Origin of the sequence: Gemmobacter lanyuensis (genome assembly GCF_014652355.1) — a bacterium.
Taxonomy (GTDB): Bacteria; Pseudomonadota; Alphaproteobacteria; order Rhodobacterales; family Rhodobacteraceae; genus Gemmobacter; species Gemmobacter lanyuensis.
In genome coordinates this window covers 60,180-172,674 of the sequence record NZ_BMYQ01000001.1, presented here as the reverse complement: position 1 = coordinate 172,674, position 112,495 = coordinate 60,180, and the positions used below count along the sequence as shown (strand labels likewise).

Below are 112,495 nucleotides of genomic sequence, written 5' to 3'. Positions count from 1 at the left end.
TCGGTCGCGGGCGGCGGCGATACGGTTGCCGCGCTGAACAAGGCCGGGGCGGCCGATGATTTCAGCTTCATCTCTACCGCCGGGGGCGCCTTCCTCGAATGGATGGAGGGCAAGGAACTGCCCGGCGTGGCCGCGCTGAACGGCTGATCCTGCAAGGCCCGCATCCCCGGATGCGGGCCTTTTTCATCGGGTCAGAGTAGCTGGTCCACCGACCGCAAACGCCCGCCAAGGGTGTCGATATCTTCCCACCCCAGAATGAAGATCGAATTGGTGCCGGTTTGCAGCATGACCCCGTTCATCATCTGCGTGGCATGATCCTCAAGCAGCTCGCCCGCAGTCAGATGTCCCGCCCAATATTCCGGCCCGAGGACAAGCAGATCGTCCAGCGTGAAGTCCCCCACGACATCGGGACCATGCGACCCGCGAAAGATGAAGACATCGGTCCCCTCGCCCCCCCGGTGGCGGTCGGCGCCCGCGCCGCCTTCCAGCAGATCATCCTGAAGCCCGCCCAGCAGGTAATCATTCCCCGCTCCCCCGGTCAGCGTATCCCGGCCATAATCGCCCTGCAGCTGGTCATTGCCATCGCCCCCCAGCACGAGGTCCGCCCCCGCCCCGCCCAGCAGATGATCGCGGCCACCCCCGCCATTCAGGCTATCGGCACCGCCGCCGCCCACCAGCGTGTCATTGCCTGCCAGACCCAGCAGATGGTCGCGCCAGCCCGACCCCACCATCGAGTCATTCCCGGCAAGCAGGGCACTGGCCAGCGTCTGCCCCGTCGCCTGCCGCAGATCGGCCACAAGATCAGCAGCATCCGCCGTGAAATTGCTGATCTGGGCGATCGGCAGGCGCGTCAACTCTCCGTCCACGCGCACCCGGCCAAGGACTGTCACCTGGGTCACGGTCCCACTGGCGCGCCCGGCCGGGTCGAGCGTGTAGCTGCCTGCCAGAACGACCTGCAGACCGCCCCAGCCATAGGTCGCCCGCCCGCCCGCATCGCGCACCATCCCGCCCAAGGCATCGTCAAGCCCGCCTTCCAGATCGAAGCCGCGGCGAATGTTTTGTGTGGTGACGAAGCGGGCCATTGTGTTCTCCTGCAGGTCCGTGCCGGACCGCCCCCCCCTTAACGGCTGACTTTTGCCAAACCTTCATGCGACTCGGGTCAAAACATAGGAAATGTTGAACCGGATTGTATTGATACCGGTCAAATGCACCAAAAGCAGTGGCCCTGATCGGACCAGCGCGCGCGGCAGACCATTTTGCGGATTCCCAAGGCAGCAGCCCTGTGGCATAGTTCCAGAACCGCGTCCGCCCAATGAGATGCGGCTGAACGAGGCAAGTGATGACCGCGCAGACCCACCGCTTTTCCGTCGGCAATCTGATGATCTTCGCGCTGGCCGTGGCGCTGGGGGGCTATTTCACCTTCGCCGCCGTGCAAGGCGATTACGGGGTTTTCCGCCGCGTGCAGATCAACGCCGAGGCCGATCAACTGGCGGCCGAGCGTGACCGCCTGAAGGCCGAATTGGCCGAATTGCAGAACCGCACCCATCGCCTGTCGGACGCCTATCTCGATCTCGATCTGCTGGATGAACAGGTCCGTGACGTGCTGGGCTATATCCGCGCCGATGAGATCGTGATCCGCTGACCGGCTGCTCCGCCACGTGTTTCCCTGACAGCCGCGCCAAAGCCCGCCGCCATGCTGCGGCGCGGCGACGGTAATGCTTGCGTGCGGCCTTATTTCTCCGATAAAGTAGAGATAGTTTAACGCTGAACTATTCCGCCACCATGGGAGGGAGCCGTATGGCCACCAAGAAGGCACCGGAGAGACCCAATGTCTCGAAAGAGGAACTTCTGAAATACTACCGCGAGATGCTGCTCATCCGCCGTTTTGAGGAAAAGGCCGGGCAGCTCTACGGGATGGGTCTGATCGGGGGCTTCTGCCACCTCTACATCGGTCAGGAAGCCGTCGTCGTTGGCCTTGAGGCCGCGACGAAAGAGGGCGACAAGCGCATCACCAGCTACCGTGACCACGGCCATATGCTGGCCTGCGGCATGGACCCCAAGGGCGTGATGGCGGAACTGACCGGGCGCATCGGCGGCTATTCCAAGGGGAAGGGCGGCTCGATGCACATGTTCTCACGCGAGAAGCACTTCTACGGCGGGCATGGCATCGTCGGCGCGCAGGTGCCGCTGGGGGCGGGTCTGGCCTTTGCCGACAAATATAACGGCAATGACAATGTGACCTTCACCTATTTCGGCGATGGCGCAGCAAACCAGGGCCAGGTCTATGAGACCTACAACATGGCCCAGCTGTGGAACCTGCCGGTGGTCTTCGTGATCGAAAACAACCAGTATGCGATGGGCACCAGCGTCAAACGCTCGACCAAGTCGCCCTCGCTTTGGGAACGCGGCGCGGCCTATGGCATCAAGGGCGAAGCGGTCGATGGCATGGATGTGCTGGCCGTGAAGGCCGCGGGCGAAAAGGCGATTGCCGCCTGCCGCGCGGGCGATGGCCCCTACATCCTCGAAATGATGACCTACCGCTACCGCGGCCACTCCATGTCGGACCCGGCTAAGTATCGCACCCGCGAGGAAGTGGAAAAGATGAAGTCTGAAAAGGACGCCATCGAACATGTCCGCGACCTGCTGCTGCAGGGCGGCCTTGCCAGCGATGACGAGCTGAAGGCCATCGACAAGGACATCAAGGCCATCGTGAACGAGGCCGCCGAATTCTCGAAAGACAGCCCCGAGCCGCCGCTGAGCGAGCTCTGGACCGACATCTACGCCTGAGGGAGACACGACGAATGGCTACGCAAGTTCTGATGCCCGCGCTCTCCCCCACGATGGAGGAAGGCACGCTGGCCAAATGGCTGGTGAAAGAGGGCGATACCGTCAAATCCGGCCAGATCATCGCCGAGATCGAGACCGACAAGGCCACGATGGAATTCGAGGCCGTCGATGAAGGCATCGTCGGCAAGCTGCTGGTCGCCGAAGGCACCCCCAGCGTGAAGGTGAACACCCCCATCGCCGTTCTGGTCGAAGAGGGCGAAAGCGCCGATGCGGCCCCTGCCCCGGCGGCGCCCGCTGCTGCGGCCCCTGTGGCGGCGGCACCTGTCGCTGCGGCCCCGGTCGCCCCGGTGGCGGTGGTGTCCAAAGCCTCGGCCGATTGGCCGGAAGGCACGCCGATGAAAACCATGACCGTGCGCGAGGCCCTGCGCGAGGCCATGGCCGAAGAGATGCGCGCCAATCCGGGCGTCTTCCTCATGGGGGAAGAGGTCGGCGAATATCAGGGCGCCTACAAGATCAGCCAGGGCCTTCTGGATGAATTCGGCGCCAAGCGCGTGATCGACACGCCGATCACCGAGCATGGTTTTGCCGGTCTGGCCGTGGGGGCTGCCTGGGGCGGTCTGCAGCCGATCGTCGAATTCATGACCTTCAACTTCGCCATGCAGGCGATCGACCATCTGATCAACTCGGCCGCCAAGACGAATTACATGTCGGGCGGTCAGCTGGGCTGCCCGATCGTGTTCCGCGGCGCCAATGGTGCCGCCGCCCGGGTCGGCGCGCAGCACAGCCAGGACTATGCCGCCTGGTATGCCGCGATCCCCGGTCTGAAGGTGGTGATGCCCTATTCGGCGGCTGACGCGAAGGGCCTGCTGAAACAGGCGATCCGCGATCCGAACCCGGTGATCTTCCTTGAAAACGAGATCCTGTATGGCCGCTCGTTCGAGGTTCCGGCACTGGACGACTTCACCATCCCCTTCGGCAAGGCCCGCATCTGGCGCGAAGGCACCGATGTGACCATCGTCTCCTTCGGGATCGGCATGACCTATGCGCTGGAAGCGGCCGACAAGCTGGCTGCCGACGGGATCAGCGCCGAAGTCATCGACCTGCGCACCCTTCGCCCGATCGACTATGACACCGTGCTGGCCAGCGTGATGAAGACCAACCGTTGCGTCACCGTGGAAGAGGGCTTCCCCGTGGGGTCCATTGGCGATCACCTCGCCTCGACCATCATGCAGCGCGCCTTCGACTATCTCGATGCGCCGGTGGTGACGTGCACGGGCAAGGACGTGCCGATGCCCTATGCCGCGAACCTTGAAAAGCTCGCCCTGGTGACGACTGCGGAAGTGGTCGAAGCCGTGAAATCCGTCTGCTATCGCTGAGGTCAGGGACATGGCTGTAGAAGTACTGATGCCTGCGCTTTCCCCCACGATGGAGGAAGGCACGCTGGCCAAATGGCTGGTGAAAGAGGGCGACACGGTGAAATCCGGTCAGGTGATCGCCGAGATCGAGACCGACAAGGCCACGATGGAGTTCGAGGCCGTCGATGAAGGCGTGATCGGCAAGCTGCTGGTAGCCGAAGGCACGGCGGCGGTGAAGGTGAACACCCCGATCGCGGTCCTGCTGGAAGAGGGCGACAGCGCCGACGCCACCGTTGCGGCCCCTGCGGCTGCGGCTGCACCTGCTGCGGCCCCTGTGGCGGCGGCACCGGCGGCTGCGCCGGTGGCTGCGGCCCCGGCGGCGCCCATGGCGGGCGGCGCGCGGGTCTTTGCCTCGCCGCTCGCACGGCGCATCGCGGCGGACAAGGGTCTGGACCTGACCTCGGTCAAGGGTTCGGGTCCGCATGGGCGGATCGTGAAGGCCGATGTCGAGGGTGCGGTTGCTGCACCCAAGGCCGCGACCCCGGCAGCCGCTGTCGCCGCGCCGGTCGCTGCTGCGGCCCCCGCCCCAGCGGCGGTTGCGCAAGGCCCGTCGTCGGATGCCGTGCTGAAGATGTATGCCGACCGCGCCTATGAGGAAGTGCCGCTCGACGGCATGCGCCGCACCATCGCGGCCCGTCTGACCGAAGCCAAGCAGACCATCCCGCATTTCTACCTGCGCCGCGAGGTACAGCTGGATACGCTGATGGCCTTCCGCGAACAGCTGAACAAATCGCTCGAAGGGCGTGGCGTGAAGCTGTCGGTCAATGACTTCATCATCAAGGCCTGCGCGCTGGCGCTGCAAGCCGTGCCCAATGCCAATGCGGTCTGGGCCGGCGACCGGATGCTGAAGCTCAAACCCTCGGACGTTGCGGTGGCCGTGGCGGTCGAGGGTGGCCTGTTCACCCCCGTGCTGCGCGATGCCGACAAGAAATCGCTCTCGGCCCTGTCGGCCGAGATGAAGGACCTGGCCACCCGCGCCAAGACCAAGAAGCTGGCCCCGCATGAATATCAGGGCGGCAGCTTTGCGATTTCGAACCTTGGGATGATGGGGGTCGAGAACTTTGACGCCGTGATCAACCCGCCGCATGGGTCGATCCTGGCCGTGGGCGCCGGGGTGAAGAAGCCCGTCGTCGGCAAGGATGGCGAGATCAAGGTCGCCACGATGATGTCGATGACGCTCTCGGTCGATCACCGGGTGATCGATGGTGCGCTGGGGGCCGAGTTCCTGAAGGCGATCATCGAGAACCTCGAAAACCCGATGCTCATGCTGGCCTGAGCCCTGCGACAAACGAAAAAGCCCCGGAGGAAACTCCGGGGCTTTTTGCTGTTCTGGATCATCAGTATTGGCAGTTCTTGAGGCGCTGATCCATCGTCAGCGCGGGCTGGGAACAGCCCGCCTCGCCCACCACCTTGGCGGGAACGCCTGCCACCGTGGTGCAGGGCGGAACATCCGCCAGCACGACCGACCCCGCCGCGATGCGCGAGCAGTGGCCGATGCGGATATTGCCCAGCACCTTGGCCCCGGCGCCGATCAGCACGCCATCCTCGATCTTCGGATGACGGTCGCCATCTTCCTTGCCAGTGCCGCCCAGCGTGACGGAATGCAGCATCGAGACATTATCGCCCACGACCGCGGTTTCCCCGATCACGATGGAATGGGCGTGGTCGATCATGATGCCCTTGCCCAGACGGGCAGCGGGGTGAATATCGACGCCAAACACCTCGGACACGCGCATCTGCACGAAGTAAGACAGATCGTGCCGCCCCTGCCCCCAAAGCCAGTGGCCCACACGGTAGGCCTGCACCGCCTGATAGCCCTTGAAGAACAGGATGGGCTGCAGATAGCGGTGGCAGGCGGGATCACGGTCATAGACCGCCATCAGATCGGCCCGCGCCGATTGCCCCAGCAGCGGGTCGGATTGATAGGCTTCATCCGCGATCTCGCGCAGGATCTGTTCGCTCATCTCACCCGAGGCGAGTTTCAGCGAAAAGCGATAGGCCAGCGCGCGTTCCATCGTCGGGTGGTGCAGCAGGCTGGAATGGACCAGCCCGCCCAGAAGCGGTTCGACCGCAATGGCGGCGACCGCCTCGTCACAGACGCGGGACCAGACGGGATCGAGGGGGGCTACCTTCTGTTTCGTCTCGGCCATGGCCAATCTCCGATCGTTTCTCGGCACCCAGTATAGCGCGAAACGGGAAAACAGCCAGCCCCCCGCCGGGGGTCAGAGCAGGACATCCCGCCGCGCCGCAGGCCCCGCGCCAAAGCGGGCCGAAACCTGCGCGACCTCGACCGTCACCGTCCCTGCCACGCCATCCGCCGCACGCTCGGCCGCGGTATAGGTCCAGCCGGGTTGCGGAACCTGGACCGAGCGGAGGCGCGTTCCGCCCTGCCAAAGCTCGATCTGATAAAGTTCGCGGTCCTCGCCCAGGGGAACTTCGGGCGAAAGCCAGCTATCGCCATCGATCCGCGTACGGCGCACCCAGGTGAAAGTCAGATCCCCGCCGTTCTCCGTCATCCGCAGATGCACCGGCGCATAGGGCCGCAGCCCCACACCCGCAAAGGAGCGTTCCACGTGCACGACCGTAGGGTCATCCGTTCCCCGCGCCGACAGGCCCACCCGGTAGTGTCGCGCAAGCCCCCGCGCCGAGGCCGCAAGGTCAATCTGCTGCAGCGCCCGGTCCAGAAGCACGATCTGGCTGCCCACGGGCCAAACCGCAGGCATGATGCCATCGGTCCCCGCCTGCCCCCGCAGCCGCAGCGACAGGTCATAGGTCTGAGGCCCCACCAGATCGGCGCGCGCGAATTGCAGCACCTCCCAGATGTCGGTGTCGGGGTTTCCAATCGCAAGGGCATTGGCCCCGTTCAGCACTGCCCGCTGCCCGGCCGAGGTCAGCACCCCCGACCCCAGCCGCACCCGCAGCGCAGGCCCCCGGTCCCACCGCCCCGGCGCGGCGGCGGCAAGCGGGGTCAGCGTCCGCCCCACCGTGGCCGACACCGTGACAGACAGGTTGGGCCGATAGCCCGCATCTTCATCCGAGGACCAGAGCGTGACCGGCCCGCGCCAGGGCCGCGCGGAAATCGCCAGATGCGGCGCATGGGGGGCCTCATCCCCCGTCAGAAGCGGCAGGTCCAGGAACACAGGATAGACCGGCAGCGGCGGCACGAAGGCGCGCGGGGCCACCGGCTCTTCGGGGAAATCACCGGGTCGATAGACGGAAGGGTCGGTCCGCAGGGCCTCAACCATCAGGGTTTCGGCCTGATCCACCCGGTCAATGCGGTAATGTGTGCCCGCATGTGTCACCACGTCCCCCGCACCAATATGCGACAGGCTGGGCGGCAGGGCAAAGCGCAGGCTTTCCCGCGCCAGCCGCGCCTCGGCCAGCCAGCGTTCCGCGATGGTCACGCCTTCGGACCCGGTCAGGGCGAGGGCAAGGTCGGTCTGGGCAATACCAAGGTTCTGGTTATCGGCCAGACGCGCTTCGGCCTGACGCATCTCGTAGTCACCCGCGGCCTCATAATGGCTGATCATCACCCGCCCGGCGAGTTCGACCTCGGGGCTGCGCGTGGCCTCGGTCACCGCTGAAAGATCCGGTGCCAGCGCCAGCCGCGCGGGGTCAAGTACGGCGACGGCCCGCCCTGTCCGCATGCGGAATTGCAGGATGCCGCCCCGGTCAACCGCATCGAACCCATAGGCGAGCATCAGCGATTGCAGCCGCGCCCGAGCGGGGCCGACATCCTCGGCCACATAGCCGCGCACCACGCCGCGCAGGCCCGTGACATCGATCTGCGTCAGACCGGCTTGTTCGCAAAGCTCGGCCACCACGGCGGCCAGGGGCTGGCTGCTGGCCCGCCCGGTCAGCCAGTGACCGCGGGCGTAATTGTCGCCATCCGTCCAGATGTCAGACCGGCTGGGGAAGGCCGGAAAGGGCCGCGCATCCCAGGCCCAGGCATGCGCGCGCGCCCAATCAACCATCCGCCCGGAATAAAGCGTCGAGGCCGGGTTATGGGCCGGATCGGTCCAGAACTCCGCCATGGCAATCAGATATTGCATCTGCATCAGATCATCCCGTCGCCCCGACGAATAACGCGGCAGCATGGATTCCGACGATTTCGGATCAAGGAACTTGTTGGGCTGGTTCGCCCCCTTGTCGATGGCCGCGCAGCCATATTCGGTAAAGCGAATGGGTTTGGACCCCGGCACCCAATCGGTGGGCTGGGTCAGCCTTTCGCCATTGATGCGGTTGTGATGGGGAAGCGACCACCACGATCGCAGATCCTTGTAGCGAAAGACCCAGGGTTCATCATGGGCGCCATCGGTGATGGGGGTGCGGATCTGCGCATCCGCCGCCTCGGCGCTGTCGTAATACCAGTCGAACCCCTCGCCCCCGGCGATATTGGCCTTGAGATATCCCAGATCATGCACCGATCCCCAGCCGGCATCGGCATGGCGGTCGCCGTCGCGCCAGTCGGCAAGGGGCATGTAATTGTCGATGCCGATGAAATCGATATTGGGATCGGACCACAGCGGATCGAGATGGAAATAGACATTCCCGTCAACGTGATAACCGAAATACTCTGACCAGTCGGCCGCGTAGGAGATCTTGGTGCCCGGCCCCAGAATGGCGCGCACTTCGGCCGCAAGCTGGCGCAGGGCAACGACCGCCGGAAAGCTGTCCCCCGCGCCGCGGATCTGCGTCAGTGCGACCATTTCGGAGCCGATGCAGAAAGCATCCACCCCACCCGCTGCCGCGCAGAGATGGGCATAATGCAGGATGAAACGGCGATAGCGCCATTCCGCCGGACCACCATAGGTGACGGTTTCGCCCGTGGTGGCAAAATGCCCCGGCTGGGCGCTTCCAAAGAACGCCGCAACCTCGGCCGCCGCCGCCGCGCTGCGGTCGCTGCTGCCTGCCTGCCCCGGCGCGCGGTTCAGCGTGATGCGCCCGCGCCAGGGCAAATCGGGCTGATCGGCGGCATCCGACCAGGGGTCGGCACGCCCGTTTCCGGCCAGCTGCTCCATCAGGATGAAGGGATAGAACATCACCTCGCGCCCCGAGGCGCGGATCGCGCGGATCGCCTGAATGACCGAGGCGTCCGAGGGCGTGCCGCCATAGACTGAGGCACCGCTCACCTGCGGCACGACCTGCGCGGCGGCGCGGTCGATGCCACCCGCCCGCCAGACCTGACCCCGGCCTTCCTCTTGTAGCTGTTCGACCTTGGGCTGCACCTCACACTGCCCGCAGCGCAGATCATTGCCGAACCACGACACGACCAGCGAGACCGACCCGCATTTCGGCAGATCAGTCTCCAGATTGTGCAGCGAGGCGAGCAGATCCGGCGTTTCGCGGGCCGAGTTCATATTGGCGCTGCGCGTGGCATCATCGCCCGCGCCGTAATGCACCGGGGTCGTCGCCAGTGCGAATTCCCCGGTACCGGGGATAAGGGCCACCCCCCGCACAGCCTCTTGCAAGGTCGTCACCTGATCTGCCAGCGCGCCCTGAGCGGGGCGGATCACCTCAAACGACAGTTGCGGCACGCGGTTGCCAAACCGGCCAAGGTCCAGATCCTCGATCACCACATAGGCGATGCCGCGATAGGCGGGGGCGGCATCTGCGCCCTCGACCGCCTCGATACGAGGGTCGGGCAGCTGGCTTTCGCTGCCGGTATAGACCCGCAGGTTCAGTGTTCCCGGCGCAATTTCCGCACCATCAGCCCAGATGCGGCCGATGCCGGTGATCTCACCCGCACACAGCGCGACGGCAAGGCTGATGGAATAGCTGTAGGTCGTGGTTTCAGGGCGCGGAACGCCCTTGCCGCCGCCTTGGGTGCGGCTGCTTTCCTGAAAGCGGGTGGCCCAGATCACCTGACCGGACACGCGCATCCGCCCGAAGACCTGCGCCACCGCAGCGCCGTCTGAGGCGCCCATCAGCCGGAAACGGTCGATGCGGCCGATCTCGACCGCATCGCTGCCCCCGCCCAGGATTTTCTGGTCAATCACCCGGCCCAGGGTTGCCCCCACGGCCCGCCCGATCACGGCCCCTGAAAGGCCCAGCACCGTGCCGCCAAAGCCCGCACCCAGCGCGGACCCGGCCGCCGAGAGAAGAAGGGTCGCCATTCACTGTTGTCCTTCCGGAAAAGCAAATCGTGCCACGATGCGCCGCGCCCAGGGGCCGCTCAGCGGGCTTTCGATGACGCCATGCCCGGTATAGGCATGGATGAAGCTGGGTTCCGGGCCGATGCGGCCCTGAATGCCCAGATGTTTGGCAATGCCCGCATCCCGCATCCGGAACAGCAGCACATCGCCGGGCGCGGCGTCCGGCAGCGCGCGCGGGATCAGGTGGCGCCGCGCGGCAGTCAGCAGCAACTCGGCCCGCGCAGGTTCGGCCCAGTCCTGCGTATAGGCGGGCACATCTTCAGGCTCGGCACCGTAGAGCACGCGCCAGACCCCGCGCAAAAGGCCCAGACAATCCGTGCCGGCCCCAAGGGTTGAGGCCTGGTGCAGATAGGGCGTGCCGATCCAGCGCCGCGCCTCGATCAGAGCTGCATCGCCCCTCATCGCCGCAGGCTCCCACCATCATTGACCGTGGCCGAAGTGGGATAGGCAGTCAGCCAATCTTCGCCCGGAATATGAGGAAAGCCCCGAAAGTTGAGGAAATTGTTGAATTTTTCACGGCACGTTTCGGCCCGTCTGTCGCAGCCAGCCAAAAGCTGCATCTCATCTTGCGGGGTGACAGCCGCGCCCAGATCCTGCCAAAGCTCGATCACGCGCTGGCCATCCTGATCCAGCCGATCCGATTTGATGATGCCGCGCAAGCCCGCCGCTGCGCCCGATTTGGCGATCAGCGTGCCCCGGTCGAACCAGCGCGCCGCGAATTCGGGCAGCGGGGGAAACCGGAACAGGCGCTGCCCCTCGACGGTGACGGGTGTTGCAAGGGTGGCAAAGCCCGGCTGAGTCAGATCAAAGCCGCAGCCCGCGCCCCCCAGCACCGCGCTGCAGCTGCGCTGATAGACGCGGCCCTGCGGTTGGTTCAGGCGTTCGGCCAAGCCCCGCAACTCTGCCGTGAAGCTGCCGCCGCTGCGGGTAATTTCGCCCACCGTGCCGCGAAATTGCACGCTCCGTTCCCCCACATCTGCCCAGTTGACCAGCCAGGCGATGACCTCGGCCCCGTCATAGCGGCCTGCGATGATGTCCGCCTCGGTGATCGCAGCATCGCTGAGCGCGCCCATCGCCTCGGTATTGTCCACCGAAAGCCCGGTCGTCTGCTGCAGCGCGCGGGCGGTCAGGCCGGTATCGGCGCGAAAGAAGTAGCCTTCAAAGGCCAGATCGCGGTCATGGTCGGTAAAGCCCAGCACACGACCATCGCGCCGGATCAAGGCCCAGGCGCGGCAGATGGTGGTGGTGCCAGTGGCGAGATGCGCCTGAAGCGCCCCGCCCATCATACCCGCACCTCCACCACCGGCACATTGGGCACATCCCCCGCCTGAAACGACGCGACCGAGGTCTGGATGCGGTCGGTATCAAACCGCACCGGCACGTCGAATTCAAAGCCCGCCCAGATCACCGCCCCTTTGGCGGGCGGTGTTTCGAAGGTAATCAGGCCGCTGCGCGGATCGACCGTCACCTCCTGGCCCATGACCTTTTCATCCCGGTCCAGCGCCACGAGAACCGTGCCCTGCACGGGTTTCTGAACAGGCCGGGCATAGGCCTGCCCGCCAGAGCGATAGGTCTTGATCAGCTGAAATTCGGTCCGCAGCCCATTGCCCACGGCGATTTCCTGATCAAAGGCCGTCACCGGCTGCGAGGCGCGGCCGGAACGGTAATCCGACCAGTCCTTCCAGCGAAAGCCGAACATCTGGCCGCGCCGCGCCTCGAAAAACGCGATCAGCGCGGCGATGTCATCCAGCGACCGCATCCCCACACCCGCATCATAGCGGCGGCGCGAATGTTCCCAAGGCGTGTTGCGCTCTTCAAATCCATTGGCCAGCATCACGATTTCCGTGCGCCGTTCCGGCCCGCCGACCGAGCCGAAGCTCAGGTTCGCGGGAAAGCGGATTTCGTGAAATCCCATGGTCCTCTCCTGTCCTCAGCGGTTGCGCTGCCCGCGGGCCAGCGCCCGCGAAGCCTGCGCCGCGATCTGCGCCTGACTGCGCTGGAACCCCTGCACATCGGGGGTCTGAATGTTCATCACCACGGTGAGAGGGCGCCCTGCCGCGCTGGACGTGTCCCCGGCAGCGCGGGCCACAGGGGCCAGCGCCTCGGTCAGCGCGCCGGGCGCGGGGCCGCGCAGCGCCACAGGGGCAGCCATGGCGACGGCGCCGCCCTTGGCAAAGGGCTGAACGCGCGCCTCGGTAAAACCGCCGCCCTTGGTCATGGGCAGGATGCTGCCCATCACGCCGTTCAGCCCCTGCGCCAAAGCCCCGCCTACCGCCGATTGGACCGGGCGCATCGCCACGTTGTAGACGGTATCGACCATCGACTGCGCGAGACCGCGCAGCGCATCCGAGGCCTTCATCCCGTCAAACACCATGCCGTCAAAGGCCCGCCGCACCCCGCGCCCGAGGCCCGAGGCAAGCCGGTCCACCTCGGCGCCCGTGAAGGTCAGGCTTTCGCGCAGGCGGCCCAATTCTCCATCAAAGGCCGCGATCCCGCCCGCGGTCGTGCCCAGCGTCGCCTCAAGCGCGGCGATCTGATCCTCCAGATTTTCACGTTGCACCATCGGATGCCCCTTTCGTCACATCGGGAAAGGCGCGGGCAAGCTCTTGCAGCCGTGCCCGCGTCAGGGGGGCCGCCGTCACCTCGGCCCCCAACATGATCCGCAGTTCCACCGGCGACAGTCGCCAGAAGCGGTCAGGCGTCAGGCCCAGCCCCTTCAGCCCGGCCTGCATCAACCCCGGCCAATCCAGCCTGCGCGGTGCTTCAGTCATTCGCCCCCCGGCAGCGCGAAGGCCCGTGCCAGCAGCTCGGCCGCGCATTGCATGGCCTGCAGCGGCGATCCGGCGATCTCGGCCCCGGCCAGATCGACGGCAGAGCCCTGCCACCCCCCGCCGCGCAACCCCGCAAGGATCACCGCCAACACATCACGGGCACTGAAGCGGCCTTTCTCGAACCGCTCGACCAGATCGACCAAGCCCTCGCCCTGAAGGCTGCCCTCAAGCTCTGCCAGCGTGCCCAACGTCAGCTTGGCCACATGGCGCTGCCCGTTGATCTGAAGCGCCACTTCTCCGGCCCAAGGGTTCACCATCAGAGCGCCGTGAACGTCAGGACACCGGCCGAGGCGAGCGTCAGCTCATAGGTCGCCTCGCCGTTGTGGCTGCCCGCATATTCGATGCCGGTGATCTGGAACGGGCCTTCAACCACCCCGAAACCGGGGATCACGACCTGGAAATCCGGCACCTCACCGTCGAAAAAGATCTGACGGGCGCGTTCGTCGGTATTGGCATCGCGAAAAACCCCGGCGCCCGAGATCGAGGCCGAACGCACCCCCGCGCCCGCCAGCAGCTCGCGCCAGCCGCCCTGGCTTTCGAGGCTGGTGACATCCACCGTCTCGGCGTTGAAGCTGATGCGCGTGGCGCGAAGCCCCGCGATGGTTTCGAACTGGCCGCTGCCGTTGATGTCGATCTTGACCAGCAGGTCCTTGCCGTTTTGTACCGCCATGGCGATCTCCGTTTGCAGGAATGAAGGCGGGGCCACAGGGGCCGCGCCACAAAGCCGATGAGTTTCGGGGGCTTACCCCTCGATCCGGGCGGCAAAGCGCAGATCGATCCGCCGCGCCGCGCCCTGATCCAATCGCCGCGCCTGCGCCTTGAGAAACCGCAGCCCGACCAACCGGCCACGGCCAAGCGTCAAGGGCGCCCCCACCAGCGCATCCGAAACGGCCACGGCGGTTTCCTTGGCCTGCAGGAACCCGGTGGCGTCCGACAGGATGCTGACAACAAAGCGGTGTTCTGCCCCCGGCCCGGTGATGTCTGACGCATCGACCACCTCTTCGGGGCCCAGCAGGATGAAGGTGCCAAGCCCTGCCCCCGCAGGCAGCGCGTCATGCACCGCAACCCCCGGCAGGGCCGCGACGAGGCGCTGGAACACGGCGGCCTGCAACGCCGCAGCCGAGCCATAGCTCATGTCGGGAACTCCTCTTTGGTGATGCAGAGCAGATAGCGCCCAGCCGGGTCCGCTTCGGTCACCGACAGAATGACGAAGTGGCGGGTGCCGCTCGTCAGGCGCTGGCCCGGCACGGGGCGGGCAGTGGCACCCGGCGGGGCGGCCCGCAGAATGACCCGGTGCAGGGTGGATGAAAGGCTCACCTCCTCGCCCGCGGCATTGCGGCCCGCCCCGGCCCGCATCTCGGCCCAAAGCTGACCCAGGGCCTGCCAGCTGTCTGAAAAGCCCCCGGCGCCATCGGGCAGGCGGACGCGGGTCTCAAGCGTCAGCGCGCGGTTCAGGCAGGGGGCGATCATGCGCCAAGCCCCCCCAGCACGCGCACATTGCGCCAGCGTTCGATCAGCGCCTGGACCCCGTGGGGCAGCCCGGGTTGCGGGCCTCCGTCATGGCGCGTCTCATACTGGGTCGCGGCCAAAAGCATCACCGCCTGCGCCAGATCCGCCGGCAGCGCCGCCCAGGTCGCGCCGAACCCGGCTGTAAAAACGATCTCGACCTGGCCATCGGTCGGCACCGTGGGCAGCCGCATCCCCACCGCCACCAGACGCGGCCTGTGGGCATCAACCTGCAGCTTGTAGCGCGCCGGCACCACCACCGTTGTCCCGCCCTGCGCATCGACCACCGTCACACTCTGCACCGCAGTCACCGGCGCCAGCGGCAGGGCCTGCGCCGACGCATCGCGCCAGTCCGGAAGGACCAACTTGAAGCTGCGGGTCAGCAGCGCCTTGCCGATCCGCCCCTCGATCGCGGCCATGGCCGCCCGCAGATGGCTTTCGATCAGCCCGCTTTGCAGGCCATCATCGCCAAAGCCGGTGCCAAGGCGCAGATGTTCGCGAAAGGCCTGAAGCGGCAGCGCCGATTGCGGCACCGTCGTCTGTTCGGTCAACATCATGTCTGTGTTCCTCGGGCCCCCATCAATCGCGGTCTGGACGCGCGCCCTGCGCCACTCGGACGGAGGGGGGAGCAGCTAGAAGGCGCATTGCAGGCGCGCGTCCACAGGCCGGGGTCAGGCGGACCCCGGCCATCCGGTGTCAGGTCAGGCCGTAGCGATCTTCAACAGCTTGATCGCCGCATAGTCACTGATGTCCCCGCCCACGCGCTTCGAGGCATAGAACAGCACATGCGGCTTGGCCGAGAACGGGTCGCGCAGCACGCGCAGATCGGGGCGTTCCGCGATGGTATAGCCCGAGGCGAAGTCGCCAAAGGCAATCGGATAGGCATTGGCCGCGATATCGGGCATGTCCTCGCAGATCAGCACCGGATAGCCCATCAGACGCGCAGGTTCCCCCGCCGCCAGACCATCCGACCACATGAAGCGCCCATCGGCATCCTTCATCTTGCGCACCGCGCCCGCGGTTTTCGAGTTCATGAGGAACGATGCATTGGCGCGATAATCCGCCCCCAGCGCATAAACCAGCGAGATGATGCAATCCGCCGCATTGGTGGTGGCGAAATCCGAGGCCGCGCCCGTCGGCACATAGCCGAGGTTCCCCCAGGTCCAGCTGGCATTGGCAACCTTTGGCGGCAGCAGGATGCCCTTGGGCTTGTCCACGCCGTCGCCGTTGATGAAGGCCGCCGATTCCGCGCGGATGAACCGGGTCGCGATCTTGGTGGCCAGCCAGCCTTCCACGTCAAAGGCGCTGTCATCCAGAAGCCGCTGGCTGGCCTTCGGCATGGCCGAAAGTTCGTGCAGCTTGATCGAGATGCGCTCGATCGCGGGGGTCGCCGTTTCGGCCTGCGACGTGGTCTCGGTCGCCCAGCCCGAACCCACTTCACTGCGGTCGATCAGCACATCGAAGGTCGGCCCATCCACCTGCACCACATTGGCCACTGCGCGCAGGCTGGCGGTCGAAACCAGCATCGAACGGATGGTATCCGAGGTGCGCGGATCGACCAGATAGCCGCCATCGGCCGCCACGGCGGTGGACATGGCCTTGCCCTCCAGCACCAGGCCGCGCAGACCATCGTCATCGCCCGAACGCAGATAAGCGTCAAAGGCCTTCACATGGGGCACCTCCACCTCGGTCGAGGTCGACAGCGCAGGGCGCCCAAAGGTCATGGTTTTCCGATCCAGCATGGTCAGTCGCTCTTCCTGATGTTGCAACGCAGATTTAACTTCTTCCCGGAAGGAATTGATTTCCCTTAGGAACCCCGACATGGCGGTCACTGCATCCGCCGCCGGGTCCGGCCCCTCCATCCGCATAAGTCCGGACAAGCCTTCCCCGGTCCGAGAGTCACGCTCGGTCATGGTCTTTTCCCCGCTCTTTGAAATCGTCAGGCCGACGAACGCCCGGGCCCGGTCAGGCGCGCATGGTCGATGACCTGCGCCAGCCGCCGCCAGGTGTCCTGCCCGGTTTCGGACTTGGCCGAAACCCGTGCCTCGGGCAGCATGGGAAATGTCACCAGCGACACTTCCCACAGTTCCAGTTCCGCAAGCTGCCGCCCGCCTTTGGCGTCGCGGTCCGCCCGCAGGGTGCGATAGCCGATGGACAGCCCGTCCATCGCCCCCGCCGCCACCAGAGCCGCGGCCTCGCGCCCCTTTTCCACTTCGGTCAGGATGCGGCCCTTGACCCAAAGGCCTGTCGCATCCTCGCGCACCTCTTCCCAGATGCCGATGGGCTGCATGGGATCGTGCTGCCAGAGCATCCGCACCCGACGCCCCGACGCCTTCAACCGCGCAAGCGACCCGGCATAGGCCCCGCGCATTACCACATCGCCCCCCTGATCCCGTTTGCCGAAGAGGCTTGCATAGCCCTCGATCACCTGCCCGTCCTGCAGCTGCAGCGCCGGGCCTGCGCCGCCCTCGGGCCCGGCGAACTTGCGTTCGGGGGCGCCATATCCGTGAACATATCCCATGCCTACCTCATCGCCGCTTTCAGCACCGCCTCGGCCCCCTGCGCCAGCAGAAAGGCCGCAACCCCGTACACGCCCAGCCAGATGCGCTTTTCCAACCGCTCCAGCGTGCCCTCGATCTGGCCCAACCGGTACTCCAGGCCGTTCCAGCGTTCCTCGGCGACCCGCTCATTCGCTTCGATCCGGGCATGGGCCGCCTCAAAACTGTCATAGAGAAAGCGCGACCCGCCGGAACTGCGGTCCCGCGTGCTCATTCCTCCTCCGCAAGACGCGGCAGACCCAGCAGGGCACGCTTTTCAGCCTGGGTCAGGAAATCCGCCGCCCCCACCCGCGCCCATTGCTGGTCACGCTCGGCCGCCAGCGCGGGCACCTGATCCAGATCGGGTTTCAGCTCGGCCGACATCCCCGACAGCCGTTCCAACCAATGCGAAACCGAGGCCATGACCTTCGACACCAGCGGCAGTACCGTCAGGCGATAGAAAGCCCGGTTCGCCTCCTGATAATTGGCATAGGTGGCATCGCCCGGAATCCCGATCAGCATCGGCGGCACACCAAAGGCGATGGCGATCTCGCGCGCAGCCGATAGCTTGGTTTCGTGAAACTCCATGTCCGAGGGGCTGAACCCCATCGGCTTCCAGTCAAGACCACCTTCCAGCAACATTGGCCGCCCGGCATTGCGCGCGCCCTGATGGTTGCTCTCCAACTCATCCACCAGCCGGTCATATTGATCCTGGCTCAGCGTGCCCGCACCCTCGGGGCCGCGATAGACGATCGCCCCCGAAGGCCGCGCCGCATTGTCCAACAGGGCCTTCGACCAGGCCGAAGCACTGGAATGCACATCGATCGCCACCGCAGCCGCCTGCAGCGGGGACAGGCCATAATGATCATCCTGCGGATGAAAGCTGCGGATATGGCAGATCGGCGCCGCACCGCCCGACATATCGAACCGATGTTTCCGCCCGCCGACCGTATAGTCATAGGCCACCGGCCAACCATCGGCCCCCGGCACAAGGCTCATCCGGTCGCTGCGCAACACATGCAGCTCGGCCGGCAGATCACCGAGGCCCGGCACCGCCTCCAGATAACCGTTCCCCGAAAGCAGGATCTGCGCATAAAGCGCCTCGAAAAGATCTGCCCGCCCCTGCGCCGGGTTCGGCTGCCGGATCAGATCCAGCATCGGATGCACCTCATAGCGCCGCTCGGCATCCTGCAGGATCAAGGGCAGCGCCGCCGCCGCCTCGGCAATCAGCTTGACCGCCCGAAAGCCCACCGGATTGCCCTGAAACCCGTGTTTCACCAGGCTCACCGTGTCCCGCGCGCTCCAGGCCACACGGCCCGCATTGCCAAAGGCCACCACCCGCCCCGTTACCGAGGCCTTCTGCTCCGGCGCCGCCTTTTCGGCGCGCCGCAGGAAATCGAACACCATTCCGCTCTCCTTGATCCCGGGCAAAGCGCTGCCCCGGCCACCGCATCAGGGGTAGCCTCGTCTCGGTTTGATCCTTTTCATCTTGGCCCAAATATCCCCGCCGGAGGCATCCGGCCGCAGGCCGGACCTACAAGAGCCGCACCTGCGGGCGGCGCAACGCCCGCCCCGGCTCCACCATCAGCGCCGTCAGCGCCCAGACCAGCGCATCAACCCGGTCGGGCGACCCCCGGCCCTCATAGCCACGCAGGGTCATGCGGCACATCTGGTCCTCCAGCCGGGCCAGACCACGCAGATGACTGACCCGCCCCTGCTCATAAAGCGCCGCAATCGGTTCGGCCCGCGCGACCTTGCCTTTGCTCGCCCGCACCGCCCGGAACGGGATCAGCGGGTCCACCTGGCGGATCACGCTTTGCACCAGATCGCCGCCCTGGTTCACCTCGGCCACCAGACGTTCGGCGCCGTGACGCTCCATCGCCGCCACCGCCGCCCGCGCCCAGGCATCGGGCGAGGCCCCCTGCACGCTCGCATCCTCCAGCACATAGGCCTGCCAGTCCTGCACCGGCCCCTCGGTCACCGCGCCCACGACCACGATGCCGCATTCGTCCGACCGGCCATGGCCCGTGACGGGCGGGTCCACCGCCACGATCACCCGGCTCAGGGGGGGCACCTGGTCGACCCGGCCACGCTCCAGCATGGCCGTGGTCCAAAGCGCGCCCTCCGCATCCTCCAGCAGCGTCCCCTCCAGCTCTTGCTGGCCCAGACGCGTGCCGCCATAGCGCGCCTTCACCTCCTCCAGGAACGAGGACGCCAGATAGGCGCGGTTCGCATCGGTCGGCGCATGGGTCACCACGGTGGACGGGTTCCGCAGGATCGACTTCAGGACCGCCACATTCTTTGGCGTCGTCGTCACCACCTGCTGCGGGTTCGGCCCCAGCCGCAGCGCGAACTGCAGCTGATCCCAGGTTTCCTCGGCCTTCTTCCACTTGGCCAGCTCATCGACCCAGGCCGCATCGAATTGCGGCCCGCGCAGGCTTTCGGGCTCATGTGCCGAAAAGACCTGCGCCACCGCGCCATTCGGCCAGACCAGCCGCTTACGCGTGGCCTCCCATTGCGGGCGGCGGTCGGGGGGCGAACAGGCCAGAATGCCGCTGTCGCCAAAGATCATCACCTCGCGCACCTGATCGATGGTTTCCCCGACCAGCGCCACCCGCGTGGCCCGCCCCGGATCGGTGGGGCCAGCCCCCTCGACCATGGACCGCACCCATTCGGCGCCCGCCCGCGTCTTGCCCGCCCCGCGCCCGCCCATGATGACCCAGCTTTTCCAAGCCCCCTCCGGCGGGAGCTGATGCGGCAGTGCCCAAAACTCGAACATCCAGGGCAGCGCCAGCAGCGCCGCATCGCTCAGACCGTTCAGAAACTCATCCACCGTGTCCTGCGTCACGGAGGCGAGCCAGGCGGCGCCCGATTTCAGACCTTGCCGCGGCGAAATCCAATTCTCCGGCGCCTCCTGCGACCCCGGCAACCTGCTTGCGGAGTTTGTCAACCCGTGTCCTCTCATCCATGACCAACTGAAAGGCGGCGCGCAGGTCGCGGGCGGCTTGCATCGCCGCCTTGACCTCACCGAATTCGCCGTCCCGCACCCTGCGGGATGCTTCGGCCAATTCCAGCGCCACCTCTCGATACAGATCTTCCGATGCCTTCAGCAAAGCCTCCGGCCCGTGTTCCCCGACGGAGAATTCAATTCCCATCCTGTTGCCGCCCGCCTCTCATGCCTCCGCACGAGTGAAATGCAAAAAGCGACGAGCCGGGTGCCACCCCGATCCGTCGCTCTCACTTTTCATCTAGCCCGACACCATCTCTAGCCACATCGGGACTGAATGTCAAATAATTTATTATATTCAATATCTTAACGGAAAGAGCGCTGCCTGCCGGATCTGCGCAACACCCGGTCTGAACGCAAAAAGGGGAAGCTCTCGCTTCCCCTTTCCTTACGGCTGCGGCGTGGTCTGCTGCGCCTCGATCGCCCGCCATTTGGCGACATTGGCGTTATGTTCCGCCAGGGTCTTGGCAAAGACATGCCCCCCCGTGCCATCCGCCACGAAATACAGGAAATCCGTGGTTTCGGGGTTCAGCGCCGCCTCGATCGACAGGCGGCCGGGGTTTGCGATGGGCGTCGGCGGCAATCCGTCAATCAGATAGGTATTGTAAGGGGTTGCCCGGCGCAGCTCGCTCTGCCGCAGGCCACGCCCCAGAACCCCCTCACCCTTGGTGAGGCCATAGATCACGGTCGGATCGGTCTGTAGGCGCATGCTCTGGTTCAGACGGTTGATGAAGACACTGGCCACCCGCTTGCGCTCTTCCGCGATGCCGGTTTCCTTCTCGACGATCGAGGCCATGATCAGCGCCTCTTCCGGCGTGTCATAAGGCAGCCCCTCGGCGCGCGACGCCCAAAGTTCGGCCAGCGTGGCGCTCTGCTTGGCCTGCATCTCGGCCAGCAGCTCGGCCCGCGACATGCCTTTTTCGACCACATAGCCGTCGGGGGCCAGGCTGCCCTCCGGCGGCACGGCGTCCACGGTGCCGTCAAGGAATTCGGCCCGCTTCAGGCTTTCTACCACCATCCAGCTCGTCACGCCTTCCGCCAGCGTGATCTGCCAGCGCAGATCCCCCTCCAGCGCGGCATCGACATAGGGCTGCGGCGCAGCTTCGGCGGCAGGATCGAACTTGACCACCTCGACATAGCGGTTGTTCGCCGGGTCCAGCTCACGCAGCACGATCTCGGCCTTGGCCACGCCGATGCGGTAATTCACCTCACGCCCGCAGGTCGAAGCCCCGCCCTGCGTCAGCAGATCAAGGATCTGCGCCATAGAGGCCTGTTCCGGCACTAGGTAGGACCCGAATTTGAGGCCCTGCGCTTTGCCCGAATAATTCGCCCCGATGCGGAAGATCCGCGCATCGCTGATCGCCCCCTGCTCCTGCAGGTTGCGGCTCACCGCACTCAACGAGGCGCCGCGCTCCACCCGGACGCAAACGGCCTGCGTCAGCGGACCATTGCCCAGATATTCCTGCCGCCCCCAGGCCAGCAAACCCGCCAGCCCGATCAACACAAAGATGAACAGCGTCAGCGCGTTCGAGGCGACCGACCGCCACATCAGTCGCGCACCTTGCCCAGCACGAGGCTCGCATTGGTGCCGCCAAACCCGAAGGAATTCGACAGCGCCACGTCGATCTTGCGCTTCACGGCCGCATTCGGGGCCAGATCCAGCTTCGGCTGCACGGCGGGGTTATCCAGGTTGATGGTGGGCGGGGCAATCTGGTCCCGGATCGCCAGCACGCAGAAGATCGCCTCCACCGCACCAGCCGCGCCCAGCAGGTGGCCGATGCTCGACTTGGTCGAGGACATCGTGGCCTTGGTCGCAGCATCGCCCATCAGACGCTCCACCGCGCCCAGCTCGATCGTGTCGGCCATGGTCGAGGTGCCATGCGCGTTGATGTAATCCACCTGCGCGGGGGTGATTCCAGCCCGCGCCAGCGCCGCGCTCATGCTGCGGAAGCCGCCATCGCCATCTTCCGACGGGGCGGTGATGTGATAGGCATCGCCCGACAGACCATAGCCCAGCACCTCGGCATAGATCTTGGCGCCGCGCGCCTTGGCGTGTTCGTATTCCTCAAGCACCACAACCCCGGCGCCCTCACCCATGACAAAGCCGTCACGGTCCGCGTCATAGGGACGGCTCGCCTTGGTCGGGTCATCGGCGCGCTTGGTGGACAGCGCCTTGCAGGCGTTGAACCCGGCGATCCCGATTTCGCTGATCGGGCTTTCGGCGCCGCCCGCCACCATCACATCCGCATCGCCCAGCATGATCAGCCGCGCCGCATCGCCAATGGCATGGGCGCCCGTCGAACAGGCCGTCACCACCGCATGGTTCGGCCCCTTGAAGCCGAAGCGGATGCTCACCTGGCCCGAAATCAGGTTGATCAGCGCGCCGGGGATGAAGAAGGGCGACACGCGCTTCGGCCCCTTTTCCTTGATCAGCACCGCGGTTTCCGCAATCGAGGTCAACCCCCCGATGCCCGAACCGATCATCACCCCGGTCCGCAGGCGCGATTCCTCGTCCTCGGGCTGCCAGCCCGCATCCTTCACCGCCTGAACCGCCGCCGCCATGCCGTAGAGGATGAAGTCATCCACCTTGCGACGGTCCTTGGCATCCATCCAGTCATCGGGGTTGAAGGTGCCGTCCGACCCGTCGCCGAACGGAATTTCACAGGCGTATTGCGTGACCACATTCGACGCATCGAACCGCGTGATCGGCCCCGCCCCGGATTGTCCCGCCAGCAGTCGGCTCCAGGTCTCTTCCACTCCGCAAGCCAGCGGCGTGACCATCCCCAGACCCGTGACAACAACGCGACGCATCGGTGCTTCCTTCTCGTGAACGCCCGCAAGGGGCAGAATTGCCCCGACGTGATACACGGGCCGCACCCGATAGGCAACAATCGCAGGCTCTTGTCGGATGGCCCCGGCCGAAAACCCGCCGGCCCCAAGCAAAAAGGCACCCGCAAGGGGTGCCTTTCCGCGAAGATCCATCTTCGATGGCGTTGTCTTACACAGCGCCCGAGATGAACTTGACCGCGTCGCCGAAGGTCTGGATGGTTTCGGCCGCGTCGTCCGGGATCTCGATGCCGAACTCTTCTTCGAAGGCCATCACCAGCTCGACGGTGTCGAGGCTGTCCGCGCCCAGATCGTCGATGAACGAGGCGCTCTCGGTCACCTTGTCCTCTTCGACGCCGAGATGCTCGACGACGATCTTCTTCACGCGATCCGCGATGTCGCTCATGTCACTTCCTCATTACGTTGCGGGGTTGCCCCCGGTCTGGTGTCCCTGCCACGGGGGTCCGCCCCGAGGCTGTTTCCCCCGCGTTCGGCAGGGCACCAAAGCCTTTTCGGCCTCAGTGGTTCCGTTGGCGCTATAGCAAGCAGGCACAGGCTTGGCAAACCCTTTCCATGGCCCAGCCTGCCGCCGCCCGCGTCAGATCATCGCCATGCCGCCGTTCACATGCAGCGTGGTGCCGGTCACATAGCCCGCCTCGGCACTTGCCAGATACAGCACCGCCGCCGCAATCTCGCCCGAGGTTCCCATCCGCCCCGCCGGCACCTGCGTCAGGATGCGCGCCTTCTGCTCGTCATTCAGCTTGTCGGTCATCGCGGTGGTGATGAAACCCGGCGCCACGCAATTGACGGTGATTCCCCGGCTCGCCACTTCCGCGGCCAGCGACTTGGACATGCCCACCATGCCCGCCTTCGAGGCCGCATAGTTGCCCTGCCCCGGATTGCCCGTCGCCCCCACCACGGACGAGATATTGACGATCCGCCCCCAGCGCGCCTTCATCATGCCGCGCAAAACGCCCCGGCACAGCCGGAAGGTCGACGTCAGGTTCACATCCAAAACCGACTGCCATTCCTCATCCGACATCCGCATGAACAGATTGTCGCGCGTGATCCCGGCATTGTTCACCAGCACATCGACCGATCCCATTTTTTCGGCCGCGGCCTTGGGCAGCGCCTCGACACTCGCCGCATCCGACAGATCACAGGTCACCACATGGGCGCGCTCGCCCAACTCCTCCGCCAGCGCCTCCAGCGGCGCCAGCCGCGTGCCCGACAGCGTCACCACCGCCCCCGCTTTGTGCAGCGCCCGCGCGATATCCCCGCCGATGCCGCCCGAGGCGCCCGTCACCAATGCATTCTTCCCGCTCAGATCAAACATCGCAGTCCCTTCCCCGCATGGCCCGCGGCCAGTGCATTTTCTGTCTTGAAATATCCTCGGGGGGAAAGGCCGCAGGCCTTGGGGGGCAGATAGCCCCCCGCTCCCCTCGCCTCCCGCGCGGGGCGATCAGCCCTTGGCAGCCAGCACATCCTCGGGCGTGCCCACCGCGCGGGTCTCGGCGCCCTTGGCGATGCGCTTGATCATGCCCGACAGCGCCTTGCCCGCGCCGATCTCCCAGAACTCGGTCACACCGGCCTGCTCCATCCAGAGCACGCTTTCCCGCCAGCGCACCGATCCGGTGACCTGCGCCACCAGCAGGTCGCGGATGCGGTTGGCCTCGGACACGGCCTCGGCCCGCACATTCACCACCACCGGCACCACCGGGTTTTCGATGTTCACCGCCGCCAGCGCCTCGGCCATCACATGGGCGGCAGGCTGCATCAGCGCGCAGTGGAAGGGCGCACTCACCGGCAGCATCAGCGCGCGCTTGGCGCCGCGCGCCTTGGCAATCTCGACCGCCCGCTCCACCGCGGCCTTGTGGCCCGAAACCACCACCTGCGCGGGGTCATTGTCATTGGCAGCCTGACAGACCTCGCCCTGCGCGGCCTCGGCCGCAACCTCGGTCGCGGTGTCAAAATCAAGGCCCAGCAGCGCGGCCATCGCGCCCACGCCCACCGGCACGGCCTCTTGCATCGCCTGGCCCCGCACGCGCAGCAGACGTGCCGTATCCGACAGGCGCAGCGATTTCGCCGCACAGAGCGCGGAATATTCCCCCAGCGAATGGCCCGCGACAAAGCTTGCCGCCTCGATCCCCAGCCCCTCGGCTTCCAGAGCGCGCAGCGCGGCGATCGACGTCGCCATCAGCGCGGGCTGGGCATTCTGCGTAAGCGTGAGCGCCGCAATGTCGCCCTCCCAGATCAGCGCCGACAGCTTTTCCCCCAGCGCCTCGTCGACCTCGTCGAAGACGGCCTTGGCGGCCGGATAGGCTTCGGCCAGGGCCCGGCCCATGCCGATGGTCTGTGCCCCCTGACCGGGAAATACGAATGCGCGGCTCATGCGTCCTCCAGAACTCGTTTTCCCCGGATTAGCCGGAAGCGGGCGCAGGCGCAATCTTTGCGAAAAAACCAGCCCACCACAGGCACTTGACCCTTGCTCCGCCACAGGGGCGCCATATTTTTACCACATTCGGCCGAAGCACAGGTGACAGGCCGCCAGAATTACGATATATTTCAATAGTTTACAATTCATATACAATCGAACGGAAAACTGCAGCCATGGCCCTGATTACCGCCACAAGCGTCAACGGTGAGGCTGACGGCTACCTGCTCTTCCAGAATGACGATATCTTCGTCGCGGCAGGGGTCACGGTCTTTTCCAACGTGGCCAACGGCGTCGCCTGCTGGGAGGGGCGCCACACCTTCACCGTCCATGGCACCCTGCATGGCGAAGATGACGGGCTCAAGATGCTCGGCACGGCGGAAACATGCAACGTCATCATCGGTGCAACAGCCGTGATCACGGCGGGCGGACGCGGGCTTTACAGCCATTCCAACGGTGTCGTGCTGGATGGCATCGGCACCACCATGACCAGCGCCGGGCGGATCCACGGCGCCAATGCCGGGATCTGGGCGCTGATCCGCGATGAAGGCACCACCGTCATCCAGAACAGCGGTCAGATTTCCGGCGTGAATTACGGCATCTACGCGCCCTTCGGCCTTGGCACGCTGCGCCTGGCGAACAGTGGCCGGATCAACGGGGCCATTGGCATCTATGGCTGCGACGGAATTGATCTTGTCACCAACACCGGCACCCTGACCGGGCGGCTCGAGATGCGCGGCGGCAATGACCGGATCACCAGCAGCGGCACCCTGTCAGGTCCGGTTGATCTGGGCGATGGCAATGATGCCTTTACCGATCAGTCGACCAGCCGCTTCAGCCACAGCACCGTCCTGGGCAATCTCGGGGATGACAGCCTGAATGGCGGTCAGGGGAACGACACACTCTCGGGCGGTCTGGACAATGATCACCTGTCGGGGGGCAATGGCCATGACCGCCTTCTGGGTGGCGACGGCGACGATACCCTGCTTTCGGGGTTCGGCCGCGATACCCTGCTGGGCGGCGACGGCGATGACCTGATTGATGACGATCTGACCACCCAGCTCTCGGGGCAGATGTTTGCCGAGGGCGGCGCAGGAAACGATTCCCTCTTGGCCGGGGCCGGACAGGACACACTGCATGGCGGGCTGGGCACCGATCTGCTGGCGGGCAAAGCGGGCAGTGACACGCTGGATGGCGGGGCGGGGGATGACAGCCTCTATGGCGGTGCAGGTTATGACCTGCTGCAAGACCTTTCGGCCCCGTCAGGCAACGATCTGCTGGATGGCGGCGCCGGGGCCGATACGCTGCAGGCGGGCGCGGGCGCGGACAGCCTTATCGGCGGGGTGGGGGCCGATCTCCTCAGCGGTGGCAGCGGCGCCGATGGCTTCATCTGGCTCCACCGGAGCGAAGCGGGCGACACGATCACCGACTTCACGGCGGACGAAGATCACCTGCAATTCGAAGGTTGGGATTTCGGCTATGGCCGGGCCACCGGGCGCGTATCGGCCAGCGATATCGTCACTGGCGCCCCGCAGGACGGCAGCGACCGCTGGATCTATGATCCGGCCCAGCACGTGCTGTCCTTTGATGCAGATGGCAACGGGGCGGGCGCGGCTCTCGTGATCGTGACCTTCACGCAAGACATCGGGATGCCCGTTATCGATCTGATCTGAAAGGGTTTTCTGAAATCCATCGACAGCACTGCCACGATGCACAGGGGCTGTGCGCCCCCGGCCCCTCCCACGATCTGCCGCGCTTTGCTACCTAACGCGCCAGAGTCAGGAGACGCCCATGTCCATTTCCAATTCCGCCACCCGTTACGGGTCTGTCGCGCGCAGCCTGCACTGGCTGACCGCGTTGCTTATTCTGTCGTCCATCGCACTTGGCCTTTATGCCGAATCCCTGCCCTATGACAGTTCGGCCGCGCTGGCCGCCAAGGCGCAGGTCTTTTCTCTGCACAAGACCATCGGCATTGCCGCCTTCTTCGTGGCGGCGGCGCGCATCCTCTGGGCGCTGACGCAAACCCGCCCCGCCCCGCTCCACCCCGAGCGCAAGCTGGAAACCCTGCTGGCCGAGCTGATCCATTGGTCGCTCTACCTTGCCATGCTGGTGGTACCGCTGTCGGGCTGGGTGCATCATGCCGCGGTCGAAGGCTTTGCCCCGATCCTCTGGCCCTTTGGACAGACCCTGCCCTTCGTGCCGAAATCCGAAACCGTGGCCACGGCTGCCACGGCGGTGCATTGGCTCTTTGGCAAGGTGCTGATCGCCTCGATCGTGCTGCATGTCGCCGGGGCGCTGAAACATGCGCTGATTGACCGCGACGCCACGCTGGCCCGCATGGCCCGCGGGCATGAGGCCGGACAGGCCGGCCGCCATCCGCTGACCCCGGCGCTGGCCGCCCTTGGCATCTATGTGGTGGGGGCTGCCGCGGCCGTGTCGCTGACGGCGCCGCCCCCCGCAGCGCCCGCCCCCATTGCGCCCGCCCCCGTTGCGACGGCCCCAGCGCCTGCCCCGGCCCCTGCTGCAGCCGATGCCAACTGGGTCGTGGAAAGCGGCACGCTTGGATTTACCGTCAAACAGATGGGCGCGGATGTAGGCGGCAGCTTCGGCAGCTGGCAGGCCGATATCCAGTTCAACGAAACCCCGGTTGACGGGCGAAACGGCCATGTCACCGTGACCATCGACACGGCAAGCCTGACGCTTGGGTCTGTCACCGATCAAGCCAAGGGGCCCGAGTTCTTTGACACCGCCACCCACAAGACCGCGGTGTTCGAAGCCGACATCCTGCCCGCCACCACCGGGTATGAGGCGAAAGGCACCCTGACGTTGCGCGGCAGCGCACAGCCCGTCAGCCTGCCCTTCACCCTGACCCTGTCGGGCGACCGCGCAGAAATGTCCGGCAGCACCGTTCTCGACCGCCGCGCCTTCGGCATGGGCGCAAGCTATGGCGACGAATCAACTGTCGGGTTCCAGGTCGGCGTGACGATCACGCTGACCGCGATTCGACAGCCCTGACCGGAAAACTTGTCAGTAGAACGCCGCCGCGCACCTTCGCGCGGCGGATGAACAGCCCGGAACCATGCGAAAGGCTGTATCCAACTGTCGGGCGGGCGTCTTTTCCGACCGCGCCAGCCGTCTATCCTCTGTGAAAGCCCCCGCTGCATCAGAGACGCCCGACCATGAATGCAACAGACCGCACCGAGACGTTCCAGCAGATCTCTGCCGATGCGGGCGGTCTTTGCCTTTCCCTGGCGGAAGCCAATGGCCATGTCGACGATCTGGATAGCGCGCTTGCCCGTCAAGCGCGCGTTTTTGCAGATCTCGGCGCCGAAGTCGCCCGCATGGCCGAAGCGAACTCCACTGTGAACACCTCGGCCAGCGAGGCACTAGCCGCCACCGGGCGCGCCCGCGATTGCGTGGGCGATGGCCAGCGCGAAGTGGCCACGATCACCGACGGGATCCAGACCCTTTCGGGTGAGGTGGCGGCCATCGGGCAACGCATCGACGCGCTCCAGACCGCGCTCGAGCGCGTGAACCGGGTGATCAGCGATATCCTCTCGATCGCCCGCACGACAAACATCCTGGCCATCAATGCCGCGATCGAGGCCACACGGGCGGGCCGGGCCGGTGCAGGCTTCATGGTGGTCGCGCGCGAGATCAAGGCCCTGTCGAACCAGACGCAGGATGCATCAGAAGAGATCCAGACCACTCTGGGCGGCCTTGCGGAACAGACCGGGGCACTGATCAGCGCATCGGAAGGTGCCCGCGACCGTGCAGGTGCCTTGCGGCAAAGGTCGGAAGGGGTGGATGCCGTGATGCTGCGGATCGCGGGGGCGGTGGATGATGTGGTGACGCGCCAGCACGCGATTGCCGAGGCCGCCAGCCGCAGCGGCCAGGCGTTGACGCAGTTCCGCACCGGGATTGCCGGGATCAGCGAAGGCGTGGCCGACAGCTCCACCCGGCTCAGCGACCTGCGACAGGAACTTTATGGCGTTCTGGGCAAGGGCGAAAACCTGATCGGCCTCTGTGCAAGGCTGGGCGTTACCACGGTCGATACACCCTATGTCACCGCGGTGAAATCAACCGCTGCAGCCATTTCCGCAGCCTTCGAACAGGCATTGACCGCCGGGATGATCGGCATCGACGATCTGTTCGATACCGATTACCGCCCCGTGCCGGGCAGCGACCCGGCGCAGGTCATGTCGCGCATGACCGCGATCACCGATCGCTTGCTGCCCGCCCATCAGGAACCGCTGCTGGAACTGTCGCCCCGCGTGGTCTTTGCCGCCTGCGTGGATCGCAACGGCTATCTGCCCACCCACAACCTGAAATTCAGCCAGCCCCAGCGCCCCAATGACCCCGTCTGGAATGCCGCCAACTGCCGCAATCGCCGCATCTTCAACGACCGCGTCGGCTTGGGCGCCGGGCAAAGCACCCGCCCCTTCCTGCTGCAGGCCTATCGGCGCGACATGGGCAACGGGCAATTCGTGATGATGAAGGATGTCTCGGCCCCGATCTTCGTGCAGGGGCGGCATTGGGGCGGGTTGCGGCTGGCCTACAAGGCGTAACGCGACAGGGCATAACGCCGCCCCAAACGAAAAAGGGCCGGGAAAACCCGGCCCTCTCTCTTGCCCTTGGGCAAAAATCACTCTGCTTTGGATGCCTCGATCGAGATCTGGACATTCACTTCGTCGCTGACATAGGGCGCGAACATGCCAAGGTTGAAGTCCGAACGCTTCAGCACAGTGGTCCCGGTGAAACCAGCCCACGGCTTTTTCTCCATCGGGTGTTCGCCGGTCTGGGTCAGGGTGGCATCCAGCACGACCGGCTTGGTCACGCCGTTCAGCGTCAGATCACCCGAAATCTTGGCGGTCTTTTCGCCGGTCACTTCGATCCCGGTCGATTTGAAGGTCACGTCGCTGTCTGCATTGGCGCCGAAGAAATCGGGCGACATGAAGTGATCAAAACGCGCCTGCCAGCCGGTCAGCATGGTTTTCACCGGGAAGGACACTTCCACCGACGAATTGGCCGGTTCAGCCTGGTCGAAGGCGATCTTGCCTTCGAAGCCCGAGAACATGCCATAGCCGGTCGAGAAACCAAGGTGGTTATAGCTGAACACGATCTGGCTGTGGCTGGGGTCCAGCACATAGGCCTCGGGCGCGGCGAAGGCCGGGGCGGCGGAAAGGGCAGCAATCAGGGAAAGGGTGGAAAGGCGGATCACAATGATACTCCGTCGTGAGCTGTTTCAGCGCAGCCATGCTGCATGTGCACAATTTGCACAGGGGCTGATCTGCACACAATTCACTGAATCTGAACAGACTCTGTTCGTTCACGAACAGTCACGATCCTGCCAGCAAGGCCAGCATCCGGGCCTTTTCGCCCGCATCGGCCGGGTCGGAAATGGCCGCCGCAAGCGATTCCAGCGAGGCGATGGAATGGCCCGCGCGAAAGGCATCGACATGGGGCATCATCGCCCGGATGCCGGTGGCCCGCGGGGCAAACCCTTCCCAGCGCAGCAGCGGATTCAGCCAGATCAGGCGGCGGGCCGAGAGGTGGAGCCGCTCCATCTCGCGCGCAAGCTGGCCGCTGTCATCCCGGTCAAGGCCATCGGTAATCAACAGCACCACCGCCCCCTGCCCCAGCACGCGGCGCGACCAATCCCGGTTGAAGTTGTGCAGGCAGGCGCCAATTCGGGTGCCGCCCGACCAATCCTGCGCCTCGGCCCCCGCGGCGCGCAGCGCGGCATCGACATCGCGCTGGCGCAGGTGGCGGGTGATATTGGTCAGCCGCGTGCCGAAGGTGAACCCATGCACCCGCGCCCAGCCCTGCCCCTTGCGGTTGGCTACGGCATGCAGGAAATGCAGCACCATGCGCGAATACTGCGACATCGACCCCGAAATGTCGCACAGCACCACCAGATTGGGCCAGCGCGTGGCGGGGCGACGGTGCGCCAGTGACGTGATCTCGCCGCCCTGCCGCAGGGCCGCGCGCAGCGTGGCGCGGGGGTCGATAGCCCGCCCCGTCAATGCCGGAACCTGCCGGCGCGATGGCAGCGGGCGGACAGGAAGCTGCAATTTGGCCAGCATCCGCTTTGCCGCGGCAATCTCGGCCACCGACATCTGTTCGAAATCGAGCGTTTTCAGCCGCTCTTCCCGCGCCATGGTGGCCGAGGCGTCGATCTCGACCTGATCATCGTCTGACGGGGCCTCGGGGGCCTGCGGCAGGTCGCGGTTTGCACCGTCAAGCAGCGCCTCGGCCGCGCGCTTTTCGGCGGCCTCGGCGCGACGTTCCTCTTGCACGCCGCGAATGGCGGGCAGCATGAGCGACATCATCTGCTCCATGTAACGCGGATCGCGCCAATAGAGCCGGAAGACCTGCGCAAAGACCGCGCGATGTTCGGGGCGGCTGACAAAGCAGGCATGCAGCGTCCAGTAGAAATCGCGCCGTTCGGTAAATCCTACCGCCTGCACCGCGGTGATGGCATCGATCACCCGGCCCGGCCCGATGGGCAGCCCCGCCTTCCGCAGCGCCCGGGCGAACCACAGGATATTGCGCGAAAGCTTGCCATCATCAGGAAGCGCGAGGTCGGCATAGGTGGCCATCGGTGCACGCGGGGGGCTTCACGCCCCCCGCACCCCCCGTGGGATATTTTGACCAAGATGAAAGGGGAGCAGGGTCATGCGGGGGCCAGATCCTTGCGAATGTCATCGAGCAGGCGTTTTGCGGCCGAGCCCTGCAGTTTCTGAATATCGTCCTGATATTTGAGGATGGCGCCCAGCGTATCGGCGATGACCTCGGGGGTGAGGGAGATCACATCCAGCGCAAGCAGGCATTTCGCCCAGTCGATGGTTTCGGCGACGCCGGGCTTCTTGAAAAGATCCTCGGTGCGGAGTTTCTGGACAAAGGCCACGATTTCGCGCGACAGCGCCTCTTGCGCCTCGGGGCAGCGGGCGGTGAGGATTTGCTGTTCCCGTTCCGCGGTGGGGTAATCGACCCAGTGATAGAGGCAGCGGCGCTTGAGGGCATCATGCACCTCGCGTGTGCGGTTGGAGGTCAGGATGACGATGGGCGGGCTGGGCGCGCGTACGGTGCCAAGTTCGGGGATGGTGACCTGGAAATCCGAGAGGGCCTCGAGCAGATAGGCCTCGAAGGGTTCATCGGTGCGATCGAGTTCGTCGATCAGCAGGACGGGGGGACCGCCGGGTTGCGGGCGCATGGCGGCCAGAAGCGGGCGTTCGATCAGGAAGTCTTCGGTGAACAGTTCGGTCTTCAGAAGATCGCGGTCCGCGCCTCCGGCCGCTTCGGCGGTGCGGATCGCCACCATCTGCGCGGCGAAGTTCCATTCCGCCACGGCCGAGGCCGCATCCAGCCCCTCATAGCATTGCAGCCGGATCAGGCGCCGCCCGAGCGCGCGGGCGATCACCTTGGCGATTTCGGTCTTGCCCACCCCGGCCTCACCTTCCAGAAACAGCGGCCGGCCAAGGCGTAGGGCCAGAAAGACCACGGTCGAAAGCGCGCGCGCCGCGACATAGCCTTCGGCGGCAAGCATCTGTTCCACCGCATCGATGGATTGCGGCACTCCGGGGGGCGGGATCTCGGTCACGGCTGCTCCTCAGCTTTGGGGGATGCTGACAGGGGCGGCCGGTCGCGGTCAAGGGCCAAGACCACCCCCAAGACCTTTGGAGGGGTCAGGCGAGGGTGGCCATTTCCTTGCGGATGTAGCGGTTCGCGCCGCGCGTCAGCACGAAGCGGCCGACACGTCGGGCCAGATCGGGGCGACCGCGGGCCATGGCCTTCTTGAACAGCTCTTTCTGGTAGCGGCCAAAGCTCTTGCGGGCGCGCAGGGTGCGATAGAAATCCACCTCGGTCAGGGTGCCGTTCAGGGCGCCCAGCGTGATCGGCGACAGCACCCCCATCTGCTGCAGACTGGACCCGAGGCGATGGCCCAGAAGCGGCGCGCGCAGCTTCAGCACATTGGGGTTTTCGAACCGCGCCACATGGGCGGAATCGAGCGCCTCATAGGGATCATAAAGCAGCGTGACCTTGGCCGCCGCCGCCGACACCAGCGCCGCATCGCCATAGCGCCCCGAAAAATCGCGCCCCCAGGCGATGACATAGCGCGTCTCCCAGGGGACGAGCGTCTTGTCGAGCGTGGATTGCGGGCTGATGGCCAGCACCTCGCAGCCCGGATGGGCCGCGCTGAAGGCGCAGGCGGCATAGCCACCCATGGAGGCGCCATAAAAGACCACGCGGCGGAAGCCCTTGAAGAAGCCGCTTTGCGCCAGATCGTCGAACTGATCCCAAACCCAGGGGTCACGATACCAGGTCCAGCCATTCGCCATGACGCCCAGCATGGACCAGCCCTGCTTTTCGATGAAGGAAAAGCCCCAGGGACGGCGGTCCTCGCGCTTTTCCATCGCGATATCGAGGTTGTCGAAGGTCACGACCAGCGTGTCGGCATCCCGCGGCACGAAAAGGAAGGAGTGGTCGCTATTGGCGCGATACCAGCCCTCTTCGCCCGCAAGCCCTGCTGCGATCCCGGCCCAATCGGCGGCATTGCCTGCGCCCTTTTCGCGGGCAGTGACGCGGGTCGCACGGAACATCACCCGATGCACCGACTGATCATCGAGCCTGCGGTTCGACAGGATTTCGCATTCGCCATAGCGGTTGAGGAAGGGAAAGGCACCCGAGCCCTTGCGCACATCGGCAAGCAGGATCGTCGAGGCGGTCAGGCAATTGTCCAAAACCGGCTCAAGATGCGCGATCTTGAGCGTATCGCCAAAGCCCGACAGATTGGCGATCACCTCGCAGCCTTCAAGATCGGCGACGCTGCGGGCTTCGCGGATCTTTTCCGGCGCCACGCCCTGATCCAGCAGGTATTCCCGGTACTTCCGCAGCCAGCGCGACGGCGATTTGGCAAAGCCGCCACGCTTGTCCAGATCGACCAGCAGGACATCACAGCCCCAGCGCTCATGCGCGAAAAGCCCCAGCATGGGCGAGGCGCCGGTCACATCGGCAAAGACGGACACGTCCTCAAGATCGATCCGCTCCAGCAGCGTTGCCTCGAACTGGCGGTTGCCGCGGGCAAGGATGGGGGCCGCACCGGGGCGGATGCCATGTTTGCGGCAGGCACGGTCGAACCAGCTTCCGGGTGCAGGCAGCCCGCCATGACGGGTGCCCAGCTCTTTCTTGTTCGAGGCCCAGACATGCAGCGCCGTCGTGGCTTTGGTGATCGACATATCCGCCACTTCGGCCCGGCGCAGGAATTCGCGCCGACGCGGGAATGGGACCGGGTAAAAGGCCTGCAGCGGCTGCACCTGATCGATCAGCCCGAAACGATGAATGAAATGGGTGACCATCAGCGGCCCCCAGACGCCCCAGGGCATCTGCGTCACATGCACGGGATCACCGGCCATCGCAGCGGCTTCAAGCGCCTCGCGCTCCTCGGGGCGCATGAATTCGGGGTTGGGAAACTGGTCTTCGGTAAAGTCCAGCATCGCGCGCAGCACATCGCTGTCGGCGGGCAGGCCCAGAACGGCATTGTTCACCCGCTTGGAGCCCGGAAGCTCGAACCCCAGAACATAGTCGGACTCGTAGGTCATCGGTGCCTGGCAATAGACATCGGTATCGACCCAGATCATGCCGGGGCATTTGCGGATCATGTGCAGGCGGAACAGATCGGCAAACAGCGCGAAGCTGTTCTTCTTTTCGTATTTCAGGAAATTGTCGGTATCGAGGATCTCGCGCCCGTCGCGGCGGATGACGCCTTCAGGGACATTGGGGATGTCCTCGTAGGAAAAGAGCGTGATCTTCTGCCCTGCATCGACGAAGGATTTGAGGCAGAGCTGCTCCATCCAGCTCAGCGCCCCCCCGATCCAGAGCGTTCCAACCTCGCGCACTCTTGCCATGACACCCGCCCGTCGTCCGGGCCATAGCGACCCGCTTGATCCATCTTTCGGAACACTCTGACGGATAAAGCACATTTTGCCAATCACCCGGACAGACGAATGGCCGGGTCTTTGCCCTATTGTTGCCATCGTGTTAACGATGATGGCATCTGTTTCCCGGGGTCATACCAAGGGCCAGGATTTGACGGCAAAGGATTGGGCAGGCATGCCGAAGGATCAACCGGAGCAAAAAGGCAAGCCGCCGCGCAAATCGCAGACGGGAATGGCCGTAGCGCAGGTGCTGCATCGCCGCCTTCTTGCCCGGCCGACGGACGCAGACGGCCTGCCAGTCCTTCTTGATGCGGTCGCGTCGGACAGGCGGCTGCATCTGTTCTTTGCAGCGGGGGCCGATGCAGCCGCCGTGCTTCCCGATGGCGGGCCGGGGTGTCTCTTGCCCCAAGAGGTACGACCGCTGGGCGGCTCGCTCCTCGTGGTGGCCGATCGCACGGGCGACGGGCCTGACCGGCTGGCCCTGACCGGGGGGCGCAGCCTCGAGGTTCCGGCGTGTGATGTTGAAACGCAGCTGTTCCGTGACCTCAACGTGACATTGGGCTTTCGTCTGGAAGAAACGCCCGAACAGGTGGCCGAGGGGCTACGCTATCACGCGCGCCACCACGGGCTGCAAGGAGCGCTGATCTTCAATCGCCTGCCCGGCGAGGCGCCACAGACCTTTGTCACCGATCTGGCGCAGGCGCTGGGGGATGCGGATCTGAAGGTGGTGGTGGTCGATGTCCCCGTGCCGGTGGGCAAGCCCGACCTCGGCCCGGAGAACCACGTCTTTCTGGCCCCCGACGCCCCCGGCAAAGACCGGATGGAGCCCCCCGCCCCCGACCCCTGGCGTAGCCCGCTGGGGGAAGGCAGCCTGCTGGAACTGGCGAAATGGCGCTTTCTGGCCGAGGCGCGGGCAGTCCTCACGCTCGATGTGACAGATATCCTTGCCCCCCGTGCCGAAGGGGCGCCCAGCGCCTTTGACCTTTGCGAGACGGCCCGGCATGGCGTGGTGATGCTGGTGGGCCACCGCATCTATCCGTGGCGGGTGCGTCCGGGGCGCGAAGCCGCCTTTGGCGATCACGTCTGCCGACAGTTCGATGGCCGCCGGGGCATCGCCCGCTGGGGCGTGGCGCCGGGCAAGGCGGGGCTGGAAAACAGCTGGCGCATGGCCCGTGTCGCCTATGTCAAACCGGATGAGGACGGCGTCGTCCCCTTCCTGCGCGCCATGGCGATCCGGGTGCCGGGGCGCAGCTCGGGCGAGCTGGCCCCCAAATCATCGCTGATCGAGGATGAAGCGCTGCTGGCGCTGTCCGGGGGGCTGCTGGGCCACAAACCGATCCGCCCGCCGGTCTCGAAACCCCGCGCGGCGGCGCCGCTGGCCGTCGATGGCGGGCGCACGGCCATCATTACCACCATGAAGAACGAAGGCCCCTTCATTCTGGAATGGCTGGCCTATCATCGGGCCATCGGGGTGGATGACTTTCTCATCTACACCAATGACTGCACCGACGGCACGGACACCATGCTCGAGATGCTGACCGCCAAGGGCATCGTGCAGCACCGCCCCAACCCTTGGAAGCCGGGGGGCGAGTTGAAACCCCAGCATGCCGCATTGCAGGCCGCCGAAACCGAACCGGTGATGCAGAATTGCGGCTGGGGCATCTGCATGGATGTAGATGAATTCATCAATGTGAAGGTGGGCGACGGGACGCTGAAGGCGCTCTACACCGCCATGGGCACCGCCAACATGATCTCTCTCACCTGGCGGCTGTTCGGGAATTCCGAGGTGCATGGCTATGAGGACCGCTTCCTCATCGACCAATTCACCCGCTGCGCGCCCGAGCTGGTCCGCAAACCCCACCAAGCCTGGGGTTTCAAGACCCTGTTCCGCAATATCGACATCTACAAGAAATTCGGCGTCCACCGTCCCAAGGGGCTGAAGCCCGATCTCTGGAGCGAGGTGCGCTGGCTGAATGGGTCGGGCAAGCCCATGCCGAAGGAATCCTTCCGCAATGCCTGGCGCTCGACCACTGAAACCTATGGCTATGACTGGGCGCAGCTGAACCATTATGCCGTACGCAGCGCGGAAAGCTTTCTGGTCAAGCGCGACCGAGGCCGGGTGAACCATGTCGATCGGGATCAGGGGCTGAACTACTGGTTCCGCATGAACCATAACCTCGATGAGGACCGGTCCATCCAGCGCATGATCCCCGCAGCGCAGGCCGAGTTTGACCGTTTGATGGCCGACCCTGACATTCGCGCCGCCCATGACCATTCCGTCGCCTGCCACCGCGCCAAGATCACCGAGCTGATGGCCACGCAGAACTATCAGAACTTCTATGCCGAGCTGACCGGCCCGCGCATGGAAAAGCTCTGCCGTCTGCAGCAACATTTCGGATCTGCGGTCTTCAGCGCCGGGCCGGGGGTAATCCCGGAAGACCTGCCATTGGATGATCTGCCGGCCGATTTCTTCTTCACCGTGGAATTCCACGGCGAGGCGGAACACTGACCCCAGCACCCGGACACAAGCCCGCATGCCCCAGACCGATATCTTTACCGTCATCACCACGATGAAGAACGAAGGCCCCTTCCTGCTGGAATGGGTGGCGCATCACAAGGCGCTCGGCTTTGACCATCTGGTGATCTGCACCAATGATTGCGAAGACACGACCACCGAGATGGTGGTGCGGCTGCAAAAGCTCGGCCTCGTGCGGGCGCATGAGACGCGCTATCGCCCCGGCCAGTCGATCCAGCGCCGCGCACTGCGGCAGGCCATGACCTATGATGAGGTTCAGCGCGCGGACTGGATCTATCTCTGTGGGGCAGACGAATTCCTTGCCACGCGCCTTGGCGACGGATCGGTCCGGGCACTGGTCGCGGCGGCAAGCCCTGACGTCGACGCCATTTCCGTGTCCTTGCGTCCCATCGGCAGGACCGGAAAGGACGCCGGCGAAGGCCCGATCACCGGGCAGGTCACCTTGGCTGATGCCACCTCGGGGCTGCAGCATCAGACGCAGAGATCGCTGGTCCGGGCCACACGTTTGCCGCACCTCTTGCCGCCGGGCCTGGCCGCGCCGCCCCCGCAGGCGGATCCATCGCGCGACATCCGGGTTGAACTGCCCGGTGGGATTGCCTTCCGGGACGGATCGGCGCAACCGCAGGGTCCGGCAGATTACCGCCACGCGCAGGTCAACCACTATGCCATCCGGTCGCCAGACGGCTTGCCGGTCAAGACGGCGAGTGGCACGGAAAAGCGGCACCACGGCACCGATGTTGATGATCGGCTTGATAACCGGGACGGCGAAGCCTGCGATCTGATCCGTCGCTACGACGAAGAGGTCGATCTGTGGCTGGGGCTGTTGCTGGAAGATCGCCGCCTGAACACGCTGCATCAGCGGGCGATCCGGTGGCATCGGACACGGGCGGTCGATGTGCGCGCCAATCCCGAGGCCGCATGACCCGCTTTCTGGCCATCACCTGTGTGAAGGATGAAGGGGCGGGGCTGCTGGATTGGCTTGCCCACCACCGGGCCGTGGGCTTTACCGACTTTCTGGTCTTTTCCAATGATTGCCGCGATGGCACGGACCGGATGCTTGACCGGATGCAGGATCTGGGCCTGCTGACCCATCTGCCGAACCCCGGACCCTGGCCCAAGGGGCCGCAATGGGCCGCGCTCCGCCGGGCTGACGATCACCCGCTGCTGGTTGTGGCCGATTGGGTGATGTTTCTGGATGTCGATGAATATGTGAACATCCACACTGGCGCCCGCCGCCTGCCCGATCTGCTGGCGGCGCTGCCGGGCGCCACGGCCATTCCGCTGACCTGGCGGATGTTCGGCAATGCAGGGGTGATCGGGGCTAATGACCGCCCGGTGACGGAAACCTTCACCCGCTGCGCGCCCGCGGTGCTGCATTGGCCTTGGCGTGCGCTGATGTTCAAGACGCTCTTTCGCAATGATGGCACCTATGGGCGTCTTGGGGTCCATCGCCCCCGTGCGCCCGACCAGAGCCGCCTGCCCGATGCGCGCTGGGTCGATGGCAGCGGCACCCCCCTTGGTGGCGCCTATCTGACCAGCCGGGTCTTTTCCGATCTGGGGCGCGATCCCTATGGCCTTGTGCAGCTCAATCATTATGCGCTGGGGTCGATGGAGGACTATATCCTCAAATGCGCCCGGGGCCGCGCCAATAGGGCGGCGGCGGGGTTCGACATGGGCTATTGGGTCGAACGCAATTTCAGCGCCTGCGAGGATCGCTCCATCCTGCAGCTCGACAGCGGCGCGGAACGGGCGGCCCTGCTGGCCGATCCGGTGCTGGCCGGGCTGCTGGCCGCCGCGCGGGACTGGCGGCGCGCCCGGTTCCAGACCCTGATGCAAGAGGAAGAGGTCCGCGCCCTTTTTGGGCGGCTGATGCTGACGCCCCCCAGCCGCGTGCTGACGGCCGAAGAGGCACGGCAGATCTGGGCGCAAGGGCGACCCTCGCCCGGCTGAAACCACGGCCTGCGGGAAACAATCGATACCCACTGTTTCAGGGCTGCCCCAAGGCTGCCCCCTTGTCTGCCTGCTTTCGACACGCGACACTGGCATGTCACTTGCTATATGTTTTGAAAACTTTGCTCTTGCAGGACCACAATGGCAGACCCAGTCCAAGCCAGGCCCGCGCGCTATGATGCGTCGATGGCCACCGACCGTGCCAGCTGGCTGGCGCGGATGGACGAAATTTGCGCCGAAGAGGGGTATTTTGAACCGCTCGGCGCCCGCCACCACGCCTTTTTCGCGGATGAAGGGGCGACGCTTCTGGTCACGTTCGAAAGCCTCGATGCGATCCGCGCCCGCCCCAATCAGATGCCCTTCGGCCTTTCCATCGCCGAGGAAAAGGGCTGGTCCCAGCTCTGTCTGATTGCCGAGGGTGAGACCTGGTATCGCGATCCTGCGATTTACCGCTATTTCGACCGTCTGGTCGATGACGCCTTCTTTGAAGATTTCGACCATGTGGTCTTTTACGGTGCGGGCATGGCGGGCTATGCCGCCTGCGCCTATTCTGTCTGCGCGCCCGGTGCCACCGTTGTGGCGCTGGCGCCCCGCGCGACGCTTGACCCCGCCGTCGCGGGATGGGACCGGCGCGATCTGGCGCAGCGGCGGCTGAACTTTACCGACCGCTTCGGCTATGCCCCCGACATGGTCGAGGGCGCGGGCGAGGTTTTCGTGATCTACGATCCGCGCGTGACCGAAGATGCCATGCATGCCGCGCTGTTCACCAAACCCTTCGTGACAAAGCTGCGGACCCCATTCCTGGGCGACCGCATGGAACAGGCGCTGAACGCGATGGGCGTTCTGCCGCCCCTGCTGCGTACCGCCTGCGAAGGCCGGATGACTGCGCTGGAGTTTCACCGCCTGTGGCGGCGGCGGCGGGTCTTTGGTCCCTACCTCAAGAACATCCTTGGCCATGTCGAGGGCGAGGGCAGGATCGCCCGCGCCATCTCGATCTGCCGGTCGGTCAATGCGCGTGTTTCAGCCCCGCGATTCCGGCGACGGCAGGCCGAGCTTGAGGCCCAGCTTGCCAGCCGGAGCGAAAGCTGAGGCGTCATTCGCCGCCTGTCAGCGACCACAACCCCCGTGCCCGCTCGGCCGTCAGATTGGCCATGCATCCATAAACCACCATCGGTTCGGCCGAACCGCCGTGCATGGTATATCCCTCGGCGGCACAGGCCTTGTCCCGGAAGGTGATCCAGGCGCGCTGCGCCTCTTTCAGGTTCTGTTCCGCCCCGCGTTCCGAAGCCGGCAGATCGGCGTCAATCCCGCGCATCATGTCGCGCGCGGCACCATAGGCCGCATTCAGATCGGCATCGGCGGCCTTCCAATCTTGTTCGGCACAATAGGTCATTTCCATCTGCGCCACCGCATTGGCGCAATCGACCTGCGCCCAAAGGGGGGCGGGCACCAGCAGGCAAACGGCAAGAAAAAGGGCCCGCATTCAGAACGACCTCCCATCGACGGCTTGGGCGGTGGCGGCAATGGCGCGGGGGTCCACCCCCTCAAGGCAGTTCACATTGACCGCGACCATTTCGGTTCCATCGGGCATGGCGCCATAGGCAAAGCTTTCGATCCCGCAGGTCTTGCAGAACAGATGCCGGATGGCCATGCGGTTGAACAGGAACTCGGTCAGCGCGCCCTCGCCCGCTTCCAGATCAAAGCCCGCACGAGGCGCAAAGACCAGCACCGAGCCGAGCCTCTGACAGCGCGAGCAATTGCAGACGATCGGGTGATCGAGGCTCGCCTCGACCGTGAAGCGCACCGTGCCGCATTGGCATCCCCCGTGAAAGCGCATCCGAAACCTCCGGTTGTTTTACCCAGCCTAACCGCCCCCGGACCCTGCCCGCCACAGGAAAATCCGCTGGAAGAATCCGTGTCCTTTCGCTAACCGCAGGGCATGACCCAGACCCTCACGCTCCGCCGCCCCGACGATTGGCACCTGCACCTGCGCGATGGCGCGATGCTGCAGGGTGTCCTGCCCGAAACCGCGCGCCATTTCGCCCGCGCGATCGTGATGCCGAACCTCGTGCCGCCGGTCGTGACCGGGGCGCAGGCCGCGGCCTACCGCGACCGCATTCTGGCGGCGATGCCCGAAGGCGCGAGCTTCGAGCCGCTGATGACGCTCTATCTGACCGAGGACACCGACCCCGCCGATGTGCGCGCGGCGGCCGAAAGCGGTCTGGTGAAGGCGGTCAAGCTTTATCCGGCCGGGGCCACCACCAACAGCCATTCGGGCGTGCGCGATTTCGAAAAGGTCCGCGCCGTGCTGGAAACCATGGCCGAAATCGGGCTTCCGATGTGCGTGCATGGCGAAGTCACCACCCATGAGGTCGACATCTTCGACCGCGAGGCCGTGTTCATCGATACCGTGCTGGACCCGCTGCGCCGCAAGACGCCCGGCCTGCGCGTGGTGATGGAACATATCACCACCGAAGAAGGCGTGGCCTATGCCCGTGCGGGCGGCCCCGATCTGGGCGCCACGATCACGACCCACCACCTGATCATCAACCGCAACCACATGCTGGTGGGCGGGATCAAGCCGCATTACTACTGCCTGCCTGTCGCCAAGCGCGAAAAGCACCGTCTGGCGCTGCGGGCCGCCGCGACCAGTGGCGAGGGGTGCTTCTTCCTTGGCACCGACAGCGCCCCGCATGTGGATGCCCTGAAGGAACATTCCTGCGGCTGCGCGGGCTGTTTCACCGCGACCAATACCATGTCCTGTCTGGCCCATGTCTTCGAAGAGGAAGGCGCGCTGGACCGGCTGGAGGCCTTCACCTCGCGCAATGGTCCCGCCTTCTACCGCCTGCCGGTGAATGAGGCGACGATCCGTCTGGTCAAGCATGAGACGCCCCATGCCTATCCGGACAAGATCCTGACCGAGGCCGGCCCCGTCACCGTCTTCAACCCCGGCTACCCGCTTTACTGGGCGGTCGAAGCCTGAACCCTGCCTTCGGGCGCCCGGCCATGGTTGCCGGGCCGCCCGCACCTGCTGCTGCCGCAAAGGATACCCCGCATGATCCCGACCGCCTTTCCGTCGAAAGAGGAAATCGCCCGCCTGACCGCCCGCGCCCTGCTGGAAATCAAGGCGGTGCATTTCAATGCGCGCGAACCCTTCACGCTTGCCTCGGGCCTGCCCTCGCCCACCTATATCGACTGCCGCAAGCTGATCTCTTATCCGCGCATCCGTTCGGCGCTGATGGATTTCCTCTCGGTCACCGTGATGCGCGAAGCGGGGTTCGAGGCTTTTGACAATATCGCCGGGGGCGAAACCGCGGGCATCCCCTTTGCCGCGCTGGTGGCGGAACGTCTGGCCCTGCCGATGACCTATGTCCGCAAAAAACCCAAGGGCTATGGCCGCAATGCCCGCATTGAAGGCGCGATGACCGAAGGCCAGCGCGTGCTGCTGGTGGAAGACCTGACCACCGACGGCGGGTCGAAACTCTCCTTCGTGGATGCGATCCGCGAAACCGGCGCGACCTGCGGTCACACGGCGGTGATCTTCTACTACGGCATCTTCAAGGACACCGAGGAAAAGCTGGGCGCCCATGGCGTGAAGCTGCATTATCTCTGCACCTGGTGGGACGTGCTGGCCGAGGCCCGCGCCCAGGGCGCCTTCGACGAAGAGACGCTGGCCGGGGTCGAGGCCTTCCTCAATGATCCCCGCGCCTGGCAGGAAGCCCGCAAGGGCTAAGCCCCGGCAGGCGGGCGGAAAACCGCCGCTCTGTTAGACACCTGTGGATAAGGCTGTGGATCGGCGCAGGACAACTCCTGCGCCGAATCGCATATCGTGATAACACTGTTGCTGTGCCTTCAAGATCTGGTGGGCCGCCCTGCCCCCTCTGCCATTACTGGCGGGGCTGACCGGGCGACGCGGATTTATCCCCAGACTGATGCACAGACTTGCCCCGATTGCCCCCGATCGGACAGGCAGGCTAAAGGCAACGTCCAAGAACCGGGGGATGAGGCTGGACATGAACGAAGTCGCAAAGATCCGCAGCGATCTGCCCACCGCAACCGCCCCCGGGACCGAGGCGCTGCCCCATAACATCGAGGCCGAACAGCAGCTGCTGGGCGCAATCCTGACGAACAACGATGTCTATGACCGCATCGCGGCCCTTGTGCGCGCCGAGCATTTCTTTGACCCCGTCCACCAGCGCATCTTTGAAATTGCCGCCGCGCGCATCCAGAAGAACGCGCTGGCCTCGCCCGTCACGCTGAAGGCCTTTCTGGAAGATGACGCCGGTCTGCGCGAACTCGGCGGACCCGCCTATCTGGTGCGTCTGGCCGGGGCCGCGATTTCCGCCTTTGCCGCGCGCGACTATGCCCAGATGATCTATGATCTGGCGGTACGGCGCGAACTGATCGCGCTGGGGCGCGATATTGCCGCCAAGGCCACGCGGGTCGAGGTGTCCTCCGAGCCGCGCGAACAGATCACCGAGGCGGAACAGCGCCTTTACAAACTCGGCGAACAGGGGGTGGCCGAACGCGGCTTCCAATCCTTCCTCAAGGCCGTGACCGAGGCCGTGAACAGCGCCAATGCCGCCTATCAGCGGGGCGGCGGTCTGGCCGGGATCTCGACCGGGCTGGTGGACCTCGACAAGAAGCTGGGGGGGCTGCACCCCTCGGACCTCATTATCCTGGCCGGTCGTCCCTCGATGGGGAAAACCTCGCTCGCCACCAACATCGCCTTCAACGTGGCCAAGGCCTATCGCCGCGGCCGTCTGCCCGATGGCGGCGAAGGGGCGGTGGAAGGCGGCTGTGTCGGGTTCTTCAGCCTCGAGATGAGCGCCGAACAGCTTGCCGCGCGGATCCTCTCCGAAGCCTCCGAGGTGCCCTCGGAACAGATCCGCCGCGGGGACATGACCGAAAACGAATTCCGCCGCTTTGTGGAAGCCGCGAAATCGCTGGAAAGCTGCCCTCTTTACATCGATGACACCCCCGCCCTGCCGATCAGTCAGGTGGCCGCGCGGGCGCGACGCCTGAAACGCACCCACGGCCTTGACGTGCTGATGGTGGACTATCTTCAGCTGCTGAAAGGCACCGGCCGAGGCGAGACGAACCGCGTGCAAGAGGTCTCAGAGATCACCCAAGGCCTCAAGGCCATCGCCAAAGAGCTGAACATCCCCGTCATCGCACTGTCGCAGCTCAGCCGGACGGTCGAAAGCCGCGAGGACAAGCGCCCGCAACTGTCGGACCTGCGCGAATCGGGCTCGATCGAACAGGACGCCGACGTTGTGATGTTCGTCTATCGCGACGAATATTATAAGGAACGGGAAAAGCCGGGCGATCACGAGCTGGAGAAGATGGCCGCCTGGCAGGCGATCATGGAGCAGGTGCATGGCAAGGCCGAGGTCATCATCGGCAAGCAGCGTCACGGGCCCATCGGCTCGGTCGAGCTGTCCTTCGAGGGCAAGTTCACCCGCTTCGGCAACCTTGTGCGCCCCTGGCAAGAGGCGAGCGGCGGCGACGCCTTCTGACGCCCGATGCCGCAGCGCAGCGGCGAGTTTTCTTGTTTCCCCCCGTGCCTTGCCGCTAAAGGGGGAAACATGACCCAAAGCTTTGACCTTGTGATCTTCGACTGTGACGGGGTGCTGATCGACAGCGAGATCATCTCTGCCCGGATGCTGATCCGCGAGCTGGATCGGCTGGGCGTGCATATCGACCTCGATTATGTCGCGCGCCACTTCCTCGGGCGCAGCTACCCCACGGTGATGCAGACGATCCGCACCGAATTTGGGCTGGATCTGCCGCCCGATTTCGAAGACCGCTACCGCGCGCGGCTGCTTGCCGCCTTTGAGACCGAGCTGCAGGTCATGCCCGGGGTGCGGGCGGCGCTGGACGGGCTGGCACTTCCGCGTTGCGTGGCCACGTCCTCCAGCCCCAAACGCGCCGAGATGTCCTTGCAGCTGGTGGGGCTGGGCGATCTGGTCGGGCCGCGGCTCTTCACCGCCTCGATGGTGGCGCGGGGCAAACCTGCGCCAGACCTTTTCCTGCATGCGGCGGCGGCCTGCGGCGTGGCGCCCGACCGCTGCCTGGTGATCGAAGACAGCCTGACCGGCATCCGCGCCGCCCGTGCGGCAGGCATGGCCGTCTGGCGCTTTACCGGTGGCAGCCACATGGCCGGCGGCTGGTTGCCCGAACCGGAAGACGCTCGCCCTGAGCGCCACTTTCACGACTTTAGCAGTTTCCTTGCCTTGCACCCTGATTTCAGAGGCCGATCATGAGCCGTTTTGACCCCGAACCCACCCTTCAGGATGAAGCTGCCCGGGCGGGCTGGCTCTATTACGTCGGGGGCATGACGCAGGATCAGATCGCGGCCGAGATGGGGGTCAGCCGGCAGCGCGCGCAGCGGCTGGTCAGCCGGGCGATGGCCGATGGCCTGATTCAGGTGCGGCTCAATCACCGGATCGGCGCCTGCATGGATCTCGAAGCCGCGCTGCGCGACCGGTTCGGCCTGACGCGCTGCCGCGTGGTGCCGGGGCTTGGCGCCGGGGCAGACCCGGTTCTGGCCATCGGATCGGCCGCCGCGGCCGAGCTGGAGCGCTTTCTGCGGATGCCCGATCCGATGGTGATCGGCTTGGGCACCGGGCGGGCGCTGCGCGGGCTGGTCGAGGGGATGAACCCGATTGATGCCCCGCAGCACCGGCTGGTTTCCCTGATCGGCAATATCGCCCCCGATGGCTCGGCCAGTTTCTTCGACGTGGTCATGCGCATTGCCGACAAGGTCCGCGCCCCCCACTATCCCATGCCCGTCCCGGTGATTTCGCCCACCGTGGCCGAACGCGCGGCCTTTCACGCGCTGGGGCCGGTGCAGCGCGTGCTGGAACTGGCCCGCGCGGCAGATGTGATCTTTGTCGGCGTCGGGCAGATGTCGGATGACGCGCCGCTGCAGACCGACGGCTTTGTCTCCCACGCCGAACTGGCCGAGATGCAGGCCGCCGGTGCCGCCGGAGAGATCGCGGGTTGGGTCTTTGATTCGGACGGCAATTACCTCGATTTCGGTCTGAACCTGCGGACAGGCGGGGTACGGGTGGAACCGGGGCTTGCCCGTCCTGCCATTGGCATTGCTGCGGGCGCAACCAAGGTTCGGGCGATTCGCGGTGCGCTAAAATCGAATATTATCAACGGATTGGTGACTGACATCCCCACGGCCGAAGCGGTCCTGAAGCTCGCCTGACCTTCGCGGTTGCAGCGAATCTGGGGGATTGACGACTCACTCCCAGATATGAGCATTTACCCATCATGCGATGAAATGCTCATTCGCAGTCAGGGAGGAATACTGATGAATCTGTCTCTCCGCGCCGTACTGGGCGCGACCGTGGCGCTGACCCTTGGCGGGGCCGCCATGGCAGAAACCACCATCACCGTGGCGACCGTGAACAACGGCGACATGATCCGCATGCAGGGTCTGATGGACGACTTCTATGCCAAACACCCCGACATCAAGGTCGAGTGGGTGACGCTGGAAGAGAACGTTCTGCGCCAGAAAGTGACCACCGACATCGCCACCAAGGGTGGCCAGTTCGACGTGCTGACCATCGGCACCTACGAAGTTCCGATCTGGGGCAAGCAGGGCTGGCTCGTGTCGCTCAATGACCTGCCCGCCGAATACGACGTGGACGACCTGCTGCCCGCCATCCGCGGCGGTCTGACCGTGGACGGCGAACTCTATGCCGCGCCCTTCTACGGCGAAAGCTCCATGGTCATGTATCGCAAGGACCTGATGGAGAAGGCGGGCCTGACCATGCCCGACGCCCCCACCTGGGACGACATCAAGGCCGCCGCCAAGGCGATGACCGACAAGTCGAACGAAGTCTACGGCATCTGCCTGCGCGGCAAGGCCGGCTGGGGCGAGAACATGGCCTTCCTGTCGGCAATGGCCAACAGCTATGGCGCCAAATGGTTCGACATGGACTGGAAACCCCAGTTTGACGGCGAGGCCTGGAAAGCCACCCTCACCGACTATCTGGACCTGATGACCAACTACGGCCCGCCCGGCGCCTCGAACAACGGCTTCAACGAAAACCTGGCACTGTTCCAGCAGGGCAAATGCGGCATGTGGATCGATGCCACCGTCGCCGCCTCGTTCGTGACCAACCCCAAGGATTCGACCGTGGCCGACAAGGTCGGCTTCGCGCTGGCCCCCGACACCGGCAAGGGCAAGCGCGGCAACTGGCTCTGGGCCTGGTCGCTGGGCATTCCGGCAGGCACGCAGAAGGCCGATGCCGCCAAGGCCTTTGTCGCCTGGGCAACCTCGAAGGAATATCTTGAGGTCGTGGCGTCGAAAGAGGGCTGGGCGAACGTGCCCCCGGGCACCCGCACCTCGCTCTATGAAAACCCGGAATACCAGAAGGTGCCGTTCGCCAAGATGACGCTCGACAGCATCAACTCGGCCGACCCGACCGCCCCCACGGTTGACCCGGTTCCCTATGTCGGCGTGCAATTCGTGGCGATCCCGGAATTCCAGGGCATCGGCACCGCCGTCGGTCAGCAGTTCTCGGCTGCCCTTGCCGGTACGACCTCGCTTGACGATGCGCTGGCTGCGGCACAGCAGCTCACCACCGACGAAATGACCCGGGCCGGTTACATCAAGTAATCGTTCCTCCCAGTGCGGGGCCGGGTTCCCAACCCCCGGCCCCGCCGTCTTTTCCCGCTCCCCTCACAATCAGGACCCGCCATGGCAACCGAACACTCCCGGACGGCTGCGCGCCTCATGGTCTCTCCCGCCGTCATCCTGCTTTTCCTGTGGATGATCGTGCCGCTGGCGATGACAGTCTACTTCAGCTTCCTGCGCTACAACCTGCTCAATCCCGGCATGGAAAGCTGGGCAGGCTTCAGCAATTACACCTATTTCCTCAAACAGGCCGCCTTCTGGGATGCGCTGTGGAATACCCTGACGCTGGTCGTGGGCGTTCTGATCATCACAGTGGTGGGCGGTATCGCGCTGGCACTTCTGCTTGATCAGCCCTTCTTCGGTCAGGGCATCGTGCGGGTCATGGTGATTGCGCCCTTCTTCGTCATGCCGACCGTTTCGGCGCTGGTGTGGAAGAACATGTTCATGAACCCCGTGAACGGCATGTTCGCCCATATCGCCAAGTTCTTCGGGCTTCAGCCCTTTGATTTCCTGTCCCATGCGCCACTGGCCTCGATCATCGTGATCGTCGCCTGGAGCTGGCTGCCCTTCGCCACGCTGATCCTGCTGACCGCGCTGCAAAGCCTGGACCGCGAACAGATGGAAGCGGCCGAGATGGACGGCGCGAACTGGATCAACCGTTTCATCTATCTGACGCTGCCGCATCTGACGCGCTCGATCACGGTGGTCATCCTGATCCAGACGATCTTCCTGCTGTCGGTCTTTGCCGAAATCCTTGTCACCACGAACGGCGGACCGGGCACGGCGTCCACCAACCTGCCTTACCTCGTCTATGCACAGTCGCTGCTGAACTTCGACGTGGGCGGCGGGTCGGCCGGGGGCATCATCGCCGTCATCCTCGCCAATATCGTTGCGATCTTCCTGATGCGGATGATCGGCAAGAACCTGGAGGCCTGAGACATGTCCCGCAAAGTGTCTGCCACCCGCAAGGGCATTGTCACCGCCGCCGCCTGGGCCGTGGGGTTCCTGATCTTCTTCCCGATCCTCTGGATCATCATTCTGGGCTTCAAATCCGAAGGCGATGCCATCAAGGCGCCGCTGGCCGTGTTGACCAGCGCCTGGACGCTCGACAGCTATCACGAGGTGCAGGAACGGTCGAACTACGCGCTGCATTTCTGGAACTCGGTCATCCTCTCGGTCGGCTCGACGCTGGTAGCGCTGGCCATCGCGATCCCGGCGGCCTGGGCCATGGCCTTCGTGCCGGGCAAGCGCACCAAGGATCTGCTGATGTGGATGCTGTCGACCAAGATGATGCCCGCCGTGGGCGTTCTGGTGCCGATGTATCTGATGTTCCGCGATTTCGGCCTGCTCGACAGCCGCATCGGCCTCGTGGGCGTGCTGACCATGATCAACCTGCCGATCGTGATCTGGATGCTCTACACCTATTTCAAGGAAATCCCCGGTGAGATCCTTGAGGCCGCGCGGATGGACGGGGCCGGTCTCAAGGCCGAGATCCTTTACATCCTCACCCCGATGGCCGTGCCGGGCATCGCCTCGACGCTGCTGCTCAATATCATCCTCGCCTGGAACGAGGCCTTCTGGACGCTGCAGCTCACCACCTCGCAGGCGGCGCCGCTGACCCAGTTCATCGCCAGCTATTCGTCACCCGAAGGCCTGTTCTACGCCAAACTCTCGGCGGCGAGCACCATGGCCATCGCCCCCATCCTGATCCTTGGCTGGTTCAGTCAGAAACAACTCGTCCGCGGCCTGACCTTCGGCGCGGTGAAGTGAGGTAACTCATGGGACAAATCACCCTTTCCTCGGTCACGAAAGTCTTTGGCGACGTGACCGTCATTCCCCCGCTGGACCTGACCATCAACGATGGCGAATTCGTGGTCTTCGTCGGCCCGTCGGGGTGCGGCAAATCCACCCTGCTGCGACTGATCGCGGGGCTTGAGGATACGTCCTCGGGCAAGATCCTGATCGACGGGCAGGATGCCACCGATGCCGCCCCCGCCAAGCGCGGTCTGGCGATGGTGTTCCAGAGCTATGCTCTGTATCCGCATATGTCGGTGCGCAAGAACATTGCCTTCCCGCTGAAAATGGCCGGGGCAAGCGTCGAGGAACAGAACCGCAAGGTGGAAAACGCCGCGCGCATCCTGAACCTCTCCAGCTATCTGGAGCGGCGTCCGGGGCAGCTTTCGGGCGGGCAGCGGCAGCGCGTGGCCATCGGCCGGGCGATCGTGCGCGAACCGGCGGCCTTCCTGTTTGACGAACCGCTCTCGAACCTCGATGCCGCGCTGCGTGTGACCATGCGGCAGGAAATCAGCGAGCTGCACCAGAACCTCAAGACCACGATGATCTATGTGACCCATGATCAGGTCGAGGCGATGACCATGGCCGACAAGATCGTCGTGCTGAATGCGGGCCGGATCGAACAGGTGGGCAGTCCGCTGGAGCTGTATCGCAACCCGCAGAACCTGTTCGTGGCGGGCTTCATCGGCAGCCCGAAGATGAATTTCATCACCGGGGCCGAAGCGGCCAAGCATGATTGCGCCACGCTGGGCGTGCGTCCCGAGCATCTGGACGTGGTCGAAGGCGGGCCGTGGCAAGGCGTTGTGGGCATTGCCGAACATCTGGGATCGGACACTTTCCTGCGGGTCCATGTCGAAGGGATCGGCGATCTGACGGTGCGTGTGTCGGGCGAGATGGGCCTGCACCACGGCGACCGCGTCAGCCTCGCGCCGCAGGCGGGCAAGCTTTATCGCTTTGACGCTAACGGAAAGGCCATCGCATGAGACTGCAGGGGAAAACCGCTCTCATCACCGGGGCTGCTCGCGGGATCGGGCTTGAATTCGCCCGCGCCTATATCGCCGAAGGCGCAACCGTGGCGCTGGCCGATATCAATGCCGAGGCCGTGGCCGCGGCGGCAGCCAGCCTTGGCCCGCAGGCCGTGGCCATCCAGATGGATGTGACCCGGCAGGATAGCATCGAGGCAGGCTTTGCCCAAGCCATTGAAAAAATGGGGAAGCTGGACATTCTGGTGAACAATGCCGCGCTGTTCAGCGCGGCCCCCATCGTCGAAATCACCCGCAGCGATTACGACCGCCTCTTTGCGGTCAATGTGGCGGGGACGCTTTTCTGCCTGCAGGCGGCAGCGCGGCACATGATCGACCGTGGCGAAGGCGGCAAGATCATCAATATGGCCAGCCAGGCCGGGCGGCGCGGCGAAAGCCTTGTGGGCGTCTATTGCGCCACCAAGGCCGCTGTCATCAGCCTCACGCAAAGCGCGGGGCTGAACCTGATCCCGCACCGCATCAATGTGAATGCCATCGCGCCCGGCGTGGTCGAGGGCGAACATTGGGACGGGGTCGATGCCTTCTTCGCCAAATATGAAAACCGCCCCTTGGGGGAAAAGAAGCGCATCGTCGGGCAATCTGTGCCCTTCGGCCGGATGGGCACTGCCCAGGACCTGACAGGCATGGCGATCTTCCTTGCGACCGATGAGGCCGAATACATCTGCGCCCAGACCTTCGGGGTCGATGGCGGGAACTGGATGGCATGACATGACCGTGCAAACACCCCAATATGACCGCAGCGCCCTGACCGCAGGCATCGTCCATATCGGCCTTGGCAATTTTCACCGCGCCCATATGGCGGTCTATCTGGATGACCTGTTCGCCCTTGGCGAAGGCCATGACTGGGCCATCATCGGCGCCGGTGTCCGGCCCGGCGACGCGCTGATGCGCGATGCGCTGCGCGCGCAGGACTGCCTTTCCACCGTGATCGAGCTTGACCCCGCGGGCAAGACCTGCCGCCGCGTGGGCAGCATGATCGATTTCCTGCCCGTGGAACCCGGCAATGCCAGCCTGATTGCGGCCATGAGCAGGGCAGAGATCCGCATCGTCTCGCTCACCGTGACGGAGGGGGGGTATTTCATCAATGCAGCCACCGGGCAGTTTGACCCGGCGGCGCCGGAAATCCGCGCCGATGCCGCAAACCCGGATGTGCCCGAAACGGCCTTTGGCGCCATCGTCAAGGCGCTGAAGAACCGCCGCGCGGCGGGGATCGCGCCCTTCACCGTCATGTGCTGCGACAACCTGCCGGGGAATGGCCATGTCACCCATGCGGCGGTGTCGGGCCTTGCGCGGCTGTCGGACCCGGAACTGGCCGACTGGATTGATGCCCATGTGGCCTTCCCCAATGCCATGGTGGACCGCATCACCCCCGCCACCGGCCCGCGCGAACGCGCCATGGCGGCAAGCTTCGGTCTGGCAGATGATCCCGTGCCGGTGACCTGTGAACCCTTCCGCCAGTGGGTGGTCGAGGACAACTTCCCAGCGGGCCGTCCCGCGCTGGAAAAGGTGGGCGTCACCTTCAGCGATCAGGTCCATGCCTATGAGATGATGAAGATCCGCATCCTGAACGGCGGGCATGCGATCATCGCCTATCCCGGCGGGCTGATGGACATCGAATATGTGCATGAGGCCATGGCCCATCCGCTGATTTCGGCCTTCCTCGACAAGGTCGAGCGGGAAGAGGTCATCCCCTATGTGCCACCGGTCCCCAATACCGACATCGGCGCCTATTACGATCTGATCCGGTCGCGCTTTTCCAACCCGGAGGTGGCCGATACCGAACGCAGGCTCTGCCTTGACGGGTCGAACCGGCAGCCGAAGTTCATCATCCCGTCGATCCGCGATGCGCTGGCGGCGGGGCAATCGGCGCGGGGACTCGCGCTGGAATCGGCGCTCTGGTGCCGCTATTGTGCGGGCACCAGCGATGCAGGCACCCCCATCGCCCCCAATGATCCGAACTGGGCGGCGCTGACCACGCTGGCGCAAGCGGCCAAGGCGGAACCGCAGCTTTGGCTGAACCAGCGCACCATCTATGGCGATCTGGCCGATCATGCGGGCTTTGCCGCCGAATTTGCGGGCTGGCTCAACATGCTCTGGGCGGACGGCACCGCTGCCACCCTGCGTCACTATCTGGGGCAGTGATCGCACGGGGCCGCGCCCCCCGAAGAGGCGCGCCCCTACCCCTGCCCCCGACCCGCCCGGTCGGGGGCTTCTTTTTTGCGCCCATTCCCGCGCCATCGGCCCCCTCGCCCATCACGCGGGCGCGACGGGCCGCCATTTCCCCTTGACCTTCGCGCAGTCCCTGTCAAAACCGCAGCCATGGCAACCGCGACCCTGACGATCGACCTTGATGCCATCGCCGCCAACTGGCGCGCCTTGGACCGGATGAGTGACCCGACCACGCAGACCGCTGCCGTGGTCAAGGCCGATGCCTATGGGCTCGGCTCCAAACGCGTCGTGCGCGCGCTGGCCGAGGCTGGCGCCCGCCGTTTCTTTGTGGCCGTGGCCGAGGAAGGCGCCGCCGTGCGGCAGGCGCTGGGGCCGGGACCGCAGATCAATGTGCTGGGCGGCCATATGGCCGGGGATACCGAGATGATCCATGATCTGGATCTGACCCCCATGCTCAATTCCGTCGAACAGATCACCCGGCATCTGGAAAGCCTGCCGGGCCATCCTTTCGGCATCCAGCTGGATACCGGCATGAACCGACTGGGGCTTGAAGCCCCGGAATGGGAGGCCGTGGCCCCCCTGGTGCTGGAACAGGGCCCCGAACTGGTGATGAGCCATCTGGCCTGCGCCGATGAACCCGACCACCCGATGAACGCGGCCCAGCTTGCGGAATTCCATGCCATGACCGATGGCATCGGCGTGCCGCGCAGCCTCGCGGCCACCGGGGGCATCCTGCTGGGGCCGGAATTTCATTTTGAGCTGACCCGCCCCGGCGTGGGTCTTTACGGCGGCCGCCCGCATGGCGATGCGCGCCCGGTGGTGGGCCTTGCCCTGCCGATCATTCAGGTGCGCGAAATAGCACCGGGCGAGATCGTGGGCTATTCCTGCGGCTATACCGCCACGCAGCCCCGGCTGATCGCCACGGTTGCCGCAGGCTATGCCGACGGTCTGACGCGGCGCTATTCCAATCAGGCGACGCTTTGGGATGGCGACGTGCCCTGCCCCATCGTGGGCCGCGTTTCGATGGATCTGATCACCGTCGATGTCAGCCACCTGCACAACCTGCCGCGCACGCTGGATATTCTGGGGCCGATGCAGGGCGTCGATGATCTGGCCGATATCGCCGGGACCATCGGTTATGAGGTTCTGACCTCGCTCGGCCATCGTTACACGCGGCGCTACGTCTCTGCCGCGACGCATGGTCAAGTCTGAAGGGGCATTGGCGTTGAGCATCCTCTCTCCGGTGGCGGCGCTGGGGCGCTTTATGCTCGGGCTTCTGGCAAGTCTGGGCCGCATCGCGCTTTTCGCAGCCGAGGTCGTCAGCCATATGCTGCGCCCGCCCTTCTACCCGCGCGAATTCCTGCATGCGCTGATGCAGATAGGGTGGTTTTCGCTTCCCGTGGTGGGGATGACCGCACTGTTCACCGGCGGCGCGCTGGCGTTGCAGATCTATGCCGGCGGCCAGCGTTTCAGTGCCGAGGCGGTGGTGCCCGCCATTGTCGCCATCGGCATGGCGCGCGAACTGGGCCCGGTGCTGGGCGGCCTGATGGTGGCGGCGCGCGTGGCCTCATCCATCGCCGCCGAACTGGGCACCATGAAAGTGACCGAACAGATTGACGCGCTGGTCACGCTTTCAACCAACCCGTTGAAATATCTTGCCGTTCCCCGCGTTCTGGCTGCCACGCTTGCCGTGCCGGTGCTGGTTGCGGTGGGCGACAGCATCGGGATCATGGGGGGCTGGCTGGTCGGTGTGCAGCGGCTCGATTTCAACTCGGCCGCCTATATCAAGAACACGGTCGATTTTCTGGAAATGTGGGATGTGACCTCGGGCCTGCTCAAGGGTGCGGCCTTCGGATTTCTGGTCGCGCTCATGGGGTGCTATCACGGCATGAATTCGGGGCGCGGCGCGCAGGGCGTCGGCAAGGCCACGAAATCGGCGGTCGTCTCGGCCTCGGTCCTGATCTTTGCGGCCAACTATCTGCTGACGGAGCTGTTCTTCTCATGATCGAGCTCAGCGGCGTGCATAAGACCTTCGGGGCGAACCAGGTGCTGTGCGGGGTCGATCTGACCATCGCCAAGGGCACCTCGATGGTGATCATCGGGGGGTCGGGCACCGGCAAATCGGTGCTGCTGAAATGCATCCTGGGCCTTGTCACCCCGGATCAGGGCCGCATCACGCTGGACGGGCAGGATGTGACCACGGGCGACCGCGACGCCTTTCTGGCGCGGTTCGGGATGCTGTTTCAGGGTGGCGCGCTGTTCGACAGCCTCCGCATCTGGGAAAACGTGGCCTTCCGCCTGATGCGCGGCGCGTTGAAGCGCCCCAAGGCCGAAGCGCGCGAACTCGCCATCGAAAAGCTACGCCGGGTGGGGCTTGGCCCCCATGTCGCCGACCAGTTCCCGGCCGAGCTTTCGGGCGGCATGCAAAAGCGCGTCAGCCTCGCCCGCGCGATCGCGGCCGAGCCGGAGATCATCTTTTTCGACGAGCCGACCACCGGGCTGGACCCGATCATGTCGGGCGTCATCAACGATCTGATCCGCGAAATTGTGACCGAAATGGGCGCAACCGCCATGACGATCACGCATGACATGTCCTCGGTCCGGGCGATCGCCGACAATGTCGCCATGCTGCACGGCGGCAAGGTGCGGTGGACAGGCCCCGTCACTGAAATGGACGCCACGACAGACCCTTACGTGCAGCAGTTCATCCACGGTCGCGCCGAAGGCCCCATCGAATCACTGCGCTGATTCCGTTTCGTCCGCCGCGACAATGCGGGGGACGACGGTAGGATTATTCTGTCCAAACCCAATTGTGGCAAAATTGTGTTGCAGTGTCCCCCGCACTGCGGAAATGCTGGCCCATGTCTTGAGGTGCCGCATGTTTCACAATGGTCCGAGTCTTTTTCAAAATGCCCGCCAATGGGGCGCCATGCTCGCGTTATGGGCGATTTCAACTCTTGCGGCAGCAATGTGCGTCGCCTCGGCCATGGCGGCACTGGGGCAGATTCCCTGGCCCAGCCTGCCGGTCAATTGGGGCAATGACGCCTGGCCCGATGCGGGGATGTGGGTGCAGGTCGGCCTGACGCTGCTGCTGCTCTGCCTGTGCTTCTTTCTGCCCGCCAATGCGCGGATGGCGCGGCTGGAACGCAGCCACCGGTCATTCCAGATCGGGATGGAGGATGTGAAGCGCGCCTATGCACTGGCCCATGCTGCGGACCGTACCGGGGTTTTCACCCTCTCGTCCGAATTTGAATCGGTGCGCCAAAGGATGGACCTGCTCCGCCGCCACCCCGATCTGTCCGAGCTTGAACCCGAATTGCTGGAGCTGGCCGCGCAGATGAGCTTTCAGTCGCGTGACCTTGCCCGTGCCTATTCCGACGAAAAGGTGCAGCGCGCGCGCGAATTTCTGCGGGCACGGCAGTCGGAGGCCGATCAGCTGGCCGAACGGATCCGCCTCGCCCGCATGACCAGCGATGAGCTGCGCCGCTGGCTGACCGATGTCGAAGCCGAGGAACGCCGCAATCTTTCGCAGATCCGGCGGCTTGAGGCCGATCTGCGCGAAATCCTGCCCGCTTTGGGCTATGCATTCGAAGACCCGCGCGATGCCAATGCGCTGCCCCTTGCGCTGCATGGCCCCAAGGGCGACGGCTTGCACTGACAGGCGCTAGGCCCCATGGTGGCGCGATGTCGCGCGCCTTGAACCTTGTCCTTCTTGTGCTGTTTCCGCTGGCCTGGTTCGCACCTTTGTTGCGGGCCGGGGTGTTGCCGATCTTTGGCCTGTCGGAAATCTCGGTCCTGTCGGGGCTGCAATCGCTCTGGTCGGTGGATGCACCGCTGGCGCTTGTGGTGACGACCTGCGCGATCTTTGCGCCGCTGCTCAAGGTGCTGGGGCGGGCCTTGCGGGATTTCGACCTGCTTGACCCGCGGGCCGAACCGGCGCTGGCCATACTCGGCAAGCTTGCGATGGCCGATATCTTCCTGATCGCGCTTTATGTCGTGATCGTGAAGGGGGTTGGCCTTGCCACGGTCGAGGTGGCATGGGGAACTTACCTCTTCACCGCCCTGACCCTGATCTCGATTTTGACTGGCCGCACCCGATGACACGTCCCCCCCTGTCCCTGCTGGATCTGACCCGCGTGCGCGAGGATCGGGGCCCTGCCCAGGCGCTGCAGAATGCCCGCGCGATTGCCCAGCATGTCGAGGGGCTTGGTTTTCACCGCTACTGGGTGGCCGAGCATCACAATATGGTGGGCGTGGCCTCGGCCGCGACGCCGGTGGTGATTGCCCATGTCGCGGGCGGGACCACGCGCATCCGTGTCGGCGCCGGGGGGGTGATGCTGCCCAACCACGCGCCCTATGTGGTGGCCGAACAATTCGGCACGCTGGCGCAGCTGCACCCCGGCCGGATCGACCTTGGCCTTGGACGCGCGCCGGGCACCGATGGCGCCACGCTGATCCGCGCGCTGCGGCGCGATCCGCACGGGGCCGAACATTTCCCGCAGGACGTGGTTGAGCTGATGGGCTGGTTTGCGCCCGAAAACACCCTTGGCATCACCGCCGTTCCTGCCGCGGGCAGCGATGTGGAATTCATCATCCTCGGCTCGTCACATTTCGGGGCGATGCTGGCGGCCGAACTGGGCCTGCCCTATGGCTTTGCCTCGCATTTCGCGCCCGGCGCTTTGCATGAGGCGCTGCATCTCTATCGCGCGCAGTACAAACCCTCGCTCCGCGGTCGTGATCCGCATGCGATGGTCGCGGTCAATGTGATCTGTGCGGAAACCGAGGATGAGGCACGCCACCTGTTCACCACCATGCAGCAGGGTTTCTTGGGGCTGATCCGGGGCAACCGGCGCTATTCCATGCCCCCCGGCCCGGTGGATTGGGCGCCACGCGAAGAGGCGCAGGTCATGGCGATGCTGGGCTGCCATGTCGTCGGCACCCCCAATCAGGTCCGGGCGGGGTTGGAGCGGATCGTGGCCGAAACCCGCGCCGATGAGCTGATCCTTGTCACCGACACCTGGGATTTCGAGGCGCGCAAACGCTCGCTCACCCTGACAGCCGAAGCTTGGGGCTAACAGACCATGGCAAAGATCAGCACCAGCTATTCCTGCACCGCCTGCGGGGCCGTCCACAAGAAATGGGCCGGCAAATGCGATGCCTGCGGCGCCTGGAATTCGATCATCGAAGAGGCGCCCCTGTCAGCCGGTCCCAAACCCACCGCCAAGGGCCGCACCATTCCGCTGACCGATCTGGCCACCGAAGAGGCCCCGCCCCCCCGCGCCTCCTCGGGGATCGGAGAGCTGGACCGCGTGCTGGGCGGTGGCCTCGTTCCCGCCTCGGCCATTCTGGTGGGCGGCGATCCAGGCATCGGGAAATCGACGCTGCTCTTGCAGGCGGCGGCAAGTTTTGCCCGCAACGGACTGAAATGCCTCTATATTTCGGGCGAAGAGGCCGCGGCGCAGGTGCGGATGCGCGCCCAACGGCTTGGCCTGCAACAGGCCCCCGTGGGCCTTGGCGCCGAAACCAACCTGCGCGACATCCTGACCACTCTGGATGCCGAACGCCCGCAACTGGCCATCATAGACTCGATCCAGACCATGTGGCTCGACAATGTCGAAAGCGCGCCGGGATCGGTCAGCCAGGTCCGCGCCGCCGCGCATGAGCTGGTGAATTTCGCCAAGCGGCGCGGGGTGGCGGTGGTCATCGTGGGCCATGTCACCAAAGAGGGCGCTATCGCAGGCCCGCGCGTGCTGGAACATATGGTCGATACTGTCCTTTACTTCGAGGGCGAACGCGGCCACCAGTTCCGCATCCTGCGCGCGGTTAAGAACCGCTTCGGTCCGGCGGATGAAATCGGCGTCTTCGAAATGACCGGCGACGGCCTATCCGAGGTGCTGAACCCCTCGGCCCTGTTCCTGTCGGATCGCGAGGCCGCAACCCCCGGATCCGCCGTCTTTGCCGGGATCGAAGGCACCCGCCCGGTTCTGACCGAAATTCAGGCTCTGGTTGCGCCCTCAAATCTGGGGACACCGCGGCGCACGGTCGTCGGGCTCGACTCGGGGCGGCTTTCCACCATCCTTGCGGTGCTTGAGGCACGCTGCGGCATCCCCTTCACCGGGCTCGATGTCTTTCTGAACGTCGCAGGCGGCATGCGCGTCAATGAACCTGCCGCTGATCTGGCGGTGGCGGCGGCGCTGCTCAGCGCGCGCGAGGATGTGGCAATTCCGCCAGACATGGTGCTTTTCGGGGAAATCTCGCTCTCTGGTGCACTGCGCCCGGTCGGGCAGACCGAAAACAGGTTGAAAGAAGCCGCGAAACTTGGTTTTTCACAGGCCACATTGCCCGCCCGCTCGAAGGCGGGACAGGCAGAGGGTATGCGTCTGCGCGACATGGCCGATCTCACGGCCTTCGTGGGCGAGATGTTCGGGGCCGGCTGACCCCGGGGGAGTAGGACATGGAAGGTTTCACCATCATCGACGGCGTGGTCGCCGGGGTCATCGTCTTGTCGGCGATCCTGGCCTATTCGCGCGGTCTGATCCGGGAAAGCATGGCGATCGCGGGCTGGGTGGGGGCTGCGGTCCTGGCCTATGTCTTTGCCCCGCAGGCACAACCTCTGGTCAAGGAAATCCCCATGCTGGGCGATTTCATTGGCGACAGCTGCGAACTGTCGATCATCGCGGCCTTCGCCGCCGTCTTCGCCGCAGGTCTGGTGGTGGCGGCGCTCTTCACGCCGCTGCTGTCCACCTGGGTCAACCAGTCGGTGCTGGGCGGTCTTGATCAGGCGCTCGGCTTCCTGTTCGGCGTGGCGCGCGGGGTCGTTCTGGTGGCGGTGGCCTTCGTCGTCTATGATAAGGCGGTGACCAGCAGCGCCGTGCCCATGGTGGAAAACTCGCGCTCGGCCAAGGTTTTTGCCTCGTTCCAGGGCAATATCGACGAACAAATCCCCGAAGACGCCCCCGGCTGGATCGTGCAGCAATATGAAGGCCTCGTGTCGGTCTGCGCCGCACCCGCCACCCCGGCCACGCCCGAGGCGCCCGCCACCAACGGCTGACAGATCGGTGACCCGCCCCGGCGCTTCGGGGCGTGACACTCCGCCGCTCAGGCGCTAAAGGGGGGCCAATCGCCCCCCTTCGGATTCGGAGAGAGCCCATGCGCCACGTCCCCGGCACCCCCTTTGACGCCCTCCAAGACGGGGACAAACTCAAGGAGGAGTGCGGCGTCTTCGGCGTGATCGGCGTTGCCGACGCCGCAAACTTCGTGGCCCTCGGCCTGCACGCCCTGCAACACCGCGGGCAAGAGGCGGGCGGCATCGTCACCTATGACCCGGAACAGGGTTTCAACTCGGCCCGCCGCTTCGGCTATGTGCGCGACAACTTCACCCGTGCCGATGTCATGGCGACCCTGCCCGGCAGCCTCGGCATCGGCCATGTGCGCTATTCGACCGCCGGCTCGAAAGGCGCCACCGCCATCCGCGACGTGCAGCCCTTCTTCGGGGAATTCGCCATGGGCGGCGCGGCCATCGCGCATAACGGCAACCTCACCAATGCCGCCGCCCTGCGCCGCGAACTTATTGAGCGCGGCTCGATCTTCCAATCCTCCTCCGACAGCGAATGCATCATCCATCTGATGGCGCGCTCGATCCAGACCTCGATCGCGGAACGCATCAAGGATGCGCTGCGCCGGGTCGAAGGCGCCTTCTCGATCGTCGCCATGACCCGCACCAAGCTCATCGGGGTCCGCGATGCCCATGGCGTGCGTCCGCTGGTTCTGGGCCGTCTGGGTGATTCCGGCTGGTGCCTCTCGTCCGAAACCTGCGCGCTCGATATCGTCGGCGCCGAATTCGTACGCGAGATCGACCCCGGTGAGATGGTGGTGATCGAAGGCAACAAGGTCATTTCGACCCGCCCCTTCACCCCCGCCCAATCGCGCTTCTGCATCTTCGAACAGGTCTATTTCTCGCGCCCCGACAGCATCCTCGGCGGCCGCTCGGTCTATGAAACCCGCCGTCAGATCGGCGTGGAACTGGCCAAGGAAGCCCCGGTTGACGCCGATCTCGTCTGCCCCGTGCCCGACAGCGGCACCCCGGCGGCCATCGGCTACAGCCAGCAATCGGGCATCCCCTATGCGATGGGGATTATCCGCAACCAGTATATGGGCCGGACCTTCATCGAGCCGACCGAACAGATCCGCAACATGGGCGTTCGGCTCAAGCTGAACGTGAACCGCGCCCTCATCCAGGGCAAACGCGTGATCCTGGTGGATGACTCGGTCGTGCGCGGCACCACCTCGCGCAAGATCAAGGACATGATCCTTGATGCCGGCGCCGCCGAGGTGCATTTCCGCATCGCATCGCCGCCGACGGCCTGGCCCTGCTTCTATGGGGTCGATACGCCGGAACGCTCCAAACTCCTCGCCGCGACCATGACCGAGGATGAGATGCGCGACTGGATCGGGGTGGACAGCCTCAAATTCATCTCGCTCGATGGCCTTTACCGCGCGGCGGGCGAATCCGCCGGCCGCGACCCGAAGGCACCGCGCTTCTGCGATGCCTGCTTCTCGGGTGAATACCCGGTAGCCCCCTCGGACAAGCTGGCCGAAGGCTTCGAAATGAAGGTCGCCGAATAAGCGCCTGACCGACCCACACCTTTGAACGCCCCGGTTGCGCCAAGGCTGCCGGGGCTTCATGCTGTTCGGGCCCCCGCAACCCAGGCCCCTGCCATGTCGCCCCCCGTCGACCTCTATCTCGCCGCCCTGCCCGAAGATCAGCGCCGCGCCCTGACCGCATTGCGCGCAACCCTTGCCGACCTCCTCCCCGACTGCACCGAGGTGATGTCCTACGCCATGCCCGGCTTCCGCCAACCGGGGCCAAGGGGGCGCATGGTGGTGGGCTTTGCGGCCTTCCGCCACCATCTCGGCCTCTACCCCCATTCCGGCACCATCCTTCCGCACCTCGCCACTGAAACCGCGGGCTGGAAGACCTCGAAAAGCGGCATCCTCTTCACCCCCGCCACGCCCCTGCCGCGCGCGCTCCTCCAGCGCATCCTCAGTCTCCGCCTGCAGGAAATCGCGGCAAAGGGCCGCGAGCAAGCACCCTTGCGCCTTTCCCGTTGCTCAAATATCCCACGGGGGTCCGGGGGTGTGAACCCCCCGGCCTGATCCGCCCATTCCGTCGCGCAAGGACTGCCTCCATGACCCACCGCATCGCACTCGTGACCGGCGCCTCGCGCGGACTTGGCTTCGCCATGGCCGAAACCCTCGCGGCGCGGGGCTGGCATGTGGTGGCGCTGGCCCGCACCGTGGGCGGGCTCGAGGAACTCGATGACCGCGTGAAGGCCAAGAAACAGCCCGGCGCGGGCGAGCTCACGCTGGCGCCGATGGACATCACCAATGATGATGCCATGGCGCATCTCTGCCGCTCGATCCATGATCGCTGGGGCAAACTCGACCTCTGGGTCCATGCCGCGATCCACGCAGCCCCCCTCGCCCCGGCGAATTTCCTCGACAAGAAGGATTGGGACAAATCGGTCGCAACCAACCTGCGCGCAACCGGCATCCTGATCCCGATGATCGCACCGCTGCTGCAGGCGTCCGAAGGGGCGACTGCGATGTTCTTCAACGATCCGCGCGGCGGCAACATGTATTTCGGCGCCTATGGCGCGACCAAGGCAGGCCAGATCGCGCTGGCGCAAAGCTGGCAGGCCGAAGGCGCCAAGATCGGCCCGCGCGTGCTGATCGAAACGCCCGCCCCGATGGCCACCGCCACCCGCGCGCGCTTCTTCCCCGGCGAAGATCGCGCCCCCCTCGCCGATATCCACGCCGAGGCCGCGCGTCTCGTCGCCCTGATCTGAGCGCCGCCTTACAGCCGGTCCGGGAACCCCTCGGACCGCAGCGGCGTCTGCAACAGATCCTCCAGCAGCTTGACGACCTGGGTAGAGGGCGCGTCCCCCCCAAAAGCCGCGCGCCCGCGCACAAAGGCCTGTTGCACCTGCGCCGCCAGATCCAGCGGCACCCCGGCCTCGCGCGCGAATTCCAGCGCAAAGCCCAGATCGCGCAGCGCGAAATCCATGGTGAAGCGCCCGTCATAGCTGCCGTTCAGGATCAGCTGGGCCTCATTCTCATGCACGAAACTGTTCCCGGCCGAAGCGCCGATCGCCTCATAGACCGTCCGCAGGTCCAGCCCGCCGCGGCTTGCCAGCATCAGCGCCTCGCCTTCCGCCAGCAGATGCACGAAGGCCAGCATGTTCGAGATGACCTTCATCACCGCAGCCGCCCCCAGCGGACCGATATGGATCAGCCGCCCGCCCATCGCCTGCAACGCCGGGCGATGCAGCGCCAGAAGATCGACCTCTCCTCCCAGAAAGATCGTGATCTCGCCCCGCGCCGCCAGATGCACGCCCCCCGTGACCGGCGCCTCGAGCATCCGCACGCCCTGATCGCTGGCGAAATGCGCCAGCCGCAGCACGTCATCGCGGCCCAGCGTGGAACATTCGATCCAGTTCGCCCCCTCGGGCAAAAACGGCAGCAGCTGCGCCAGAACGGCTTCGCTGGCATGGGGGTCGGGCAGGCAGGTAAAGACGTGATCCACCTGCCCCGCCAGATCGACCAGCGATGCGGCGACCACAGCCCCCATCGCGCCGTGGCGGCGGCTGGCATCGGGCTTGCGGTCATAGACCACCACGTCGAACCCGGCGCGGATCAGGCTCGCCGCCAGATGCCCGCCCATATTGCCAAGCCCGACAAACCCGTAGCGCATCACTCTCCTCCGTATCCGATCAGTGCCTTGACCTCGCAGAAATCATGAATGCCCCAATCCGCATATTCCCGTCCATTGCCTGACTGCTTGTAACCGCCAAATGGGGCAAAAGTGTCCCAGTCGGGTCCGTTCAGGTTCACCTGCCCCGCCCGCAAGCGGCGGCCCACGGCGCGGGCCAGATCGCGCGGCCCCTGCACATAGGCGGCAAGGCCATAGGGCGTATCATTGGCGATGCGGATCGCCTCTTCCACATCATCATAGGCCAGAATCGACAGGACCGGGCCAAAAATCTCGTCCCGGGCGATAGTCATATCATTGGTGACATGGCAAAAGATCGTCGGGCGCACATACCAGCCCTGCGGGGCGCCCTCGGGGCGGCCAAGCCCGCCGCACACCAGGGTCGCGCCCTCTTCGATACCCCGCGCGATCAGCGCCTGCACCTTGTCGAACTGCAGCCCCGACACCAGCGGCCCCATGGTCGTGGCCGGATCGGTGGTATCACCGATGACCACCTCGGCGGCCACACGCGCGGCAATCGCCAGCACCTCATCCATGCGGGCGCGTTCCACCAGCATCCGCGTCGGCGCATCGCAGCTTTGCCCTGTATTCCCGAAGCAGCCCTCGACGCCCGCGCGCACCGCCACCTCAAGATCCACACCCGGCAGCAGGATATTGGCGGATTTCCCGCCCAGCTCCTGCGCCACCCGCTTCACCGTGGGCGCTGCCGCCTGCGCGACCTGCACGCCGGCGCGGGTCGATCCGGTAAAGCTCACCATATCCACCTCGGGATGCGCGGACAGATGCGCCCCCACCTCGGGGCCGGTCCCATGCACCAGGTTGAACACCCCCCGCGGCACCCCCGCCTCATGGCAGACCTCGGCAAAGAGCGTCCCCGACAACGGCGCAATCTCGGACGGTTTCAGCACCATGGTGCAGCCCGCCACCAGCGCCGGGGCCACCTTGCAGGCGATCTGGTTCATGGGCCAGTTCCAGGGCGTGATCAGCGCGCAGACCCCGATCCCCTCGCGCACAAGGCGGGTCGAGCCGCGCATCTCCTCCCAGACCATGCGCTCGGCCGCGATCAGCGTGCTTTCCAGATGCACCTGCCCCGCCCAGACCTGCGCCTCGCGCGCCCAGGTGATGGGCGCCCCCATCTCAAGGCGCATGGCTTCGGCAAAATCCTCCGACCGGCGCTGATAAATCTCCAGCACCCGCGCAAGCAGCGCGATCCGCTCGGCCACGGGCCAGCGCGCATAATCGTCAAAGGCCGCCCGCGCCGCCGCCACCGCGCGGTCCGCATCGGCCGGGCTACCCAAGGCCACCTCGGCGATGATCGCGCCCGTGGCGGGGTTTTCCACCCCCAGACGGTCCGCAGTGATCGGTTCGACCCATTGGCCGTCGATATAGAACTTGCTCAGGGTCTGGGGGATCATCGGCTCACCGGAAGTGGATGTTGAAACGCGCCCGGATCGCGGCATCGACGGCAGGGTCGATACAGCACCCGGCCTTGGCCAGGATCTCATTCTTGCGCGCGATGGCCCGGTCAAGCAACTGCGGCTTGCGCGCCTCGGCCCATTCCTTGGGCGACATCCGGTTGCCCACGACCGGATAGATGTATTCCGTCTGCATCAGTCCCAGCGTCTGGGTCGATCCCAGATAATGGCCGGGGCCGCCCAGACAGACCTCTTTCATCGCGTCCAGACTGGTCGAATCCGGCGTCACATCAATGCCCCGCACACAGCGCAACACCTGCCCCAGAATGTCGTCCCCCAGCACGAGGCTCTCCATGCAGAACCCCAGCAGCGACGCATGCATCCCCACCGCCTCGTAGCACATGTTCAGCCCCGAAAGCCCGGCCAGCACATTGGTGATCGCCTGCTCCCACCCCGCCTGCATATCGGGCAGCTTGCTGTCGGTGATCCCGCTCGCCGCCCCCCCCGGCAGGTCGTAGAAGCGGTGCATCTGCGCGCACCCCGCCGTCAGAAGCGCCTGCTCCGCACTGCCGCCCGACATGGCCCCGGTGCGCAGATCGCTCACGAAGGGCCAGGTGCCAAAGATCGCGGGCGCCCCCGGCCGGATGGCATTGACATAGACCACCCCGGCCAGACATTCCGCCACCGCCTGCACGATGGCCAGCGCAATGGGTGCCGGCGCCGTCGCCCCCGCCTGCCCCGCCGATAGCAGCAGAACCGGCATGCCGCGCCGCACGCAATCCTCCATCACCCGGCAGGATTCCTCGGCAAATTTCATCGGCGGCACGACGAAGCAGTTGGAATTGCTCACGAAAGGCCGCGCGCGCCAGGCTTCTTCGCTCCCCGCCACCGCATGCAACAGATCGAAACACCCCGCCACATGCGACGGATCACTGAAAGAGGTGCCCACATGCTTGGTCGTCCCCGACAGACAGGCATAAAGCGTGTTCACATCCATATCGTAATTGTCGACCACATCGCGGCAGACCATGGTGCGCTGATAGAAATGCACATTGTCCAGATGCTGCACCAACCGCGCCGCATCATACAAATCCTGCGCCGTGCTATCGCGATACTCCAGCGTGACCGGGTCCACCACATGCACCGCCGCCCCCGCGGTGCCGAAATGCACATTGCTCCCCCTCAGATGCAGATCATGCTTCGGATCGCGGGCAAACAGCGTGATCCCCCGCGCGGCCTTCGCCAGCATGTCCTCGACCAGCGCGCGCGGAAACCGGATGCGCCCATCCGCGCCCAGCACCGCCCCCGCCCCGGTCAGGATCTCCCCCCCCGAAGGCGGCGCATTGGCCAGCCCGATCTCCTCCAGCGCATCCAGCGCCGCCGCATGGATCTGCGCCTCCCCCGCCGCGGTCAGGGGCCGGTATTGCCCCCCCGGCATCCCGGCCCGCACCGGCCGCAAGGCCTCTGCCAGGGGGGCGGCCCGCTCGGCCACCCGCGCCGTGCGCCCGCCGCTCCGCCGTGCCCGCGCCGGGGCGCAGCCTTCCATCGCCTCATCCATGATAGGCCTCCCTGTCTTTTCTGTCTCTAAATATCCCGGGGGTCCGGGGGCTGGCCCCCGGCGCCGCCCTCAGCCGCGCAGACGCGCGTTGGTCGGGTCCCAGACCGGCCCCTCAGGCAAAACCTCCGCCGCGTGACGGGTGCCAAAGATCTCGACCTCCAGCCGCGTGCCCGGCACCGCCAGATCGGCACGCACTACGCCCAGACCCAAACAAGCGCCCACTCGGAATCCCCAGCCGCCCGAGGTCAGCTCCCCCGCCACCTGATCGCCGGCCCAGACCGTCGCCATATAGGGCGGGTCATAAGCCCCCGCCTCGATCTTCAGCGTCACGAACCGGCGTGTCACCCCGCGCTGCTGTTCCGCCGCAAGTGCAGCACGGCCACGGAACTCGGGCTTCGACCAGTCGATGAACCGCTCGAGCCCCCCCTGCAACAGGGTGTAGTCGGTCGAAAGATCGCCCTTCCAGGCGCGATAGCCCTTTTCGATCCGCAGACTGTCCAGCGCGAACATGCCAAAGGGGCGCAGGCCCTGGGCCTGCCCCGCCGCCCAGACCGCATCCCAGACCGCCGGGGTATCCCCCACGCGGCTGTGGATCTCCCAGCCCAGCTCCCCGGCAAAGCTCACCCGCATCAGCAGAACCTCCGCCCCGGCAATCCGCGCGGTCTGCCAGCTCAGCCAGGGGCGCGACAGATCGGCCTCGGCCACCTCGCCCAGGATCGCGCGCGACTTCGGCCCGGTCAGGATCTGCGTCGCCCAATCGGCGCTTTCATCCCGGATCGACAGGCCCGGCGCCAGATGCCGTTCCAGCCATTCGCGGTCATGCAGCTGCGCGGTCGCGGCGGTGATCAGCCAGAACTCATCCTCGGCCAGACGCGCGGCCGACATCTCGGTGACGATGCGGCCCTGGTCATCGGCGAAATAGCACAGGCCCAGGCGTCCCACCGCGGGCACCTTGCCGGTAATCTGGCGCGACAGCCAGTCGGCCGCCCCCGGCCCCGTCAGGCGGAAGCGCGAAAAGCCCGGCAGATCGAGGATCCCCGCCGCATCGCGCACCGCCGCACATTCTGCAGCCATGGCACCGAACCAGGCGCCGTCGCGCGCCCAGGTCTGCTGGCCTGCCTCGGATGTGTCATCCCCCGGCCGCGCATACCAGAGCGCGCGCTCCCAGCCGTTATAGGCGCCATATTGCGCGCCCAGCGCCCGGGTGCGGTCATGCACCGGCGACAGGCGTTTGTCGCGCCCCGCGGGCCAGGCGTAATGCGGGAAATGGATGCCATATTCGTGGCCATAGACCTCCATCCCCTTTTTCACGCAGTAATCGTGATCCTCCCACCCGGTAAAGCGGCGGGGATCGCAGGACCACATGTCCCATTCCGTCGCGCCCTCGGTCAGCCATTCGGCCAGCACCTTGCCCGCGCCCCCGGCCTGACAGATGCCGAAGGTGAAGACGCAGGCCTCAAAGGCATTGGGCACCCCCGGCATCGGCCCGATCAGCGGATTGCCATCGGGGGTATAGGGGATCGGCCCGTTGATGACCTTCTGCAAGGCCGCCTTTTCCAGCAGCGGCACCCGCGCCATGGCGTCGGCGATATGCCATTCCAGCCGCTCCAGATCATCAGGGAACAGCTGAAAGCTGAAATCCTCGGGCATCGGATCATCGGGTGTCGCCCAATGCGCCCGGCAGGGGTTTTCGTAAGGCCCAAGATTAAAGCCATATTTTTCTTGCCGCAGGTAATAGCTGCTGTCCACATCACGCAGCAGCGGCAGCTTGTGGCCCACCTCTTGCGACCAGCGTGCCAGTTCGGGGATGGTGTCGAACAAGAGGTATTGGTGGCTCATCACCATCATCGGTACACGGCGGCCGAACATGCGGCCCACCTCGGCGGCATAATAGCCCGCGGCATTCACCACATATTCGCAGCGCACCTCGCCCTTGGGCGTGGTCAGCAGCCATTCGCCGCCCTCACGCCGGACGGCCGTCACGGGGCAGAAGCGCTCGATCCGCGCGCCCATCTGCCGCGCGCCCTTGGCAAGCGCCTGGGTCAGCTGCGCCGGATCAATGTCGCCATCATAGGGGTCATAAAGCGCCCCGCTCAGATCATGGGTTTCCAGGAAGGGATAGCGGTTGCGGATCTCCTCCACCCCCAGCACCTCAAGGTCCATGCCCTGATAGCGGCCCATCCCGGCCACGCGCTTGAATTCCAGCAGCCGTTCGGTGCTGTGGCCCAGCCGGACCGACCCGGTGACATGATAGTTCATCGGGTAATCAACTTCGGCCCCGAGGGTCCGATACAGCTGCGCCGAATAGCGCTGCATGTTCATGATCGACCAGCTGGACGAAAACGTCGGCACATTGCCTGCCGCATGCCAGGTGGACCCGGCCGTCAGCTCATTCTTTTCCAGCAGCAGGCAATCCGTCCATCCCGCCTTCGCCAGATGATAAAGCGCCGAAGCCCCGACCGCCCCGCCCCCGATGATCACAACCCTTGCCGAACCGGGTAAATCCGCCATTCTGTCCTCCTGACCTTGCCGACAGACTATCAGCCCAACCCGTGCTTTCAATTCGGCCTGACCCGCGCTATTGATCGGAAAAAACGATCAGACAGGGTGGGGACCATAATGCAGATCGAACTTCTCGAAACATTTCTGGACCTGTGCGAAACGCGCAGCTTCAATCGCACGGCCGAGCGGCTGGGGGTCACGCAAAGCACGGTTTCGGCGCGCGTCATGTCGCTGGAAGGGGCGCTGGGGGCGCGGCTGTTCGATCGGTCGCGCGCGGGCACCGACCTGACGATGGAAGGCACGCGCTTCGAGGCCCACGCCCGCAGCCTGCGCCACGAATGGAACGAGGCCCGCCGCCGCATCCAGGTGCCAGACCGCGCGGCGCATCTGATCCGGCTGGGCATCCAGAACGATCTTGCGGCCCAGCATATTGGCGACTGGGTTGCCAATTTCCGCCGCGCCCTACCCGATACCGCCTTCTACATCGAGCCGGATTACTCCAACCAGATGTGCGCCGATCTTTTGCAGGGAACGCAGGATTTCGCGGTGATGTATTCGCCCAAGCCCCACCCTGACCTGCATTTCGAAACCGTGGGCGAGGTGCCTTATGTCATGGTCTCATCCGATACGGAAACCCTGGCCGAGGTGCAGCCCGAAAGCTTCATCTTCGCACATTTCTCATCGGTGTTTGAATCGATGCACCGGGCGGTGACGCCGCATCTGGCAGGAAGCCAGATTTCGGTCGGGCAAAGCGCGACGGTCGCTTCGTTGCTTCAGGCGATGGGCGGGGCGGGCTATGTGCTGGACAAGACCGCCGAGACCTTGACCGCGGGCGGTGCGCTGCGGCGCGTCACCGATGCGCCGGTGCTGTCGCAACCCGTCTATGCCGCGATGCATGTGCGCCACCGCATTTCCCCCGTGCATCGTCGGCTGATGCGGATCGTGCGGCGCAGGCTGGCGGGGCGGTAAGGCCGCCTCAGATCAGCGTTTGCATCCGGTATCCGGGCGCATGGGCAAGGCGCACGCAGGTCACAGGCCGGTCGCCTTCCCATGTCGTGCGATCAAGGACAAACAGCGCCGCCCCCTGCGGCACATCCAGCAGCCGCGCCTCCTCGGCTGTGGCATTGGCGGCGGAAAAGCCGATATCGCCGGTGGTATAAGGCACATGGGCCAGCAGCCATTCATTGGCCGACTGGCGGTGGAAATCGGGCTTCTGCGGCAGAACGGCGGGGTTGAGCCAACGATCCTCGATCAGGGCCGGGCGCCCATCGGCCAGATGCAGGCAGACCAGATGCAAAAGCCGCACCCCCGGCGCCAGCCCGAGACGGGAGGCGATGGCGGGCGGCGGCTCGTCCTCGGCCTCCAGCAGCAGGCGATAACCATAACGCTGGCCCCGCCCCTCGATCTCAAGCCGGGTGACGGGGATGTCGAGCGTGGCCTTGCGCACCGGATGCAGCGCCACGCGGGTTCCGGCCTTGCGCCGCCGTTCCAGCACGCCCTCGGCCGCCAGTTCCCGCAAGGCGCGGTTCACCGTGGCCCGTGCTACGCCGAAGGTTTCCGCCAGTTGCTCCTCCGTGGGGATCGAGGCGCCCGGCAGCCATTCGCGGCCCGAGATACGGCGCAGGACCTCGGTCCGGATGTCTTCCCACCCCGTCAGCATCAAAGCGCCCCCACCAACCGCCGCATCACCGCCCGATAGCCCGCCACGATCTGCGCGCGGGCGATGTGGCGCCCCTCCTTTACCACATGGCGGCCGGCGGACCAGACCTCGGCCACCATGCGGTCATCGCCCGCAAAGACCCAGGCATCCAGCAACATATCGCCCTGCCGCCCCTCCAGATCGGGGGCGGTCAGGTCGAGCGCCAACAGATCGGCCCAAAGCCCCGGCGCAATCGCCCCGGCGGCGCGGCCCGCCGCCTGCGCGCCGCCAAGGGCCGCCTCCTCTACCAGCACCCGCCCGGTCGAGGCGGCTTCGGTGGCATACATCGCCCGCCCATGGTCGCGCAGGCGCTGGGAATATTCCAGCGTCCGCAGTTCTTCGGCCTGGGCGATGCGGATATTGCTGTCCGATCCGATGCCAAAGCGCCCGCCCGCTGCCTGCCAGCGCATGCCGTCAAAAATGCCGTCGCCGAGGCTCGATTCCGTAATCGGACACAGACCCGCCACAGCGCCCGTGCGGGCGAGGCCCTCGGTTTCAGCAGGCAGCATCTGGGTCGCGTGGATCAGGCACCAGCGGCCATCCACTGCGGTATGATCCAGCAGCCATTCCACCGGCCGGGCGCCGGTTGCGGCCTGCACCTCGGCCACCTCGGCCAGTTGTTCGGCCAGATGCAGATGCACCGGCCCGGCCAGATCGGCACAGGCGGCCAGCGTCGCGGGCGTGACGGCGCGCAAGGAATGGGGCGCTACCCCCAGCACGGCATCGGGCAGGTCGCGCAGCGCGGCCCCAGCCTCTTCCCGCAAACGGAGAAAGCGCGCCAGATCATTGCCAAACCGCATCTGCCCCGAGGTCAGCCCCCGCCCGTCGCACCCGCCGCGTTCATAGGCCACCGGCAGCAGGGTCAGCCCGATCCCGGTCTGCCCCGCCGCTGCGGTGATGCGATCCGCCATTTCCGACAGCCGGTCATAGGGCTGCCCCCCCGGCTGATGGTGCAGGTAATGGAATTCGCAGACGCTGGCATAGCCCGCCTCCAGCATCTCCATCTGCACATAGGCGGCAATCGCCTCGACATCCTCGGGCGTCAGATGATCGAGGAAGCGGAACATCAGCTGGCGCCAGGACCAGAAACTGTCCTGCGGTTGGCCCTTGCGTTCGGTCATCCCCGCCATGGCGCGTTGGAAGGCATGGCTGTGCAGGTTCTGCCCGGCGGGCAGCAGGCAGGCCACGCGCTGCCCCGCCGCAGGGGCGCCGGGGGTGACCGCCCGGATGCGGCCGCCCTCGATCTCGATCCGCACCGCCTTGGCCCAGCCCTGCGGCAGCAAGGCCGTCTCTGCCCAGATCACCGTCATGTCGTCCTCTTGACAGGGGTTATTATGTGCAGACATATTCACATCAAGCGCAGACAAAAGCAAGCGGGGCGAGTGATGATTCTGACCAATGCCACCGTGGCCACGATGGAGGCCGGCTATGGCCTGATCGAAGAGGCCGCCGTGGTGATCGAAGGCGACCGGATTGCCTGGGTCGGCCCCATGGCGGCGCTGCCTGCCAGCCCCGCGCCCCGCACCGATCTGGGCGGGCGGCTCGTCACGCCCGGGCTGATCGACTGTCACACCCATCTGGTCTTTGCCCATAACCGCGCGGCAGAGTTCGAGATGCGGTTGACTGGGGCCAGCTATGAAGAAATCGCCCGCGCCGGGGGGGGCATCCTCTCCACCGTGCGCGCGACCCGCGCCGCCAGCGAAGAGGCACTGCTGGCCCAAGCCCTGCCCCGCGTCGATCAGATGCTGTCCGAAGGCATCACCTGTATCGAGGTGAAATCGGGCTATGGGCTTGATCTGGAGACGGAACTTCGGATGCTGCGGGTAGCGCGGCGGATTGCGGTGCTGCGGCCGGTGGCGATCCGCACCACCTTTCTGGGCGCCCATGCCATCGCCCCGGAATATGCCGGGCGCGCGGATGATTACATCACGGAACAGGTGCTGCCTGCGCTGCACCGGGCCCATGCCGAAGGGCTGGTCGATGCGGTGGACGGGTTCTGCGAAGGCATCGCCTTCACGCCCGATCAGATTGCCCGCGTCTTTGCCGCCGCCCGCGACCTTGGCCTGCCGGTGAAACTGCATGCCGAACAGCTGTCGAACCTGCAGGGTGCGGCGCTGGCCGCCCGTCACGGCGCACTGTCCGCCGATCATCTGGAATGGCTGGATGAAACGGGCGCGCGCGCCATGGCCGAGGCCGGAACCGTGGCCGTGATCCTGCCCGGCGCCTTCTACACCCTGCGCGAAACCCGCCTGCCCCCGATCGACCTGCTGCGCCGCCATGGCGTGCCGATGGCGGTGGCTACCGATTGCAACCCCGGCACGGCGCCGATGACCTCGCTCTGCCTTGCCATGAACATGGCCTGCACTCTGTTCCGCATGACCCCGGAAGAGACGCTGGCCGGAACCACCCGCCATGCCGCAACCGCCCTCGGCCTTACGGAAACCGGGCGCATCGCCCCGGGTTTCCGCGCCGATCTGGCGATCTGGCAGGCCAGACACCCCGCGGAACTGTCGTGGCGCATTGGCCCGACCCCGCTTCATTCCCGCATTTTCGGAGGCCGCCTTGACGCCTGAAATCCTGATCCCCGGCGCCACGACCCTGGCGCAACTGGAACGCCTGTGGCGCGACAGCGCCCCCGCCCGCCTGCATGACAGCGCCCGCCCGGGGGTTGAGGCCGCCGCCGCCCGCATCGCCGCCGCAGCCGCGGGGGATGCGGCCGTCTATGGCGTGAACACGGGCTTCGGCAAGCTCGCCAGCCTCAAGATCGCGCCCGCCGATACCGCCACGCTGCAACGCAACCTGATCCTGTCGCATTGCTGCGGCGTGGGTGATCCCATGCCGCGCGCGACCGCCCGGCTGATGATGGCGCTGAAGCTTCTGTCGCTCGGCCGTGGTGCCTCGGGCGTGCGGTGGGAAGTTGTGGCCCTGCTGGAAGAAATGCTCGCCCGTGGCGTGACCCCGGTCATCCCGGCGCAAGGTTCGGTGGGGGCCTCGGGCGATCTGGCGCCACTCGCGCATATGGCTGCCGTCATGATCGGCGCCGCCGAGGCTGAAATCGAGGGCACAGTGCTGCCGGGGGCCGAGGCACTGGCCCGCGCGGGCCTGACCCCCATCACCCTTGGCCCGAAAGAGGGGCTCGCCCTGATCAACGGCACGCAGTTTTCTACGGCTTACGCGCTGGCGGGGCTGTTTTCCGCCTGGCGCGCGGCGCAGACGGCGCTGGTCACCTCGGCCCTGTCCACCGATGCGATCATGGGATCGACCGCCCCCCTGCAACCCGAAATCCATACCCTGCGCGGCCATGCCGGGCAGATCGAGGCCGCAGCCTTCATGCGCGCGCTGCTTGACGGATCGGTGATCCGCGAAAGCCACCGCGAAGGCGATACCCGCGTGCAAGACCCCTATTGCATCCGCTGCCAGCCGCAGGTCACGGGTGCCGCCCTCGACATCCTGCGCCAGGCGGCCCGGACGCTCGAGATCGAGGCCAACGCCGCCACCGACAACCCGCTGGTGCTGTCGAACGGGCGGATCGTCTCGGGCGGGAACTTCCATGCCGAACCCGTGGGCTTTGCCGCCGACATGATCGCGCTGGCCATCAGCGAGATCGGCGCCATTGCGCAGCGCCGCGTGGCGCTGATGGTGGACCCGACGCTCAGCTTCGACCTGCCGCCGTTCCTGACGCCGAACCCCGGCCTGAATTCCGGCCTGATGATCGCCGAAGTGACGACCGCCGCCCTGATGAGCGAGAACAAGCACCTCGCCCACCCCTGCGTGACCGACAGCACCCCCACCTCGGCCAATCAGGAGGATCATGTTTCCATGGCCGCCCATGGCGCGCGGCGTCTGGGGCGGATGGTCGAAAACCTTGATGTGATCCTGGGCGTCGAGGCGCTGTGCGCTGCGCAGGGCGTGGAATTCCGTGCGCCCCTGGTGACCTCCCTGCCCCTGCAAGGCGTGCTGGCGCGGGTGCGCGCCGATGTGCCCCACCTACAAGATGACCGTTACATGGCGCCCGATCTGGCCGCCGCCGCAGCCCTTGTGCGCAGCGGGGCGCTGGTCGCCGCCGCCCGCATCCAGCCCCCCACCCTGTCCTGATCCCGCCCGCCCCGGAGGCCACCATGAACCGCCCCCTGAACAGCCGTCACAACCTGCGCGACATCTACCCCCCGACCGGACCGGAACGGACGGCCAAGACCTGGCAGACCGAGGCCGCGCTTCGCATGCTGATGAACAACCTCCACCCCGATGTGGCGGAAAACCCGCATGAGCTGGTGGTCTATGGCGGCATCGGCCGTGCCGCCCGCAGCTGGGAGGATTTCGACCGCATCTGCGCCGCCCTGCGTGACCTTGAGGCCGATGAGACGCTGCTTGTGCAATCGGGGAAACCCGTTGCCATCGTACGGACCCACACGGATGCGCCGCGCGTGCTGATCGCCAATTCGAACCTCGTGCCGCATTGGGCGACCTGGGATCATTTCAACGAACTCGATCGCAAGGGCCTGATGATGTACGGCCAGATGACCGCCGGGTCCTGGATCTACATCGGCACCCAGGGCATCGTGCAGGGCACCTACGAAACCTTCGCCGAGGCCGGGCGCCAGCATTATGGCGGTGATCTGACCGGCAAATGGATCCTGACCGGGGGGCTGGGCGGCATGGGCGGGGCGCAACCCCTTGCCGCCGTCATGGCCGGAGCCTGCTGCCTTGCGGTCGAGATCGATGAGACGCGCATCGATTTCCGCCTGCGGACACGCTACCTCGATGCCAAGGCCCAGACGCTGGATGAGGCGCTGGCCCTGATCGCAGACTGGACCGCGAAGGGCGAGGCCAAATCCGTGGGCCTTCTGGGCAATGCGGCCGAGGTCTTCCCCGAAATCCTCCGCCGCATGCAGGCGGGCGACAGCAGCCTGCCCAACGGCCGCCCGGATATCGTGACCGACCAGACCAGCGCCCATGATCCGCTCCACGGCTATTGCCCCGCCGGCTGGACGGTGGCCGACTGGCGCGCACGGCAGGAAAGCGAGCCCGCCGCGGTCGAAGCCGCCGCCCGCCAGAGCATGAAAACCCAGGTCGAAGCCATGGTCGCCTTCTGGCAGGCCGGGGTGCCGACGCTGGATTACGGCAACAACATCCGCCAGGTCGCCAGGGACGAAGGGCTGGAACAGGCCTTCGCCTTCCCCGGATTCGTCCCCGCCTATATCCGCCCGCTGTTCTGCAAAGGCATCGGCCCCTTCCGCTGGGTCGCGCTGTCGGGCGACCCCGAAGATATCGCCAAGACTGATGCGGCAATGAAAAGGCTCTTCCCCGAGAATACGCATCTGCACCGCTGGCTCGACATGGCTGCCGACCGGATCGCCTTCCAGGGCCTGCCCGCCCGCATCTGCTGGATCGGCCTGGGCGACCGGCACCGCGCCGGCCTCATGTTCAACGAGATGGTGGCAAAGGGCGAACTGAAAGCCCCCATCGTCATCGGACGTGACCACCTCGACAGCGGCTCAGTCGCCTCCCCCAACCGCGAGACCGAGGCCATGCGCGACGGCTCCGACGCGGTCAGCGACTGGCCCCTCCTGAACGCGCTGATGAACACCGCCAGCGGCGCAACCTGGGTCAGCCTGCACCACGGCGGCGGCGTGGGCATGGGCTTCTCGCAACATTCAGGCGTGGTGATCGTCGCCGACGGCACCCCGGAAGCCGCCCGCCGCCTCGAACGCGTGCTCTGGAACGACCCTGCCTCGGGCGTCTGGCGTCATGCCGACGCGGGCTATGAAACGGCGCGTCAATGCGCTCAGGATCACGGCCTGCGCTTGCCCGGCATCCTCGGCTGAATAGAAAGGGGGCGCTCGCGCCCCCTCGCCCCTCCGGGGCTCACCCCCTGAGGATATTTCAAGACAGAAAAAGAAAAAGAGCCGCTGCCCCCATTTTCTGTCTGCAAATATCCTCGGGGGGAAGGCGCGAAGCGCCGCGGGGGGCAGACAGCCCCCTGCCCCGGCCGCTCATCCCGCGATGGGCTTGAGCCCTTGGCGGAAGCGCGCGGCATTGGCACGGTAACTCGCGGCAGAGGCAAGAAGCCGGGCCTGCGCGGTCTCATCCAGGGTGCGGACCACCTTGCCCGGGGCGCCCATCACAAGGCTGAAATCCGGGATTTCCTTGCCTTCGGTGATCAGAGCCCCGGCGCCGATCAGGCAGCCACGGCCGATACGGGCACCATTCAGGACAGTCGCGCCCATGCCGATCAGGCTGCCTTCGCCGATGGTGCAGCCGTGCAGCATCGCCTTGTGGCCGATGGTGCAAGAGGCGCCGATCACCAGCGGATAGCCAAGATCCGTATGCAGGACGCAGTTTTCCTGGATATTGCTGTCACGGCCGAGGCGGATTTCTTCGTTATCGCCACGCAGTGTGGTGCCGAACCAGACCGAGGATCCGGCCTCGAGCACGACCTTGCCGATCACATTGGCATCGGGGGCGACCCAGGCAGTCGGGTCGATGTCTGGGACGATGTCGTCAAGTGCATAGATCATCTGGCTTCAAACTCCCGGTTCAGGCCGCGCACGAAATCCGACAGGCCGGGCTGGCGGTCGCGGCGCATCCGTTCGGCCTTGAGGATGGTCACCAGTTCCTCGAAGGCGTGATCCACGTCTCGGTTGATGATGACATAGTCATATTCCGCCCAATGGCTGATTTCGTCGCGGCTTTTGGCCATGCGGCCGGCGATGACCTCTTCGCTGTCCTGGGCGCGGCCACGCAGGCGACGGTCCAGTTCCCCGATCGAGGGGGGCAGCACGAAGATCGACACGACATCGCGCCCGAGGCTGGAGGAGCGGATCTGCTGGCCGCCCTGCCAGTCGATGTCGAACAGCGTGTCACGCCCTGCGGCCATGGCCTGTTCGACCGGCCCTTTGGGCGAGCCGTAGAGATTGCCGAAGACCTCGGCATGTTCCAGCATCTCGCCTGCGGCGACCATGGATTCAAACTCGTACCGGGTCTTGAAGTAGTATTCCCGCCCGTCCTCTTCGCCTGTCCGGGGGGCGCGGGTGGTGGCCGATACGCTGAAGCGCAGGGTCGGATCCCACTCCATCAGCCGCTTGGCCAAGGTCGATTTCCCCGCGCCCGAGGGCGAGGAGAGGATGAGCAGCAAACCCTTGCGCGTCATGATCATTCCACGTTCTGAACCTGTTCCCGCATCTGGTCGATCACTGTCTTGAGGTCAAGCCCGATCCGTGTGAGCGTGATGTCCTGCGCCTTGGAGCAGAGGGTATTCGCCTCGCGCATGAATTCCTGCATCAGGAAATCGAACTTGCGGCCCACGGGGCCGGTTTCGGCCAGCAGGGCGCGGGCGGCGGCGACATGGGCGGAGAGACGGTCAAGCTCTTCGGTGACATCGGTCTTGACCGCCAGCAGCGCCAGTTCCTGCGCGAGGCGACCGGGGTCAAGCGTATCGGCGGCCTCCATCAGGCGGGCAAGCTGGGCGCGCAGCAGATCGGACTGCGTGCCGCGGCGGCCTTCGGCGGCGGTTGCGGCCTCGGCCCGCAGGGCCGAGACGCGGTCGATCTGCGCCCCGATGACGGTCCGGAGAGCTGCGCCTTCCGCCGCACGCATCGCGTTGAAATCGGCCAGAAGCCCCGGCAAATCGGCCAGAATGGCGGCGCGCAGGGGGGTGGTGTCTTCATCCGCGCTGCCCGCCTCGACCACGCCGCGGAAGGTCAGCACATCGGCGGGGGTGGGCTGGGCCAGCGTGACCCCGGCCTGCAGGGCTGCGGCCTCGACCGTGCCAAGGGCGCCCAGCACCGCCCGGAGCGCCACGTGATTGAGCCGCAGCGCCTCGGTCTCGGTGCCTTCGCGGGTCACGCGCAGGGTGAGGCTTACATTCCCGCGGCTGAGCGCACGGGCCAGTTCGCCGCGCAGGGCGAGTTCCAGCCCGTCGATCCAGTCGGGGACGCGCAGGCGAAGGTCCAGCCCCTTGCCGTTGACCGACCGCATGTCCCAGGTCCAGCTGGCGCCCGCCCCCTGCCCCTTGCGGGCGGCAAACCCGGTCATCGAGATGGTCATGCGTCTTCTCCTTGCGGGGGTGGTGCGCCGGGGGCGCGTTTACCATTCATTCACTTTCCGGTCCCGGAAGGGCGCGGTGCGGGGTATAGTGGGACCATGGCGCAAAGGCCGCGTGCTGGCAACGGTCTGACAGGTCGGGGCGTGAACGGGGGGAGGTTCGGATGACCGTCGATCAGATCAACGAGACTGAAATCCGCGCGCCGCTGGCGCAGTTGCGCGCCTATTGGGAAGGGCTGCGTCGGGGCGATGCCTTGCCCGCGCGGGCCGACATCCACCCTGCAGGCATTTCCGGGGCCTTGGCCGCAGCCTTTCTGGTGGAACGCATCGGGCCGGGGGTCGCGCGGCTGCGGATTGCAGGCATGACCTTCACCCATCTGCTGGGGATGGAGGCGCGGGGCATGCCACTCTCGGCGCTGTTCGATCCGATGGCGCGGGCGCGTCTGGCCAGGCTGACCGACCAGTGCTTCCTGCGCCCTGCGGTGCTGGAGGCCGATCTGGGCTGCGAAACCGGGCTGGGGCGCCCGCCGCTGCGGGGGCGGCTGCTGATGCTGCCGCTGGCGGGCGATGGCGGGCGGGGCGAAATGGCGCTTGGCGGGCTGACAGTGGCGGGGGAGCTTGGCCGCGCACCGCGGCGCCTCACGCTTGGGCAATCAGAACTTCGGGCGCTGAAACAGCCTGTGATCCTGCCGCCAAGCCCGGCTGCGCCGCCCCTGCCGGCGGCCGCGCCCTATGCCGTCAAACCCTCGGCCCATGGGCGCAGCTATCTGCAGCTGGTCGATCTGGGGCCGTGATCCTTTACCGGAAGACCGGGTTCGACCACGCCCGCTTGCCCGCCGCATCCATCACCGTCACGCGCAGCCAAGGCGAATTGGCAAAGCGATCCAGCGGCATTTCTGACCGGGTCATGGAATGCCCATGTACCGCCTTGGCCGCCGTCCCCTGCCCCTGCACGATCATCGACACCACGGCCGAGCTTTCGACGATGACGCGGTTATCCTCGATCACCACATCGCGCAGTTCGGGGCCTTGGGTGGAATAGAAGGTCCCGGCCTTCAGGCTGGCCAGCAGCGCCTCGGGCGTGTTTTCCTCGGCCTTGACCATGACCCAGCCGCCGAAATGGTCGGGTTCGTAGAAATGCGCGTCGTCGGTCGCGATCATCGTCAGGGGGCGCCCCTCGGACAGCAGCAGATCAGCGATGGCAAACCCGTCGGGACGGTCGCAGCCATTGGCGCAGCCGTGGTTATAGATCTCGACCGCATGGGCGGCGGTGATGCTGCGGGCATCGGCCAGCGTCAGGCCCGACCATTGCGGATGGGCGATGGCGACAAAGGCCCCCGCCGCCACGGCGCGGGCGGCAATCTCGGGTCCGGTTTCCATGCCCGGATGGACCGAGAAATCGGGCGACTGTGAAGGCGCGAAATCAGGCGGCAAGCCCACGGCCAGAATATGCCACAGCTCGCCGTTCTGCATGGGGCCCGAGTGGAGTTCCGCCCCCAGAATGGTGGTGAAGCCCTCGGTCCGGTAGGGAACGGTATCCACGATGGGATAGCCGAAGCGCCCGACGAAGTGATCGGTCAGGGCGAGAAAGTCATAGCCCTCGGCCCGGTAGCGGCGGCAGACCTCTTCGGGCGACAGCACCCCGTCCGAACGGTCGGAGTGGGTGTGCAGGTTGCCGCGCCAGAAGCGGCCGGGGGCGGTGAAGGCGGACAGGCGCATGACAATCCCTTGGTTGCAATCCATCATCAGGCCCCAGCCTAGCGCGCGTCCCCGCCCGCAGATTGGCGGACGGCGACGCGAAATGTCGCTTTGGCTGCCCGTTTCAGGCCACCCGCGCGCCCGCGACCCAAACCCCGCGCAGCAGCGGATGGCCATGGTGGCGGGCAAGGCGGATCACATCGGCCCGCAGCCCCACCGCCAGCCGCCCGCGATCTGCCAGCCCCGCCGCATCCGCGGGCGCCGCCGTCACCGTGGCCAACCCGCGCGGCAGATCGCCCCAAAGATCGGCCAGCCGGAAGGCCGCCCCCAGCAGCGCCGCCGGAACATAATCCGAGGACAAGATGTCCAGCAGACCCGCCTGTGCCAACACCTCGGCCGAGACATTGCCAGAATGCGATCCACCGCGGATCAGGTTCGGCGCCCCCATCATCACCGCAATGCCCGCAGCGCGGCAGGCCGCCGCCGCCTCAAGCGTGGTGGGGAATTCGGCAAAGCTGGTGCCGTGCTGCGCGGACCGGGCAACATCGGCGGCGGTGGTGTCATCATGGCTGGCCAGCCGCGCGCCAAGCCGCTGCGCCGTGGCCACCGCCGCCCGTTCATGCGCCGCGCCAAGCCGGGCGGAAATCACCTGACGGTCGGCAATATGGGCGGCAAATTCGGCCTCGGTGAAGCCGTACTTGCCGAAAAGATAGGTCCGCAGCTGATCCAGATCGCGGAACTGGCGCTGCCCCGGCGTGTGGTCCATCAGGCTGATGATGCCGACGCCATCCTGCGGGGCAAAGCGCGCAAGCTCGGCCTCGAGCGTTTCGGAGCAAAGCTCGGCCCGCAGATGCAGGAAATGGCTGATCTTCAGCACCCCCGCCGCACGCAGATCGAGGATCTCATCCGCCAGCCCGCGGGCATATTCGGCGTAATTGCCCTTGGTCCGGCTGGGCAGCGATCCCACCCGCAGCGCATCAAAGACCGTGGTGATGCCGCAGCCCGCAAGTTCTGCGTCATGGGCAAGAATGGCGGGAGGATGGGGCCATTTCACCTTGGGGCGCGGCTCAATATGGCGTTCCAGATTGTCCGTATGCAGCTCGATCAGGCCCGGCATCACCAGATCGCCGCCGCAATCCTCGGCGCCCGCGGGCACCCCGGCCCCCTCAGTCAGCGCGACGATCCGGCCACCTTCAAGGTGCAAGGCACCGCGCATGACCCGATCGGGCAACACCAGATCGGCATTGGCAAGGATCATAGCCAGCGTCTCCATTTGAAATAGGCCCAGGTGATCACCGCCGAGGCAACCATGACAACCAGCGCCGCCGGATAGCCCCAGCTTTGCGCGAGTTCCGGCATATGGGCAAAGTTCATCCCGTAGATGCTTGCAATCAGCGTGGGCGGCAGGAACAGCGCCGAAAGGACCGAGACGATGCGAACCGTATCATTCTGCGCGAGATCGATCATCCCCAACGTGGTGTCCGAGGCCAAGGCCACGCGCGAGCCCAGATAATCGGCATGCACCTCAAGCGCCTGCAGATCCTGCAACAGGCCCGCCGCCAGATCGGCCATGCCACGCGCGGCGGGCAGGTGTTGAAAGAACACCACGGCGCGGGTCAGCGTCAGAAGCGAAAGCCGCACGCGCGACAGCATTTCCCCTTCGCGGCCAATGCGTTGCAGGCTGATCTGCAGCCGGTCCTGCCCGCGGCGGGCAGGGTCGGCGGCATAGATCGTCGAAGATACGGTATCCAATGCGCGGCCCGCCTCTTCCAAATGGTCTGCCTGCCGCCCGATGATTTCCTCGATAAGCCCCAGGAACACCGCAGCCGGGCTGCCGCAGCCCGCCCCGCTTTTGCCCGCACGGGGGGCATAGGTTTCAAAAGGGCGCGGCGCGTGATGGCGCACCGTCACCAGCCGCTCGGGCCGCAGGATGAACGTCACCGGACCCGAGATGCGCGCCCCCGCGGGGGTCTGGCCGCTCATCACCACGGTCATGTAATGGGCGTCATCCTCATGATAAAGGCGGTTCGAAACCTCGATCTCTTCCATGTCGGCAAGGCTTGGAACCTCGACCCCCAGGGCGGCCACGGTGGCGGTTTCAGCGGCATCCGGGCTGGCCAGATCGATCCAGATCGCCTGCGCCGGATCTGCCCCCGGCAGCATCCGCCCGTTTTCCGCCCGATAGGCCACCAGCATTCCGCACCTCCGCACCCTGTGACGGACCTTGGATAGCGGGCCGCCCTGCCCCCGGAAAGCCCTGCCCCCACAAAGCATCGGACGGATGGCTCGATCTTGCTCATGGCGGCGCTATATCGCATGAACGGCCAAGGCGCGCAGCAGAAAGACCCCGAAGATGAAAGATATCGTGATGACCCCGGACCCGCAGCACTTGCGCGCCCTGCGCGACGCGCTGGGGCGGTTTGCCACCGGCGTCACCATCGTCACCACCACCGGCCCCGAAGGCCCGATGGGCTTTACCGCCAACAGCTTTGCCTCGGTCTCTCTCGACCCGGCGCTGGTGCTGTGGTCGCCCGCGCGGTCCTCGTCGCGCTTTGCGACCTTTGCGGCCGCAAAACACTATGCAATCCATATCCTTGGCCGCGATCAGATGCCGCTGATCGGGCGCTTTGCGCGCGGGGGCGCGGGGTTTGACGGGCTCGACGCTGCGGTGAACCCGGAAGGCGTGCCGCTGATCCCCGATGCCTTGGCGCGGTTCGAATGTGAACAGCATGCCACACATGACGGGGGCGATCATCTGATCGTGGTGGGGCGCGTCCTGCGCTTTGCCCAGACCAGCGGCGCGCCCCTTGTGTTCAGCCAGGGCGTCTATGGCGGATTTGAGCCTGCGACATGAGGCCCGCATTGGAATTTGGCCGCCTCTGTCATATCTTGTCATGCAGATAAAACCATGGATAGCCCCATGACCCTCGAAACCGTCACCCTAGCCACCGAAGCCTGCGGCGCGCTGCCAACCGATGAGATGACCGCCCAGGCCACGGCCGCAGCGGCCTTTCTCAAGGCTTTGGCGCATGAGGGGCGGCTGATGATCCTGTGCCATCTGCAATCGGGCGAGAAATCGGTGACCGAGCTGGAGCATCTGCTGTCGTCCCGCCAAGCCGCGATCAGCCAGCAGCTGGCCCGGCTGCGGCTGGAGGGTCTGGTCAGCTGCCGGCGCGACGGAAAGGCCATGTATTACTCCATCCAGGACCCCAAGGTCGCCACCGCGATCGGCATGGTCTATGAGATGTTCTGCAAAAGCCCCGGCTCTGACGGTTGATCCCGCAGGCGGCGCAAGGATCCACTTTTCTTGGCGCGACAAAACCTATAGGCGATCCCGCATTCATTCATGAGTGCAAAAGGGAGAGTCTTTCATGGCCGATATCGCAAGCGGAATTGGCAGCCTCGCCACGCTGGCCCCATCGGGAACCACCTTCGGTGACCTCGAAATCGGCGGTGATCAGGATTGGTACCGCATCACGCTGACCGCCGGATACACCTATGATTTCCGCCTGTCCGCCTTGATGGCCGAGCCGGTTTTCATGCAGATCGACATCCGCGATTCCTTTGGGCAGTCGCTGGATTACGATCAGGACGGCGATCTTGTATCCTGGACCGCGACCGAAACTGGCACCTATTTCGTTTCGGTCGCAGACAGCTACAACAGCGCCATTGCCGAGGGCGGCTATGCCATCAGCGCGCGTGTGAACGACGATGTGACAAGCGGCATGTCGACCACCGCAGCCATCACGGCGACCGGGTCGATCACCCGCACGCTGGGCCAGTCGAATGACAGCGACTGGTTCCGCCTGACCCTGGCTGCAGATCGCACCTATGCCTTTGCCCTGCAGGCTGCAGCCGGACCTTCTGCCGATATGGAAATCGCGCTTTATGACAGCTTGGGCGAGCGGCTGACCTATGACGTCGACGGCGACGTGATCGACTGGACCCCTGAAACCGCCGGAACCTTCTATCTGGTCGTGCGCGACACCTACAGCGAAGACGCGTCCGAAGGGCAATATACGATCAATGCCCTCATGAACGACGATTTTGCCAATAGCGACGCCACCACCGCCAGCCTGCAGACCGGCACGCGCACCGCGATGCTGGGCCAGTCGAACGACCGCGACTGGTTCCGCGTGACGCTTGCAGCCGATCGCAGCTATGACTTTGGCCTGACCGCCGCCGCAGGGTCGGGCGCCGACATGGAGATCGCGCTTTATGATGCCTCGGGCGCACGCCTGACCTATGACCGTGACGGGGGTCGTATCAACTGGTCCACGGCGCAGGCCGGGACCTATTATGTCGTCGTCAGCGACAGCTATGCCGAAGATGCCGCCGAGGGCCGTTACACGATCGACGCACGGATGACGGATGATGTGGCCAACAGTGCCGCCACAGGCGCCGTTCTTGCGGCCAGCGGATCGCGCGCGGCAAGCCTCGCACAGTCGAACGACACCGATTGGTTTCGCGTCTCGCTGACAGCGGGCATGACCTATGGCTTCGGCCTGACGGGCGACGGATCGGCCACATCGGTCGATGATGGGCGTATCCGGATCGTGAACAGCAGCGGCGCCGTGATGGACACGTCTTATGTGGGCGGCGTGGCCACGCTCCTTCCCGCACAGGGCGGCACCTATTACGTGGTGGTGGACGACTACAATGCCGATGACGAAGCTGAAGGCAGCTATCGTATTCAGGCGATGATGTCCGACACCATCGCCGGGAATGCCAGCTCGACCGCCAGCCTTGCCGCGAATGGCAATGCGATGTCGTCGATCAATGCCCCTTATGATACCGACTGGTTTCGCCTGTCGCTGCGGGCGGGTCTGACCTATGGCTTTACCATTGCCGGCCGCGGCGATGCTGCCCATCCTGACCCCGATCTCTATCTGCGCGACGCAGATGGCGCGCTCCTCGAATATGGCGCAAACAGCTCTGCCCCGAACGTCACCCTGAACTGGACCGCACAAACCGGGGGGCTTTATTTCCTGCAGGCCGGCAATATTGATGACGATGACACCGGGGCCTATGTTGTTCGCTCGATCGCGACCGACACGCTTCGCAATGACAGACTGACCACGGGCGCGGTGCTGGAAGGCGAACGGATCAGCGGTCGCATCGACGTGGCCGAGGACAGCGACTGGCTCCGCGTCAATCTGGTGGCCGGGCGAGACTATACCCTGTCGCTGGCACGGGGCGGCACCGCTTCGGACCTGTCGAACCGCATCCTGCGCCTGCTGGATGACGATGGCGCGCAGATGTCGGTATCCTATGGCTATGACGCGACCAATGCGACCATCCGCTTCACCCCCACCCGCACCGGGGCCTATTTCCTCGAAGTTGAAGGAAACGGCGCCGATGACGGAAATTTCACCCTCACGCTCGGGTCGAATGCGCTGCGGTTTACCGGATCGGCGGCGAATAACAGCCTGATCGGCAACGGCCTGGCCAATGTCATGCTGGGCATGGGCGGGTCCGATGCCCTGTCCGGCCTTGGGGGGAATGACACGATCTGGGGCGGGGCGGGCCATGACCGCCTTTTTGGCGGAACCGGCGCTGACAGGCTGATGGGCGAAGCGGGGAATGATGTGCTGGATGGCCAGGCAGGGACCGACATTCTGGACGGGGGCCTCGGGCAGGATCAGCTGATCTTCCGCCGCGGTGGCGATGCCGACACGATCCGGGGCTTTGCCGATGACGTCGATACCCTGCGTCTGCTGGGTCTTGGCGTCTCGACGGTCACGCAGGCCATGGCGCGGGCTGTGCAGCTTGGGACGCAGGTGGTTTTCGACTTCGGTCAAGGGGACCGGCTGGTGGTCGAGGACATGACGCTCGCCGCGCTGCGCGACGATCTGGCCTTTGTCTGATCCTGCGGCGGCGCGGCGCTGATAGCGCAAACAATTTGCGCCGCCGATCTGCACAAACCCCTTTGACGCAAGGGGACAAAGCGGGCAATCCTCGGTCCCGCGCCCCCTGACGGGCGCCACCGAGGAGCCTTCATGTTCTTGACCCGCCGCCATGTGACCGGCCTGCTGCTTTCGGCGCTTGCCCCCCTTCCCACCCTTGCGGCACCCGCCCATCCGCGGGATGCCGTGGCCGGGCAGGTGCTGCAAACCTGGTATCGGCTGGTGCTGGAACTGGTGCGCCATACCGCGACCTATTCGCCCCCGGTGGCGGCACGGGCCTTTGCCTGCCTCGGCCTGACGGCCTGGGAGGTGCTGGCGGGCCTTGCCCCTGCGGCACGCAAAAGCCTCGCAGGGCAGGTCACGGCGCTGACGCCGCCCCCTGCCCCGGACACGGCCGAAGGCGCCGATCCTGCCGCAGCCCTGCATGGGGCATTGACCGTGGCGATCAAGCATTACTTCGGCAATACCGGCCCCACCGGGCAACGTGCCATGCGCGCGATGGAGACGCGGCTGGCCGAACTGGCGGGCGAAGGGCTGCCCCCGGATACGCTGACCCGCAGCCTGGAACATGGGCGCGACGTGGCCCTGCATATCATTGCCTGGGCGCGCGACGATGGCGGGGAAACCATCGAGAACATGGGGTTCCCGCTGGAATGGAGCCTGACAGACGGGCCTGCCCATTGGGTGCCCACCTCCAAGATCGTGCAACAGCAGGCACCGCTTCTGCCGTCCTGGGCGTCAAACCGCCCCATGGCCATGGCGCGCGCCGATGCCTGCGGCCTGGCCGCCCCGCCCGCCTATAGCGAAGAGCCGGGTTCACCGTTCCACATCGAAGCGGTCGAGGTCTATGAAACCGTCCGCAACCTGACCCCGGAACAGAAGATCATTGCGCGGTTCTGGTCGGATGATCCGATGCTGTCCCCCACCCCGCCGGGGCACTGGATTTCCATCCTGCTGGAAATCGCTGACCGTGATGCCCTTCCGGTGGACCGGCTGGCTGATGCGCTGGCGCGGTTGGGCATCGCCATCTCGGATGCCTTCATCGCCTGCTGGCAGACGAAATACCAATATGATCTGCTGCGCCCCGTCACCTATATCCGCCGCGTCATCGACAAGGATTGGGAGCCGCTTCTGATCACGCCCCCCTTCCCGGAATATCCGTCAGGCCACAGTAGCCAGTCGGGCGCGGCGGCGGCGGTGCTGACCGCGATCTTTGGCGAAAACTTTGCCTTTGACGATGCCACGCATGAGGATGACGGCCTGCCCGTCCGCAGCTTCTCCAGCTTTGCCGCCGCCGCTGATGAGGCCGCGGTGTCCCGCCTTTACGGCGGCATCCATTTCCGGTCGGCCATCGAACGGGGGCTGGAACAGGGCGCCTGCGTCGGCGCCGCCGTCAACCGTCTGGTGACCTTCCAATGATGCGCCTTTCGCTTTCGCTCCTTCTCGCCGCAACCCCGGCGCTGGCAGAAAACCCGGCCGTCCCGGTTTTTGTGCCGGACACGGGCGGCCTGACGCACAGCTTTACCGGCGAATGGGAATATATGGTGGGTGGCGGGGTGGCCGCCTTCGACTGTTCGGGCGACGCGCAGCCCGACCTGTTTCTGGCCGGCGGCACCGCACCCGCAACCCTCTGGCGCAATGACAGCATCGACGGGCTGGCCTTCCACAAGATTGACAGCGGTGCCGAACTGACCGGCGTCACCGGCGCCTGGCCGCTGGATTTCGACAGTGATGGTCAGACCGATCTCGCGGTGATGCGGCAGGGCGAAAACGTGCTGCTGCGCGGCCTTGGCGCGTGCCGCTTTGAACGCGCGAATGAAGCCTGGGGCTTTGACGGCGGTCAGGCCTGGTCCACCGCCTTTGCCGCCACATGGGAGGCAGGGCAGAGCCTGCCCACCCTTGCCGTCGGCAATTACATTGATCCGGGCGAGGAGGCATTTCCCTGGGGGTCCTGCACCGACAACTGGCTGCACCGGCCAGAGGGGACGCGCTACGGCGCGCCGATTGCACTCAGCCCCTCATTCTGCGCGCTGTCGATCCTCTTCACCGATTGGAACCGCAGCGGCCGCCCGGCCCTGCGGGTGTCGAACGACCGCGAATATTACAAGGGCGGGCAGGAACAGCTTTGGCATCTGGACCCCGGCCAGCCACCCCGGCTTTATACCGAGGGCGAGGGCTGGCAGCGCCTGCGGATCTGGGGCATGGGCATTGCCAGCCATGACCTCAACATGGACGGCCTGCCGGAATATTTCCTGACCTCGATGGCCGACAACAAGCTGCAGGCCCTGAAAAACCCCGGCGATTCACCGCTGCTGCCGCGCTATGACGACGTGGCCTTCGCGCGTGGCGTCCATGCCCAACGGCCCTATATGGGCGGCGACATCCACCCCTCGACCGCCTGGCATCCGCAGTTTGAAGATGTAAACAACGACGGCCGCACCGATCTGTTCATCGCCAAGGGGAATGTCTCGGCCATGCCGGATTTCGCCCAGCAAGACCCGAACAACCTGCTGCTGCAACGTGCCGATGGCACCTTTTATGAAGCGGGCGAGGCGGCGGGCGTGGCCTCGATGCTGCAGGCGCGCGGCGGCGCAGTGGTTGATCTGAATGGCGATGGCTGGCTGGATCTGGTGGTGGTGAACCGCAATGGTCCGACCGAAATCTGGCGCAACACCGGCCTTGCGCCCGAAGCCGCACCTGCCAACTGGATCGCGCTGGACCCGCGCCAGCCCGCGCCGAACCTTCATGCCGTGAATGGCTGGGTCGAGGTGCGCGCCAATGGCGTGACCCAGCGGCGCGAGATTCTGGTGGGCGGCGGCCACGGGTCGGGTCAGCTTGCCCCGCAGCACTTCGGCCTTGGTGCCGCGACCGAGGCCGAGGTCCGCATGATCTGGCCCGACGGCGCGGCGGATGATTGGCAGCGCCTGACCGCCGGGCAGGTCTGGCGCCTGCCGCGCGGGGCGGCGGCGGAACCGGCTACAACGCCTCAGGAATGAACAGCGCGGGGGGCAGGAAATCGACCTCGGGGTAATCCGTGGCCCCCGTCAGCCCGATCTCGACCATGCGGGCGACAAGGCGGCGGCACAGCAGATCCAGCGGCGTGTCAATGACCAGCGTCACCTGCCCCTCGGCCAGACCCCGGCGCGAATCCGGGGTCAGCGCGCTGACCACCAGCGCCACACGCCCGCCCGCGCCCGCATCGCGCAGGGCGGCAATCGCGCCCTCCATCCCCCCGCCCGCGATATAGATGCCGCGCAGATCGGCATGCTGTTTCAACAGCTGCCGCGTCGCATCATAGGTCAGCTGCCGCGTTTCCAGATTGACCCGCGTTTCCAGGGGCTTGAGCTGCGGCGCACGGTCTTTCAAGTAGCTGCGGAAGCCTTCATCCCGCAACTGGTGGCCATGCCAGCGATGCCCGCCCACGAAAATCGCTACCGTCCCCGCCTCACGCGCGGCAGTGCTGATCATCCAGGCCGCCGTGCTGCCCATCTTGCGATTGTCGAGCCCGACATAGCCCTGCCGCACCCCCGCCGCAAATTCCGACAAAAGCGCCACGACACGCAGCCCCTTGGACGCCGCCTCCTCGACCGCCTCGGTCACCTCGGGGTGGTTGACGGCCGTCGCGGCCACCACATCGCAGCGCCCGATCATGCCCCGGATCGCCCCGGCCATGTCGGCAGGAGATTGCGAGCCGGAGAATTCAAGGTGCAGCCGCGCTTCGACCGAAGGTTCGGCCGCAACGGCCCGATGCAGGGTATCGGCAAAGGCGCGGTAGAAATCCTGCCCCTGCTTGTGCAGCACGACGCCCAGCCGCACCTGTGGCAGCTCCCCCGCCTCGACCCGCACCCCGCCCAGTCGATGCGCCGCCGGATGCCCGATCGACCGCGCGACCGCGGCGATATGGGCCAGCGTATCAGGCTTGACCTTCTGTCGCCCGTTCAGCGCGCGATCCACCGTGGCCAGCGACACACCCGCCGCCTCTGCCAGCTCTGCCATGCCCGGCTTTCGCATCCTGCCCCCACTTCCCGCGGCCATTTCGCCTTTGCGCCAGTCTGACGAAAGATGACGAAAAAGAAAAGCCACCCCCTCCTGCGCCAGACCGTCTTGTGCGACGGGCGCGAGAAGGGTAAGAAGCATCACCTGCCTCTATAGCTCAGCTGGTAGAGCACCTGATTTGTAATCAGGGGGTCGGGGGTTCGAGCCCCTCTGGGGGCACCATTTTCCTTGCAGATCGACAGTCCGGGATAAATCCGCCCCTCGGGTGGCGTCAGCGGCGCTTTGCCTCGACCCGTGCCATGGCGCCCACGGCGATCAGGCTGACGGCGACGACCAGCAGGGCGGCGGGGGCGGCCTCGCCCAGTTTTTCAAGGCTGGCAAGCTCTTGCGTGCGGGTGGCCAGCGTATTGAAGTTGAACGGGCGCAGCAGCAGCGTGGCGGGCAGTTCCTTGACGCAATCGACAAAGACCACCAGCAGCGCCATGCCGACCGAGCCGCGCATCATCGGCAGATAGACCTCGCGCAGGACGGCGCCCATGGGGCGGCCAAGCGCCCGCGCGGCCAGCGGCAGGTTCGGGGAAATCCGACCGAAGGCAGTATCGACCGCGCCCTGTGCGATGCCGAAAAACCGCACGACATAGGCCAGCACAATCGCCGCCGCCGTCCCGGTGAGCATGAGGCCCGGGTCCCACCCCGTCAGCGCCAGCACCCCGTCGGCCAGCCGGTGATCCAGCGCCGCAAGCGGGATCAGCAGGCCCAACGCCAGCACCGCCCCCGGCGCGGCATAGCCAAGCGCCGTCACCGGCAGCACCCAGCGCGGCAGGCCGCGCCCGCCCATCCGAAGGCCGTAGACCAGAAGAACCGCCGCCGTCACCGTCAGCACCGCCGCCGTGCCGCCTACCACCAGCGTGTTCTTCAGCGCGGCAAACAGCCCCGGCGCGATCCAGGCCTGCGGGTTGCGCAGCGCATGCCCCGCCATCACCGAGACGGGCAGCACGAAACCAAAGCCGAAGGGCAGGAAGCACAACAAGCTTGCCAGCCCTGCGCGCCAGCCCGTCAGGGGCTGCGGCACCACCGGGCGCATCTGCCGCGCCGATCCGTGGAAACGCGCGCGGCGGCGGCCGATGCGTTCCGCCGCCAGCAGAAGCACGATGACGGTCAGCGCCACCCCTGCGATCTGCGCCGCACCACCGGCGTTCCCGGCCGTCAGCCAGGTGGTGAAGATGCCCGTCGTCAGGGTCTGCACGCTGAAATGGGTGACGGTGCCGTAGTCGGCCACGGTCTCCATCATGGCCAGCGCCACGCCCGCCGCGATCGAGGGCCGCGCCAGCGGCAGGCCGACCCGGAAGAACACCCCCCAAGGCCCGGCGCCGAGGGCGCGCGCGACCTCATAGCTGCCACCCGATTGTTCACGGAAGGCCGCGCGGGCCAGAAGATAGACATAGGGGTAGAAGGCCGCAGCCAGCACCAGAATCGCCGCGCCGGGAGACCGCACCTCGGGGAACCAGTAATCCGCGGGCGTGGCCCAGCCGGTCGCCGCCCGGAGCGCAACTTGCACCGCCCCCGAAAAATCCAGAAAATCCACAACCGCATAGGCGCCCACATAGGCCGGAACCGCCAACGGAAAGAGCAGCGCATGCGTGAGCCACCCCGACCCCGGAAAACGGTAGAGCGTGACCAGCCAGGCCGCCCCCGTCCCCACGGCCGCCGTCAGCACCCCGACGCCCAGCATCAGCGTCAGCGTCGCGGCCATATAGCGCGGCATCACCGTCGCCATCAGATGCGGCCAGATGTTTTCGGTGGGGTGAAAGGCGATCCAGACGACCGAGACGATGGGCGCCAGCACGATGATCCCGATAACCGCCGCGGTCAGAGTCCAGCCATCGGGAAGGCCGACCCAGCGGCGGCGGGCGCGCAGCGGCGCATGTTGAGCGTTTTGGTCAGCCATGATGCGGCCTTGCCTACAGGAAAGCGGTTTAACTGTCCAGAAAAGCCCTTATAGTCCGCGGGAAAGACCAACAACGACGGGCAGTTCATTCATGCGGATCGCGTATCACCTGGGCGTGCATTGCACCGATGACGACCGGCTGGTCCGGACGCTTTATCGCAATGCGGCGATGCTGGCGGCGCAGGGAATCGCGGTGCCGGAACCCGGGCGCTATCGCAACCTGATCCGGGATACGGCCATCAAGCTCAAGGGTCAGGTCGCCAGCGCCGAGATGCAGCAGCAGGTGCTGGACCAGATCCTCGACCCCGACAGCCCGCGCGACCGCCTGGTACTGAGCTGGGAGAACTTCCTCTCCTTCCCCGCCTGGGCGGTGAAACGGCAGCTTTATCGCACCGGGGGCGACCGGATGCGCGCCATCACCCGCATCTTCCCCGATATGGAGGCCGAATTCCACATCGCCCTGCGCAATCCGGCGACCTTTCTGCCCGATCTGCACAGCCGTCAGCGCGGGCGCGACTACGGGGAATTCATCGAAGGGACCGATCCGATGGCGCTGCGCTGGTCGGACCTGATCGAGCAGTTGCTGGAACGCAATCCCGGCGTGCCGATCACCGTCTGGGCCGATGAGGATACGCCCCTGATCTGGCCCGAGGTGCTGCAGGCCGTGGGCGGCCATGGCCCCGATCAGACGCTGGAGGGGCAAGAAGATCTGCTTGCCACTCTGATGACCGCCGACGGCATGCGCCGCATGGCGGCCTATATGGCCACCCATCCGCCGCAGACCGTGGGACAGCGGCGGCGCGTGGTTTCGGCCTTTCTGGACAAATTCGCCCAGCCGGAGCGGATCGAGATGACCTTCGCCCTGCCCGGCTGGACCGAAGACATGGTCGCGCAGATGACCGAAACCTACGAACGTGACATGGCCTATATCGCCACGCTGCCGGGCGTGATCTGCCTGACGCCCTGAGCGGTCAGGCCAGCCAGAGACGGATCAGCGCGGCCTCGGGCGTGTCAGTGCCGCCGTTTTCGACCCCGGCGGCCCAGAGGGCTGCGCCCGCGGCATAGGCACCGGGTTCCAGCCCCCCGGCCTCGCACTGGCTGACGGCGCGCAGGCGCTTGCCCGCGGCGGCCGCATCGGCCAGCACCTGCAGCAGCGCCGCATCCGACATCACCGTCCCTGCCCCAAAAACGCGCAGCACGGCGCCATCCAGCTCGGCCAGCGCGGCGCGCAGGGCGGCGGCGGGCAAGCCGGGTGTCAGCGTCAGCACCGCAAGCCTGCGCCCGTCAAAGCGGCGATGCGCGGGCACGCCCGCCGGCGCCTGCGGCTGGCTGCGGAAGGAATCCTCTGCGTGGCTGTCATGTTTCACCAGCCCCGCCGCGGGCAACAGGCGGCCCGCAAAGGCCAGATCCACCCCCACCCCGCCTGCCAGCACGGCCTGCAGCGCAAGGTCAAGGTTCCCCTCGGCATCGCCGCCCTGATCGAGCGGATGCATCGCCCCGCAGAGCACCACCCGCCGCCCCGTTCCGACCAGCGCCTGCGTCAGCGCGGCCCCGGTGAAGGCCATGGTATCGGTGCCATGGGTCAGGATCACCGGCATATCCGGATGAGCCTCGATGAGATCGAGAAAAAGGTTCCATTGTCGGGGGCCAACCTCGGCGCTGTCCAGCAGCGGGTCAAAGGCATGGGTCCGCAGCGTCACCCCTTCCGGCAGGCGCGCGGCGACATGGCTTTCCAGCAGCCCTGCCTTGGGCGTCAGCCCCTCGGGGCCGGGCACCATGCCGATGGTGCCGCCGCTATGGATCAGCAAAAGTTCTGTCATTTCTGCCCACCTTTCATGCAAACGGGGCCCGCGGGCCCCGCCGTCACCGTCCCGCTGAGGGATCAGTTCATCCCCAGCGCCTGCTTGTACAGCTCGAGGATCGCTTCCTCTTCGGCGATGTCATCGGCCTTGCGCTTGCGCAGCGCGATGATCTTGCGCATGACCTTGGTGTCATAGCCCCGACCCTTCGCCTCGGCCATCACCTCTTTCTGCTGTTCGGTGATGTCCTTCTTTTCCGCCTCAAGCTGTTCGAAGCGCTCGATGAACTGGCGCAGCTCGTCGGCGGTGACGTTGTAGGGATCGGTCGTCGTGTTCATCTTGGCCTCGTATCGCGGGATGCGTTGCCTCTCCCTAGCGGGGGGGGCCGGGCGGATCAAGAGCAGCGCTCAGACCACCTGCGCCATGCGCGCGAATTCAAGCCGAGGCGCCCGCGGGCGCACCGCGGCCGGATCGCCGTGACCAAGGTTGACAAGGATATTGGCCTCCCAGTTGCGCCCCTCGAAGAAGGCGTCCGCGATACCGGCCTTGTCGAACCCGCCCATCGGTCCGCAATCCAGCCCGATCGACCGCGCGGCCATGATGAAATAGCCCGCCTGCAAGGTGCCGTTCAGCCGCGCCGCCTGGGCCTGCGCCTCGGGCTTGTCGCGGAAGGGGCCGGTCGGATCGGCCATATGGGGCGCCAGATCCGGCATGTTCAGCCAGAAATCACGGTCCCAACACAGGATCGCCGTCACCGGGGCGGCCATGGTCTTGGCGCGGTTGCCTTCGGCCAGACAAGGTTCCAGCCGGGCCTTTCCGGCGGCCGAGGTGACAAAGATCACCCGCAGCGGCTGACAATTCATCGCCGTGGGTGCCATCCGCGCGAGATCGACGATCCGCTCCAGATCGGCGGGATCGACCGGGCGGTCGGACCAGCCATTATGGGTATGCGCCTTGCGGAACAGCAGGTCCAGACCCGCCTCTGGCAGGGCATCCATCGCGGCGCGCGCCGTTTCGATTTCCGTCACGGTGGTCTGATCGCTCATGCCGGGCTTTTTCCCTTGTGTACCATTGCACTCTTGCCAGCGGGCCGCCGGGTAGGCTACCCCGGTTCAACGGTCCGCCGATGGGGCGAGCCTGCACATAATCTTGCCGGTGGCAAGGGCACAGGGCGGCCGCCAGAGCCGCCGGACATGACAGGATAACGGGGGACGACCGCATGGTGATGGATTGGTTGATCGGGGTCGGGGCCGTTGTCTCGCTCGCAGGGATTGCCGGGTTGATCTGGTGCATCCTGTTGGCGCTCAAGGCCCGGTCGACGTCCACCAACGATGAGGAAATGCGGCTTCGCCTTCAGCGCGTGGTGCTGCTGAACATGGGGGCGCTCGGTATTTCGGCGCTGGGTCTGATGATCGTGGTCAGCGGGATCCTGTTATCCTGACACGGCGTCGTCGAGGTCGGCAAGCCGCCGCCCCGTCGCCACCAGATCGGAAATCAATGGCGCCAGCCCCCAGATTTCGGGCGCTTCTTCCTGCCATTCCTGCAGGTCGCGGCGCAGGATCAGCAGGCCGCGCCGATCGGCCCAATGCATGACCCCGCCCTGCCCGCGTGGAAACCCCTGCCCCGCAATCAGCGCGAAATCCACCTCGGCCGGGCAGCGCAGCAGACCTGCGCCCAGAATGCGCGCGCCCTCATTCGCCATGGCCGAAAGCACGCGCTGCAAGATGCGTTCGGCGGTCCGCTGCGGCACGGCCCCGCGCAGCACCGCCCCCACGGGGGCAAGGGCGGCAAGACCAAAGCCAGCCAGCGCACCGGCGATATGATCCTCGGCCTCGCCCTGCTGCACCAGATGGGCCACAGCGGCACGCCCTGCGCCCATGATCCGCCCGCCCACGCCGCCCGGCGCGCGGCTGAAAAGCACGGTCTTACCCAGCATCTGTGCCAAGGCCCGCGCCGTCAGCAGCGCCCCGCCCGAGGTTTCGGGGCCGGCGACAATCTCGGCCAAACGGCCGCCGCCCGCCCGAAAGCCCAGCATATCTGCCGCCCGGCCATGGGCGGAAATCGCCCCGCGCCCGGCAAAGGCCAGAAGGCAGCCCGGGCTGGTCGCCTCGGCAACTTCGGCCATCAGGGCCGCGTCGGTCACAAGAACCGCGTCACAATCGGCCAGGGCCGCCGCCCCCAGCGCGGACCCCAGCCGCGCCCAGTCTGCCTCGCGCCGCTCGGGCGAAAGCTTGCCCTCAGCCACGGATTTTTCCTGAAGTGCTGCAATCTTTTCCAGCGCTTGCACCAGCTGCGGCCGGTGCGGGTCCACCAGGACCACCTCGCCCCCCGCCGCGAGCACAGGCAGCGTCAGGTCCGCGGCCGCGGCACCCAGAAAGCCCACGCGGCGCAAGGGGCGGGCCTGCACGCCCGGAACCACCGCAGCCGGAGGAAGCCGCGCGGCAAGCCGTTCGGCCAGTTGCACATGGCGCAGGGCCGCCGCTTCGGGCGTGGCACAGAGATCTTCGAAGGCGGTCGCCTCATAGACCAGGCCTTGCTCGAAAGGTAAAAGCTGCGCCGCCTCCACACAATCAACGATGCGGCCCGGGGCAGGCAGGCGTGATCCTTCCAGCCGGCTGCGGGCGGCCGCCACGGCCCGCTGATAGACCAAGCCGTCGCGCAGCCCGTCGCGCCGATCGCGGGTCGCGGTCAAACGACGCCCCGCAAGATCGCGCGCCATGGCCAGAGCGGCGTCAGGCAGCGCCTCTTCGACCACGCGGTCCAAAAGGCCAAGCGCCAGCGCCTCGGCCGCGGAAATGCCGCGCCCGGTCAACAAAAGGCGCAGCGCCTGTTCCGCGCCGATCAGCCGGGGCAGGCGCTGCGTCCCCCCCGCGCCGGGCAAGAGGCCGAGCGTGACGTCCGGTAGGCCGATCCGCGCGCCTGCATCGGCAATGCGCGCCGGGGCTGCCAGCGCCAGTTCCAGAACCGGCCCGACGGCAAGGCCGTGCAGCGCCACAACCACGGGCTTTTCCGCCGTTTCGACCAGACGGCACAGATCAGACAGCGCCTGCCGTGCGGCGCCCGCACCGGGGTTCGCGCCCTCTGTCCAGACCGGAAAACCACGCCCCGCCGCACGGATCAGCACCACCGCGATATGCGGGTCCGCCAAGGCGCGCCCGACCGCCGCAGCCAGATCCTGCCATAGCGCGGCCCCCGGTTGAAACCGGGGCGGCGCGGCCAGCAGCAATACGGCCACGTTGCCCTGATCCTCCCGCGTCACCTGCGCGCCGTCCAGCCCCGCCATCCGCTTTCCCCCCTGCTTTGCGCAAGTAAGAATCGAAACGGGGCGGTTTGCAATCCCGCCCCTTGGACACCGGTACCAGAGCCGGTCACTTTTTCTTGGATTTCCGAAGACTTATGCCCGGTCAGATCGGCAGATCGTCAAAACCGGCTTCCATCGCCACATCCAGATCACAGGCCAGATCCTCGGCCCGGCCGGGCGTCACACCGCCCATGGAACGCGCAGGCAGAATGCACATCAGCGCGCGCATCTCCTCCAGCAGGGCGGTCAATGCAACCGGCGGCACCGGAGCGGCGGACAGAGACTGTTTCTGGGTCATGGCTGGTCCTCTCACTGCGCGCAGCTGTGGCAGAACGGCGTGAAGGGCAGCACATCCAGCCGCTGTTCAGCGATCTGCGCGCCACATTTGGCGCAGAACCCGTATTCGCCTTGGGCAATGCGCTGCAGCGCGGCCTCGATCATGCGGATTTCCTGCAGGCCGGACAGACCCATCCCCTCCAGCACTTCATCGCCCTCGCGCTCAGTCGCGGCCTCTTCCCAATCCTTGGCTTCATGGCTGTCCAGTTCGGCCTCAATCTGGCTGAGCCGGTCCTGAAGCTGGGCCAGGCGCGTTTCAAGCTGGGCTTTGCGTTCGGTGATGGGGGTCATGTCACGTCCTCCTGTGTCGCCCCGCTTTTCTAGGCCCTTCCGGCCCCCAAGACCTTGATCGAGGTCAAGCCCACGGCGCTGCGATCATATTCAAACCTTGCAATGCAATAGGGCACCCCTATATCAAAGACACAGCTTGAACCCGAGGTATGCCATGGCGCCGATTGTGACCGCCTTCTTCGATGAGGCGACCAATACCATCACCTATGTCGTGCAGGATCCGACAGGCACGGCTGCGGCGGTCATCGATTCCGTGCTGGATTTCGACTATGCCTCAGGGCGGACGGATACACGGTCGGCGGATGCGGTCATCGCCTTTCTGCGCGACCAAAATCTTGATCTGAAATGGATTCTCGAAACCCATGTCCATGCCGACCATCTGTCCGCCGCGCCCTATATTCAGGAACAACTGGGCGGCCTGATCGGGATCGGCGATCAGATTACGGTGGTGCAGCACACCTTCGGCAAGGTCTTCAACGAAGGCACGCGGTTCCGGCGTGACGGATCGCAGTTTGACCGGCTCTTCCGCGAAGGCGATGTAATCGAGATCGGCAGTTTGCGGGGCAAGGTTTTGCATACCCCTGGCCATACCCCGGCCTGCCTGACCTATGTCATCGACGATGCGGCCTTTGTGGGCGACACGCTTTTCATGCCGGATTTCGGCACGGCGCGCTGCGACTTTCCCGGGGGATCGGCCGAGGTCATGTATGACTCGGTCCAGAAGATCCTTGCCCTGCCCGACAGGACGCGGATTTTTGTCGGCCATGATTACAAGGCGCCGGGGCGCGAGGTCTATGCCTGGGAAACCACGGTCGGCGCGCAAAGGGCGCTGAATGTGCATGTCGGGGCCGGTCGGTCGCGCGAAGACTTCGTCGCCATGCGCGAGGCCCGCGATGCGACGCTTGATATGCCGCGGCTCATCATTCCCAGCCTGCAGGTCAATATGCGCGCGGGTCAGATGCCAGAGCCCGAAGACAACGGCGTGGCCTATCTCAAGGTGCCGGTGAACGGTCTTTGACCGGCGGCACGACGGATCAAAGGACGACACATGATCGAGCAAGACTGGGTGCATGGCTTTATCGGTGGCCTGATGATCGGGGGCGCCGCAGCGTTGTATCTGCTGGTCAACGGACGCATCATGGGGGCCTCGGGCATCCTTGGTGGCCTTCTGGACGGAACCGAGCGCGGCCTTTGGGCCGAACGGCTGAGCTTTCTGGCCGCGCTGATCCTTGTTCCCGTGCTGATCGTGCCGCTTTACACGGTGGTCGATACGCATCTGACGCAGAACTGGGCGGTGATCGTGGCCGGGGGGCTGCTGACCGGGATCGGCACGCGGCTCGCCAATGGCTGCACCTCGGGGCATGGGGTCTGCGGGATTTCGCGTCTGGCGCCCCGCGGCATCGTCTCGACCGTGTTCTACATTCTGGCGGGCGGGCTGACGGTGGCGCTGTTTCGTCATGTGCTGGGGGTGATCTGATGCTGCGGAACCTTTTTGCCGCGCTGTCGGGCGGGCTGTTCGGGGCGGGGTTGCTTGTGTCGGGCATGGTGGACACCACCAAGGTGCAGGGTTGGCTGGATGTCTTTGGCAACTGGGACCCGACGCTGGCCTTCGTGATGGGCGGGGCCATCCTGCCGATGGCGCTGGCCTGGCGCGTCGCCGCACGGCGCGGCGTGTCCCGCTTGGGCACGCCGATCCCCGCGCGGGCAGAACCGCGGCTGGACCACAACCTGATCATCGGATCCGTGCTGTTTGGCGCGGGTTGGGGGCTTGCGGGGCTTTGCCCGGGCCCGGCGCTCGCCTCGCTCAGCTTCGGGGGATGGGGCGGCGCCCTCTTCCTTCTGGCCATGGGCGCGGGTATGGTGGCCGCACCTGCCATTCGCCGCCGGATTGACCGGCTGCCCGCCTGAAGGTGACTTGTATGGACATCCGCGCCCTGACCCCGAGCTATGCCGTCTCTCCGCAGATCAACCCCGAGGATCTGCCCGCGATCAAGGCAGCAGGCTATGTCACGGTCATCGACAACCGCCCGGATGCCGAAATCCCCGGCCACCTGCATACAGAAACCATGCGTGCCGCGGCCGAGGCGCTGGGGCTGACCTTCGTCGCCAATCCGGTGATCGGCGGGGCCATTACCGAAGGCAACGTGACCCTGCAGCGCGAGGCGATTGCCCAAAGCGCCGGTCCGGTCTTTGCCTATTGCGCCAGCGGCAATCGGTCTTCGGTGGTCTGGGCACTGGCGCATGCGGGCCAGCACAGCGCGGATGAGTTGATCGGCACGGCGGCACGCTTTGGCTATAGCCTTGAATGGCTGCGCCCCGCGCTGGAAGAACAGGCCTGAGCCGAACATCTAGCCCGCCGCCGCAAGACGCAGCGGCGGCGCAGCTTCGGGCTGCGGTTCGACCAGAGAGGCGGGCGCCATGCGGGCCTCGCCCTCAATCTGCGTGACGCGGACGGCCCGCAGCCCCCTTTGCTGCCCGAGGCGCCCGACAACCTGCGCCTGACCATCAATCCCCGACAACTCGATCCGGTCGAGCGTGGCATGCGGCAACGGCATCACATCCCCCGCCCGCAGGGCCAGCAGTGCCGAAAGCGGCACCGTGACGCGGCACAAAACCCCCTGCAAGACCGCTTCGGCCCCCAGCACCTGTTCCGCCAGCGCCGCGGCAAAGAGAGCCGGATCAGGCGCATCCGGCGCGGGCGCGGGTGGCGCCCGGTCGGGCCGACGGCCCTGCCCTTCGGCCGGCAGCGCAAGGAGCAGCGGCCCCGTCTTGGCCCCGGCCAGCGTCACTTCGCAGGTGACCACCTTCCACGGCAGATCTTCCAGCATCAGGGCCAGAGGTCGCGGTTCATCCAGATAGCTGACATAGCGGAAGGCATCGGTCCAGATCAGGTCATCCTCGGTGATCAGCGCATCTTCCACCGCGGCCATGACCGCATCGACCCAATCGGCCACCATCGCGGCATCGGTGCGCGTGGGTTTGCGCGGGGCGGCGGGGGTCTGCAGAACACGGCCCAGCGTCTGCGCCTCAATCAACCCCGACAGCAGATCGGGGCCGAGGATCATCAGCCCCGTCGCGGCCCGCGGCCCTTCCAGCAAGGCGATCAGCGCGCGGTCGGCGGGTAGGTCAAGCAATTCGGCCAGCGACAGGCGCCGCACCTGCAACCCCTGACAGGTCAATGCCAGATCCAGCCTGTCGCGCGCCGCACGGGCCAGGGCCAGCGGCCAAGCCTTTTCAATCCCCCCGCCCAAGGTCGGGGCCGCGGCTGCGGCCGGTGCAGCCGCCAGTTTCCGCCGTATCACACCTTGATCCAACGTCCGCTCCTGTCTGCCGTTTGGGGCAGTCTGGCCGCGGAAAGGTTTAAACTTCGTTAGGCCGCATCCGCCCTGGGCGATTTTTCCAGCCGCAAGGGCAGCGTCACGCGGAAGGCCGCGCCGCCTTGCGCGGGCAGATATGTGATCGTACCGCCGAGGTTTGCCATGATCTCGCGGCAGATGGCCAGCCCAAGGCCTGCGCCGCCCGCGCGGGTCTGATCGGTCAGGCGCGCGAATTTCTCAAAGATGATCTGCTGCTTGTCCTTGGGGATGCCCGATCCGTTGTCGATGAAATCGACAATCACCCGCGCGCCGCGCTGTTTGACATTGATCCGCAGCGCCGGGTCGCGGCTGTCGCAATATTTGCGCGCATTGGCGATCAGATTGATGAAAACCTGCGTCAGACGATCCGGATCTGTGCGAAGAAACAGCGCCTCGGCGGGCAGATCGCGCAGGATATCGAAGGAGCGTTCGGGCCGGGTCTGCCGCGCGGCCCGCAGGGCGCGGTCCACCATCTCGGTCAGGCTCACGATCCTGAGGTCAAGCTGCACGGTACCGTTTTCCAGCACGCTCAGATCCAGTAGATCATCGAGCAGCCGGGTCAGGCGGATCGCCTCTTCGTTGATGATGCGGGCCTGCGCGGCGGCCAGCGCGGGGGGTACATCCCCCTCCATCAGGATTTCCGAAAAGGCGCGGATCGAGGTCATGGGCGTGCGAAGCTCATGGCTGATCTGGCTGAGGAAGGCATCCTTCTGTATCGACAATTGTGTCAGCTTTTCATTGGCTTCGCGCAGCTGGCGGGCAGTGCGTTCCAGCTCGGACCGCTGGCTTTCCAACCGGCTGGAATATTCCATGATCTGCGCGGTTTCATCGGCCAGCCGGATCAGGTCGGCCACCGTGACGCGCGCGCGGCCTGCAACCTCGGCAATCACCGCATGGGCAGCGGCGGCGCCCACGGCGCCTGCAAGCTTGCGTTCCAGCGCATCCAGAAAGGCCGGTGTGGGATCGGGCAGATAACCTGCCTTGCCCTGCTGGCGGGCGGCATCCTCAAAGAACAGAAGCGCCGGTTCATCACCCAGAATCCGCTGTGCCAGCTTCAGCAGCTCTTCAGGATCAGCCGCGCCCTGATCATCCCAGACACGGGGTTCCGCCCGTTCGGTATCAAAGACATTCACGAAGGCAAGCCCCTGCACGCGCTCCACCGGCGAAGGGAAACTGAAAAGCGAACCAAGACAGAAGGCGCTGGTATTGAGCGTGAGGCTCCAGAACAGCGCATGGATCAGCGGGTCCAGCCCCTCGGCCCCAAAGAGCGCGCGCGGGCGCAGCCAGGCCAGACCGAAAGGCCCGTGGTCGAACACCGCCTGCGGGATCATGGCGACCGGGCCGAAGCTCGGCAGGAACAGCGTATAGGCCCAGACCACCAGCCCGATTGTCAACCCCAGCGCCGCCCCCACCCGCGTGGCCCCGCGCCAGAACATGCCCCCCAGCATCGCCGGCAGCATCTGCGCCACGCCGACGAAGGAAATCAGCCCGATGGCGGCAAGCGAAGTCGCCCCTTCGGAATGCGAATAGTAGAAATAGCCAAGCCCCAGCACCCCCGCGATGGCCACCCGCCGTGCCACCAGCACCAGACGGCGCACATCGCCCGTCACCTCGCGCGTGGGGCGCAGGCTGAGCCAGAGCGGCATGACGATATGGTTCGACACCATGGTCGCCAGCGCGATCGAGGCCACCACCACCATCGAGGTGGCCGAGGAAAACCCGCCCAGAAAGGCCAGCATCGCCAGCCCCCCCTGCCCCTGGCTGAGCGGCAGGGTCAGCACGAAGAGATCGGGGTTCGCCTCGGCAGGCAGCATCTGCAGCCCCACCACGGCGATGGGGACGACAAAGATGCTCATCGCTGCAAGGTAAAGCGGGAAGGCCCAGCTTGCGGTGGCCAGATGGGCCTCATCGCTGGTTTCGACGACCAGCACCTGGAACATGCGCGGCAGCGTCATCACCGCCGCCGCCGAAAGCCCGATCAGCCCCGCCCAGCGGGACGGGACAAGATCCCAATCCGCAATATCGGAATAGCCGATCCGCATGATGATATCGGACGGACCCGAGGCCATGAACCAGACGACGAAAATGCCCACCGCAACCAGCGCGACCAGCTTCACCACCGCCTCGACGGCAATGGCGATCACCACCCCGGTATGCTGTTCATTGGCATCCAGATTGCGCGTCCCGAACAGGATGGTGAAGAAGGCCAGCCCCACCGCCACCCAAAGCGCGGTCGCATCACTGTCGGGCAGCGCCCAGCCATAACTGCCCGCCGCCGCAAAAACCCCGAAGCTGAGCGTCACCGATTGCAGCTGCAATGCGATATAGGGCGTGGCGGCAATGACGCAGATCAGCGTGACGATCACCCCCAGCAGGGTCGATTTCCCGTAACGGCTTGAAATCAGGTCGGCAATCGAGGTGACGCGCTGTTGGCGGCCAATCCGTACCAGCTTGCGCAGGATCCACCACCAGCCAACAAAGACCAGCGTGGGGCCAAGGTAGATCGTCAGAAACTCCAACCCCGACCGCGCCGCATAGCCCACCGCGCCGTAAAACGTCCAAGCCGTGCAATAGACGGAAAGCGAGAGCGTATAGACCAGCGGTGACCGCAGCCAGCGCGCCGCCCCGCGACGCGCCCGACGTTCCACCGCAAAGGCGATCAGGAACAGGAAGGCCACATAGGTGATGCAGGCCAGAACCAGCAGGTTGAAGGGCATCAGGCCGCTCCGTCTTCATCCTCGGCGCTGGCAGGCGCCTCGGCCTCTTCCCCGGTGCCAAGCCCCGGAGCCAGCACCGCCGCCACCGCGATCAGCACCCCCCAGACCACGAAAAGGTAGATCCCGTCGCGCGCGGTATCCCGCGTGACGGTTTCGGCGGGCGCCCAAAGGATCGGCAACAGGAACAGGAACACCCCCGCCAGCGGCAAAAGCCGCGCCCCGTCGCGCAGGCGGCGGATGCGATAGGACCGCCGCGCCAGAAAGACCGGGCCGCGGCGGTTCACGTCTCGACCAGCGACCGCGCAGCCGCCACGAATTCAGCATTTGAAAACGGCTTGGCCATGAAGAGATCGGCCCCCGCCCGCTCGGCCGCCTCACGGTCGCGGCCCTGGCCCTTGGCGGTCAGCATCATCACCGGCAGCTCGGCCATATCCGGATCGGCGCGCACCGCGCTCAGGATCTCCAATCCCGACCGTCCCGGCAACATGACGTCCAGGATCAGAAGATCGGGCCGCGCCGTCCGCAAGGCCCGTTCGGCGGCCCCGCCATCAGCCAGCGCCGTGACCTGCCAACCATCCCGCGTCAGCAGAAAGCGGATGGCTTCGGCAATATGCGGTTCATCCTCGATCAGCATGGCATGGCGCGCCAATCTGCGTCCCCCCGGTCCTGTCTCGCCCGCCATGCGGCGGCCCCCGCGCTGACTATCAGCGGAAATCCGCCCCGTGTCAAAACCGGATCGCAGCCCGGCCCGGTCAAGTGCCACCAAGGATGGAGCGTTCGCGTCGCGCCGGGCAGGTCGCTTCCGGGCAAATGCGGCAGGTGGGTCCGATCCGCAGCACAGGCCCCGCGGCGCCGGGGCCGCGGCCTGCCTGAAGGGGCGTCAGGATCATCGCGGCCTGCCGCACCTCGACCCCGGAAAACCCGCCCGGATGGCCCGTCTCGCAAAAGGCGCGCACGCGGAACCACTCTCCCGTGCGCTCGGCCAGTTCGACCACCGCCTCGATGGGCTGAAAGGGCCGCGCCAAGGCGGTGAACAGCGGCCAGAGCGCACAGGCCGCCCCAAAGCGCGGCGGGCGAAACCCGGCTGCGGGCTTGCGGAAGGTCAGCGCCCCGGCGCCATCGCAGACGACCACGCCTTCGGGCGCCTCAGGCAGCGTCGCCATGCGCCGCATCACCGCCACGACCCCCGCACCGAACCGCGCCGCCACCTGCACCGGATCGCCCTGCAGATCGGCCAGCGCCGAGCGGAACGGACCCTCGGGCAGCGCCCGCGCATCGGCCTCGGCCAAGCGGATCTGATCCTGCGCCAATTCGCGCGCGGCCTCGGATCCGAGCTCGGCCAACGCCTCGCCCCCCAGCCCCTGCAGATCCCAGCCCCGTGCCGCCATCCACAGGTCCACCTCCTCCTCCGGCGTACCGGTGCGGATGGTGGTATCCTGCTCGGCCCCCTCCAGATAGGCCACCAGCGCCTCGGCCCCGCGGGCAAGCCGCTCACTGTCCTGATAAAGATTGGCGTGAAAGCGCGCGCGCCATTCCGGCTCAATATCCTCGGTCTCAGCCAGAATCCCGGCAGTCGAGCGTACAGAACTGACCGCCGACAAGACCTCGTGCAGCGCCGCACCCAGATGCGGGTCATGGGCGATCCGGTCATTCAGCGCCGCTACCGCGCGCTCCAGTTGCCCCACCCGCTGCTGCAGGCCCGCCGTCAAGCCGGCCCACCCCGGATACCGCCCGATGAACTCCTCCAGCCGGTCCAGCTCGGCCCCCTCGCCGCCCGGCTCCCGCGCAGCCTCGCGCAGCGCCCCGGCAAGCACCCCCGCCGCGCCCGCCTCCAGCGCCCCGGTCTCCACCCCCAGCGCCTGTGCCAGCCGGTCCAGCGCCTCGCCTGTGATCCGCCGCCGGTTATGTTCAATGAGATTGAGGTAAGAGGCCGAAATCCCCGCCGCCCGCGCCACATCCGCCTGCCGCAGCCCCAGCGCCAGACGGCGTTCCCGCACCCGCGTTCCTGTCAGTTCGTTCAGCGCCATCTGCCACCCCCGGAAGGGAATTTACAACAGCACCCGCAATTTACACAGACCGAAAATCCCTTTCATCTTGGCAAAAATATCCCGGGGGGGCGCCGCAGGCGCGGGGGGCAGAGCCCCCCTCCCCAGCCGCAAAACGCGAAACGCGCGAGGGTTGCCCCCCGCGCGCACGCCAAAGTCCAACAAGCCGTGCTTATTGCAGCGCCTTGTCCGTGATCTGATGGGTCCAGGCCCCTTCCGGTTCCTTGGTGATGACCGGGTCCGACCCGCCCGACATCAGCGCCGCCACGGTGCGGATATAGTCGGTCTGGTCCAGTTCACCGTTCGACCCTGCGGTCAGTTTGGCGATCTCGCCCATCATGCGTTTCTGATGGGTTTCGGTCTGCGCGCCGGTCTCATCGTTCTCCAGCACGATCATCGCCGCCTCATCCGGGTTCGCCTCGGCATATTTCCAGCCCTTCATCGAGGCGCGGACGAACTTGACCATCTTCTCTTCAAAGGCCGGGTCCTTCAGGTTCTCTTCCATGACATAGAGACCGTCCTCCAGCGTGGCGACGCCCTCGTCCTCATATTTGAAGGTGATCAGATCATCGGGCGAAATGCCCGCGTCGATCACCTGCCAATATTCGTTATAAGTCATGGTCGAAATGCAGGCCGCCTGTTTTTGCAGCAGCGGATCGACATTGAAGCCCTGCTTCAGCACCGTCACATCGGTGCCATCGGTCTTGAGGCCCAGCTTGCTCATCCAGTTCAGGAAGGGATATTCGTTCCCGCCGAACCAGACGCCCAGTGTCTTGCCCTTGAAATCCTCGGGGGATTCCACGCCCGATTCCTTCAGACAGGTCAGCATCATCCCCGAGGATTTGAACGGCTGCGCGATATTGACCAGCGGCAGGCCCTTTTCCCGCGCGGCCAGCGCCGAGGGCATCCAGTCCACCACCACATCGGCACCACCGCCCGCGATCACCTGGGTCGGCGCCACATCGGGGCCGCCGGGAAGGATGGTGACATTCAGCCCCTCTTCCTCATAGAACCCCTTGTCCTTGGCGACGAAATAGCCCGCGAACTGCGCCTGCGTCACCCATTTCAGTTGCAGCGTCACATCCTCGGCCTGAACCGCCGAAGCGGCGAGGGCAAAGGCAAATGCCGCCGAAATCGTGTATTTCATTGTCAGACCTCCGTGTTGTCCGGGTTTGCCCCGGTTTTGCTAGTGCCTTTGGGACGGGTGCCAGAAGGTGACCCGCTTCTCGATCAGTGCGACCAGCCCATAGAAGGCCGAACCTGCTACCGCCGCAACCGCGATTTCCGCCCAGATCATCGGAAGCCCCAGCCTTCCGATCTCGGCGGTGATGCGAAAGCCCATGCCGACGATGGGGCTGCCGAAAAATTCGGCAACGATGGCTCCGATCAGCGCAAGGGTGGTCGCAATCTTCAACCCATTGAAGAGAAACGGCATCGCCGCCGGCAGGCGCAACTTCCGCAACGTCTGCCAATAGCTTGCCGAATAGGTAGCCATCAGGTCGCGCTGCATGCTGTCGGTGGCCTTGAGCCCCGCCACCATGTTCACCAGCACCGGGAAAAAGACCATGACCACCACGACCGCCGCCTTGGACTGCCAGTCGAAGCCGAACCACATCACCATGATCGGCGCGATGCCGACGATGGGCAGCGCCGCCACGAAATTACCCACCGGCAGCAGCCCGCGCTGCAAAAAGGGCGACCGGTCGATCAGCACCGCTGTCAGCACCGCCGCCCCGCAGCCCAGCAGATAGCCCGACAGCGCGCCTTTCACGAAGGTCTGCACGAAATCGGCCCCCAGCGTCGGCAGGCTTCCGGTGATCTGCGCCCAGATCGCCGAAGGTGCGGGCAGGATGACCGGCGAAATCGCCCACATCTTGACCGACATCTCCCACAGCGCCAGCACCGCAAGGCCAAAGATCACCGGCACGATCCGCCGCGCCAGCCCCGATTGCGTCTCGGCCAGCCCCGCGTTCAGCGTCCAGGCGCCAAACCACAGCATCAGCACCAGCCCCAGCCGCAGATCCAGCACGAAGCCCGCAAGGATCAGCGCGCCCTGCACCGCAAGCCCGATCATCGCACCATCCCCATCCGCTTGAGCGTGGCCCGCTCGATCCAGCCGATCAGACCGACCAGACCCGCCGCGACCGCCGCCGCCGCAAAGAGCGCGGCCCAAATCTGCACCGTCTGTCCGTAATAGCTGCCCGAAAGCAGGCGCGAGCCAAGCCCCGCCACGGCCCCCGTCGGCAGCTCGCCCACGATGGTCCCGACCAGCGAGGCCGCAACCCCCACCTTCAACGAGGCAAAGAGATAAGGCATCGACGACGGCAGCCGCAGCTTGCCGAAGGTCTGCGCGCCGGTGGCGCTATAGGTCCGCAACAGATCAAGCTGCATCGCATCGGGGCTGCGAAGCCCCTTCACCATCCCCACCACGACCGGGAAGAAGGACAGATAGGCCGAGATGATCGCCTTGGGCAAAATCCCCGTCACCCCCAGCGAATTCAGCACCACGATGATCATCGGCGCAATCGCAAGGATCGGGATCGTCTGGCTGGCAATGGCCCAGGGCATCACGCTCAGGTCCATCGCCCGGTTGTAGACGATGCCGACCGCCAGCAGGATCCCCGCGACCGACCCCATGGCAAAGCCCAGAAGCGTGGCCGACAGTGTGACCCAGCCATGATAGACAAGGCTGCGCTTCGAAGTGATCTTCTGCCCCGCCACGCCATCCCACAGCCCCTTGACCACCTGATGCGGCGCGGGCAGCACCGGGCGTTCCTGCGTCAGCGTCTCGGCTACCAGATCGACCAACATGACCTCGCGCCCCTCGCGGGCAGCCTGATCATAGACCCAGGTCGCATTCATCCGCACCGCCGCCAGATACCAGATCCCGCAGATCGCCGCGATCACCGTCAGAACCGGAAGGATTGACCGCATCACAGCCCCCCCGTCCGCTGCGTCATGCCCGCCCGGTCACATTGCATCGCCATGCCCCGCCCGCAGGCCATCGCGCACGCGATGGGCGATCTCGATGAACTCTTTGCTGTCGCGAATTTCCAGCGGCCGTTCGCGCGGCAAGGGGCTTTCGATGACATCCGAAATCCGCCCCGGCCGCGGCGACATCACCACGATCTTGGTGGACAGATAGACCGCCTCGGGGATGGAATGGGTCACAAAGCCGATGGTCTTGCCCGTCCGCGCCCAAAGCTTCAGCAGCTCTTCGTTCAGACGGTCGCGCACGATCTCGTCCAGCGCACCAAAGGGCTCATCCATGAGCAGGATGTCGGCATCAAAGGCCAGCGCGCGGGCGATGCTCGCGCGTTGCTGCATCCCGCCCGAAAGCTGCCAAGGGAACTTCTTCCCAAACCCATCCAGATCAACCAGTTGCAGCACGTTCTTCACGCGCTCTTCCTGTTCGTCGCGCGAAAACCCCATGATCTCCAGCGGCAGGCGGATATTGCCCGCAATGGTCCGCCAGGGGTAAAGCCCCGCCGCCTGAAAGACATAGCCATAGGCCCGGCGACGGCGTGCCTCGTCGGGCGACATGCCATTCACCTTCAGCACCCCCGAGGTCGGATGCTCCAGCGCCGCAATACAGCGCAGGAAGGTGGTCTTGCCACAGCCCGAGGGGCCAATGAAGCTTACGAAATCGCCCTGACCGATGGTCAGATTGACATCCTTGAGGGCCTGAACCGGCCCATCCCCCGTCTGAAACACCAGGTTGAGGTCCCTCGCCTCAATCACCGGCTGCGCCATCGCTCCCGTGTCCTTCATTCCGCCCCGCTGGCGGGCCATTTCGCCCGCATCTTGTTCTGGCGGGCCAACCCGGCCCGCGTCATGTCCCTGTCACCTTGCCCTGCCAGACTGCGTCCCACCAGACGGCATCCTTCAGGGAGGAGACCATGCAAACCACTCTCGCCTTCGCACCGACGCCCGAGGATCTGGACGATGTGTCCTTCACCGTCCCGATCCTCAGCTTCACGCCGCCGCCCCCGAAACCGGCGCCCGTTCAGACCCCCGTGGCCGGCACACCCGACCGCTGAACCGGCCGCGGCGCGGTCAGATCCTTCCAGGCCGTCAGCGCCCGGTTCACCGCCGGACGCGCCGCACGGCCCACGAACTGCCCGTGACCCTCCTGCGGGCGGATTTCGCCATCCTGCACCGCCACGCGCCCGCGCGTCAGCGTGAATCGCGGCAAGCCCGTCACCTTTTGCCCCTCAAAGACGTTGTAGTCGATGCTCGACTGCTGGCTTGCCGCCGAAATCACCTTCTCCTTCGCCGGGTCCCAGACCACCAGATCGGCATCTGCCCCCACCAGCACCGCCCCTTTGCGGGGATACATGTTCAGGATCTTGGCGATATTCGTGCTGGTCACGGCCACGAATTCATTGGGCGTCAACCGCCCGGTGTTCACCCCATGGGTCCAGAGCATCGGCATCCGATCCTCAAGCCCCCCCGTTCCATTCGGGATCTTGGCGAAATTCCCTTTGCCAAACCGCTTCTGTTCGGTCGTAAAGGCACAGTGGTCCGTCGCCACACAGGACAGGCTGCCCGCCTGCAACCCGGCCCAAAGGCTCGCCTGATGATCCTTGCTCCGGAAGGGGGGCGACATGACCCGCCGCGCCGCATGGTCCCAGTCAGGGTGGAAATACTCGCGCTCGTCCAGCGTCAGATGCTGGATCAGCGGCTCCCCCCAGACCCGCTTGCCCGCCTGGCGCGCGCGCCGGATCGCCTCATGCGCCTCCTCGCAGCTCGTATGCACCACGTAAAGCGGCACCCCCGCCATATCGGCAATCATGATCGCGCGGTTCGTGGCCTCGCCCTCGACCTGGGGCGGGCGCGAATAGGCATGGGCCTCAGGGCCGGTATTCCCCTCGGCCAGCAGCTTCGCCGTCAGCTCGGCGACAATATCGCCATTCTCGGCATGGACCATGGCAAGGCCGCCCAGATCGCCCACGCGCCGGAAGCTCGCAAACAGCTCATCGTCATTCACCATCAAGGCGCCCTTGTAGGCCATGAAGTGCTTGAAGCTGGTGATGCCCGCCTTGACGCTCGCCTCCATATCCTCCCAGACCTTCTCGCCCCACCAGGTCACCGCCATGTGATAGCTGTAGTCGCAATGCGCACGGCCCGATTTGTTGTGCCACATCTGGGCTGCGTCCATCAGCCCCTGACCCTGCCCCGGCAGCACGAAATCGACCACCATGGTCGTCCCGCCCGCCAGCGCCGCCCGGGTGCCGCTTTCGAAATCATCGGCCGAATAGGTGCCCATGAACGGCATTTCCAGATGCGTATGCGGGTCGATCCCCCCCGGCATCACATAGCAACCGCTCGCATCCAGCACCGTATCGCCCTGCAAATTCGCGCCGATCTCGGTAATGACCCCACCCTCGATCCGCACATCCGCCGCATAGGACAGATCCGCCGTCACGACCGTCCCGCCCTTGATCACCGTTGATGCCATCATCGCTCTCCCTGCGAGGGTGACCCCTCATTTTCTGTCCGGAAATATCCTCGGGGGGTCCGGGGGGCA

The 112,495-nt window shown here is 65.8% G+C and carries 111 protein-coding genes and 1 tRNA gene (1 of these 112 running past the window's edge); 52 read left to right on the top strand and 60 right to left on the bottom strand.

All coding sequences use genetic code 11. The features are described 5' to 3' along the window. Positions 1-147 carry the 3' end of a phosphoglycerate kinase gene (locus tag IE101_RS00825; RefSeq protein ID WP_189631910.1) on the top strand. It extends 1,044 nt beyond the left edge of the window, so only the last 147 of its 1,191 coding nucleotides appear in the window; the start codon falls outside the window, past its left edge; its stop codon occupies positions 145-147. Between the two features lie 44 nt (positions 148-191). Here the strand turns inward: IE101_RS00825 and IE101_RS00820 are convergent, their stop codons facing one another. After that, positions 192-1,082 (bottom strand): calcium-binding protein, encoded by an 891-nt coding sequence (locus IE101_RS00820; RefSeq protein ID WP_189631909.1) that lies wholly within the window; start codon positions 1,080-1,082, stop codon positions 192-194. 257 nt (positions 1,083-1,339) lie between these two features. On the opposite strand from IE101_RS00820, the gene IE101_RS00815 reads away from it, so the two are divergent. The 4 genes from IE101_RS00815 (at position 1,340) to IE101_RS00800 (ending at position 5,478) form a co-directional block, all read left to right on the top strand. Continuing rightward, positions 1,340-1,642, top strand: coding sequence for an FtsB family cell division protein (locus IE101_RS00815; RefSeq protein WP_189631908.1), 303 nt, complete (start codon positions 1,340-1,342; stop codon positions 1,640-1,642). A gap of 155 nt (positions 1,643-1,797) precedes the next feature. After that, positions 1,798-2,787: a pyruvate dehydrogenase (acetyl-transferring) E1 component subunit alpha gene (gene pdhA, locus IE101_RS00810; protein ID WP_189631907.1), complete on the top strand. Its 990-nt coding sequence runs from the start codon at positions 1,798-1,800 to the stop codon at positions 2,785-2,787. A gap of 14 nt (positions 2,788-2,801) precedes the next feature. Next, positions 2,802-4,163 (top strand): pyruvate dehydrogenase complex E1 component subunit beta, encoded by a 1,362-nt coding sequence (locus tag IE101_RS00805; protein ID WP_189631906.1) that lies wholly within the window; start codon positions 2,802-2,804, stop codon positions 4,161-4,163. A gap of 10 nt (positions 4,164-4,173) precedes the next feature. Beyond that, positions 4,174-5,478, top strand: coding sequence for a pyruvate dehydrogenase complex dihydrolipoamide acetyltransferase (locus IE101_RS00800; RefSeq protein WP_189631905.1), 1,305 nt, complete (start codon positions 4,174-4,176; stop codon positions 5,476-5,478). A gap of 61 nt (positions 5,479-5,539) precedes the next feature. Here the strand turns inward: IE101_RS00800 and cysE are convergent, their stop codons facing one another. From cysE to fabD, 23 genes are all read right to left on the bottom strand, one after another. Further along, a complete protein-coding gene (gene cysE, locus IE101_RS00795; protein WP_189631904.1) occupies positions 5,540-6,352 on the bottom strand; it encodes a serine O-acetyltransferase in 813 nt (270 codons plus the stop codon). Positions 6,353-6,424: 72 nt separating this feature from the next. Further along, the gene (locus tag IE101_RS00790) at positions 6,425-10,318 is read right to left on the bottom strand and encodes a baseplate multidomain protein megatron (protein WP_189631903.1); all 3,894 of its coding nucleotides are present in this window, start codon (positions 10,316-10,318) and stop codon (positions 6,425-6,427) included. Next, on the bottom strand, positions 10,319-10,759 hold the full coding sequence (locus IE101_RS00785; RefSeq protein WP_189631902.1) for an NlpC/P60 family protein: 441 nt from the start codon (positions 10,757-10,759) through the stop codon (positions 10,319-10,321). It abuts the gene before it with no gap. Continuing rightward, positions 10,756-11,640 (bottom strand): phage/gene transfer agent baseplate hub protein, encoded by an 885-nt coding sequence (locus tag IE101_RS00780; protein WP_189632699.1) that lies wholly within the window; start codon positions 11,638-11,640, stop codon positions 10,756-10,758. The genes IE101_RS00785 and IE101_RS00780 overlap by 4 nt, the downstream gene beginning before the upstream one ends. Beyond that, on the bottom strand, positions 11,640-12,272 hold the full coding sequence (locus IE101_RS00775) for a DUF2460 domain-containing protein (protein WP_189631901.1): 633 nt from the start codon (positions 12,270-12,272) through the stop codon (positions 11,640-11,642). Before IE101_RS00775 ends, IE101_RS00780 begins: the two co-directional genes overlap by 1 nt. 15 nt (positions 12,273-12,287) lie before the next feature. Further along, complete coding sequence (locus IE101_RS00770) at positions 12,288-12,920, bottom strand: RcGTA-type gene transfer agent tail tape measure protein (RefSeq protein ID WP_189631900.1); 633 nt, start codon at positions 12,918-12,920, stop codon at positions 12,288-12,290. Then, a complete protein-coding gene (locus tag IE101_RS00765) occupies positions 12,907-13,128 on the bottom strand; it encodes a rcc01693 family protein (protein WP_189631899.1) in 222 nt (73 codons plus the stop codon). Before IE101_RS00765 ends, IE101_RS00770 begins: the two co-directional genes overlap by 14 nt. Beyond that, the gene (locus IE101_RS00760) at positions 13,125-13,445 is read right to left on the bottom strand and encodes a gene transfer agent family protein (RefSeq protein WP_189631898.1); all 321 of its coding nucleotides are present in this window, start codon (positions 13,443-13,445) and stop codon (positions 13,125-13,127) included. Before IE101_RS00760 ends, IE101_RS00765 begins: the two co-directional genes overlap by 4 nt. Then, positions 13,445-13,858 carry a phage major tail protein, TP901-1 family gene (locus IE101_RS00755; RefSeq protein WP_189631897.1) on the bottom strand — a complete coding sequence of 138 codons (414 nt, stop codon included), beginning with the start codon at positions 13,856-13,858 and terminating at the stop codon, positions 13,445-13,447. Before IE101_RS00755 ends, IE101_RS00760 begins: the two co-directional genes overlap by 1 nt. Before the next feature lie 72 nt (positions 13,859-13,930). After that, positions 13,931-14,323 carry a DUF3168 domain-containing protein gene (locus IE101_RS00750; protein WP_189631896.1) on the bottom strand — a complete coding sequence of 131 codons (393 nt, stop codon included), beginning with the start codon at positions 14,321-14,323 and terminating at the stop codon, positions 13,931-13,933. Beyond that, positions 14,320-14,658, bottom strand: coding sequence for a head-tail adaptor protein (locus IE101_RS00745; protein WP_189631895.1), 339 nt, complete (start codon positions 14,656-14,658; stop codon positions 14,320-14,322). Before IE101_RS00745 ends, IE101_RS00750 begins: the two co-directional genes overlap by 4 nt. Beyond that, positions 14,655-15,251: a head-tail connector protein gene (locus tag IE101_RS00740; RefSeq protein ID WP_189631894.1), complete on the bottom strand. Its 597-nt coding sequence runs from the start codon at positions 15,249-15,251 to the stop codon at positions 14,655-14,657. Before IE101_RS00740 ends, IE101_RS00745 begins: the two co-directional genes overlap by 4 nt. A gap of 144 nt (positions 15,252-15,395) precedes the next feature. Then, positions 15,396-16,607: a phage major capsid protein gene (locus IE101_RS00735; protein ID WP_189631893.1), complete on the bottom strand. Its 1,212-nt coding sequence runs from the start codon at positions 16,605-16,607 to the stop codon at positions 15,396-15,398. 26 nt (positions 16,608-16,633) lie between these two features. Beyond that, the gene (locus IE101_RS00730) at positions 16,634-17,215 is read right to left on the bottom strand and encodes an HK97 family phage prohead protease (RefSeq protein ID WP_189631892.1); all 582 of its coding nucleotides are present in this window, start codon (positions 17,213-17,215) and stop codon (positions 16,634-16,636) included. A gap of 2 nt (positions 17,216-17,217) precedes the next feature. Continuing rightward, complete coding sequence (locus IE101_RS00725) at positions 17,218-17,466, bottom strand: GTA head formation protein, RCAP_rcc01685 family (protein ID WP_189631891.1); 249 nt, start codon at positions 17,464-17,466, stop codon at positions 17,218-17,220. Further along, positions 17,463-18,638: a phage portal protein gene (locus IE101_RS00720; RefSeq protein WP_189631890.1), complete on the bottom strand. Its 1,176-nt coding sequence runs from the start codon at positions 18,636-18,638 to the stop codon at positions 17,463-17,465. Before IE101_RS00720 ends, IE101_RS00725 begins: the two co-directional genes overlap by 4 nt. Before the next feature lie 127 nt (positions 18,639-18,765). Beyond that, positions 18,766-20,064 (bottom strand): DNA-packaging protein, encoded by a 1,299-nt coding sequence (locus IE101_RS00715; protein ID WP_229803982.1) that lies wholly within the window; start codon positions 20,062-20,064, stop codon positions 18,766-18,768. After that, positions 20,057-20,386 carry a hypothetical protein gene (locus IE101_RS19715; RefSeq protein WP_229803981.1) on the bottom strand — a complete coding sequence of 110 codons (330 nt, stop codon included), beginning with the start codon at positions 20,384-20,386 and terminating at the stop codon, positions 20,057-20,059. Before IE101_RS19715 ends, IE101_RS00715 begins: the two co-directional genes overlap by 8 nt. Before the next feature lie 240 nt (positions 20,387-20,626). Beyond that, positions 20,627-21,787, bottom strand: coding sequence for an endolytic transglycosylase MltG (mltG, locus tag IE101_RS00710; RefSeq protein WP_189631888.1), 1,161 nt, complete (start codon positions 21,785-21,787; stop codon positions 20,627-20,629). After that, on the bottom strand, positions 21,787-23,049 hold the full coding sequence (gene fabF / locus IE101_RS00705) for a beta-ketoacyl-ACP synthase II (RefSeq protein ID WP_189631887.1): 1,263 nt from the start codon (positions 23,047-23,049) through the stop codon (positions 21,787-21,789). Before fabF ends, mltG begins: the two co-directional genes overlap by 1 nt. Before the next feature lie 187 nt (positions 23,050-23,236). After that, on the bottom strand, positions 23,237-23,470 hold the full coding sequence (locus IE101_RS00700) for an acyl carrier protein (RefSeq protein ID WP_146285659.1): 234 nt from the start codon (positions 23,468-23,470) through the stop codon (positions 23,237-23,239). Between the two features lie 192 nt (positions 23,471-23,662). Beyond that, a complete protein-coding gene (gene fabG, locus IE101_RS00695) occupies positions 23,663-24,400 on the bottom strand; it encodes a 3-oxoacyl-ACP reductase FabG (RefSeq protein ID WP_189631886.1) in 738 nt (245 codons plus the stop codon). A 126-nt stretch (positions 24,401-24,526) separates the two neighbouring features. After that, entirely contained in the window at positions 24,527-25,456 is a 930-nt protein-coding gene (gene fabD / locus IE101_RS00690; RefSeq protein WP_189631885.1) for an ACP S-malonyltransferase, read from the bottom strand. 218 nt (positions 25,457-25,674) lie between these two features. On the opposite strand from fabD, the gene IE101_RS00685 reads away from it, so the two are divergent. The 3 genes from IE101_RS00685 to IE101_RS00675 all read left to right on the top strand — a co-directional run bounded on the left by IE101_RS00685 (position 25,675) and on the right by IE101_RS00675 (position 30,066). Further along, positions 25,675-27,171 (top strand): calcium-binding protein, encoded by a 1,497-nt coding sequence (locus tag IE101_RS00685; RefSeq protein ID WP_189631884.1) that lies wholly within the window; start codon positions 25,675-25,677, stop codon positions 27,169-27,171. Positions 27,172-27,289: 118 nt separating this feature from the next. Further along, entirely contained in the window at positions 27,290-28,513 is a 1,224-nt protein-coding gene (locus tag IE101_RS00680) for a cytochrome b/b6 domain-containing protein (protein ID WP_189631883.1), read from the top strand. Between the two features lie 164 nt (positions 28,514-28,677). Beyond that, positions 28,678-30,066, top strand: a complete 1,389-nt coding sequence (locus tag IE101_RS00675; protein WP_189631882.1) for a methyl-accepting chemotaxis protein — start codon at positions 28,678-28,680, stop codon at positions 30,064-30,066. A 77-nt stretch (positions 30,067-30,143) separates the two neighbouring features. Here the strand turns inward: IE101_RS00675 and IE101_RS00670 are convergent, their stop codons facing one another. The 4 genes from IE101_RS00670 to IE101_RS00655 all read right to left on the bottom strand — a co-directional run bounded on the left by IE101_RS00670 (position 30,144) and on the right by IE101_RS00655 (position 35,406). Beyond that, on the bottom strand, positions 30,144-30,719 hold the full coding sequence (locus tag IE101_RS00670) for a YceI family protein (protein ID WP_373296032.1): 576 nt from the start codon (positions 30,717-30,719) through the stop codon (positions 30,144-30,146). A 118-nt stretch (positions 30,720-30,837) separates the two neighbouring features. Further along, positions 30,838-32,100: a vWA domain-containing protein gene (locus tag IE101_RS00665; protein WP_189631881.1), complete on the bottom strand. Its 1,263-nt coding sequence runs from the start codon at positions 32,098-32,100 to the stop codon at positions 30,838-30,840. Between the two features lie 74 nt (positions 32,101-32,174). After that, complete coding sequence (locus IE101_RS00660) at positions 32,175-33,047, bottom strand: AAA family ATPase (RefSeq protein ID WP_189632697.1); 873 nt, start codon at positions 33,045-33,047, stop codon at positions 32,175-32,177. 139 nt (positions 33,048-33,186) lie between these two features. Next, complete coding sequence (locus IE101_RS00655) at positions 33,187-35,406, bottom strand: hypothetical protein (protein WP_189631880.1); 2,220 nt, start codon at positions 35,404-35,406, stop codon at positions 33,187-33,189. A gap of 262 nt (positions 35,407-35,668) precedes the next feature. On the opposite strand from IE101_RS00655, the gene IE101_RS00650 reads away from it, so the two are divergent. The 4 genes from IE101_RS00650 to IE101_RS00635 all read left to right on the top strand — a co-directional run bounded on the left by IE101_RS00650 (position 35,669) and on the right by IE101_RS00635 (position 41,011). Beyond that, positions 35,669-37,945, top strand: coding sequence for a glycosyltransferase family 2 protein (locus tag IE101_RS00650; RefSeq protein ID WP_229803980.1), 2,277 nt, complete (start codon positions 35,669-35,671; stop codon positions 37,943-37,945). A 25-nt stretch (positions 37,946-37,970) separates the two neighbouring features. Next, positions 37,971-38,894, top strand: coding sequence for a glycosyltransferase family 2 protein (locus IE101_RS00645; protein WP_189631878.1), 924 nt, complete (start codon positions 37,971-37,973; stop codon positions 38,892-38,894). Next, positions 38,891-39,922 (top strand): glycosyltransferase family 2 protein, encoded by a 1,032-nt coding sequence (locus tag IE101_RS00640; protein WP_189631877.1) that lies wholly within the window; start codon positions 38,891-38,893, stop codon positions 39,920-39,922. The genes IE101_RS00645 and IE101_RS00640 overlap by 4 nt, the downstream gene beginning before the upstream one ends. A gap of 186 nt (positions 39,923-40,108) precedes the next feature. Continuing rightward, entirely contained in the window at positions 40,109-41,011 is a 903-nt protein-coding gene (locus tag IE101_RS00635) for a phosphoadenosine phosphosulfate reductase (protein WP_189631876.1), read from the top strand. A gap of 4 nt (positions 41,012-41,015) precedes the next feature. On the opposite strand, the gene IE101_RS00630 is transcribed toward IE101_RS00635, so the two are convergent. Together IE101_RS00630 and IE101_RS00625 are read right to left on the bottom strand one after the other, a co-directional pair. After that, positions 41,016-41,405: a lysozyme inhibitor LprI family protein gene (locus IE101_RS00630; RefSeq protein ID WP_189631875.1), complete on the bottom strand. Its 390-nt coding sequence runs from the start codon at positions 41,403-41,405 to the stop codon at positions 41,016-41,018. Continuing rightward, a complete protein-coding gene (locus IE101_RS00625) occupies positions 41,406-41,759 on the bottom strand; it encodes a GFA family protein (protein WP_189631874.1) in 354 nt (117 codons plus the stop codon). Positions 41,760-41,861: 102 nt separating this feature from the next. Between IE101_RS00625 and pyrC the strand changes: the two genes are divergently transcribed. The 22 genes from pyrC to IE101_RS00515 all read left to right on the top strand — a co-directional run bounded on the left by pyrC (position 41,862) and on the right by IE101_RS00515 (position 63,432). Next, positions 41,862-42,905 (top strand): dihydroorotase, encoded by a 1,044-nt coding sequence (gene pyrC, locus IE101_RS00620; RefSeq protein WP_189631873.1) that lies wholly within the window; start codon positions 41,862-41,864, stop codon positions 42,903-42,905. Between the two features lie 72 nt (positions 42,906-42,977). Further along, positions 42,978-43,655, top strand: coding sequence for an orotate phosphoribosyltransferase (locus IE101_RS00615; RefSeq protein ID WP_189631872.1), 678 nt, complete (start codon positions 42,978-42,980; stop codon positions 43,653-43,655). Between the two features lie 280 nt (positions 43,656-43,935). Next, a complete protein-coding gene (locus IE101_RS00610) occupies positions 43,936-45,441 on the top strand; it encodes a replicative DNA helicase (protein WP_189631871.1) in 1,506 nt (501 codons plus the stop codon). 69 nt (positions 45,442-45,510) lie between these two features. Next, positions 45,511-46,188 (top strand): HAD family hydrolase, encoded by a 678-nt coding sequence (locus IE101_RS00605; protein WP_189631870.1) that lies wholly within the window; start codon positions 45,511-45,513, stop codon positions 46,186-46,188. Further along, positions 46,182-47,141 (top strand): sugar-binding transcriptional regulator, encoded by a 960-nt coding sequence (locus tag IE101_RS00600; RefSeq protein ID WP_189632696.1) that lies wholly within the window; start codon positions 46,182-46,184, stop codon positions 47,139-47,141. The genes IE101_RS00605 and IE101_RS00600 overlap by 7 nt, the downstream gene beginning before the upstream one ends. A gap of 105 nt (positions 47,142-47,246) precedes the next feature. Then, positions 47,247-48,560, top strand: coding sequence for an ABC transporter substrate-binding protein (locus IE101_RS00595; protein ID WP_189631869.1), 1,314 nt, complete (start codon positions 47,247-47,249; stop codon positions 48,558-48,560). Positions 48,561-48,641: 81 nt separating this feature from the next. Further along, on the top strand, positions 48,642-49,514 hold the full coding sequence (locus IE101_RS00590; RefSeq protein ID WP_189631868.1) for a carbohydrate ABC transporter permease: 873 nt from the start codon (positions 48,642-48,644) through the stop codon (positions 49,512-49,514). Between the two features lie 3 nt (positions 49,515-49,517). Beyond that, positions 49,518-50,348, top strand: a complete 831-nt coding sequence (locus IE101_RS00585) for a carbohydrate ABC transporter permease (RefSeq protein WP_189631867.1) — start codon at positions 49,518-49,520, stop codon at positions 50,346-50,348. A gap of 8 nt (positions 50,349-50,356) precedes the next feature. After that, positions 50,357-51,355 carry an ABC transporter ATP-binding protein gene (locus IE101_RS00580; protein WP_189631866.1) on the top strand — a complete coding sequence of 333 codons (999 nt, stop codon included), beginning with the start codon at positions 50,357-50,359 and terminating at the stop codon, positions 51,353-51,355. Next, positions 51,352-52,122 (top strand): L-iditol 2-dehydrogenase, encoded by a 771-nt coding sequence (locus IE101_RS00575; protein WP_189631865.1) that lies wholly within the window; start codon positions 51,352-51,354, stop codon positions 52,120-52,122. The genes IE101_RS00580 and IE101_RS00575 overlap by 4 nt, the downstream gene beginning before the upstream one ends. 1 nt (position 52,123) lies before the next feature. Continuing rightward, positions 52,124-53,557, top strand: a complete 1,434-nt coding sequence (locus IE101_RS00570; protein WP_189631864.1) for a mannitol dehydrogenase family protein — start codon at positions 52,124-52,126, stop codon at positions 53,555-53,557. Between the two features lie 177 nt (positions 53,558-53,734). Further along, positions 53,735-54,796: an alanine racemase gene (gene alr, locus IE101_RS00565; protein ID WP_189631863.1), complete on the top strand. Its 1,062-nt coding sequence runs from the start codon at positions 53,735-53,737 to the stop codon at positions 54,794-54,796. 52 nt (positions 54,797-54,848) lie between these two features. Continuing rightward, positions 54,849-55,589, top strand: coding sequence for an MlaE family ABC transporter permease (locus IE101_RS00560; RefSeq protein ID WP_373296057.1), 741 nt, complete (start codon positions 54,849-54,851; stop codon positions 55,587-55,589). Next, the gene (locus IE101_RS00555) at positions 55,586-56,332 is read left to right on the top strand and encodes an ABC transporter ATP-binding protein (RefSeq protein ID WP_189631861.1); all 747 of its coding nucleotides are present in this window, start codon (positions 55,586-55,588) and stop codon (positions 56,330-56,332) included. The genes IE101_RS00560 and IE101_RS00555 overlap by 4 nt, the downstream gene beginning before the upstream one ends. A gap of 181 nt (positions 56,333-56,513) precedes the next feature. Further along, on the top strand, positions 56,514-57,242 hold the full coding sequence (locus tag IE101_RS00550; RefSeq protein WP_189631860.1) for a DNA repair protein: 729 nt from the start codon (positions 56,514-56,516) through the stop codon (positions 57,240-57,242). A 26-nt stretch (positions 57,243-57,268) separates the two neighbouring features. Next, positions 57,269-57,685 carry a paraquat-inducible protein A gene (locus IE101_RS00545; protein ID WP_189631859.1) on the top strand — a complete coding sequence of 139 codons (417 nt, stop codon included), beginning with the start codon at positions 57,269-57,271 and terminating at the stop codon, positions 57,683-57,685. Next, a complete protein-coding gene (locus tag IE101_RS00540) occupies positions 57,682-58,659 on the top strand; it encodes an LLM class flavin-dependent oxidoreductase (protein ID WP_189631858.1) in 978 nt (325 codons plus the stop codon). The genes IE101_RS00545 and IE101_RS00540 overlap by 4 nt, the downstream gene beginning before the upstream one ends. Positions 58,660-58,665: 6 nt before the next feature. Then, on the top strand, positions 58,666-60,021 hold the full coding sequence (radA, locus tag IE101_RS00535; protein ID WP_189631857.1) for a DNA repair protein RadA: 1,356 nt from the start codon (positions 58,666-58,668) through the stop codon (positions 60,019-60,021). Between the two features lie 17 nt (positions 60,022-60,038). Then, positions 60,039-60,635 carry a CvpA family protein gene (locus tag IE101_RS00530; protein WP_189631856.1) on the top strand — a complete coding sequence of 199 codons (597 nt, stop codon included), beginning with the start codon at positions 60,039-60,041 and terminating at the stop codon, positions 60,633-60,635. A gap of 98 nt (positions 60,636-60,733) precedes the next feature. Continuing rightward, a complete protein-coding gene (gene purF, locus IE101_RS00525; RefSeq protein WP_189631855.1) occupies positions 60,734-62,209 on the top strand; it encodes an amidophosphoribosyltransferase in 1,476 nt (491 codons plus the stop codon). Between the two features lie 93 nt (positions 62,210-62,302). Then, on the top strand, positions 62,303-62,740 hold the full coding sequence (locus IE101_RS00520; RefSeq protein ID WP_189631854.1) for an iron chaperone: 438 nt from the start codon (positions 62,303-62,305) through the stop codon (positions 62,738-62,740). Between the two features lie 32 nt (positions 62,741-62,772). Further along, on the top strand, positions 62,773-63,432 hold the full coding sequence (locus IE101_RS00515) for an SDR family oxidoreductase (RefSeq protein WP_189631853.1): 660 nt from the start codon (positions 62,773-62,775) through the stop codon (positions 63,430-63,432). Positions 63,433-63,440: 8 nt separating this feature from the next. Here the strand turns inward: IE101_RS00515 and IE101_RS00510 are convergent, their stop codons facing one another. The 4 genes from IE101_RS00510 to IE101_RS00495 form a co-directional block, all read right to left on the bottom strand. Continuing rightward, a complete protein-coding gene (locus IE101_RS00510; protein WP_189631852.1) occupies positions 63,441-64,337 on the bottom strand; it encodes an NAD(P)-dependent oxidoreductase in 897 nt (298 codons plus the stop codon). Continuing rightward, positions 64,337-65,770, bottom strand: coding sequence for an aldehyde dehydrogenase family protein (locus tag IE101_RS00505; protein ID WP_189631851.1), 1,434 nt, complete (start codon positions 65,768-65,770; stop codon positions 64,337-64,339). The genes IE101_RS00510 and IE101_RS00505 overlap by 1 nt, the downstream gene beginning before the upstream one ends. Before the next feature lie 4 nt (positions 65,771-65,774). Next, positions 65,775-67,328, bottom strand: coding sequence for a trimethylamine methyltransferase family protein (locus IE101_RS00500; RefSeq protein ID WP_189631850.1), 1,554 nt, complete (start codon positions 67,326-67,328; stop codon positions 65,775-65,777). Between the two features lie 69 nt (positions 67,329-67,397). Beyond that, the gene (locus IE101_RS00495; RefSeq protein ID WP_189631849.1) at positions 67,398-69,839 is read right to left on the bottom strand and encodes a GcvT family protein; all 2,442 of its coding nucleotides are present in this window, start codon (positions 69,837-69,839) and stop codon (positions 67,398-67,400) included. A gap of 108 nt (positions 69,840-69,947) precedes the next feature. Here IE101_RS00495 and IE101_RS00490 point away from each other — a divergent pair, with 108 nt between their 5' ends. Further along, entirely contained in the window at positions 69,948-70,799 is an 852-nt protein-coding gene (locus IE101_RS00490) for a LysR family transcriptional regulator (protein WP_189631848.1), read from the top strand. A 7-nt stretch (positions 70,800-70,806) separates the two neighbouring features. On the opposite strand, the gene hutC is transcribed toward IE101_RS00490, so the two are convergent. Then, positions 70,807-71,490 (bottom strand): histidine utilization transcriptional repressor HutC, encoded by a 684-nt coding sequence (hutC, locus tag IE101_RS00485; protein ID WP_189631847.1) that lies wholly within the window; start codon positions 71,488-71,490, stop codon positions 70,807-70,809. Next, positions 71,490-72,839 (bottom strand): formimidoylglutamate deiminase, encoded by a 1,350-nt coding sequence (locus IE101_RS00480; protein ID WP_189631846.1) that lies wholly within the window; start codon positions 72,837-72,839, stop codon positions 71,490-71,492. Before IE101_RS00480 ends, hutC begins: the two co-directional genes overlap by 1 nt. Before the next feature lie 72 nt (positions 72,840-72,911). On the opposite strand from IE101_RS00480, the gene hutI reads away from it, so the two are divergent. The 3 genes from hutI to hutU are packed head-to-tail and all read left to right on the top strand — an operon-like array spanning position 72,912 to position 77,354. After that, positions 72,912-74,102, top strand: a complete 1,191-nt coding sequence (gene hutI / locus IE101_RS00475) for an imidazolonepropionase (RefSeq protein WP_189631845.1) — start codon at positions 72,912-72,914, stop codon at positions 74,100-74,102. Beyond that, a complete protein-coding gene (gene hutH / locus IE101_RS00470) occupies positions 74,092-75,624 on the top strand; it encodes a histidine ammonia-lyase (RefSeq protein ID WP_189631844.1) in 1,533 nt (510 codons plus the stop codon). Before hutI ends, hutH begins: the two co-directional genes overlap by 11 nt. Positions 75,625-75,647: 23 nt before the next feature. Further along, positions 75,648-77,354, top strand: coding sequence for a urocanate hydratase (gene hutU / locus IE101_RS00465; RefSeq protein ID WP_189631843.1), 1,707 nt, complete (start codon positions 75,648-75,650; stop codon positions 77,352-77,354). 168 nt (positions 77,355-77,522) lie between these two features. On the opposite strand, the gene IE101_RS00460 is transcribed toward hutU, so the two are convergent. Genes IE101_RS00460 through IE101_RS00450 form a run of 3 tightly spaced genes read right to left on the bottom strand, consistent with a single transcriptional unit; the run spans position 77,523 to position 79,575 of the window. Continuing rightward, entirely contained in the window at positions 77,523-78,047 is a 525-nt protein-coding gene (locus IE101_RS00460; RefSeq protein ID WP_189631842.1) for a gamma carbonic anhydrase family protein, read from the bottom strand. Then, positions 78,044-78,679 (bottom strand): guanylate kinase, encoded by a 636-nt coding sequence (gene gmk, locus IE101_RS00455; RefSeq protein ID WP_189632695.1) that lies wholly within the window; start codon positions 78,677-78,679, stop codon positions 78,044-78,046. The genes IE101_RS00460 and gmk overlap by 4 nt, the downstream gene beginning before the upstream one ends. Positions 78,680-78,681: 2 nt before the next feature. Continuing rightward, on the bottom strand, positions 78,682-79,575 hold the full coding sequence (locus IE101_RS00450; RefSeq protein WP_189631841.1) for a YicC/YloC family endoribonuclease: 894 nt from the start codon (positions 79,573-79,575) through the stop codon (positions 78,682-78,684). Between the two features lie 161 nt (positions 79,576-79,736). On the opposite strand from IE101_RS00450, the gene IE101_RS00445 reads away from it, so the two are divergent. Beyond that, positions 79,737-80,366 carry a PAS domain-containing protein gene (locus IE101_RS00445; RefSeq protein WP_189631840.1) on the top strand — a complete coding sequence of 210 codons (630 nt, stop codon included), beginning with the start codon at positions 79,737-79,739 and terminating at the stop codon, positions 80,364-80,366. Between the two features lie 4 nt (positions 80,367-80,370). Here the strand turns inward: IE101_RS00445 and IE101_RS00440 are convergent, their stop codons facing one another. From IE101_RS00440 to IE101_RS00430, 3 genes are all read right to left on the bottom strand, one after another. Next, complete coding sequence (locus tag IE101_RS00440; RefSeq protein ID WP_189631839.1) at positions 80,371-81,291, bottom strand: CehA/McbA family metallohydrolase; 921 nt, start codon at positions 81,289-81,291, stop codon at positions 80,371-80,373. A 103-nt stretch (positions 81,292-81,394) separates the two neighbouring features. Next, positions 81,395-82,543, bottom strand: coding sequence for an alpha-D-ribose 1-methylphosphonate 5-triphosphate diphosphatase (locus tag IE101_RS00435; protein WP_189631838.1), 1,149 nt, complete (start codon positions 82,541-82,543; stop codon positions 81,395-81,397). Beyond that, positions 82,525-83,466 carry a magnesium transporter CorA family protein gene (locus IE101_RS00430; protein WP_189631837.1) on the bottom strand — a complete coding sequence of 314 codons (942 nt, stop codon included), beginning with the start codon at positions 83,464-83,466 and terminating at the stop codon, positions 82,525-82,527. Before IE101_RS00430 ends, IE101_RS00435 begins: the two co-directional genes overlap by 19 nt. A 157-nt stretch (positions 83,467-83,623) precedes the next feature. Between IE101_RS00430 and IE101_RS00425 the strand changes: the two genes are divergently transcribed. From IE101_RS00425 to IE101_RS00405, 5 genes are all read left to right on the top strand, one after another. Next, on the top strand, positions 83,624-84,124 hold the full coding sequence (locus tag IE101_RS00425) for a flavin reductase family protein (protein ID WP_189631836.1): 501 nt from the start codon (positions 83,624-83,626) through the stop codon (positions 84,122-84,124). 66 nt (positions 84,125-84,190) lie between these two features. Next, entirely contained in the window at positions 84,191-84,547 is a 357-nt protein-coding gene (locus tag IE101_RS00420; RefSeq protein WP_189631835.1) for an ArsR/SmtB family transcription factor, read from the top strand. Positions 84,548-84,641: 94 nt separating this feature from the next. Then, entirely contained in the window at positions 84,642-87,137 is a 2,496-nt protein-coding gene (locus IE101_RS19710; protein ID WP_229803979.1) for a pre-peptidase C-terminal domain-containing protein, read from the top strand. A 132-nt stretch (positions 87,138-87,269) separates the two neighbouring features. Further along, a complete protein-coding gene (locus tag IE101_RS00410; RefSeq protein ID WP_189631834.1) occupies positions 87,270-88,595 on the top strand; it encodes a vanadium-dependent haloperoxidase in 1,326 nt (441 codons plus the stop codon). Beyond that, positions 88,592-90,172 carry a CRTAC1 family protein gene (locus IE101_RS00405; protein WP_189631833.1) on the top strand — a complete coding sequence of 527 codons (1,581 nt, stop codon included), beginning with the start codon at positions 88,592-88,594 and terminating at the stop codon, positions 90,170-90,172. The genes IE101_RS00410 and IE101_RS00405 overlap by 4 nt, the downstream gene beginning before the upstream one ends. Here IE101_RS00405 and IE101_RS00400 read toward each other — a convergent pair. Then, positions 90,153-91,172, bottom strand: coding sequence for a LacI family DNA-binding transcriptional regulator (locus IE101_RS00400; RefSeq protein WP_189631832.1), 1,020 nt, complete (start codon positions 91,170-91,172; stop codon positions 90,153-90,155). The genes IE101_RS00405 and IE101_RS00400 overlap by 20 nt on opposite strands. Before the next feature lie 146 nt (positions 91,173-91,318). Between IE101_RS00400 and IE101_RS00395 the strand changes: the two genes are divergently transcribed. Next, positions 91,319-91,394 (top strand) — tRNA-Thr (locus tag IE101_RS00395). A 49-nt stretch (positions 91,395-91,443) separates the two neighbouring features. On the opposite strand, the gene IE101_RS00390 is transcribed toward IE101_RS00395, so the two are convergent. Further along, positions 91,444-93,120 carry an ABC transporter permease gene (locus tag IE101_RS00390; protein WP_189631831.1) on the bottom strand — a complete coding sequence of 559 codons (1,677 nt, stop codon included), beginning with the start codon at positions 93,118-93,120 and terminating at the stop codon, positions 91,444-91,446. 91 nt (positions 93,121-93,211) lie between these two features. Here IE101_RS00390 and IE101_RS00385 point away from each other — a divergent pair, with 91 nt between their 5' ends. Next, the gene (locus tag IE101_RS00385) at positions 93,212-94,087 is read left to right on the top strand and encodes a hypothetical protein (RefSeq protein ID WP_189631830.1); all 876 of its coding nucleotides are present in this window, start codon (positions 93,212-93,214) and stop codon (positions 94,085-94,087) included. A gap of 4 nt (positions 94,088-94,091) precedes the next feature. On the opposite strand, the gene IE101_RS00380 is transcribed toward IE101_RS00385, so the two are convergent. From IE101_RS00380 to IE101_RS00370, 3 genes are all read right to left on the bottom strand, one after another. Next, positions 94,092-94,940, bottom strand: coding sequence for an asparaginase domain-containing protein (locus IE101_RS00380; protein WP_189631829.1), 849 nt, complete (start codon positions 94,938-94,940; stop codon positions 94,092-94,094). A gap of 62 nt (positions 94,941-95,002) precedes the next feature. Beyond that, complete coding sequence (locus IE101_RS00375; RefSeq protein ID WP_189631828.1) at positions 95,003-95,257, bottom strand: DUF2312 domain-containing protein; 255 nt, start codon at positions 95,255-95,257, stop codon at positions 95,003-95,005. Positions 95,258-95,326: 69 nt separating this feature from the next. Next, a complete protein-coding gene (locus tag IE101_RS00370) occupies positions 95,327-95,965 on the bottom strand; it encodes a malonic semialdehyde reductase (RefSeq protein ID WP_229803978.1) in 639 nt (212 codons plus the stop codon). Positions 95,966-96,138: 173 nt separating this feature from the next. Here IE101_RS00370 and IE101_RS00365 point away from each other — a divergent pair, with 173 nt between their 5' ends. Next, the gene (locus IE101_RS00365; protein WP_373296030.1) at positions 96,139-96,360 is read left to right on the top strand and encodes a hypothetical protein; all 222 of its coding nucleotides are present in this window, start codon (positions 96,139-96,141) and stop codon (positions 96,358-96,360) included. On the opposite strand, the gene IE101_RS00360 is transcribed toward IE101_RS00365, so the two are convergent. From IE101_RS00360 to IE101_RS00350, 3 genes are all read right to left on the bottom strand, one after another. Then, positions 96,352-98,202, bottom strand: a complete 1,851-nt coding sequence (locus IE101_RS00360) for an enoyl-CoA hydratase-related protein (protein ID WP_189631827.1) — start codon at positions 98,200-98,202, stop codon at positions 96,352-96,354. The genes IE101_RS00365 and IE101_RS00360 overlap by 9 nt on opposite strands. 121 nt (positions 98,203-98,323) lie before the next feature. After that, a complete protein-coding gene (locus IE101_RS00355; RefSeq protein WP_189631826.1) occupies positions 98,324-98,518 on the bottom strand; it encodes a hypothetical protein in 195 nt (64 codons plus the stop codon). An 11-nt stretch (positions 98,519-98,529) separates the two neighbouring features. After that, on the bottom strand, positions 98,530-98,847 hold the full coding sequence (locus IE101_RS00350) for a TraR/DksA family transcriptional regulator (RefSeq protein ID WP_189631825.1): 318 nt from the start codon (positions 98,845-98,847) through the stop codon (positions 98,530-98,532). Between the two features lie 154 nt (positions 98,848-99,001). Here IE101_RS00350 and IE101_RS00345 point away from each other — a divergent pair, with 154 nt between their 5' ends. From IE101_RS00345 to IE101_RS00330, 4 genes are read left to right on the top strand one after another with little or no spacing between them, the layout of a single operon-like run. Next, a complete protein-coding gene (locus IE101_RS00345; protein WP_189631824.1) occupies positions 99,002-99,865 on the top strand; it encodes an MBL fold metallo-hydrolase in 864 nt (287 codons plus the stop codon). A gap of 33 nt (positions 99,866-99,898) precedes the next feature. After that, the gene (locus IE101_RS00340) at positions 99,899-100,324 is read left to right on the top strand and encodes a YeeE/YedE family protein (protein WP_189632691.1); all 426 of its coding nucleotides are present in this window, start codon (positions 99,899-99,901) and stop codon (positions 100,322-100,324) included. Further along, the gene (locus tag IE101_RS00335) at positions 100,324-100,755 is read left to right on the top strand and encodes a DUF6691 family protein (RefSeq protein ID WP_189631823.1); all 432 of its coding nucleotides are present in this window, start codon (positions 100,324-100,326) and stop codon (positions 100,753-100,755) included. Before IE101_RS00340 ends, IE101_RS00335 begins: the two co-directional genes overlap by 1 nt. A gap of 11 nt (positions 100,756-100,766) precedes the next feature. Beyond that, entirely contained in the window at positions 100,767-101,186 is a 420-nt protein-coding gene (locus tag IE101_RS00330) for a protein tyrosine phosphatase family protein (protein WP_189631822.1), read from the top strand. A gap of 9 nt (positions 101,187-101,195) precedes the next feature. Here the strand turns inward: IE101_RS00330 and IE101_RS00325 are convergent, their stop codons facing one another. The 9 genes from IE101_RS00325 to IE101_RS00285 form a co-directional block, all read right to left on the bottom strand. Beyond that, positions 101,196-102,149: a FliM/FliN family flagellar motor switch protein gene (locus IE101_RS00325; protein ID WP_189631821.1), complete on the bottom strand. Its 954-nt coding sequence runs from the start codon at positions 102,147-102,149 to the stop codon at positions 101,196-101,198. Between the two features lie 68 nt (positions 102,150-102,217). Then, a complete protein-coding gene (locus IE101_RS00320) occupies positions 102,218-104,920 on the bottom strand; it encodes an ATP-binding protein (protein ID WP_189631820.1) in 2,703 nt (900 codons plus the stop codon). Continuing rightward, positions 104,920-105,204, bottom strand: coding sequence for a hypothetical protein (locus IE101_RS00315; protein WP_189631819.1), 285 nt, complete (start codon positions 105,202-105,204; stop codon positions 104,920-104,922). The genes IE101_RS00320 and IE101_RS00315 overlap by 1 nt, the downstream gene beginning before the upstream one ends. Then, entirely contained in the window at positions 105,201-105,569 is a 369-nt protein-coding gene (locus IE101_RS00310) for a response regulator transcription factor (RefSeq protein ID WP_189632690.1), read from the bottom strand. Before IE101_RS00310 ends, IE101_RS00315 begins: the two co-directional genes overlap by 4 nt. Positions 105,570-105,672: 103 nt before the next feature. Next, positions 105,673-106,947, bottom strand: a complete 1,275-nt coding sequence (locus IE101_RS00305) for a helix-turn-helix transcriptional regulator (RefSeq protein ID WP_189631818.1) — start codon at positions 106,945-106,947, stop codon at positions 105,673-105,675. Positions 106,948-107,137: 190 nt separating this feature from the next. Continuing rightward, positions 107,138-108,112 (bottom strand): ABC transporter substrate-binding protein, encoded by a 975-nt coding sequence (locus IE101_RS00300; protein WP_189631817.1) that lies wholly within the window; start codon positions 108,110-108,112, stop codon positions 107,138-107,140. A 39-nt stretch (positions 108,113-108,151) separates the two neighbouring features. Next, a complete protein-coding gene (locus tag IE101_RS00295) occupies positions 108,152-108,964 on the bottom strand; it encodes an ABC transporter permease (protein ID WP_189632689.1) in 813 nt (270 codons plus the stop codon). A gap of 71 nt (positions 108,965-109,035) precedes the next feature. After that, positions 109,036-109,899: an ABC transporter permease gene (locus tag IE101_RS00290; protein ID WP_189631816.1), complete on the bottom strand. Its 864-nt coding sequence runs from the start codon at positions 109,897-109,899 to the stop codon at positions 109,036-109,038. 36 nt (positions 109,900-109,935) lie between these two features. Further along, the gene (locus tag IE101_RS00285; protein WP_189631815.1) at positions 109,936-110,736 is read right to left on the bottom strand and encodes an ABC transporter ATP-binding protein; all 801 of its coding nucleotides are present in this window, start codon (positions 110,734-110,736) and stop codon (positions 109,936-109,938) included. A 128-nt stretch (positions 110,737-110,864) separates the two neighbouring features. On the opposite strand from IE101_RS00285, the gene IE101_RS00280 reads away from it, so the two are divergent. Further along, positions 110,865-111,005, top strand: a complete 141-nt coding sequence (locus IE101_RS00280; protein WP_189631814.1) for a hypothetical protein — start codon at positions 110,865-110,867, stop codon at positions 111,003-111,005. Here IE101_RS00280 and hydA read toward each other — a convergent pair. Then, entirely contained in the window at positions 110,972-112,429 is a 1,458-nt protein-coding gene (gene hydA, locus IE101_RS00275; protein ID WP_189631813.1) for a dihydropyrimidinase, read from the bottom strand. The genes IE101_RS00280 and hydA overlap by 34 nt on opposite strands. Positions 112,430-112,495 lie beyond the last annotated feature (66 nt).

What these genes read in the sequence shown, in the direction of transcription:
- IE101_RS00820 (WP_189631909.1), bottom strand. Translation starts at nt 1,082, where the DNA reads ATGGCCCGCTTCGTCACCACACAAAACATTCGCCGCGGCTTCGATCTG.
- IE101_RS00815 (WP_189631908.1), top strand. Translation starts at nt 1,340, where the DNA reads ATGACCGCGCAGACCCACCGCTTTTCCGTCGGCAATCTGATGATCTTC.
- pdhA (WP_189631907.1), top strand. Translation starts at nt 1,798, where the DNA reads ATGGCCACCAAGAAGGCACCGGAGAGACCCAATGTCTCGAAAGAGGAA.
- IE101_RS00805 (WP_189631906.1), top strand. Translation starts at nt 2,802, where the DNA reads ATGGCTACGCAAGTTCTGATGCCCGCGCTCTCCCCCACGATGGAGGAA.
- IE101_RS00800 (WP_189631905.1), top strand. Translation starts at nt 4,174, where the DNA reads ATGGCTGTAGAAGTACTGATGCCTGCGCTTTCCCCCACGATGGAGGAA.
- cysE (WP_189631904.1), bottom strand. Translation starts at nt 6,352, where the DNA reads ATGGCCGAGACGAAACAGAAGGTAGCCCCCCTCGATCCCGTCTGGTCC.
- IE101_RS00790 (WP_189631903.1), bottom strand. Translation starts at nt 10,318, where the DNA reads ATGGCGACCCTTCTTCTCTCGGCGGCCGGGTCCGCGCTGGGTGCGGGC.
- IE101_RS00785 (WP_189631902.1), bottom strand. Translation starts at nt 10,759, where the DNA reads ATGAGGGGCGATGCAGCTCTGATCGAGGCGCGGCGCTGGATCGGCACG.
- IE101_RS00780 (WP_189632699.1), bottom strand. Translation starts at nt 11,640, where the DNA reads ATGGGCGGGGCGCTTCAGGCGCATCTCGCCACTGGCACCACCACCATC.
- IE101_RS00775 (WP_189631901.1), bottom strand. Translation starts at nt 12,272, where the DNA reads ATGGGATTTCACGAAATCCGCTTTCCCGCGAACCTGAGCTTCGGCTCG.
- IE101_RS00770 (WP_189631900.1), bottom strand. Translation starts at nt 12,920, where the DNA reads ATGGTGCAACGTGAAAATCTGGAGGATCAGATCGCCGCGCTTGAGGCG.
- IE101_RS00765 (WP_189631899.1), bottom strand. Translation starts at nt 13,128, where the DNA reads ATGACTGAAGCACCGCGCAGGCTGGATTGGCCGGGGTTGATGCAGGCC.
- IE101_RS00760 (WP_189631898.1), bottom strand. Translation starts at nt 13,445, where the DNA reads ATGGTGAACCCTTGGGCCGGAGAAGTGGCGCTTCAGATCAACGGGCAG.
- IE101_RS00755 (WP_189631897.1), bottom strand. Translation starts at nt 13,858, where the DNA reads ATGGCGGTACAAAACGGCAAGGACCTGCTGGTCAAGATCGACATCAAC.
- IE101_RS00750 (WP_189631896.1), bottom strand. Translation starts at nt 14,323, where the DNA reads ATGAGCTATGGCTCGGCTGCGGCGTTGCAGGCCGCCGTGTTCCAGCGC.
- IE101_RS00745 (WP_189631895.1), bottom strand. Translation starts at nt 14,658, where the DNA reads ATGATCGCCCCCTGCCTGAACCGCGCGCTGACGCTTGAGACCCGCGTC.
- IE101_RS00740 (WP_189631894.1), bottom strand. Translation starts at nt 15,251, where the DNA reads ATGATGTTGACCGAACAGACGACGGTGCCGCAATCGGCGCTGCCGCTT.
- IE101_RS00735 (WP_189631893.1), bottom strand. Translation starts at nt 16,607, where the DNA reads ATGACCGAGCGTGACTCTCGGACCGGGGAAGGCTTGTCCGGACTTATG.
- IE101_RS00730 (WP_189631892.1), bottom strand. Translation starts at nt 17,215, where the DNA reads ATGGGATATGTTCACGGATATGGCGCCCCCGAACGCAAGTTCGCCGGG.
- IE101_RS00725 (WP_189631891.1), bottom strand. Translation starts at nt 17,466, where the DNA reads ATGAGCACGCGGGACCGCAGTTCCGGCGGGTCGCGCTTTCTCTATGAC.
- IE101_RS00720 (WP_189631890.1), bottom strand. Translation starts at nt 18,638, where the DNA reads ATGGTGTTCGATTTCCTGCGGCGCGCCGAAAAGGCGGCGCCGGAGCAG.
- IE101_RS19715 (WP_229803981.1), bottom strand. Translation starts at nt 20,386, where the DNA reads ATGGGAATTGAATTCTCCGTCGGGGAACACGGGCCGGAGGCTTTGCTG.
- mltG (WP_189631888.1), bottom strand. Translation starts at nt 21,787, where the DNA reads ATGTGGCGGTCGGTCGCCTCGAACGCGCTGACGCTGTTCATCTTTGTG.
- fabF (WP_189631887.1), bottom strand. Translation starts at nt 23,049, where the DNA reads ATGCGTCGCGTTGTTGTCACGGGTCTGGGGATGGTCACGCCGCTGGCT.
- IE101_RS00700 (WP_146285659.1), bottom strand. Translation starts at nt 23,470, where the DNA reads ATGAGCGACATCGCGGATCGCGTGAAGAAGATCGTCGTCGAGCATCTC.
- fabG (WP_189631886.1), bottom strand. Translation starts at nt 24,400, where the DNA reads ATGTTTGATCTGAGCGGGAAGAATGCATTGGTGACGGGCGCCTCGGGC.
- fabD (WP_189631885.1), bottom strand. Translation starts at nt 25,456, where the DNA reads ATGAGCCGCGCATTCGTATTTCCCGGTCAGGGGGCACAGACCATCGGC.
- IE101_RS00685 (WP_189631884.1), top strand. Translation starts at nt 25,675, where the DNA reads ATGGCCCTGATTACCGCCACAAGCGTCAACGGTGAGGCTGACGGCTAC.
- IE101_RS00680 (WP_189631883.1), top strand. Translation starts at nt 27,290, where the DNA reads ATGTCCATTTCCAATTCCGCCACCCGTTACGGGTCTGTCGCGCGCAGC.
- IE101_RS00675 (WP_189631882.1), top strand. Translation starts at nt 28,678, where the DNA reads ATGAATGCAACAGACCGCACCGAGACGTTCCAGCAGATCTCTGCCGAT.
- IE101_RS00665 (WP_189631881.1), bottom strand. Translation starts at nt 32,100, where the DNA reads ATGGCCACCTATGCCGACCTCGCGCTTCCTGATGATGGCAAGCTTTCG.
- IE101_RS00660 (WP_189632697.1), bottom strand. Translation starts at nt 33,047, where the DNA reads ATGCTTGCCGCCGAAGGCTATGTCGCGGCGCGCGCGCTTTCGACCGTG.
- IE101_RS00655 (WP_189631880.1), bottom strand. Translation starts at nt 35,406, where the DNA reads ATGGCAAGAGTGCGCGAGGTTGGAACGCTCTGGATCGGGGGGGCGCTG.
- IE101_RS00650 (WP_229803980.1), top strand. Translation starts at nt 35,669, where the DNA reads ATGGCCGTAGCGCAGGTGCTGCATCGCCGCCTTCTTGCCCGGCCGACG.
- IE101_RS00645 (WP_189631878.1), top strand. Translation starts at nt 37,971, where the DNA reads ATGCCCCAGACCGATATCTTTACCGTCATCACCACGATGAAGAACGAA.
- IE101_RS00640 (WP_189631877.1), top strand. Translation starts at nt 38,891, where the DNA reads ATGACCCGCTTTCTGGCCATCACCTGTGTGAAGGATGAAGGGGCGGGG.
- IE101_RS00635 (WP_189631876.1), top strand. Translation starts at nt 40,109, where the DNA reads ATGGCCACCGACCGTGCCAGCTGGCTGGCGCGGATGGACGAAATTTGC.
- IE101_RS00630 (WP_189631875.1), bottom strand. Translation starts at nt 41,405, where the DNA reads ATGCGGGCCCTTTTTCTTGCCGTTTGCCTGCTGGTGCCCGCCCCCCTT.
- IE101_RS00625 (WP_189631874.1), bottom strand. Translation starts at nt 41,759, where the DNA reads ATGCGCTTTCACGGGGGATGCCAATGCGGCACGGTGCGCTTCACGGTC.
- pyrC (WP_189631873.1), top strand. Translation starts at nt 41,862, where the DNA reads ATGACCCAGACCCTCACGCTCCGCCGCCCCGACGATTGGCACCTGCAC.
- IE101_RS00615 (WP_189631872.1), top strand. Translation starts at nt 42,978, where the DNA reads ATGATCCCGACCGCCTTTCCGTCGAAAGAGGAAATCGCCCGCCTGACC.
- IE101_RS00610 (WP_189631871.1), top strand. Translation starts at nt 43,936, where the DNA reads ATGAACGAAGTCGCAAAGATCCGCAGCGATCTGCCCACCGCAACCGCC.
- IE101_RS00605 (WP_189631870.1), top strand. Translation starts at nt 45,511, where the DNA reads ATGACCCAAAGCTTTGACCTTGTGATCTTCGACTGTGACGGGGTGCTG.
- IE101_RS00595 (WP_189631869.1), top strand. Translation starts at nt 47,247, where the DNA reads ATGAATCTGTCTCTCCGCGCCGTACTGGGCGCGACCGTGGCGCTGACC.
- IE101_RS00590 (WP_189631868.1), top strand. Translation starts at nt 48,642, where the DNA reads ATGGCAACCGAACACTCCCGGACGGCTGCGCGCCTCATGGTCTCTCCC.
- IE101_RS00585 (WP_189631867.1), top strand. Translation starts at nt 49,518, where the DNA reads ATGTCCCGCAAAGTGTCTGCCACCCGCAAGGGCATTGTCACCGCCGCC.
- IE101_RS00580 (WP_189631866.1), top strand. Translation starts at nt 50,357, where the DNA reads ATGGGACAAATCACCCTTTCCTCGGTCACGAAAGTCTTTGGCGACGTG.
- IE101_RS00575 (WP_189631865.1), top strand. Translation starts at nt 51,352, where the DNA reads ATGAGACTGCAGGGGAAAACCGCTCTCATCACCGGGGCTGCTCGCGGG.
- IE101_RS00570 (WP_189631864.1), top strand. Translation starts at nt 52,124, where the DNA reads ATGACCGTGCAAACACCCCAATATGACCGCAGCGCCCTGACCGCAGGC.
- alr (WP_189631863.1), top strand. Translation starts at nt 53,735, where the DNA reads ATGGCAACCGCGACCCTGACGATCGACCTTGATGCCATCGCCGCCAAC.
- IE101_RS00560 (WP_373296057.1), top strand. Translation starts at nt 54,849, where the DNA reads ATGCTCGGGCTTCTGGCAAGTCTGGGCCGCATCGCGCTTTTCGCAGCC.
- IE101_RS00555 (WP_189631861.1), top strand. Translation starts at nt 55,586, where the DNA reads ATGATCGAGCTCAGCGGCGTGCATAAGACCTTCGGGGCGAACCAGGTG.
- IE101_RS00550 (WP_189631860.1), top strand. Translation starts at nt 56,514, where the DNA reads ATGCTCGCGTTATGGGCGATTTCAACTCTTGCGGCAGCAATGTGCGTC.
- IE101_RS00545 (WP_189631859.1), top strand. Translation starts at nt 57,269, where the DNA reads ATGTCGCGCGCCTTGAACCTTGTCCTTCTTGTGCTGTTTCCGCTGGCC.
- IE101_RS00540 (WP_189631858.1), top strand. Translation starts at nt 57,682, where the DNA reads ATGACACGTCCCCCCCTGTCCCTGCTGGATCTGACCCGCGTGCGCGAG.
- radA (WP_189631857.1), top strand. Translation starts at nt 58,666, where the DNA reads ATGGCAAAGATCAGCACCAGCTATTCCTGCACCGCCTGCGGGGCCGTC.
- IE101_RS00530 (WP_189631856.1), top strand. Translation starts at nt 60,039, where the DNA reads ATGGAAGGTTTCACCATCATCGACGGCGTGGTCGCCGGGGTCATCGTC.
- purF (WP_189631855.1), top strand. Translation starts at nt 60,734, where the DNA reads ATGCGCCACGTCCCCGGCACCCCCTTTGACGCCCTCCAAGACGGGGAC.
- IE101_RS00520 (WP_189631854.1), top strand. Translation starts at nt 62,303, where the DNA reads ATGTCGCCCCCCGTCGACCTCTATCTCGCCGCCCTGCCCGAAGATCAG.
- IE101_RS00515 (WP_189631853.1), top strand. Translation starts at nt 62,773, where the DNA reads ATGACCCACCGCATCGCACTCGTGACCGGCGCCTCGCGCGGACTTGGC.
- IE101_RS00510 (WP_189631852.1), bottom strand. Translation starts at nt 64,337, where the DNA reads ATGCGCTACGGGTTTGTCGGGCTTGGCAATATGGGCGGGCATCTGGCG.
- IE101_RS00505 (WP_189631851.1), bottom strand. Translation starts at nt 65,770, where the DNA reads ATGATCCCCCAGACCCTGAGCAAGTTCTATATCGACGGCCAATGGGTC.
- IE101_RS00500 (WP_189631850.1), bottom strand. Translation starts at nt 67,328, where the DNA reads ATGGATGAGGCGATGGAAGGCTGCGCCCCGGCGCGGGCACGGCGGAGC.
- IE101_RS00495 (WP_189631849.1), bottom strand. Translation starts at nt 69,839, where the DNA reads ATGGCGGATTTACCCGGTTCGGCAAGGGTTGTGATCATCGGGGGCGGG.
- IE101_RS00490 (WP_189631848.1), top strand. Translation starts at nt 69,948, where the DNA reads ATGCAGATCGAACTTCTCGAAACATTTCTGGACCTGTGCGAAACGCGC.
- hutC (WP_189631847.1), bottom strand. Translation starts at nt 71,490, where the DNA reads ATGCTGACGGGGTGGGAAGACATCCGGACCGAGGTCCTGCGCCGTATC.
- IE101_RS00480 (WP_189631846.1), bottom strand. Translation starts at nt 72,839, where the DNA reads ATGACGGTGATCTGGGCAGAGACGGCCTTGCTGCCGCAGGGCTGGGCC.
- hutU (WP_189631843.1), top strand. Translation starts at nt 75,648, where the DNA reads ATGAACCGCCCCCTGAACAGCCGTCACAACCTGCGCGACATCTACCCC.
- IE101_RS00460 (WP_189631842.1), bottom strand. Translation starts at nt 78,047, where the DNA reads ATGATCTATGCACTTGACGACATCGTCCCAGACATCGACCCGACTGCC.
- gmk (WP_189632695.1), bottom strand. Translation starts at nt 78,679, where the DNA reads ATGACGCGCAAGGGTTTGCTGCTCATCCTCTCCTCGCCCTCGGGCGCG.
- IE101_RS00450 (WP_189631841.1), bottom strand. Translation starts at nt 79,575, where the DNA reads ATGACCATCTCGATGACCGGGTTTGCCGCCCGCAAGGGGCAGGGGGCG.
- IE101_RS00445 (WP_189631840.1), top strand. Translation starts at nt 79,737, where the DNA reads ATGACCGTCGATCAGATCAACGAGACTGAAATCCGCGCGCCGCTGGCG.
- IE101_RS00440 (WP_189631839.1), bottom strand. Translation starts at nt 81,291, where the DNA reads ATGCGCCTGTCCGCCTTCACCGCCCCCGGCCGCTTCTGGCGCGGCAAC.
- IE101_RS00435 (WP_189631838.1), bottom strand. Translation starts at nt 82,543, where the DNA reads ATGGAGACGCTGGCTATGATCCTTGCCAATGCCGATCTGGTGTTGCCC.
- IE101_RS00430 (WP_189631837.1), bottom strand. Translation starts at nt 83,466, where the DNA reads ATGCTGGTGGCCTATCGGGCGGAAAACGGGCGGATGCTGCCGGGGGCA.
- IE101_RS00425 (WP_189631836.1), top strand. Translation starts at nt 83,624, where the DNA reads ATGAAAGATATCGTGATGACCCCGGACCCGCAGCACTTGCGCGCCCTG.
- IE101_RS00420 (WP_189631835.1), top strand. Translation starts at nt 84,191, where the DNA reads ATGACCCTCGAAACCGTCACCCTAGCCACCGAAGCCTGCGGCGCGCTG.
- IE101_RS19710 (WP_229803979.1), top strand. Translation starts at nt 84,642, where the DNA reads ATGGCCGATATCGCAAGCGGAATTGGCAGCCTCGCCACGCTGGCCCCA.
- IE101_RS00410 (WP_189631834.1), top strand. Translation starts at nt 87,270, where the DNA reads ATGTTCTTGACCCGCCGCCATGTGACCGGCCTGCTGCTTTCGGCGCTT.
- IE101_RS00405 (WP_189631833.1), top strand. Translation starts at nt 88,592, where the DNA reads ATGATGCGCCTTTCGCTTTCGCTCCTTCTCGCCGCAACCCCGGCGCTG.
- IE101_RS00400 (WP_189631832.1), bottom strand. Translation starts at nt 91,172, where the DNA reads ATGGCAGAGCTGGCAGAGGCGGCGGGTGTGTCGCTGGCCACGGTGGAT.
- IE101_RS00390 (WP_189631831.1), bottom strand. Translation starts at nt 93,120, where the DNA reads ATGGCTGACCAAAACGCTCAACATGCGCCGCTGCGCGCCCGCCGCCGC.
- IE101_RS00385 (WP_189631830.1), top strand. Translation starts at nt 93,212, where the DNA reads ATGCGGATCGCGTATCACCTGGGCGTGCATTGCACCGATGACGACCGG.
- IE101_RS00380 (WP_189631829.1), bottom strand. Translation starts at nt 94,940, where the DNA reads ATGACAGAACTTTTGCTGATCCATAGCGGCGGCACCATCGGCATGGTG.
- IE101_RS00375 (WP_189631828.1), bottom strand. Translation starts at nt 95,257, where the DNA reads ATGAACACGACGACCGATCCCTACAACGTCACCGCCGACGAGCTGCGC.
- IE101_RS00370 (WP_229803978.1), bottom strand. Translation starts at nt 95,965, where the DNA reads ATGAGCGATCAGACCACCGTGACGGAAATCGAAACGGCGCGCGCCGCG.
- IE101_RS00365 (WP_373296030.1), top strand. Translation starts at nt 96,139, where the DNA reads ATGGTGATGGATTGGTTGATCGGGGTCGGGGCCGTTGTCTCGCTCGCA.
- IE101_RS00360 (WP_189631827.1), bottom strand. Translation starts at nt 98,202, where the DNA reads ATGGCGGGGCTGGACGGCGCGCAGGTGACGCGGGAGGATCAGGGCAAC.
- IE101_RS00355 (WP_189631826.1), bottom strand. Translation starts at nt 98,518, where the DNA reads ATGACCCAGAAACAGTCTCTGTCCGCCGCTCCGGTGCCGCCGGTTGCA.
- IE101_RS00350 (WP_189631825.1), bottom strand. Translation starts at nt 98,847, where the DNA reads ATGACCCCCATCACCGAACGCAAAGCCCAGCTTGAAACGCGCCTGGCC.
- IE101_RS00345 (WP_189631824.1), top strand. Translation starts at nt 99,002, where the DNA reads ATGGCGCCGATTGTGACCGCCTTCTTCGATGAGGCGACCAATACCATC.
- IE101_RS00335 (WP_189631823.1), top strand. Translation starts at nt 100,324, where the DNA reads ATGCTGCGGAACCTTTTTGCCGCGCTGTCGGGCGGGCTGTTCGGGGCG.
- IE101_RS00330 (WP_189631822.1), top strand. Translation starts at nt 100,767, where the DNA reads ATGGACATCCGCGCCCTGACCCCGAGCTATGCCGTCTCTCCGCAGATC.
- IE101_RS00320 (WP_189631820.1), bottom strand. Translation starts at nt 104,920, where the DNA reads ATGCCCTTCAACCTGCTGGTTCTGGCCTGCATCACCTATGTGGCCTTC.
- IE101_RS00305 (WP_189631818.1), bottom strand. Translation starts at nt 106,947, where the DNA reads ATGGCGCTGAACGAACTGACAGGAACGCGGGTGCGGGAACGCCGTCTG.
- IE101_RS00300 (WP_189631817.1), bottom strand. Translation starts at nt 108,112, where the DNA reads ATGAAATACACGATTTCGGCGGCATTTGCCTTTGCCCTCGCCGCTTCG.
- IE101_RS00295 (WP_189632689.1), bottom strand. Translation starts at nt 108,964, where the DNA reads ATGCTGTGGTTTGGCGCCTGGACGCTGAACGCGGGGCTGGCCGAGACG.
- IE101_RS00290 (WP_189631816.1), bottom strand. Translation starts at nt 109,899, where the DNA reads ATGCGGTCAATCCTTCCGGTTCTGACGGTGATCGCGGCGATCTGCGGG.
- IE101_RS00285 (WP_189631815.1), bottom strand. Translation starts at nt 110,736, where the DNA reads ATGAAGGACACGGGAGCGATGGCGCAGCCGGTGATTGAGGCGAGGGAC.
- IE101_RS00280 (WP_189631814.1), top strand. Translation starts at nt 110,865, where the DNA reads ATGCAAACCACTCTCGCCTTCGCACCGACGCCCGAGGATCTGGACGAT.
- hydA (WP_189631813.1), bottom strand. Translation starts at nt 112,429, where the DNA reads ATGATGGCATCAACGGTGATCAAGGGCGGGACGGTCGTGACGGCGGAT.